The organism is Streptomyces litmocidini (assembly GCF_014649755.1).
In the GTDB taxonomy this organism is placed as follows: Bacteria; Actinomycetota; Actinomycetes; order Streptomycetales; family Streptomycetaceae; genus Streptomyces; species Streptomyces litmocidini.
Genome location: NZ_BMTQ01000002.1, coordinates 188,409 through 302,127 on the forward strand (window position 1 = coordinate 188,409; position 113,719 = coordinate 302,127).

106 protein-coding genes and 2 tRNA genes (1 of these 108 running past the window's edge) are annotated in these 113,719 nt (G+C 71.2%); 59 read left to right on the forward strand and 49 right to left on the reverse strand.

What is annotated here, in order from left to right:
* The 3 genes in view from cydD to IE180_RS04205 are tightly spaced (at most 29 nt apart) and all read right to left on the reverse strand, a layout consistent with a single transcriptional unit that may run on beyond the window.
* Nucleotides 1–1,900 carry the 5' portion of a thiol reductant ABC exporter subunit CydD gene (gene cydD, locus IE180_RS04195; RefSeq protein WP_190155792.1) on the reverse strand. It extends 1,688 nt beyond the left edge of the window, so 1,900 of the gene's 3,588 nt are visible here — the first part of the coding sequence; the start codon lies at nt 1,898–1,900; the stop codon falls past the left edge of the window.
* A 29-nt stretch (nt 1,901–1,929) separates the two neighbouring features.
* The gene (gene cydB, locus IE180_RS04200) at nt 1,930–2,931 is read right to left on the reverse strand and encodes a cytochrome d ubiquinol oxidase subunit II (RefSeq protein WP_190155381.1); all 1,002 of its coding nucleotides are present in this window, start codon (nt 2,929–2,931) and stop codon (nt 1,930–1,932) included.
* An 18-nt stretch (nt 2,932–2,949) separates the two neighbouring features.
* Nucleotides 2,950–4,458, reverse strand: a complete 1,509-nt coding sequence (locus IE180_RS04205; protein WP_190155382.1) for a cytochrome ubiquinol oxidase subunit I — start codon at nt 4,456–4,458, stop codon at nt 2,950–2,952.
* Between the two features lie 199 nt (nt 4,459–4,657).
* On the opposite strand from IE180_RS04205, the gene IE180_RS04210 reads away from it, so the two are divergent.
* The gene (locus IE180_RS04210; protein ID WP_190155383.1) at nt 4,658–5,038 is read left to right on the forward strand and encodes a cyclophilin-like fold protein; all 381 of its coding nucleotides are present in this window, start codon (nt 4,658–4,660) and stop codon (nt 5,036–5,038) included.
* Between the two features lie 16 nt (nt 5,039–5,054).
* On the opposite strand, the gene hisC is transcribed toward IE180_RS04210, so the two are convergent.
* Nucleotides 5,055–6,152, reverse strand: coding sequence for a histidinol-phosphate transaminase (gene hisC, locus IE180_RS04215; protein ID WP_190155384.1), 1,098 nt, complete (start codon nt 6,150–6,152; stop codon nt 5,055–5,057).
* 390 nt (nt 6,153–6,542) lie between these two features.
* On the opposite strand from hisC, the gene IE180_RS04220 reads away from it, so the two are divergent.
* From IE180_RS04220 to IE180_RS04230, 3 genes are all read left to right on the forward strand, one after another.
* Nucleotides 6,543–7,649 carry a LacI family DNA-binding transcriptional regulator gene (locus IE180_RS04220; protein WP_190155385.1) on the forward strand — a complete coding sequence of 369 codons (1,107 nt, stop codon included), beginning with the start codon at nt 6,543–6,545 and terminating at the stop codon, nt 7,647–7,649.
* Between the two features lie 286 nt (nt 7,650–7,935).
* Complete coding sequence (locus IE180_RS04225; RefSeq protein ID WP_190155386.1) at nt 7,936–9,354, forward strand: metallophosphoesterase; 1,419 nt, start codon at nt 7,936–7,938, stop codon at nt 9,352–9,354.
* Between the two features lie 159 nt (nt 9,355–9,513).
* Nucleotides 9,514–10,164 (forward strand): hypothetical protein, encoded by a 651-nt coding sequence (locus IE180_RS04230; protein ID WP_190155387.1) that lies wholly within the window; start codon nt 9,514–9,516, stop codon nt 10,162–10,164.
* A 130-nt stretch (nt 10,165–10,294) separates the two neighbouring features.
* Here the strand turns inward: IE180_RS04230 and thiC are convergent, their stop codons facing one another.
* On the reverse strand, nt 10,295–12,100 hold the full coding sequence (gene thiC, locus IE180_RS04235; RefSeq protein ID WP_229860282.1) for a phosphomethylpyrimidine synthase ThiC: 1,806 nt from the start codon (nt 12,098–12,100) through the stop codon (nt 10,295–10,297).
* Between the two features lie 199 nt (nt 12,101–12,299).
* On the opposite strand from thiC, the gene IE180_RS04240 reads away from it, so the two are divergent.
* Nucleotides 12,300–13,718, forward strand: a complete 1,419-nt coding sequence (locus IE180_RS04240; RefSeq protein ID WP_373302662.1) for a YibE/F family protein — start codon at nt 12,300–12,302, stop codon at nt 13,716–13,718.
* A gap of 221 nt (nt 13,719–13,939) precedes the next feature.
* Here the strand turns inward: IE180_RS04240 and IE180_RS04245 are convergent, their stop codons facing one another.
* From IE180_RS04245 to IE180_RS04260, 4 genes are all read right to left on the reverse strand, one after another.
* Entirely contained in the window at nt 13,940–14,380 is a 441-nt protein-coding gene (locus tag IE180_RS04245) for an SsgA family sporulation/cell division regulator (protein ID WP_123453637.1), read from the reverse strand.
* A 138-nt stretch (nt 14,381–14,518) separates the two neighbouring features.
* Nucleotides 14,519–15,283, reverse strand: a complete 765-nt coding sequence (locus tag IE180_RS04250; RefSeq protein ID WP_229860283.1) for an IclR family transcriptional regulator — start codon at nt 15,281–15,283, stop codon at nt 14,519–14,521.
* Nucleotides 15,284–15,523: 240 nt separating this feature from the next.
* Nucleotides 15,524–15,742: a DUF5326 family protein gene (locus tag IE180_RS04255; protein WP_190155390.1), complete on the reverse strand. Its 219-nt coding sequence runs from the start codon at nt 15,740–15,742 to the stop codon at nt 15,524–15,526.
* A 177-nt stretch (nt 15,743–15,919) separates the two neighbouring features.
* The gene (locus IE180_RS04260; RefSeq protein ID WP_190155391.1) at nt 15,920–16,237 is read right to left on the reverse strand and encodes a cupin domain-containing protein; all 318 of its coding nucleotides are present in this window, start codon (nt 16,235–16,237) and stop codon (nt 15,920–15,922) included.
* Between the two features lie 51 nt (nt 16,238–16,288).
* Between IE180_RS04260 and IE180_RS04265 the strand changes: the two genes are divergently transcribed.
* The 5 genes from IE180_RS04265 (at nt 16,289) to IE180_RS04285 (ending at nt 19,961) form a co-directional block, all read left to right on the forward strand.
* On the forward strand, nt 16,289–16,666 hold the full coding sequence (locus IE180_RS04265; RefSeq protein ID WP_190155392.1) for a phage holin family protein: 378 nt from the start codon (nt 16,289–16,291) through the stop codon (nt 16,664–16,666).
* Nucleotides 16,667–16,675: 9 nt separating this feature from the next.
* A complete protein-coding gene (locus IE180_RS04270; protein ID WP_190155393.1) occupies nt 16,676–17,176 on the forward strand; it encodes a low molecular weight protein-tyrosine-phosphatase in 501 nt (166 codons plus the stop codon).
* Nucleotides 17,173–18,312, forward strand: a complete 1,140-nt coding sequence (locus tag IE180_RS04275; RefSeq protein ID WP_190155394.1) for a cystathionine gamma-lyase — start codon at nt 17,173–17,175, stop codon at nt 18,310–18,312. Before IE180_RS04270 ends, IE180_RS04275 begins: the two co-directional genes overlap by 4 nt.
* A 237-nt stretch (nt 18,313–18,549) precedes the next feature.
* Entirely contained in the window at nt 18,550–19,446 is an 897-nt protein-coding gene (locus IE180_RS04280; RefSeq protein ID WP_190155395.1) for a LysR family transcriptional regulator, read from the forward strand.
* A 35-nt stretch (nt 19,447–19,481) separates the two neighbouring features.
* Nucleotides 19,482–19,961, forward strand: a complete 480-nt coding sequence (locus IE180_RS04285; RefSeq protein WP_030685712.1) for an NUDIX domain-containing protein — start codon at nt 19,482–19,484, stop codon at nt 19,959–19,961.
* A gap of 40 nt (nt 19,962–20,001) precedes the next feature.
* Here the strand turns inward: IE180_RS04285 and IE180_RS04290 are convergent, their stop codons facing one another.
* Together IE180_RS04290 and IE180_RS04295 are read right to left on the reverse strand one after the other, a co-directional pair.
* Entirely contained in the window at nt 20,002–21,192 is a 1,191-nt protein-coding gene (locus IE180_RS04290; protein ID WP_190155396.1) for a globin domain-containing protein, read from the reverse strand.
* A 105-nt stretch (nt 21,193–21,297) separates the two neighbouring features.
* Nucleotides 21,298–21,951: an HAD family hydrolase gene (locus tag IE180_RS04295; protein WP_190155397.1), complete on the reverse strand. Its 654-nt coding sequence runs from the start codon at nt 21,949–21,951 to the stop codon at nt 21,298–21,300.
* Nucleotides 21,952–22,063: 112 nt separating this feature from the next.
* On the opposite strand from IE180_RS04295, the gene IE180_RS04300 reads away from it, so the two are divergent.
* From IE180_RS04300 to IE180_RS04310, 3 genes are all read left to right on the forward strand, one after another.
* Entirely contained in the window at nt 22,064–22,927 is an 864-nt protein-coding gene (locus IE180_RS04300) for a GNAT family N-acetyltransferase (protein ID WP_190155398.1), read from the forward strand.
* 88 nt (nt 22,928–23,015) lie between these two features.
* On the forward strand, nt 23,016–23,474 hold the full coding sequence (locus IE180_RS04305; RefSeq protein ID WP_190155399.1) for a MarR family winged helix-turn-helix transcriptional regulator: 459 nt from the start codon (nt 23,016–23,018) through the stop codon (nt 23,472–23,474).
* A gap of 42 nt (nt 23,475–23,516) precedes the next feature.
* Nucleotides 23,517–23,969 (forward strand): GNAT family N-acetyltransferase, encoded by a 453-nt coding sequence (locus IE180_RS04310; protein ID WP_190155400.1) that lies wholly within the window; start codon nt 23,517–23,519, stop codon nt 23,967–23,969.
* Between the two features lie 67 nt (nt 23,970–24,036).
* Here the strand turns inward: IE180_RS04310 and IE180_RS04315 are convergent, their stop codons facing one another.
* Nucleotides 24,037–25,419, reverse strand: a complete 1,383-nt coding sequence (locus IE180_RS04315; RefSeq protein WP_190155401.1) for a serine hydrolase domain-containing protein — start codon at nt 25,417–25,419, stop codon at nt 24,037–24,039.
* A 152-nt stretch (nt 25,420–25,571) separates the two neighbouring features.
* Between IE180_RS04315 and IE180_RS04320 the strand changes: the two genes are divergently transcribed.
* Nucleotides 25,572–25,721: a hypothetical protein gene (locus IE180_RS04320; protein ID WP_190155402.1), complete on the forward strand. Its 150-nt coding sequence runs from the start codon at nt 25,572–25,574 to the stop codon at nt 25,719–25,721.
* Nucleotides 25,722–25,887: 166 nt separating this feature from the next.
* Complete coding sequence (locus IE180_RS04325) at nt 25,888–26,682, forward strand: DUF6193 family natural product biosynthesis protein (protein ID WP_229860284.1); 795 nt, start codon at nt 25,888–25,890, stop codon at nt 26,680–26,682.
* 22 nt (nt 26,683–26,704) lie between these two features.
* On the opposite strand, the gene IE180_RS04330 is transcribed toward IE180_RS04325, so the two are convergent.
* Both IE180_RS04330 and IE180_RS04335 read right to left on the reverse strand, forming a co-directional pair.
* The gene (locus IE180_RS04330; protein ID WP_229860331.1) at nt 26,705–27,007 is read right to left on the reverse strand and encodes a hypothetical protein; all 303 of its coding nucleotides are present in this window, start codon (nt 27,005–27,007) and stop codon (nt 26,705–26,707) included.
* Nucleotides 27,008–27,065: 58 nt separating this feature from the next.
* Entirely contained in the window at nt 27,066–27,401 is a 336-nt protein-coding gene (locus IE180_RS04335; RefSeq protein WP_190155404.1) for a hypothetical protein, read from the reverse strand.
* Between the two features lie 200 nt (nt 27,402–27,601).
* Here IE180_RS04335 and IE180_RS04340 point away from each other — a divergent pair, with 200 nt between their 5' ends.
* Nucleotides 27,602–28,843, forward strand: coding sequence for a TLD domain-containing protein (locus IE180_RS04340; RefSeq protein ID WP_229860285.1), 1,242 nt, complete (start codon nt 27,602–27,604; stop codon nt 28,841–28,843).
* Nucleotides 28,844–29,034: 191 nt separating this feature from the next.
* On the opposite strand, the gene dnaB is transcribed toward IE180_RS04340, so the two are convergent.
* Entirely contained in the window at nt 29,035–30,516 is a 1,482-nt protein-coding gene (dnaB, locus tag IE180_RS04345) for a replicative DNA helicase (RefSeq protein WP_190155405.1), read from the reverse strand.
* A gap of 423 nt (nt 30,517–30,939) precedes the next feature.
* On the opposite strand from dnaB, the gene IE180_RS04350 reads away from it, so the two are divergent.
* On the forward strand, nt 30,940–32,277 hold the full coding sequence (locus IE180_RS04350; protein WP_190155406.1) for an MATE family efflux transporter: 1,338 nt from the start codon (nt 30,940–30,942) through the stop codon (nt 32,275–32,277).
* Between the two features lie 104 nt (nt 32,278–32,381).
* Here IE180_RS04350 and rplI read toward each other — a convergent pair whose 3' ends face one another.
* The 4 genes from rplI to rpsF all read right to left on the reverse strand — a co-directional run bounded on the left by rplI (nt 32,382) and on the right by rpsF (nt 34,088).
* Nucleotides 32,382–32,828, reverse strand: a complete 447-nt coding sequence (gene rplI, locus IE180_RS04355) for a 50S ribosomal protein L9 (protein WP_030685731.1) — start codon at nt 32,826–32,828, stop codon at nt 32,382–32,384.
* 18 nt (nt 32,829–32,846) lie between these two features.
* On the reverse strand, nt 32,847–33,083 hold the full coding sequence (rpsR, locus tag IE180_RS04360) for a 30S ribosomal protein S18 (RefSeq protein WP_005315025.1): 237 nt from the start codon (nt 33,081–33,083) through the stop codon (nt 32,847–32,849).
* Nucleotides 33,084–33,139: 56 nt separating this feature from the next.
* Entirely contained in the window at nt 33,140–33,724 is a 585-nt protein-coding gene (locus IE180_RS04365; protein ID WP_190155407.1) for a single-stranded DNA-binding protein, read from the reverse strand.
* A 73-nt stretch (nt 33,725–33,797) separates the two neighbouring features.
* Nucleotides 33,798–34,088 (reverse strand): 30S ribosomal protein S6, encoded by a 291-nt coding sequence (gene rpsF / locus IE180_RS04370; protein ID WP_015034882.1) that lies wholly within the window; start codon nt 34,086–34,088, stop codon nt 33,798–33,800.
* A 284-nt stretch (nt 34,089–34,372) separates the two neighbouring features.
* Between rpsF and IE180_RS04375 the strand changes: the two genes are divergently transcribed.
* From IE180_RS04375 to IE180_RS04385, 3 genes are all read left to right on the forward strand, one after another.
* A complete protein-coding gene (locus IE180_RS04375) occupies nt 34,373–34,675 on the forward strand; it encodes a hypothetical protein (protein WP_123453608.1) in 303 nt (100 codons plus the stop codon).
* A gap of 119 nt (nt 34,676–34,794) precedes the next feature.
* The gene (locus IE180_RS04380) at nt 34,795–35,913 is read left to right on the forward strand and encodes a lipid II:glycine glycyltransferase FemX (RefSeq protein ID WP_190155408.1); all 1,119 of its coding nucleotides are present in this window, start codon (nt 34,795–34,797) and stop codon (nt 35,911–35,913) included.
* A 73-nt stretch (nt 35,914–35,986) separates the two neighbouring features.
* Nucleotides 35,987–37,018, forward strand: a complete 1,032-nt coding sequence (locus tag IE180_RS04385; RefSeq protein ID WP_190155409.1) for an alanine racemase — start codon at nt 35,987–35,989, stop codon at nt 37,016–37,018.
* Nucleotides 37,019–37,154: 136 nt separating this feature from the next.
* Here the strand turns inward: IE180_RS04385 and IE180_RS04390 are convergent, their stop codons facing one another.
* Nucleotides 37,155–38,657, reverse strand: a complete 1,503-nt coding sequence (locus tag IE180_RS04390) for a glycosyltransferase family 87 protein (RefSeq protein WP_190155410.1) — start codon at nt 38,655–38,657, stop codon at nt 37,155–37,157.
* Between the two features lie 125 nt (nt 38,658–38,782).
* Nucleotides 38,783–41,524 carry a transglycosylase domain-containing protein gene (locus IE180_RS04395; RefSeq protein ID WP_190155411.1) on the reverse strand — a complete coding sequence of 914 codons (2,742 nt, stop codon included), beginning with the start codon at nt 41,522–41,524 and terminating at the stop codon, nt 38,783–38,785.
* A gap of 371 nt (nt 41,525–41,895) precedes the next feature.
* On the opposite strand from IE180_RS04395, the gene IE180_RS04400 reads away from it, so the two are divergent.
* The 3 genes from IE180_RS04400 (at nt 41,896) to IE180_RS04410 (ending at nt 45,054) form a co-directional block, all read left to right on the forward strand.
* Nucleotides 41,896–42,576 carry a PadR family transcriptional regulator gene (locus tag IE180_RS04400; protein WP_190155412.1) on the forward strand — a complete coding sequence of 227 codons (681 nt, stop codon included), beginning with the start codon at nt 41,896–41,898 and terminating at the stop codon, nt 42,574–42,576.
* A 48-nt stretch (nt 42,577–42,624) separates the two neighbouring features.
* Nucleotides 42,625–43,707 carry an inositol-3-phosphate synthase gene (locus IE180_RS04405; RefSeq protein ID WP_190155413.1) on the forward strand — a complete coding sequence of 361 codons (1,083 nt, stop codon included), beginning with the start codon at nt 42,625–42,627 and terminating at the stop codon, nt 43,705–43,707.
* Nucleotides 43,708–43,782: 75 nt separating this feature from the next.
* Nucleotides 43,783–45,054 (forward strand): MFS transporter, encoded by a 1,272-nt coding sequence (locus IE180_RS04410; RefSeq protein ID WP_190155414.1) that lies wholly within the window; start codon nt 43,783–43,785, stop codon nt 45,052–45,054.
* 75 nt (nt 45,055–45,129) lie between these two features.
* Here IE180_RS04410 and IE180_RS04415 read toward each other — a convergent pair whose 3' ends face one another.
* Nucleotides 45,130–46,596 (reverse strand): CCA tRNA nucleotidyltransferase, encoded by a 1,467-nt coding sequence (locus tag IE180_RS04415; protein ID WP_190155415.1) that lies wholly within the window; start codon nt 46,594–46,596, stop codon nt 45,130–45,132.
* A gap of 244 nt (nt 46,597–46,840) precedes the next feature.
* On the opposite strand from IE180_RS04415, the gene IE180_RS04420 reads away from it, so the two are divergent.
* The 7 genes from IE180_RS04420 (at nt 46,841) to trxA (ending at nt 56,411) form a co-directional block, all read left to right on the forward strand.
* On the forward strand, nt 46,841–49,204 hold the full coding sequence (locus tag IE180_RS04420; RefSeq protein ID WP_190155416.1) for a DUF6049 family protein: 2,364 nt from the start codon (nt 46,841–46,843) through the stop codon (nt 49,202–49,204).
* A 45-nt stretch (nt 49,205–49,249) separates the two neighbouring features.
* Nucleotides 49,250–51,451, forward strand: coding sequence for a murein biosynthesis integral membrane protein MurJ (gene murJ / locus IE180_RS04425; protein ID WP_190155417.1), 2,202 nt, complete (start codon nt 49,250–49,252; stop codon nt 51,449–51,451).
* 117 nt (nt 51,452–51,568) lie between these two features.
* Nucleotides 51,569–53,260 carry a protein kinase family protein gene (locus IE180_RS04430; protein ID WP_190155418.1) on the forward strand — a complete coding sequence of 564 codons (1,692 nt, stop codon included), beginning with the start codon at nt 51,569–51,571 and terminating at the stop codon, nt 53,258–53,260.
* A 25-nt stretch (nt 53,261–53,285) separates the two neighbouring features.
* Nucleotides 53,286–53,987 (forward strand): RNA polymerase sigma factor SigM, encoded by a 702-nt coding sequence (sigM, locus tag IE180_RS04435; RefSeq protein ID WP_190155419.1) that lies wholly within the window; start codon nt 53,286–53,288, stop codon nt 53,985–53,987.
* Entirely contained in the window at nt 53,984–54,922 is a 939-nt protein-coding gene (locus IE180_RS04440) for an RsmA family anti-sigma factor (RefSeq protein ID WP_190155420.1), read from the forward strand. The genes sigM and IE180_RS04440 overlap by 4 nt, the downstream gene beginning before the upstream one ends.
* A gap of 139 nt (nt 54,923–55,061) precedes the next feature.
* Complete coding sequence (trxB, locus tag IE180_RS04445) at nt 55,062–56,027, forward strand: thioredoxin-disulfide reductase (protein WP_190155421.1); 966 nt, start codon at nt 55,062–55,064, stop codon at nt 56,025–56,027.
* Between the two features lie 45 nt (nt 56,028–56,072).
* The gene (trxA, locus tag IE180_RS04450) at nt 56,073–56,411 is read left to right on the forward strand and encodes a thioredoxin (RefSeq protein WP_190155422.1); all 339 of its coding nucleotides are present in this window, start codon (nt 56,073–56,075) and stop codon (nt 56,409–56,411) included.
* Nucleotides 56,412–56,480: 69 nt separating this feature from the next.
* On the opposite strand, the gene IE180_RS04455 is transcribed toward trxA, so the two are convergent.
* The 9 genes from IE180_RS04455 to rpmH form a co-directional block, all read right to left on the reverse strand.
* Nucleotides 56,481–57,098 (reverse strand): GNAT family N-acetyltransferase, encoded by a 618-nt coding sequence (locus tag IE180_RS04455; RefSeq protein WP_116159982.1) that lies wholly within the window; start codon nt 57,096–57,098, stop codon nt 56,481–56,483.
* A 162-nt stretch (nt 57,099–57,260) separates the two neighbouring features.
* Nucleotides 57,261–58,301 carry a ParB/RepB/Spo0J family partition protein gene (locus tag IE180_RS04460; protein ID WP_190155423.1) on the reverse strand — a complete coding sequence of 347 codons (1,041 nt, stop codon included), beginning with the start codon at nt 58,299–58,301 and terminating at the stop codon, nt 57,261–57,263.
* A complete protein-coding gene (locus tag IE180_RS04465; protein WP_190155424.1) occupies nt 58,298–59,374 on the reverse strand; it encodes a ParA family protein in 1,077 nt (358 codons plus the stop codon). Before IE180_RS04465 ends, IE180_RS04460 begins: the two co-directional genes overlap by 4 nt.
* Nucleotides 59,375–59,610: 236 nt before the next feature.
* The gene (gene rsmG / locus IE180_RS04470) at nt 59,611–60,327 is read right to left on the reverse strand and encodes a 16S rRNA (guanine(527)-N(7))-methyltransferase RsmG (RefSeq protein ID WP_030685782.1); all 717 of its coding nucleotides are present in this window, start codon (nt 60,325–60,327) and stop codon (nt 59,611–59,613) included.
* A gap of 118 nt (nt 60,328–60,445) precedes the next feature.
* Nucleotides 60,446–60,958 carry a Jag family protein gene (locus IE180_RS04475; protein ID WP_093875131.1) on the reverse strand — a complete coding sequence of 171 codons (513 nt, stop codon included), beginning with the start codon at nt 60,956–60,958 and terminating at the stop codon, nt 60,446–60,448.
* A gap of 29 nt (nt 60,959–60,987) precedes the next feature.
* Nucleotides 60,988–62,304, reverse strand: coding sequence for a membrane protein insertase YidC (yidC, locus tag IE180_RS04480; protein ID WP_190155425.1), 1,317 nt, complete (start codon nt 62,302–62,304; stop codon nt 60,988–60,990).
* A 3-nt stretch (nt 62,305–62,307) separates the two neighbouring features.
* Nucleotides 62,308–62,634, reverse strand: a complete 327-nt coding sequence (yidD, locus tag IE180_RS04485; protein ID WP_190155426.1) for a membrane protein insertion efficiency factor YidD — start codon at nt 62,632–62,634, stop codon at nt 62,308–62,310.
* Complete coding sequence (rnpA, locus tag IE180_RS04490; RefSeq protein ID WP_190155427.1) at nt 62,631–63,002, reverse strand: ribonuclease P protein component; 372 nt, start codon at nt 63,000–63,002, stop codon at nt 62,631–62,633. Before rnpA ends, yidD begins: the two co-directional genes overlap by 4 nt.
* A 21-nt stretch (nt 63,003–63,023) precedes the next feature.
* The gene (gene rpmH / locus IE180_RS04495) at nt 63,024–63,161 is read right to left on the reverse strand and encodes a 50S ribosomal protein L34 (protein WP_007265229.1); all 138 of its coding nucleotides are present in this window, start codon (nt 63,159–63,161) and stop codon (nt 63,024–63,026) included.
* Nucleotides 63,162–63,560: 399 nt separating this feature from the next.
* Between rpmH and dnaA the strand changes: the two genes are divergently transcribed.
* The 11 genes from dnaA to IE180_RS04550 all read left to right on the forward strand — a co-directional run bounded on the left by dnaA (nt 63,561) and on the right by IE180_RS04550 (nt 77,924).
* Nucleotides 63,561–65,327, forward strand: coding sequence for a chromosomal replication initiator protein DnaA (dnaA, locus tag IE180_RS04500; protein WP_190155428.1), 1,767 nt, complete (start codon nt 63,561–63,563; stop codon nt 65,325–65,327).
* 960 nt (nt 65,328–66,287) lie between these two features.
* Nucleotides 66,288–67,418 (forward strand): DNA polymerase III subunit beta, encoded by a 1,131-nt coding sequence (dnaN, locus tag IE180_RS04505; protein ID WP_041130169.1) that lies wholly within the window; start codon nt 66,288–66,290, stop codon nt 67,416–67,418.
* A 111-nt stretch (nt 67,419–67,529) separates the two neighbouring features.
* Nucleotides 67,530–68,408, forward strand: a complete 879-nt coding sequence (gene gnd / locus IE180_RS04510) for a phosphogluconate dehydrogenase (NAD(+)-dependent, decarboxylating) (protein ID WP_190155429.1) — start codon at nt 67,530–67,532, stop codon at nt 68,406–68,408.
* A gap of 59 nt (nt 68,409–68,467) precedes the next feature.
* Nucleotides 68,468–69,589, forward strand: coding sequence for a DNA replication/repair protein RecF (gene recF / locus IE180_RS04515; protein ID WP_190155430.1), 1,122 nt, complete (start codon nt 68,468–68,470; stop codon nt 69,587–69,589).
* On the forward strand, nt 69,586–70,140 hold the full coding sequence (locus IE180_RS04520; RefSeq protein ID WP_190155431.1) for a DciA family protein: 555 nt from the start codon (nt 69,586–69,588) through the stop codon (nt 70,138–70,140). The genes recF and IE180_RS04520 overlap by 4 nt, the downstream gene beginning before the upstream one ends.
* Nucleotides 70,141–70,576: 436 nt before the next feature.
* Entirely contained in the window at nt 70,577–72,607 is a 2,031-nt protein-coding gene (gene gyrB / locus IE180_RS04525) for a DNA topoisomerase (ATP-hydrolyzing) subunit B (RefSeq protein WP_123453557.1), read from the forward strand.
* 41 nt (nt 72,608–72,648) lie between these two features.
* The gene (gene gyrA, locus IE180_RS04530; RefSeq protein WP_190155432.1) at nt 72,649–75,240 is read left to right on the forward strand and encodes a DNA gyrase subunit A; all 2,592 of its coding nucleotides are present in this window, start codon (nt 72,649–72,651) and stop codon (nt 75,238–75,240) included.
* Between the two features lie 105 nt (nt 75,241–75,345).
* On the forward strand, nt 75,346–75,906 hold the full coding sequence (locus IE180_RS04535; RefSeq protein ID WP_190155433.1) for a DUF3566 domain-containing protein: 561 nt from the start codon (nt 75,346–75,348) through the stop codon (nt 75,904–75,906).
* 126 nt (nt 75,907–76,032) lie between these two features.
* Nucleotides 76,033–76,106: transfer RNA gene (locus IE180_RS04540), tRNA-Ile, on the forward strand.
* A 146-nt stretch (nt 76,107–76,252) separates the two neighbouring features.
* Nucleotides 76,253–76,387, forward strand: a complete 135-nt coding sequence (locus tag IE180_RS04545) for a DLW-39 family protein (RefSeq protein WP_003958712.1) — start codon at nt 76,253–76,255, stop codon at nt 76,385–76,387.
* A 184-nt stretch (nt 76,388–76,571) separates the two neighbouring features.
* The gene (locus IE180_RS04550) at nt 76,572–77,924 is read left to right on the forward strand and encodes a hypothetical protein (protein WP_190155434.1); all 1,353 of its coding nucleotides are present in this window, start codon (nt 76,572–76,574) and stop codon (nt 77,922–77,924) included.
* 4 nt (nt 77,925–77,928) lie between these two features.
* Here IE180_RS04550 and IE180_RS04555 read toward each other — a convergent pair whose 3' ends face one another.
* Together IE180_RS04555 and IE180_RS04560 are read right to left on the reverse strand one after the other, a co-directional pair.
* On the reverse strand, nt 77,929–79,434 hold the full coding sequence (locus tag IE180_RS04555; protein WP_190155435.1) for a serine/threonine-protein kinase: 1,506 nt from the start codon (nt 79,432–79,434) through the stop codon (nt 77,929–77,931).
* Between the two features lie 64 nt (nt 79,435–79,498).
* On the reverse strand, nt 79,499–80,047 hold the full coding sequence (locus tag IE180_RS04560) for a helix-turn-helix domain-containing protein (RefSeq protein WP_190155436.1): 549 nt from the start codon (nt 80,045–80,047) through the stop codon (nt 79,499–79,501).
* Nucleotides 80,048–80,174: 127 nt separating this feature from the next.
* On the opposite strand from IE180_RS04560, the gene IE180_RS04565 reads away from it, so the two are divergent.
* Both IE180_RS04565 and IE180_RS04570 read left to right on the forward strand, forming a co-directional pair.
* Nucleotides 80,175–80,247: transfer RNA gene (locus tag IE180_RS04565), tRNA-Ala, on the forward strand.
* A 222-nt stretch (nt 80,248–80,469) separates the two neighbouring features.
* A complete protein-coding gene (locus tag IE180_RS04570; RefSeq protein ID WP_190155437.1) occupies nt 80,470–81,312 on the forward strand; it encodes an AfsR/SARP family transcriptional regulator in 843 nt (280 codons plus the stop codon).
* A gap of 22 nt (nt 81,313–81,334) precedes the next feature.
* On the opposite strand, the gene IE180_RS04575 is transcribed toward IE180_RS04570, so the two are convergent.
* From IE180_RS04575 to IE180_RS04595, 5 genes are all read right to left on the reverse strand, one after another.
* On the reverse strand, nt 81,335–81,943 hold the full coding sequence (locus IE180_RS04575) for a response regulator transcription factor (protein ID WP_190155438.1): 609 nt from the start codon (nt 81,941–81,943) through the stop codon (nt 81,335–81,337).
* Nucleotides 81,944–81,988: 45 nt separating this feature from the next.
* Nucleotides 81,989–83,245 carry a sensor histidine kinase gene (locus tag IE180_RS04580; RefSeq protein ID WP_190155439.1) on the reverse strand — a complete coding sequence of 419 codons (1,257 nt, stop codon included), beginning with the start codon at nt 83,243–83,245 and terminating at the stop codon, nt 81,989–81,991.
* Nucleotides 83,246–83,433: 188 nt separating this feature from the next.
* Complete coding sequence (locus IE180_RS04585) at nt 83,434–85,713, reverse strand: TOMM precursor leader peptide-binding protein (protein ID WP_229860287.1); 2,280 nt, start codon at nt 85,711–85,713, stop codon at nt 83,434–83,436.
* Nucleotides 85,714–85,747: 34 nt separating this feature from the next.
* Nucleotides 85,748–85,921, reverse strand: coding sequence for a hypothetical protein (locus IE180_RS04590; RefSeq protein WP_190155441.1), 174 nt, complete (start codon nt 85,919–85,921; stop codon nt 85,748–85,750).
* Nucleotides 85,922–86,060: 139 nt separating this feature from the next.
* The gene (locus IE180_RS04595; RefSeq protein WP_190155442.1) at nt 86,061–87,212 is read right to left on the reverse strand and encodes a glycosyltransferase; all 1,152 of its coding nucleotides are present in this window, start codon (nt 87,210–87,212) and stop codon (nt 86,061–86,063) included.
* A 339-nt stretch (nt 87,213–87,551) separates the two neighbouring features.
* Between IE180_RS04595 and IE180_RS04600 the strand changes: the two genes are divergently transcribed.
* The 6 genes from IE180_RS04600 (at nt 87,552) to soxR (ending at nt 93,604) form a co-directional block, all read left to right on the forward strand.
* The gene (locus IE180_RS04600; RefSeq protein WP_190155443.1) at nt 87,552–89,228 is read left to right on the forward strand and encodes an MDR family MFS transporter; all 1,677 of its coding nucleotides are present in this window, start codon (nt 87,552–87,554) and stop codon (nt 89,226–89,228) included.
* Nucleotides 89,229–89,527: 299 nt separating this feature from the next.
* Nucleotides 89,528–90,589: a glucose-1-phosphate thymidylyltransferase gene (locus tag IE180_RS04605; protein ID WP_190155444.1), complete on the forward strand. Its 1,062-nt coding sequence runs from the start codon at nt 89,528–89,530 to the stop codon at nt 90,587–90,589.
* On the forward strand, nt 90,586–91,551 hold the full coding sequence (gene rfbB, locus IE180_RS04610) for a dTDP-glucose 4,6-dehydratase (RefSeq protein ID WP_190155445.1): 966 nt from the start codon (nt 90,586–90,588) through the stop codon (nt 91,549–91,551). Before IE180_RS04605 ends, rfbB begins: the two co-directional genes overlap by 4 nt.
* A gap of 108 nt (nt 91,552–91,659) precedes the next feature.
* On the forward strand, nt 91,660–92,268 hold the full coding sequence (locus tag IE180_RS04615) for a hypothetical protein (RefSeq protein WP_190155446.1): 609 nt from the start codon (nt 91,660–91,662) through the stop codon (nt 92,266–92,268).
* Nucleotides 92,269–92,415: 147 nt separating this feature from the next.
* Nucleotides 92,416–93,039: a DsbA family oxidoreductase gene (locus IE180_RS04620; RefSeq protein ID WP_190155447.1), complete on the forward strand. Its 624-nt coding sequence runs from the start codon at nt 92,416–92,418 to the stop codon at nt 93,037–93,039.
* 1 nt (nt 93,040) lies between these two features.
* Nucleotides 93,041–93,604, forward strand: coding sequence for a redox-sensitive transcriptional activator SoxR (gene soxR / locus IE180_RS04625; protein ID WP_229860288.1), 564 nt, complete (start codon nt 93,041–93,043; stop codon nt 93,602–93,604).
* Nucleotides 93,605–93,720: 116 nt separating this feature from the next.
* On the opposite strand, the gene IE180_RS04630 is transcribed toward soxR, so the two are convergent.
* Nucleotides 93,721–94,878 (reverse strand): acyl-CoA dehydrogenase family protein, encoded by a 1,158-nt coding sequence (locus tag IE180_RS04630; protein WP_190155448.1) that lies wholly within the window; start codon nt 94,876–94,878, stop codon nt 93,721–93,723.
* A 150-nt stretch (nt 94,879–95,028) separates the two neighbouring features.
* Between IE180_RS04630 and IE180_RS04635 the strand changes: the two genes are divergently transcribed.
* Nucleotides 95,029–95,994, forward strand: a complete 966-nt coding sequence (locus tag IE180_RS04635; protein WP_190155449.1) for an NAD-dependent epimerase/dehydratase family protein — start codon at nt 95,029–95,031, stop codon at nt 95,992–95,994.
* 83 nt (nt 95,995–96,077) lie between these two features.
* Entirely contained in the window at nt 96,078–97,379 is a 1,302-nt protein-coding gene (rfbH, locus tag IE180_RS04640) for a lipopolysaccharide biosynthesis protein RfbH (RefSeq protein ID WP_190155450.1), read from the forward strand.
* A gap of 24 nt (nt 97,380–97,403) precedes the next feature.
* On the opposite strand, the gene IE180_RS04645 is transcribed toward rfbH, so the two are convergent.
* From IE180_RS04645 to IE180_RS04680, 8 genes are all read right to left on the reverse strand, one after another.
* On the reverse strand, nt 97,404–98,591 hold the full coding sequence (locus IE180_RS04645; RefSeq protein WP_190155451.1) for a DUF6365 family protein: 1,188 nt from the start codon (nt 98,589–98,591) through the stop codon (nt 97,404–97,406).
* Nucleotides 98,588–99,199, reverse strand: coding sequence for a dTDP-4-dehydrorhamnose 3,5-epimerase family protein (locus IE180_RS04650; protein WP_190155452.1), 612 nt, complete (start codon nt 99,197–99,199; stop codon nt 98,588–98,590). Before IE180_RS04650 ends, IE180_RS04645 begins: the two co-directional genes overlap by 4 nt.
* A gap of 18 nt (nt 99,200–99,217) precedes the next feature.
* Nucleotides 99,218–100,210: a Gfo/Idh/MocA family protein gene (locus IE180_RS04655; protein ID WP_229860289.1), complete on the reverse strand. Its 993-nt coding sequence runs from the start codon at nt 100,208–100,210 to the stop codon at nt 99,218–99,220.
* Complete coding sequence (locus IE180_RS04660) at nt 100,207–101,556, reverse strand: NDP-hexose 2,3-dehydratase family protein (protein WP_190155453.1); 1,350 nt, start codon at nt 101,554–101,556, stop codon at nt 100,207–100,209. Before IE180_RS04660 ends, IE180_RS04655 begins: the two co-directional genes overlap by 4 nt.
* Entirely contained in the window at nt 101,553–102,317 is a 765-nt protein-coding gene (locus tag IE180_RS04665; RefSeq protein ID WP_190155454.1) for a DUF6081 family protein, read from the reverse strand. Before IE180_RS04665 ends, IE180_RS04660 begins: the two co-directional genes overlap by 4 nt.
* A gap of 188 nt (nt 102,318–102,505) precedes the next feature.
* Nucleotides 102,506–103,525, reverse strand: coding sequence for an LLM class flavin-dependent oxidoreductase (locus IE180_RS04670; protein WP_190155455.1), 1,020 nt, complete (start codon nt 103,523–103,525; stop codon nt 102,506–102,508).
* 33 nt (nt 103,526–103,558) lie between these two features.
* A complete protein-coding gene (locus IE180_RS04675; RefSeq protein WP_229860290.1) occupies nt 103,559–104,299 on the reverse strand; it encodes an SDR family NAD(P)-dependent oxidoreductase in 741 nt (246 codons plus the stop codon).
* A gap of 62 nt (nt 104,300–104,361) precedes the next feature.
* Nucleotides 104,362–105,180, reverse strand: a complete 819-nt coding sequence (locus IE180_RS04680) for an SDR family NAD(P)-dependent oxidoreductase (RefSeq protein ID WP_190155457.1) — start codon at nt 105,178–105,180, stop codon at nt 104,362–104,364.
* Between the two features lie 246 nt (nt 105,181–105,426).
* Between IE180_RS04680 and IE180_RS04685 the strand changes: the two genes are divergently transcribed.
* The 4 genes from IE180_RS04685 (at nt 105,427) to IE180_RS04700 (ending at nt 109,348) form a co-directional block, all read left to right on the forward strand.
* On the forward strand, nt 105,427–106,692 hold the full coding sequence (locus IE180_RS04685) for a beta-ketoacyl-[acyl-carrier-protein] synthase family protein (RefSeq protein ID WP_190155458.1): 1,266 nt from the start codon (nt 105,427–105,429) through the stop codon (nt 106,690–106,692).
* On the forward strand, nt 106,689–107,948 hold the full coding sequence (locus IE180_RS04690; protein WP_190155459.1) for a ketosynthase chain-length factor: 1,260 nt from the start codon (nt 106,689–106,691) through the stop codon (nt 107,946–107,948). Before IE180_RS04685 ends, IE180_RS04690 begins: the two co-directional genes overlap by 4 nt.
* Nucleotides 107,949–107,965: 17 nt before the next feature.
* Nucleotides 107,966–108,223: an acyl carrier protein gene (locus tag IE180_RS04695; protein WP_190155460.1), complete on the forward strand. Its 258-nt coding sequence runs from the start codon at nt 107,966–107,968 to the stop codon at nt 108,221–108,223.
* Between the two features lie 129 nt (nt 108,224–108,352).
* Nucleotides 108,353–109,348, forward strand: a complete 996-nt coding sequence (locus IE180_RS04700; protein WP_190155461.1) for an aromatase/cyclase — start codon at nt 108,353–108,355, stop codon at nt 109,346–109,348.
* Nucleotides 109,349–109,363: 15 nt separating this feature from the next.
* Here IE180_RS04700 and IE180_RS04705 read toward each other — a convergent pair whose 3' ends face one another.
* On the reverse strand, nt 109,364–110,146 hold the full coding sequence (locus tag IE180_RS04705; RefSeq protein WP_190155462.1) for a DUF6081 family protein: 783 nt from the start codon (nt 110,144–110,146) through the stop codon (nt 109,364–109,366).
* 141 nt (nt 110,147–110,287) lie between these two features.
* Here IE180_RS04705 and IE180_RS04710 point away from each other — a divergent pair, with 141 nt between their 5' ends.
* The 3 genes from IE180_RS04710 to IE180_RS04720 all read left to right on the forward strand — a co-directional run bounded on the left by IE180_RS04710 (nt 110,288) and on the right by IE180_RS04720 (nt 112,429).
* Nucleotides 110,288–110,716, forward strand: a complete 429-nt coding sequence (locus IE180_RS04710) for a nuclear transport factor 2 family protein (protein WP_190155463.1) — start codon at nt 110,288–110,290, stop codon at nt 110,714–110,716.
* Nucleotides 110,717–110,820: 104 nt separating this feature from the next.
* Nucleotides 110,821–111,489, forward strand: coding sequence for a 4'-phosphopantetheinyl transferase family protein (locus tag IE180_RS04715; RefSeq protein WP_190155464.1), 669 nt, complete (start codon nt 110,821–110,823; stop codon nt 111,487–111,489).
* 19 nt (nt 111,490–111,508) lie between these two features.
* On the forward strand, nt 111,509–112,429 hold the full coding sequence (locus tag IE180_RS04720; protein WP_229860291.1) for an MBL fold metallo-hydrolase: 921 nt from the start codon (nt 111,509–111,511) through the stop codon (nt 112,427–112,429).
* 56 nt (nt 112,430–112,485) lie between these two features.
* On the opposite strand, the gene IE180_RS04725 is transcribed toward IE180_RS04720, so the two are convergent.
* Complete coding sequence (locus IE180_RS04725) at nt 112,486–113,019, reverse strand: flavin reductase family protein (RefSeq protein ID WP_190155466.1); 534 nt, start codon at nt 113,017–113,019, stop codon at nt 112,486–112,488.
* 270 nt (nt 113,020–113,289) lie between these two features.
* Here IE180_RS04725 and IE180_RS04730 point away from each other — a divergent pair, with 270 nt between their 5' ends.
* Entirely contained in the window at nt 113,290–113,664 is a 375-nt protein-coding gene (locus tag IE180_RS04730) for a DUF6344 domain-containing protein (protein WP_190155467.1), read from the forward strand.
* Nucleotides 113,665–113,719 lie beyond the last annotated feature (55 nt).

The window sequence follows — 113,719 nt, forward strand, 5'->3', positions numbered from 1 at the left end:
CGGCCGACCCGAGCGCCAGGCTCCCGAGCAGCAGCGCGAGCGCCATTCGCCCCTTGAGCGCCGCGGCCGTGGCCCGGACCCGCCCCAGTGCGGGCGTCTGTTCCGCACGGGGCGAGGGGGGTCCCCCCTGTTCGGGCGAAGCCGGGAGTTCGGGGGAGGGCGGGTACGCCCCGCCGGCGACGCCGCCGTCTCCCGCGCCCGGGTCCCCGGCGCCCCGGACGGCCGCCCCGGGCGCCTCCGGCACAGCAGGGCCCGCGCCCACCGCGGCACCCCCCAGCCGCACCACCCGATCCGCCACCGCGAGCAGCGCCGGCCGGTGCACGACGAGCAGCACCGTCCGCCCGGCGGCAAGGCGCCGGACCGCGTCGACGACCCCCGCCTCCGTCGCCCCGTCCAGCCCCGCCGTCGGCTCGTCGAGCAGCAGCAGGGGCCGGTCCGCCAGGAACGCCCGGGCGAGCGCGAGCCGCTGCCGCTGCCCCGCCGAGAGCCCCGCGCCGTCCTCACCGAGGACCGTGTCGAGCCCCTGCGGCAGCCCCGCGACGAACCCGTCCGCCCCGGCGTCCCGCAGGGCGTCCCGTACCGCCTCGTCGGGGGCGTCCGGGCGGGCGAGCCGTACGTTCTCGGCGACCGTCCCCGCGAAGAGGTGCGGGCGCTGCGGCACCCAGGCGATCCGGGACCGCCACTCCTCCCTGTCCAGCGACCCCAGGTCGACGCCCCCGACCCGTACCGAACCGCCCTCCTCCGGAACGGCGAACCCCAGCACCACATCGAGCAGCGTCGACTTCCCGGCCCCGCTCGGCCCGACCAGGGCCACCGTCTCGCCCGGCTCGACCGTCAGCGTCGCCGCGTCGAGCGAGGGCTCGGCGCGCCCCGCGTGGCGGACGGTCACGCCGTCGAGTTCGAGGCGCACGGACTCCGGCGCGGCCTCCGTGCCACCGTCCCGTACCGGCTGCTCCAGGACGGCGAAGATCTCCTCCGCCGCCGCGAGCCCCTCCGCCGCCGCGTGGTACTGCGCCCCCACCTGCCGCAGCGGAAGGTACGCCTCGGGCGCCAGGATCAGGATGACGAGCCCGGTGTACAGATCGAGTTCACCGTGGACGAGCCGCATGCCGATGGTGACGGCGACGAGTGCGACCGAGAGGGTCGCCAGGAGCTCCAGGGCGAAGGAGGAGAGGAAGGCGATCCGCAGCGTGCGCATCGTCGCCCGGCGGTACTCCGAGGTGATCGCGCGGATCGACTCGGCCTGGGCCTTCGCCCGGCCGAAGATCTTGAGGGTGGGCAGTCCGGCCACCACGTCCAGGAAGTGGCCGGAGAGCCGTGAGAGCAGCTTCCACTGCCGGTCCATCCGGGCCTGGGTGTACCAGCCGATGAGGACCATGAAGACCGGGATGAGCGGCAGCGTGACCACGATGATCGCCGCCGAGACCCAGTCCTCGGTGACGATCCGGGCCAGGACCGCCACCGGCACGACCACCGCGAGGCCCAGCTGCGGCAGATAGCGGGCGAAGTAGTCGTCGAGGGCGTCCACGCCCCGCGTGGCGAGGGCGATGAGCGAACCGGCCTTCTGACCGCTCAGCCACCCCGGTCCGAGCGCGGCCGCGCGGCCGAGGAGCCGGCCGCGCAGTTCGGACTTGACCGCCGCGCTCGCCCGGTGGGCGGCGAGCTCGGTGAGCCAGGAGACGAGCCCCCGTGCCCCCGCGACCCCGGCGAGCAGCAGCAGGGGCGTGGCCAGGTCGGCGACCGACCTGGCCTGCTGGAAGGCCCCCACCACGATCTCGGCGACGAGCATCGCCTGGGCGATGACCAGCACCGCTCCGACGAGGCCGAGCACGACCACCGCGCTCAGGAAGAGACGGGTGGCCCTGGCGTACCGGAGCAGGCGCGGGTCGATCGGTTTCACGTGAAACATGCCCCTCAGGAGAGGGCCGACTAGTGGGTGTCGGCGATGTGCTGCGTACCGATGCGCTTCCGGAACACCCAGTAGGTCCAGCTCTGGTAGAGCAGCACCAGCGGGGTCGCGATCGCCGCGCACCAGGTCATGATCTTGAGCGTGTACGGGCTCGAGGACGCGTTCGTCACGGTGAGGCTCCACTCGGGATCGAGTGAGGACGGCATGACGTTCGGGAAGAGCGCCAGGAAGAGCATCGCCACGGCGGCGGCGATCGTCACGCCCGAGAGCGCGAACGACCAGCCCTCGTGCCCCGCCTTGATGGCGGCGATGGCGCCGACCAGCGCCACCACGGCGACCAGCATCGCCACGAGGCTCCCGCCGTCTCCCGTGTCGACCTGGGTCCAGGTCAGGAAGCCCAGGGCGAGCACCGCCGTGACCAGGCCCAGCCTGAACGCGAGCGCCCGCGCCCGGCCCCGGATGTCCCCGACCGTCTTGAGCGAGGCGAAGACCGCGCCGTGGAAGGTGAAGAGGGTGAGCGTGACCAGGCCGCCGAGGATCGCGTACGGGTTGAGCAGGTCCCCGAGGGTGCCGACGTACTCCATGTCGCCGTCGATCTTCACGCCCCGGACGATGTTGCCGAAGGCCACGCCCCAGAGGAACGCGGGGATCAGCGAGGTCCAGAAGATCGCCTGTTCCCAGTTGCGCTGCCAGTTCTCCTCGGGCCGCTTCACCCGGTACTCGAAGGCGACGCCCCGGACGATCAGGCAGACCAGGATGACCAGCAGCGGCAGGTAGAAGCCGGAGAACAGCGTCGCGTACCACTCGGGGAACGCGGCGAAGGTCGCCCCGCCGGCGGTGAGCAGCCACACCTCGTTGCCGTCCCAGACGGGCCCGATGGTGTTGATGAGGACCCGCTTCTCGGCCCGGTCACGGGCGAGCAGCTTGGTCAGGACTCCGATCCCGAAGTCGAAGCCTTCGAGGAAGAAGTAGCCGATCCAGAGGACGGCGATGAGTACGAACCAGACGTCGTGGAGTTCCATGCCTCGATCTCCTCAGCCTCAGTACGAGAAGGCCATGGGCCGGTCGGGGTCACGAGGGTCCCCGCCGATCCTGGTGGGCGGGTTGAGGTCGTCCTCGGTGAGCTCCGGCGGGCCCGCCTTGACGTACTTGACGAGGAGCTTGACCTCGATGACGGCGAGGATCGCGTAGAGGGTGGTGAAGACGATCATCGAGGTGAGGACCTCGCCCTGGGAGACGCCGGGGGAGACCGCGTCACGGGTGCGCAGCACGCCGTAGACGACCCAGGGCTGGCGGCCCATCTCGGTGAAGATCCAGCCCCAGGAGTTGGCGATCAGCGGGAACGCCATCGTCCAGAGGGCGATGATCCAGTACCAGTTGCCCAGGCGGGGGCTGAGCGCCTTCCGCTTGAACAGGACCAGGTTCGGCACCTCGTCCTCACCGGTCCGCATCCCCGGCGCCAGCATGAACTTCTTCCGGGTCAGCCAGAGGCCGAGCATGCCGATGCCCAGCGAGGCCATGCCGAAGCCGATCATCCAGCGGAAGCCCCAGTAGGCGACGGGGATGTTGGGCCGGTAGTCGCCGGGCCCGAACTTCTCCTGCTCGGCCTTGTTCACGTCGTTGATGCCCGGGACGTACGAGCTGAAGTCGTCGTTCGCGAGGAAGGACAGCAGACCCGGGATCTCCACGGCGACCGTGTTGTGGCCCTTCTCGACGTCGCCGTAGGCGAAGACCGAGAAGGGTGCGGGCGCCTCGCCGTCCCAGAGCGCCTCCGCGGCGGCCATCTTCATCGGCTGCTGCTTGAACATGACCTTGCCGAGCAGGTCACCGCTGATGGCGGTGCCGAGGCCGGCGATGATCAGCGTGATCAGACCGAGCCGCAGCGAAGTCCGCATGATCGGGATGTGCTTCTTGCGCGCCAGGTGGAATGCGGAGATGCCCACCATGAACGCGCCGCCGACCAGGAACGCCGCCGTCATCGTGTGGAAGAACTGGGTGAGCGCGGTGTTCTGGGTGAGCACCTGCCAGAAGTCGGTGAGCTCCGCCCGGCCGCGCTCCTTGTCGATGCGGTAGCCCACGGGGTGCTGCATCCAGGAGTTGGCCGCCAGGATGAAGTACGCGGAGAGGATCGTGCCGATCGACACCATCCACATGCAGGCGAGGTGGATCTTCTTCGGCAGCTTGTCCCAGCCGAAGATCCACAGACCGATGAAGGTCGACTCGAAGAAGAAGGCGATGAGCGCCTCGAAGGCGAGCGGGGCGCCGAAGATGTCACCGACGAAGCGGGAGTAGTCGGACCAGTTCATGCCGAACTGGAACTCCTGCACGATCCCGGTGACCACGCCCATGGCGATGTTGATCAGGAAGAGCTTGCCCCAGAACTTCGTCGCCCTGAGGTACTTCTCCTTGCCCGTGCGGACCCAGGCGGTCTGGATGCCGGCGGTGAGCGCGGCAAGCGAGATCGTCAGGGGTACGAACAGGAAGTGGTAGACGGTGGTGATGCCGAACTGCCAGCGCGCCAGAGTCTCCGGCGCCAAAGCTAGGTTCACGTCTTCTCCTTACTCGACGTGGTCACAGCGGGCAGTCTGCCTGGCGGGTTCCACCCAAAGAGGGAGGAAGCAGGACACGCTTGTGAACGCGTTCACATTCACAAGCATTATTACTTATACGAAATCCGTACCGTGAGGCGGGGGGCTGTACTACGGGTCACACTTTCCGAGAGCTTCAACATATTATTGAATCCGGTGCATGACTCTTCGGATACGCATCTCCTGGCCGGCCGGACACACCACGGCCACCCTCGGGGAGACCCCCACGAGCAAGGCGCTCGCGGGAGCCCTCCCGATCGTCTCCACCGCCCGCACCTGGGGCGAGGAGGTCTACTTCGACACGCCGGTCTCCGCCCCGGTCGAGGACGGCGCGCGCCAGGTCGTCGAGCCCGGGACCGTGGCCTTCTGGACGGAGGGCGACGCGCTCGCCCTCCCCTACGGCCCCACCCCGATCTCGCGGGGCGACGAATGCCGGCTGGCGAGCCCCTGCAATCTGCTGGGCGCCCTCGACGGCGATCCGCGGATCCTGGCCACCGTCAGGGACGGCGACCCGGTCCGCGTGGAACTCGTCGGCGGCTGATCGACCCGTCGGCCGGTCAGCCCTCCTTGCGGAAGCCCTCCGCCGCCTTCAGGAACAGGTCGTTGGCCTCGCACTCACCGATCGTGACGCGCACGCCCTCACCCGCGAACGGCCGCACCACCACGCCGTGCCGCTCGCACTCCGCCGCGAACTCCATGGTCCGCTCGCCGAGCCGCAGCCAGACGAAGTTGGCCTGGGTGTCCGGCACGGTCCACCCCTGGGCCACGAGCCCCGCGTGGACCCGCTCGCGCTCCGCCACCAGCGCGCCGACCCGTCCGAGCAGTTCGTCCTCGGCCCGCAGCGAGGCCACCGCCGCGTCCTGCGCCAGCTGGCTCACGCCGAACGGCACCGCCGTCTTGCGCAGGGCCGCCGCCACCGGCTCGTGGGCGATCGCGAAGCCGACCCGCAGCCCCGCCAGGCCGTACGCCTTGGAGAAGGTGCGCAACACGGCGACGTTGGGACGGTCGCGGTAGAGCTCGATGCCGTCCGGGACGTCACTGTCGCGGACGAACTCCCGGTAGGCCTCGTCGAGCACGACGAGGACGTCAGAGGGCACCCGGTCCAGGAAGCGCTCCAGCTCCGCCCGGCGCACGGCGGTGCCCGTGGGGTTGTTGGGGTTGCAGACGAAGATCAGCCGGGTCCGCTCGGTGATCGCCTCGGCCATCGCGTCGAGGTCGTGCACCTCGCCCTCGGTCAGCGGCACCTGCACGGAGGTGGCTCCGCTGATCTGCGTGATGATCGGGTACGCCTCGAAGGAGCGCCAGGCGTAGATCACCTCGTCGCCCGGGCCCGAGGTGGCCTGGAGCAGCGACTGCGCGACGCCGACCGAGCCGGTGCCGGTGGCCAGGTGGGAGACGGGCACGCCGAAGCGGTTCGCCAGCTCCTCCGTCAGACCGGTGCAGGCCATGTCGGGGTAGCGGTTGAAGTTCGCGGCGGCGGCCAGCGTGCTCTCCATGACCCCCGGCAGCGGCGGGTAGGGGTTCTCGTTGGAGGACAGCTTGAAGGCCACGGGACCGCCCGCGGCGGCCGGCTTGCCCGGCTTGTAGGTGGGGACGCCGTCCAGCTCGGCGCGCAGCTTGGGGCTGCCGGTGCTCGTCCCGCTGGTCTCGCTCACAGTGTGGCCTCCTCGACCGTCCGTACCGCCAATACTCCTCACCTTAAGAGGATTCGCCGCCGCTGCGAATGGGCTGTGGACAACAGGAGGGACACGCTCTGGACGAGATTCCGCTCGCGTCCCGACCGAGGGGGGCGCGCGACGGGGTGGCGCGCGCTGGTGGCGGGCGCCGTGGCGCGCATCCCCCGTAGAGGTGAGTTGAGACCTCTTCGATACCTCGCCCCCTCGCCAGGCCCAGACCGTTCGGCGGGCATGGATCACACCCAGAAGAGCCTAACTACCTTTGATTTAGCGCATCTTGGTCTCCTTCGACCATGCAGAAACGTGCCTGTCAACGCCTGCATATGCGACCGTCCCGACCGCCCCTCATCGCCCTACTATCGGCTCGCCATGACAGCAGCAGGGAAGCACCAGGTGAGCCGGGCACAGACCCGGGGAAGCCGGCAGGGCCGGGCAGGCATCCGGGACGTGGCCGCCGCCGCCGGGGTCTCCATCACGACTGTCTCCGACGCGCTCAACGGCAAGGGCCGACTCCCGGACGCCACCCGCCGCCACGTCCGCGAGGTCGCCGACAGGCTGGGCTACCGCCCATCCGCGGCGGCCCGCACGCTCCGTACCGGCAAGTCGGGACTCATCGGCCTGACCGTGACCACGTACGGGGATGAACCTTTCACCTTCACCGAATTCGCGTACTTCGCGGAGATGGCCAGAGCAGCCACGTCGGCCGCGCTCGCCCGGGGCTACGCCCTGGTCATCCTCCCCGCCACCTCCCGCCATGACGTCTGGTCGAACGTCGCCCTCGACGGCACCGTCGTCATCGACCCCTCCGACCACGACCCGGTCGTCACCGAACTGGTCCGCCAGGGCCTGCCCGTCGTCTCCGACGGACGCCCCGCCGGCACCCTTCCGGTCACCGCCTGGGTCGACAACGACCACGAAGCCGCCGTCCTCGACCTGCTCGACCACCTCGCCGCCGCCGGCGCCCGCCGGATCGGCCTCCTCACCGGAACCACCACCGACACGTACACCCGCCTGTCCACCACCGCGTACCTCAACTGGTGCGAACGCGTGGGCCAGGACCCCGTCTACGAGGCCTATCCGGCGCACGACCCGTGCGCGGGCGCCGTCGCGGCCGACCGGCTGCTCGCCCGCCCGGACCGCCCCGACGCCGTGTACGGCCTCTTCGACCCCAACGGAACCGACCTCCTCGCGGCCGCCCGTCGCTACGGACTGCGCGTCCCGGACGACCTGCTGCTGGTGTGCTGCAGCGAGTCGACCGTCTACGCCACCACCGAACCGCCCATCACCACGCTCTCGCTCAAGCCGCGCCGGATCGGCACGGCCGTCGTCCAGCTCCTCATCGACGCCATCGAAGGGGTCGACACCGACGGTCCGGTCGAGCAGGTGATACCGACCGAACTCATCGTCCGCACCTCCTCGCAGCGACGTTCGCCCCGCACCACGGTCAGCCCGCCACGCTCGCCGGCCAAGGACTGACCCCACGGGTGACGGCACCCGGATCCGCCGTCACCCGAACGGTCGTCCCCGCCCCTGCCCGTGGGCGGGGACGACGAAACCGATCACCGCACCGGGCTCGTCCCTGGACCGGACCTTCACAATTCGGGCGAAACAAACGGCCAACCCGGAGTGAACCCGGATTCACCACCCCTGGTGCGTCACACGGAAGGGCCCTCATTCCTATGATGGGCGGACGACACCGCGGACCACCCCGACCAGGCCGGTCCGCGATGTGCAGGGCATCGCGACGGTGGTGGAGGGGTCGATGACTCAGGGGGCCGGTCAGGAGCCCGTGGTGCGCACGGCGACATTGCGTGACTTCCGCGTACCGCCGTACGCCCGCGTGCCCGTGCAGGGCCACGCCGCCGAGCCGCCGTCCCCGGAGCGGCCGCCGACGGCTCCGCCGGACGAGCCCGCTCCGGTCGAACGCCTGTCAGCCGTCACGTACCCGGCAGCCGCCGAGCACCTCCCCCCGGTCGCCCCCTCCCCGGTCGAGGCCGTCCCGGTGCCGGCCCCGCCGGTCGAGGCCCTCCCCGCCGAGGCGCCCCCGGCCGAAGCGCCCCCGGCCCCGCCGGCCGCACCGCAGGCCCCCGCGCCCGCCGCACCACCGGCCCCCGCCCCCATGCCCGCCGACCCGACCCTCCATCTGGGGCACCGGCTCGCCCCGGCGTACGCCGCCCCGGCCGGCTCCTCCATCGTCTCCGTCGCCACCGGCCACCCGGGCAACGCCTTCCCCGAGGGCGAGCCGCCCGAGGGATACACCCCGACCGAGCGCGACCTCCCCGTCATCAACCGCGGCGACACCGTCCAGGTCCCCGTCACCTCCGAACCGGCCCCTGCCCCGGAGCCCGCCAACGGCGACGGCCCCGGCCCCCTCTACGTCGTCGGCGACGTCCACGGCTACCTCGACGAACTCCTCGCCGCCCTGCGCGCCCAGGGCCTCATCGACGAGAACGGCGGCTGGGCCGCGGGCAACGCCCGGCTCTGGTTCCTCGGCGACTTCACCGACCGCGGCCCCGACGGCATCGGCGTCATCGACCTCGTCATGCGCCTCTCCGCCGAGGCCGCCGCCGCCGGCGGCTACTGCAAGGCCCTCATGGGCAACCACGAGCTGCTGCTGATCGGCGCCAAACGCTTCGGCGACACCCCCGTCAACTCCGGCGCGGGCACCGCCACCTTCCAGGCCGCCTGGCTGCTCAACGGCGGCCAGAAGCACGACATGGACCGGCTCCAGGACGTCCACCTCCAGTGGATGTCCCGGCTCGACGCCGTGGTGCGCGAGGACGACCACCTCCTCGTGCACTCCGACACCACCGCGTACCTCGAATACGGCCAGACCATCGAGGACGTCAACGACACGGTCCACGAGATCCTCAACCGGAACGACGCCGACGAGGTCTGGGACCTCTTCCGGAAGTTCACCAAGCGCTTCGCGTTCCGCGACGACGGCGGTCCACAGGCCGTCCAGGAGCTGCTCGCCACCTACGGCGGCCGCCGGATCGTGCACGGCCACAGCCCCATTCCGTACCTCCTCGGCCAGGTCGGAACCGAGGACGGCGAGGACAGCGCGGGCCCGGTCGTCGACGGACCGCACGTGTACGCCGACGGCCTCGCGATCGCCATGGACGGTGGAGTGACCATGGCCGGAAAGCTACTGGTCGTCCAACTCCCCCTGAACGACTGAGGCATAACGCTGTGCATCCGGGGAAGTCGATTTCCGGAAAGACCCTGTCAGGCCCCGGTGTCCCCGCAATACCATCGGGTCGTCCTTAGCAGGCTCTCCTCCGTTTCCGCCCGACCCACCGTTTCCCACGGCTGATCCGGGCCTACGGAGCATCGGGGGATGCACATGAACGTGGCTCCGCACCTGCTGACCGAGGACCGCGCCGAGTACGAGCGGGTCCTCGACGACGCACTGAGCACCGCCCACGCACGTCCGGATCTCGCCGGAATCGGAACGCGGCTCACGGTCGCGCAACTGCGCGCCATGACGATGAACGCGACAGCGCTCATCACCACCGCCGCGGCCCTGGAGTACGACCACTTCGTGAAGGTCCGCGAGCAGGACCGGGCGGCCCGCGGGGCCCGGAGGCCCGAAGCGGGGCAGGGCGCGGACACCGACGCGGGGGCCGGCGTCGTCGCCGTCGTCACCGTGCTGCTGCCCGTCCTCGCGGGCACCGCCGCCGCGATATTCCTGCTGGTCGGCGGGGTCCTGCACGCCCTGGCTCCCACCGTGGTGTTCGGCGGGACCCTGCTGACGGCCGGTCTCGTCTTCGCCGCCCTCGCCGCCGCCGGCCTGCTCTCCGCGGGCGTCGGCCTCCTCGTGACCGCCCTGCGCAACAGGCCGGCCGCGGCGGACGGCACCGCCCCGGCCGACGACGAACTCTCCCTCGCCAGGGAGGCCTGGCGTCACGCCCTCCTGGAGCGCGGCATCCTCCCCTTCCTCCGCGACGCCCTCGCCGCCGCGGCGCCGCCGGACCCGACGGCGCCCTGAGGAACGACGGGGCCTCCCCCACCGCCCGCCGTGACGGACGACGGCGACGAGCCGTTCGCGGTGGGCTTCGCGGAGGCGGGCCGGCCGGGACGGACGGCCCGGCCGGCCCGCCTCCGCCGGGGCGACCGGGTCAGCCGGCCGAGCCGCCGCCCGTCTCCGCCAGCGGCAGGTACACGCGGTTGCCGCTCGCCGCGAACTCCTTCGACTTCTCCGCCATGCCGGCCTCGATCTCCTGCTGCGTCCCCCCGTGCTCACGCCGGATGTCCTGGGAGATCTTCATCGAGCAGAACTTCGGACCGCACATCGAGCAGAAGTGCGCGGTCTTCGCGGGCTCCGCCGGCAGCGTCTCGTCGTGGAACTCGCGCGCGGTGTCCGGGTCGAGCGCCAGGTTGAACTGGTCCTCCCAGCGGAACTCGAACCGCGCGTCCGAGAGCGCGTCGTCCCACTCCTGCGCGCCCGGGTGCCCCTTGGCGAGGTCCGCGGCGTGCGCCGCGATCTTGTACGTGATGACGCCCGTCTTCACGTCGTCCTTGTTCGGCAGGCCCAGGTGCTCCTTGGGCGTGACGTAGCAGAGCATCGCCGTGCCCCACCAGGCGATCATCGCGGCGCCGATGCCGGAGGTGATGTGGTCGTACGCGGGCGCCACGTCCGTGGTCAGCGGGCCGAGCGTGTAGAACGGCGCCTCCTCGCAGATCTCCTGCTGGAGGTCGATGTTCTCCTTGATCTTGTGCATCGGGACGTGGCCCGGACCCTCGATCATCGTCTGCACGTGGTGCCGCTTGGCGATCGTGTTCAGCTCGCCGAGGGTCCTCAGCTCGGCGAACTGCGCCTCGTCGTTGGCGTCCGCGATCGAGCCGGGGCGCAGACCGTCGCCGAGCGAGTAGGTGACGTCGTACGCCGCCAGGATCTCGCAGAGCTCCTCGAAGTTCGTGTAGAGGAAGTTCTCCTTGTGGTGCGCCAGGCACCAGGCGGCCATGATCGAGCCGCCGCGCGAGACGATGCCGGTCTTGCGGCGCGCGGTGAGCGGCACGTACGGCAGGAGCACGCCGGCGTGCACCGTCATGTAGTCGACGCCCTGCTCGGCCTGCTCGATGACCGTGTCCTTGTAGATCTCCCAGGTCAGCTCCTCGGCCTTGCCGTCGACCTTCTCCAGGGCCTGGTAGAGCGGCACGGTGCCGATCGGCACGGGGGAGTTGCGCAGCACCCACTCGCGGGTGGTGTGGATGTTGCGGCCGGTGGACAGGTCCATGACCGTGTCGGCGCCCCACTTGGTCGCCCAGGTCATCTTCTCCACCTCCTCCTCGATGGAGGAGGTGACGGCGGAGTTGCCGATGTTGGCGTTGACCTTCACCAGGAACCGCTTGCCGATGATCATCGGCTCGATCTCCGGGTGGTTCACGTTCGCCGGCAGCACGGCGCGGCCCGCGGCGATCTCCTCCCGTACGACCTCGGGGGAGACGTTCTCGCGGATCGCGACGTACTCCATCTCCGGGGTGATCTCGCCCCGGCGGGCGTACGCGAGCTGGGTCACCGCCTGGCCGTCGCGGCCGCGGCGCGGCAGGCGGGGGCGGCCGGGGAAGACGGCGTCGAGGTTCTTCAGCCCACCGCCGCGCGGGGAGGTGTGCTTGATGCCGTCGTCCTCGGGGCGGACCGGACGGCCCGCGTACTCCTCGGTGTCGCCGCGCGCGATGATCCAGTTCTCGCGCAGCGGGGGGAGGCCCCGCCGGACATCGGTGTCGATGGCGGGGTCGGTGTACGGGCCGGACGTGTCGTACAGCGTGACGTCCTTGCCGTTGGTGAGGTGCACCTGGCGGACGGGCACCCGGAGGTCGGGGCGCGAGCCCTGGACGTACCCCTTGTGCCAGCCCGGCGTGCGCTCCCGCCCGTCGGCCTGGTTCTGGTCGGAGGCAGGCGTGCGTGCATCCTGAATGGTCATGAGACCGATCTCCCTACGCCGGCATTACCCGGTAACAGGTTCGGCGGTCGGCGCAGCCTCTTCCCGTACGCGCGTACGGTGATCAGCGCCCTCTCAGCCCGGTGCTCCGAGCTCCCGCGTGTGCAAAGGTGCCACCACGCTAGCGTCATTCCTGGCGTGCTGAACAGTGGGCCCCCGTCGTTCTTGCGATGATCTGCCGGTGACTTCCCCCCAGCAGCCCCTCGAACCACACCACCACGTCCCCGACCCCGGGCACGGACACGGAGCCGGACACGAGCACGGTCGCGGAGCCGGACACGGACACGAGCACGGGCACGGAGCCGGAGGAGGCGGCGGCCACGGACACAGCCACAGCCACGGGCCCGCCGCCCCGGTCTCGCGGCATCTGCGCAAGGTCATCGCCGCGATCCTGATCCCCTTCGCCGCCGCCGTCGTCGTCGGGCTCGTGGCCCTGTGGCCGGGCGGCACCCCGGCGCACGAGCGCACCGGCGTCGGCTTCGACCGGCAGACCGAGCAGGGCGAGGTGGTCTCCGTCGAGCGCGTCGACTGCAAGGACGTGAACGCCGCGCAGGTCCCGCCGACCGGTGACACCTCCACCCCCGAAGGGCGCGAGGCGGTCAACTCCCAGCAGGGGCAGTGCGAGAAGGCGACGGTCGAGGTCACCAGCGGTCCGAACAAGGGGCGCAGGTTCGTCGAGGTCGTGCAGCCGGACGCGCCGCGCCAACTGCACGAGGGACAGGGCGTGGTGGTGGCGTACGCCCCCGACGCCCCGCACGACCTGCAGTACTCGGTGACCGACGTGAACCGCAAGCTGCCGCTGGCGCTGCTCGCCGGCATCTTCGCCGTCGCGGTCGTGGTGGTCGGCCGGATGCGGGGCGTCATGGCGCTCATCGCACTCGCCGTGAGCTTCCTCGTGCTGACGTACTTCATCCTGCCGGCGATCCTGGAGGGTTCGAACCCGCTGGTCGTGGCGGTCGTCGGGTCGAGCGTGATCATGCTGCTCGCGCTCTACATGTGCCACGGCCTCTCGGCCCGCACCTCGGTCGCCGTGCTCGGCACGCTGATCTCGCTGCTGTTGATCGGTCTGCTGGGCTCGCTCTTCATCGACTGGGCCTCGCTCAGCGGCAACACCGACGACAACACCGGTCTGATCCACGGCCTGTACCCGGAGATCGACATGTCCGGCCTGCTGCTCGCGGGGATCATCATCGGTTCGCTCGGTGTGCTCGACGACGTGACGGTCACCCAGACCTCGGCGGTCTGGGAGCTGCACCAGGCCGATCCGGGCATGGGGCCGCGCGGCCTGTACCGGGCGGGGATCCGGATCGGCCGCGACCACATCGCCTCGGTCGTGAACACGCTGGTGCTGGCGTACGCGGGCGCCGCCCTGCCGCTGCTGCTTCTCTTCTCCATCGCCCAGAGCAGCATGGGGACGGTGGCCAACAGCGAGCTGGTCGCCGAGGAGATCGTACGGACCCTGGTCGGGTCGATCGGTCTGGTGGCGTCCGTTCCGGTCACCACGGCGCTCGCGGCGCTGGTGGTCTCCGCCGACCGGCCGGCGTCCGGGGGCGGGAAGCCGGTGGCGGTGCGGGGAGGGCGGCGCCGTCGCGCCAAGTGAGGTGGACGGGCCGGCCCGGCTCGGGGAGGGTCCGGCTCGTCCCGGCCGAGGGGGCTGGGTTCGCGGAGGGGGCAGCCGGTGCGGACGGACCGGCTCACGGGGGAGCGGTTCGGTCGGGCCGGCTCGGACGGGGCTGCTCGTGCGGGGCGGCTCGTACGGGGCCGTTCACGCGGGGCGGTTCACGCGGGGCGGTTCACGCGGGGCGGTTCATGCGGGGCGGTTCATGCGGGGCCGGCGTTCTCTTCGGCCAGGATCCGGCCCAGTGCTGCTTCCAGGTGGTCCTCGAAGTCGCCGAGCGTCCGTTCCTGGCCGAGCGGAACCAGCTTGTCCGTCCGGTCGAGGAAGGCGACCAGGGGCGGCGCGCTGGCCCGGAACAGCGCGCGGTCACTGCCCACCTGGAGCCGGATGGAGACGTCCGAGAGCCGCTCGGGCTCCGTCGGGGCGATGTGCACGTCGCCGTCCCCGCTCGGCCGGTTGATCCCGTCGAGCAGCAGTTCCCTCCCGAACGCCCAGGTCACAGGGGCGTCTCCGGGAAGGTGGAAGGTCATCCGCACCGCGTAGGGATCCCGGGTCTCATACCGGAGTTCGACCGGGATCTTGAAGGAGAGCTCCTCGGAGACGAGGAAGCTCATCAGGACCTCGGCCTGAACCGACTCTCGCATCGTGCACCCCGCAGTAGATGAAGCAGTTGTGTGAACACAGCCGCTGAAAGCTGTGACCGAAACGGCCGGGAATGATCCCCCGTGGCCCTCTTGACGCAATCGTGCTGTAAGCACTAGCAGATCACAAGGAGTGATTTTTCAGATACTGATAGAGAACGCGAGGGAACCCAAGAGCTTTCCGATCTCCGTGCGTAGTCGCTCGACTGCCGGGAGCAACCGTTCTTCCTGGTGGAGGGGGAGGGAAATCGCCATTGCGGCCGCCGTGGAGCCCGCCGTGATGGGGATCGCGGCACAGACCGTGCCCAACGCATATTCCTGGCGCTCCACCAGGGGTTCCATTCGTCCCAAACCGCCCAAACGCTCCAAAAGGATCCGGCGATTACGCACCGTGTACGGAGTGATGGCTTCCACCGGGTGGCGGTCGAGGTGGTCTTGACGAGATTTCAGATCGAGTTGACTCAGCAGGCACTGCCCGATCGCATGGGCGTGCGCGGTCTCTCGGAAGTCGGCCCATTCCTCCACCGCGGGAGCGGAGGGGGTGTCGGCGACGGCGACGAGCTCCACCTCGCCTTCGTGGTAGAAGGCGAGGTAGATGGGTACACCGATCTCGTCCCGCCAACGGGCGAGCGAGTCCTCGATCTTGATGCGACGATTCTGCACAGCTCCGCCACCGGCCAGCCGGACGGCGGCGTCGCCCAGGACGAACACACCCTTGTCGCGGCGCAGATAGCCCTCGTGCGTCAGGGTGCGGAGCAGGTGGTACGTGGTGGGCAGCGGAAGGCCCGTCTCACGGGCGAGCTGTTTCGCGGGGGCGCCCTCCGCGTGGGAGGCCACGGCCTCCAGGAGTCTCAGCGCCCGCTGCACCGATCCGATCAGGGTAGGCGCTGCCGTCTGCGTAGCCATGGCCAAAGGTCACCCCCAGGCGTGAGGACGGGTGCAGCGCACCCGCCCGCGGGGGCCGCCCCCGCGCCCGCCGGGCCTGGGAAACCGCTGGTCAGCATGGAGGTCTACACCTGTAGTCCCCATCGCGGCGGAGAGATTCCACTCTAGTGGCAGCCCCGGGGGCCCACCCCGGTTCGACCAGGGCGTTCCCCCGCCCGGGCTAACGTCCTCCGCCGCCTCCACACCGATCAGTAGCTTGTGTTACCAGTCCTCGCGCGACCTGGCGGAGGAGCTGAACTTCCGTACGACGTAGATCAGTCCGGCGACGAGGGCCACGAAGAGCAGCACCTTGAAGACCAGAGCGACCACGAAGGTGAGCACGCTGGTGATCAACCCGCCGAAGACGAGCAGGGCGAGAACGGGTATGGCGACCCACTTCACCCACCAGGGCATTCCCGCGAGAATCTCCCGTACGGCCATCGTCCCTACCTCGCTCTCGAAGAACCGCGCACTCCGCGCCGAACACCCTCAAGGCTAGGGGCGGGAGGAGGCCCGTGGAGGCCCCGCGGCCCCCGCTCTCCCCTGATCCGCCCCTTAGGGGGCTCGCCCCCCGCTCCCACGACGCCCTCGGGGTTCCGGTTCGGCGCGCGCTCCCGCTCAGCCCTCCGGCGGCGAGAAGACCACCATGACCCGCAGGTCCTCGCTGATGTGGTGGAACCGGTGCTCCACCCCGGCCGGCACGTAGACCACGCTGCCGCGCGCCACCTCGGTCGTCTCCGTCCCGACCGTGATCGCCGCCCGTCCGCTGACCACGAAGTACACCTCGTCCTGGCCGTGCGGCCGCTGCGGATCGAGCTCCCCCGCGTCGAGCGCGTACAGACCCACCGACATGTTCCGCTCGCGCAGGAACTGGAGGTACGCCCCCTTGTTCGCGGCGCGCTCCGCCTCCAGTTCGTCCAGCCGGAATGCCTTCATCGCCCGCTCGCCCCTGCCCTCGGCCCGATCATGTCTGCCACGATCAGACACATGATGAATTTCGTAGTCAAGACGCTCGCGAACGCGGGCGCCTTGGGAGTCGCCATCTGGCTGCTCCAGGACATCACCCTGACCGGTGAGAGCACCGGCAAGAAGGCCTGGACGCTCGTTCTCGTGGCCCTCGTCTTCGGGCTTGTGAACTTCCTGGTCAAGCCCGTCGTCAAACTCCTGACGCTTCCCCTCTTCATCCTGACCCTCGGCCTGATCACCCTGGTGGTCAACGCCCTGATGCTGCTCCTCACGTCCTGGCTGGCCGAGCAGCTCGACCTCAGCTTCCACGTGGAGGGCTTCTGGACCGCCGTCCTGGGCGGCCTGATCATCTCCGTCGTCTCGTGGGCGCTGAACGTCGTGCTCCCCGACGGCGACTGAGGGGAGACCATGGCCTACCGCGTCTGCTTCGTCTGCTTCGTCTGCACGGGAAACACCTGCCGCTCGCCGATGGCCGAGCACGTCTTCCGCCGACGGGTGGAGGAGGCCGGCCTCGGCGCGGTGGTGCGGGTCGAGAGCGCGGGCACCCAGGGCTGGAACGAGAACGCCGCCGCCGACCCGCGCACGGTCGCCGTGCTCGACGGGAACGGCTACACCTCCGCGCACACCGCCCGGCGGTTCCGGGCCTCGTGGTTCGCCGACCTCGACCTGGTGATCGCCCTGGACGAAGGCCACCTGCGGAGACTGCGGGAACTCGCCCGCACGCCCGAGGAGGCGGCGCGGACAAGACTGCTGCGCTCCTACGACCCCGCCGCGGGGGACGCGCTCGACGTCCCCGACCCCTTCTACGGGGGCCGCTCGGAGTACGAGGAGTGCCTGAAGACGGTGGAGGCCGCGAGCGGGGGACTGCTCGCGGCCGTACGCCATGCACTGGAGGAGCGGACACCATGACCGACCAGGAATACGGCGACGGCACCCGCGCCGTACGGGCCGGGCTGCCCGAACCCGTCAAGTACGAACCGACCCTGCCGGGGCCGGTCTTCGCCGCCCACTTCCATCTGCCGGGGGAGCCGACCGGCCCGTACACCTACGGCCGCGACGAGAACCCGACCTGGACCCACCTGGAGCGGGCGATCGGCGAGCTGGAGGCCCCGGGGGAGGAGGGCGTGGAGACGCTGGTGTTCGCCTCCGGCATGGCGGCGATCTCCGCCGTCCTGTTCTCGCAGCTGAAGGCCGGCGACGCGGTGGTGCTGCCGACCGACGGCTATCAGGCCCTGCCCCTGCTGCACGAGCAGCTGCGGGCGTACGGCGTCGAGGTCCGCACCGCGCCGACCGGCGGCGACGCCCAGCTGTCCGTACTGGACGGGGCCGGGCTGCTGTGGATCGAAACCCCCTCCAACCCCGGCCTCGACGTGTGCGACGTCCGTCGTCTGGTGCGGGAGGCCCACGCGGCCGGGGCGCTCGTCGCCGTCGACAACACCCTCGCCACCCCGCTCGGGCAGCGCCCGCTCGCCCTGGGCGCGGACTTCTCCGTCGCCAGCGACACCAAGGGGATGACCGGGCACGGCGACGTCCTGCTCGGCCATGTGAGCTGCCGGGACCCCCGGCGGGCGGCGGAGGTGCGGCGCTGGCGCAAGATCGTCGGCGCCATTCCCGGGCCCATGGAGGCCTGGCTCGCCCATCGATCGCTCGCCACGCTCCAGCTGCGGATCGACCGGCAGTGCTCCACCGCGCTGGCGCTGGCACGGACGCTCGCCGAGCGCGCGGACGTGACCGGGCTGCGCTACCCCGGACTGCCCGACGACCCCTCGCACGCGGTGGCCGCCCGGCAGATGCGGCGCTTCGGCCCGGTGGTCTCCTTCGAACTGGCGGACAGGGAGAGGGCCGAGCGGTTCCTGGAGGGACTGCGGCTCGTCGACGACGCCACCAGTTTCGGCGGCGTGCGCTCCACGGCGGAGCGGCGCGGGCGCTGGGGCGGGGACGCGGTGGCGGAGGGCTTCATCCGCTTCTCGGTCGGAGCCGAGGACCCGGAGGACCTGATCGCCGATGTGCTGCGCGCCCTCGACGAGGCCGGGAAGACCGACTGAGGCCGGTGGCCCCGCCCCGGCACGTCCGGACCGGGGCGTTCCGAGCCTCCCCCCTCGTGGCTCGGAACGTCCTCGGTCCCTGACGCGGAAACCGCCTGCACAAGGCTAGTTGACCGAGCGTCAGTGTCCAATCACGGTAGCGACAGCCAGCTATCGACTTATTTATAGTTGGACGGTCCTGGGGCGCCGCCGGTCGGCCGCCCGAGTCGAACGGCCACGGACCGGGAGGGGGCGGACATGGATCTGGCCCTGCTGCGCACGTTCGTCACGGTGCACCGGGCCGGCTCCTTCACCCGCGCCGCCGCGCTCCTCGGTCTCTCCCAGCCCGCCGTCACCAGTCAGATCCGCACGCTGGAACGACAGCTCGGACGGCCCCTCTTCCTCAGGCGGGCGCGTGGAGTCACCCCGACCACCATCGGCGACGAACTCGCGCACCGCGCGGCACCCCATCTCGACGCCCTCGTGGAGATCGCCGAGACCGGGCTCGACGAGGGGAGCGGTGTCCGCACCCTCCACATCGCCGGGCCCCCGGAGTTCACCGCACTCCGCGCCCTCCCCGCCCTCACCCCCCTGGTGGGGCAGGGGCTGGCCGTGCGGGCCTCCTTCCTCGACGACACGGAGGAGGTCCTCGACGGGCTCGCCGCGGGCCACCACGATCTGGCCATCGCGACCACCCGCCCCCGGGGAGGGCTGCTGGTCCCCACCCCGCTCTGCGACGAGGAGCACGTCCTGGTCGCGGCCCCGCACTGGGCCGCCCGGCTCTCCCCCGAGGTGCTCCTGAGCAAGGGCGCGGTGCTCCTGGAACAGCTGCCGGTGGTCGAGGTCCACGAGTCGCTCCCCTTCGTCTCCCGCTACTGGGCGAGCGTCTTCGAGACCAGACCGGCGGCGGCCGCCACCGTCATCGCCCCCGATCTGCGGGCCGTGCGGGACTCCGCCGCCTCCGGCGCCGGGCTCGCCGTCCTGCCGCGCTATCTGTGCGAGGAGGCGCTGCGGCAGGGGCACCTCGTGGCACTGCTCGACCCCCCGGTCCCTCCGCTCCGGACCTACTTCCTGGTCGTGCGCACGGGGACGCTCGCGCTGTCCCCGCTCGCCCGGGCCCATGGGGAGCTGCTGCGCGCAGCCGGGAACTGGTGAGTTTCAGGACACCTCGTACGGGCCATTTTCTTCCCATGACCGAACGGCCCGTGATCAAGCGCACCGCACGCGCCATCCTGCTCGACGGGGACGACCTGATCCTCATCAAGCGGACCAAGCCCGGGATGGACCCCTACTGGCTCACCCCCGGCGGCGGAGTGGAGCCCACCGACTCCACCGTCGTCGAGGCCCTGCACCGCGAGGTGCTCGAAGAGCTCGGCGCCAAGATCACCGATGTGGTGCCCTGCTTCGTCGACACCGTCGAGCACATCGTCGACGGCGGGGTCTCCGGCGTGAAGGTCCAGCACTTCTTCGTGTGCCGGCTCGGCTCCATGGACCCCTCCCTGCGGCACGGCCCCGAGATCGAGGAGCCGGTCGGCGAGTACGAGATCGTCCGGGTGCCCTTCAGCCGGGTCGGCATCGCTGCGGTGCACCTCGTCCCGCTCTCCCTGCGCCACTACCTCGACGGCAACATCGAGGGCGTCCGCGCGATGCACGCCCCCGACCTGGGTTAGCCCCGGTCTCCCCGGCCCGGCCCGATCCGAGAGACAGGCCCTAACCCGCCGCGGGGGTGAGCTCCGCGAGGAAGTCGTGGCGGATGCGGTCCGAGGGGACCCCCGCGCCGCGCAGTGCGTCGACGCCCCGGCGGACCATGGCGAGCGGCCCCGAGAGGTAGGCGTCCCGTTCGTCCCACGGGCCGTAGCGGCAGACGGCGTCCGGGAGCCTTCCCTGCTCCTCGGTGACCGGGTGGACGGAGAGCCACGGGAAGGTCTTCTGGAGCCGGAGCATCGTGTCGATGTCGTAGAGGTCGTGGCCGCTGCGCGCCCCGTAGAAGACGTCGACCGGGCGCCGGTCCCCGTGCTCGGCGACGTCCTCGACCAGCGCCTTGATCGGCGCTATCCCGGTGCCGCCGCCCATGCAGAGCAGGCCGGTGTCCGTGGAGTGGTCGACCGTCATGGAACCGGCCGGCGGACCGAGCCGCAGCACGTCTCCGGGGCGCGCCCGGTGCACCAGCGCGTTGGACACCCAGCCGGCCGGGACGGCCTTGACGTGGAGGGAGAGCAACCCGTCCGGCCGGGGCGCCGAGGCGAAGGAGTAGTGACGCCAGATCCGGGGCCACCACGGGGTCTCCAGCGTCGTGTACTGCCCGGCGAGGAAGGGGTACGGCTGGTCGGGCCTGAGCGTGACGACGGCGATGTCCGGGGTGCGCAGGTCGTGGGAGACCACCTCGGCCTGCCACCAGGCGGGCGCGGACCGCTCGTCCTCCGCGGCCGCGTCGATCATGATCTGGGAGATCGTCGTGTACGTGCGGACCCAGGCCGCTTCGGTCTCCTCGTCCCAGCTCTTCTGCGCGTACCGCTCCAGAGCGCCCAAGAGGGCCTCGCCGACGGCCGGATAGTGGGCGGCCCGGGTCCCGTACTTCCGGTGCCCCCGGCCGAGGTTCTCCAGGTGAGCGGTGAGGACCGGGGTGTCGTCCAGGTGCTCGGCCGCCGTCAGCAGGGCCTTCAGGAGCCGGTCCCGCTGGGTGTCCATGGCCGCGGGGAACATCTCGCGCAGCCCGGGGTGCCGGACGAAGAGCAGGGCGTAGAAGTACGAGGTCACCCGGTCGGCGACCGGTGCGATCTCCGCCAGCGTGCGCCGGACGAGCACGGCGTCGACGGAGGGGTCCTCGGGTCTTCGGGGCTCCGTCCCCTCCGCCTCCGGGGGCTCCCGCTCGTACGTCGTGCTGCTCGGAGCATCCATCATGTGCCTCGCCTCGCGCTGGCCGGCTTCCGTGACCGCAGCATGGCGCTTCCGACCGGCACTTCGGACCGAAAGAGGCGTTCTCGGGCCATAGGCCCGGGTTCCTGGCTAGGCTGCGCTGTTTCGGACCAAGGCGTAGGCCTCGCGCAGATCCCCTCCGGAGTAGCTGTGGCGGGAGAGCCCGGCGAGATGGTGGTCCGCGTTCACGGCCACCGTCTCCGGCACGATCGCGAAGAGCTCCGCGTCCGACATCGAGTCCCCGTACGCGACGCAGTCGGCGGGGTCCACTCCGTATCCCGCACAGAGCTCCCTCGCGATCCGCACCTTCGCGTGCGCGTCGAGGATGCTCGGCCGGTGGATCGGCTCGGTGAAGGGGACCACCGGCCAGAGCGAACCGTGGGTCGAGTCGACGCCCCAGTCGAGGAGCAGCTCGACGAAGAAGTGGGGCGAGAGGGAGATGACCGCGCAACGGTCTCCCCGCGCCCGGATGTCCGCCCAGACCTCGCGGATGCCCGCCAGCCAGGGCGCCCCTTCGAAGGCCGCCACGACCTGTGCCGGAGTGAGCGCGGACCACAGCTCACGGGCCTGGACGGCGAACTCGTCCGGCGTGAGCCCCCGCAGAAACCCCTCTTCCAGGACGGCGATCTCCTCCGTCAGGCCCAGTTGCCGGGAGATCTCCACCGCGGCGGCCGAGCCCCGGATCAAGGTGCCGTCGAGGTCGAAGAGATGCAGTCGTCGCGTTCGGGGTTTCACGTGAAACATCGTCCGGGTGTCACCCGACGGAAGCAACGGCTCCTCGTGTATCGGCCGAGGGGTCGGCCGGATCGGGTAAAGCGGTGGACGGAAGATCACCGCGTCGGACAGCCTGGAGGGCATGCCGTCTTCCCCCGCCCCCCTCGCACAGCTCCCGATCCGGCACCTCACCTCGGGAGACCTCCTCGCCTGCGCCGATCTCTCCGAGAACCGGGGCTGGCCGCGCGAGGAACACAAATGGGGCCTGCTGCTCACCGCCGGCACCGGCTACGGCATCGACGATCCCGACGGTCCGGGCCTCGCCGCCTGCTGCGTGGTCACCTCGTACGGCCCCGGGCTCGCCGCGATCGGCATGGTGCTCGTCGCCGAGCGGTACGCACGACAGGGCGCGGGACGCCGGCTCATGCGGCACGTCCTGGCGGAGGCCGGGGACACCCCGCTCACGCTGTACGCCACGGCGAACGGGCAGCCCCTGTACGAACAGCTGGGCTTCGCCGAGGCGAGCCGGGCCGAGATGGTGTGCGGGCGCTTCACCTTCACCGCACCCGCCCCGGACGTTCCGGTCCGGCCGGCGACGGCCGAGGACCTTCCGGCGATCCTGCGCCTGGACCACGAGGCCTTCGGTCTCGACCGCACCCTCGTCATCGCCCGGCTCCCCGCGTTCGCGGACCTCCTCAGGGTCGCGGAGGAGGACGGCGAGATCACCGGCTTCGCCGCCGCCTGGCCCAACATGGACACCCATGTCATCGGCCCCCTGATCGCCCGGGACCCGGGCACGGCGAAGGCTCTGATCGCCTCCCTGGCCGCCGCCACCGACCGGCCGCTGCGCACGGACATCGACGTGCGGCACGCCTCCTTGCTGCGTTGGGCGAAGGAGAACGGCATCGACACGATCGCCACCACGTCGGTGATGATCCGCTCCCTGCCCGATCTCCCCGGCGACTGGCGCCGCCGCTTCGCCCCCCTGACGGTCGCCGCCGGATAGGTTTACTTGCAGACGCCCATTATTGCGCCTCTTCGTCTACCCTGGACGGCGAGCCGTACCGGCGCCGAGGAGACACCGAGGAGAGACCATGACCGCGACGGACCCCGCACTCATCGCGCTCTCCCAGCGCTGGTGCGCCCTCTCCCTGCTGCACGGCAGGATCGAGTCCCACATCGAGCGCGCCCTGGAGTCCGGCCACGGTCTGAGCGTGCGGGAGTACTCGCTGCTCGACGTCCTCAGCCGCCAGCACAGCGGCCCCGGCGGCCACCTCCAGATGAAGCAGGTCGCCGACGCCGTCGTGCTCAGCCAGAGCGCCACCACCCGGCTCGTCACCCGGCTCGAGGACCGCGGTCTGCTCACCCGGTACCTCTGCGCCACCGACCGGCGCGGCATCTACACCGACGTGACCGAGGCCGGCCAGAAGCTCCTCGAAGAGGCCCGCCCCACCAACGACAACGCCCTGCGCGAGGCCCTGGACGAAGCCGCGAAGAACCCCGAGCTGGCCCCGCTGGTCCAGGTCCTGGAGGGCACGGGCGCACCCGTGTGAGCCTGACGCCGGGCAGGAGCGCCCGACGTTACGCTGCGGGGCATGAGCGATCTTGAGATACGCCCCGCCACCGCGGAGGACCTTCCGGCCATCGTCGCGATGCTCGCCGACGACCCGCTGGGCGCACGGCGTGAATCCCCCGACGACCTCGCCCCGTACCTCATCGCCTTCGAGCGCCTCGCGAACGACCCGAACCAGCACGTCGTCGTGGCCGTCCGCGAGGACAAGGTCGTCGGCACCCTCCAGCTGACGATCATCCCGGGGCTCTCCCGCCGGGGCACCACCCGCTCGATCATCGAGGGCGTCCGCATCCACGCCGACGAGCGCGGCAGTGGCCTCGGAACGCAGCTCATCGAATGGGCCGTCGAGGAGTCGGGCCGCCAGGACTGCCGGCTCGTCCAGCTGACCTCCGACGTCACCCGCACCGATGCCCACCGCTTCTACGAGCGCCTGGGCTTCGAGGCCTCCCACGTGGGGTTCAAGAAGAACCTCTGAAAGAAGAGCCTCTGAGGACGTGTTTCACGTGAAACGGCGTGGTTCCACGTGAAACGCCCCCAGCGCCTCAGAGACCGCGCCAGCCCGCCTCGTCCATCCCGCCCGGAACCGCGTCCTTCGGCTCGTACGGCTCCCGGGTGAAGACGAACGAGCCGAGGTCGAGATGGCTCACGCCGCCGTCGGCGCGCCGCACCGCCCTGAGCGTCTCCCCCGCGTAGTAGCCGTTCAGGCCGACCCAGCCGCCCTCCGGCAGCGCCCGGAAGCGGGCCCCTCGCCCGGTGCCCCGCAGCGGTTCGAGCACCACGCTCCGCTCGGGCCCGAGCCGAAGCCCGTAGGCGTACGTACCCCAGTACCAGAGCCCCGTGAGGGAGAGCAGCTCCTCGTCGACCTCGGCCTCGGGAAGGGGGCGCCACGGCTCCGGGAACCTCGGCTCCGCCTCCGCCACGATCCGTACGAGATCGGCGGCCACGACCCCCACCGACGGCCCCGAGGTGGCGTTGGAGAGGGCGATGCCCGCCAGGCCGTCCTCCACGCTCACCCACAGGCAGGCGACGAAACCCGGGAGGGAGCCGCTGTGGCCGATCAGCGTGCGGCCGTCCTTGCGCACCAGCTGGAGACCGAACCCGTAGCTCGCCTCCCAGTCGCCCTCCCCGGCGGGAGCGGCCGGGGCGCGCATCTCCTCCACGGACGCCGCGGCGAGCACCCGCTCGTCCCCCGCCGCGAGGAAGGCGGCGAAGCGCGCGAGGTCGGCGGCCGTCGACCAGAGTTGCCCGGCCGCTGCCATCAGACCGAGGTCCTCGGACGGCTCGGGCAGCATGACGTCGGCCCAGGGATGCACGGCCCAGCCACCCGCGTGCGGAGCGACGGGACCGACCGTCGTACGGCCCATCCCCAGCGGCTCCAGGACCTCGCGCCGCAGCGCCTCCTCCCAGGACACCCCCCGCACCGCCTCGACCAGCGAACCCAGCAGGGTGTAGCCCGGGTTGGAGTAGTGGTGCCGGCGCCCCGGCGACTGGAGGAAGGGCTGCTCCCCCAGGACGTCGGAGAGTTCCGGCCGCAGGGCGGCCGAGGACCGCTCCCACCACGCGCCGGGCGTCTCGGCCGCGAGACCGCCGGTGTGGCCCAGGAGTTGGGCGATCGTCACCTCGCCGACGCCCGTTCCCTTCAGATGGCGCTCCAGCGGATCGTCGAGGCCGAGCAGACCCTCGTCCCGGAGCCGCATCACCAGGACGGCGGTGAACACCTTGGTGATGGACCCGATCCTGAACTGGGTGTCGGCGTCCGGCGCGTGACCGTCCACACAGCTGCGCGAACCACTCCAGACCAACGCCCCGTCACGGACCACCGCCCCCACGAAGGACGGCGTCCGCCCCTCGGACTGGGCGACCGCGACGCGGTGCAGCAGAGCTCGCTCGGTGCCGGGCAACAAGGCTTCGAAAGATGTCGTCATGGACACCATCCAACGCGAAGGTCACCCACGGAGCTCTCCGATTTCCCCGAGCGTCGTCCCGTCAGGACCGGCGGCGGCTCGAGACGCCCCGCATGCGGTCCGGCACCGCCCGCTTCACGCCCTGTGCGTCACCACCGGCCAGAACTGCTCCCATGACCGGCATCGACCGTCTCACCACCCCCTGTCCCCCGCCGCCCACAGCCCGGCCGACGGACCGGTCCTCGACCGAGCGAGCCCTCGGCATGCCTCTGCCGACGGCCTGCGAGCGGATCGCCGACGCCTACGGGGCCGGAAACGGATAGCCGCGGTCGGCAGGGGCGGCTGAGGCCCTGCATTCCTGTAGGATCCCGCGGTTCGTGTCATAGAGCATCGCGTTGACCTGCAGCTTCTCTTTGAGTCTCACAGCGTGACGAGCTTGATCAATCTCACGGACGTGGCAGATTCCTCAGCACGAGGGAGACTGCCTCGGTGACCTCGAACGCGACACCCCCTGCCCGGCACGAGCCACTCCCGGCCGACGCTTCCTTGTATCCAGACCTGGCGTCCGCCGGCAGCTTCGCCGGAGCGCTGGAAGCCGTGGCTGCTGAGCTCGGTCTCTCCCTGGGCAGGGTTCTTGTGGATGATTCGAACCCGCTCCGGACGGCAGGCGTCGAGAGCACGGTGGCTGACCGTGAGGCGTGCTGGATCAGCCTGGGGTCTGTGGAGCGGTGGTTCATCTTCAGCGGTTGGTCCATGGGGGTGCAGTTGGTCTCGGGCGCGACTCAGGACTTGGGCGAGATGGCACGGGCCCTGGAGGCATGGCGGAACGGCCTGAGGCTCAAAGAGATCCGCGAGGTGAGCCCATTCGTCAAGGTCACCGAGTTGGCCGAAGCCCATGAAAAGGGTCCGGCCGAGGCGGTCGCGGTGAAGTGGCGCTTGCTCCTTGAAGGCCTGCGCCGAGATTCGGACCGCCGGGAGTTCGCCCATCGGACGCTGAAGGTTGCCGAGCTTGCGCATGCCGAACCACAGCTGCGCCGGCTGCTTCCGTTCACCAGCCACTGGTCGCTTCATTTCACAACCTGCACTGGGTTCCCGTACTCATGGGACGTGCCGTTCATCGATCCGCTGAGCGACGGACGATATCGAGTCTGCGGCCCTTCACGAGGAAGAGTGATCGGTGAGGCGGACACCGCTGAGCACGCGATCGCCTTGGTGGTGGGCGGGCTTCCGGCGAACTGCGGACCAGCAGTCGCCGGCACTGTCAACGATCAACAGTCTTTGTAGTTCCTCCTCCGCCCGTCCGATCTCATGACGGCCGGGCTGCGATCTGCCGACGGGCGGAGTTCCCGACCTCCTCGAACCCGTCGGAGGTCAGCTGCTCCGGACCGTGGCCTTCCCACTCGGAGACGGGCTGTTCGGCTGTGATCCCGAACCTGTTGTCGTACTCGTCGAGGCGGCCTGCGTCGCGGGCCCGCTGCCACTCGGCGAGGGAGGCAGCTGCGATCGGGGTCAGCTCAGGCCCTTCGAGTTCGACCTGCCGGATCACCCAGCCTTCGGCGTCGACCTCGAAGTAGAACCAGGTGTCTTCCTCGTCCCAGTAGCAGCGCATCCAGGTGGTCACCAGGCCATGATGACGGGCCAGGTGCACCGCGCTGCTCCGCTTCGCCTCATGACTGGGCGATGAATCCTGCGGATCGATCGAGCTGGAAAGGAGAACCGACCCGGGTGGGATCCCAGCCCTGATCCCGTGCCGCTCGAATGCCGGCAGCAACGTGTGCTGGGCGAATGGGCTCCGTCTCGACGCCCACCCAGTTGCTGGGATGGGCCTGGCCGCTGGTGACGATCAAGGTCGTGCCCGGCCGGCTGCCGCCGGCCGCTTCGACCGCGTAGGTCATCGGTGTCCAGCAGAGTCCCTGCATGGAGGAGGGCTTCCTGCGGATCCGCCAGCGGTACTCGGTTCCGTCAACGGTTATGCGCCGGGAACCCTTCTTGTTCAGCGCCATCTTCGCCTCCTCCGCTGTTGGACTGTGCTGTGTCGCCGCGGGCGCGAAAAGCAGGTTGCACGCGAACGTACCGAACGTCATCGCCGACAAGTACCTTCCGGACTACGGATGGGTTGATCAGCCCATGAGTTGGTGTCAGTGCCGAGCGACCCGGCGCATCGCACCCACCCTGGGTGCACTCACCGCGATCGGAGAGCACCGTGAAGAACAGCCCGTTGTGGCGAGTGGTTGACAACGAGAGTGGTAGCCAGTCCGTCGTCAGCACGCCCTCCGAGGCGGTCGCGTTCGTCAACAGCCGGTTCGACACCGATGACGACGACGAGCCGTTCAGCATCACCGAGGTCGGTCCTCTCCTTCCGAAGCCGCTCGGGGTCATCACCGCATGGGCCGTCGAGAAGGACGGCGAGCGAACCGACGGGCGTACTGCCCCGATCACCATCAGGCCGGTTGTGACGGACAACGCCAGCGAGTGCGATGACGTCGTGCTCTGGGGCGACGTGTACGTCTCCTGGGACCACGACATGTACACCGTCGAGGGGCCGGACGGCTCCGAGTACAGCGAGGCTTACAGCGCAACCGAGTTGAGTGCGATCCTCGACGAGTACGCCGACGACTATGAGTACGCGCCTGAAGGGCCCGACAGCCACAGGTGGCCGAAACCGGAAGAGTTGATCACCTACGGCGCCCAGGAGTGTGCCAAGCGGTTCGGGCACCTCGACGACGACGCCCTGCTGTGGCTCGCTGCCACCCGCATCACGCTCGCCGTGTGGCGCAACACACCCGTCGAGAACTGGCATGCCGGGAAGAGTCCGCTGCACGACGGCACGATGATGCGGATCAACACGGCAACCACCCGACTCGTACGCTCGATGCTGTCGTTCGACCATGTCGACTGGATCGGTCTCGGTCTCGCGATCGTCAACCCGTCCCGGGTTCTACCGACAGGGCAGTCCGTACTCGAGCTCGGGCTGGCCTGCCACAACCCTGACGACCCGGCGCACGAGGTTGATCCGCGAGAAGAACTCGCGGAGATGGCGCAGGTCGCGATCTCATGGGGGCGAAGGTACTGCCTTCACGAGAAGGGGTTCGGTCTGCGCACCCTGATCGAATCCTTCTGTGCGTCCGACAACGGCTGGTTCGGAGCACCGAGTTGGGGGCGCATCGTCGATCGGTTCCTTACGGCTGTCGACGACCGGGAGAATGCGCACTGGGGCATATACCAGGACAAGCCTTGGTTCAACGAGTGGTTCACCAACCGGCCGGCCGCCATTGCGGACACCACGGAATTTCGTCGGCTGCTCCTTGCCGGGCCCGACCTGCTGTCCGAGGAGGCCGCCGAATGGTGCGTGGATGGTGCCATCGGATACGTCTGCCAGGACGACCACGCGAACGACTGCTGGCGGTGCGGTATCCCGCTGGCAACGGAGTCCCCAAACGGGTGAACGTGGGCAGCCTCCTCCGCGAGCGCTCCGTTCGCATCCGCGTGAGGCGCCCACGCCGGACCTGAGGCAAGGCCACCCGAACAAGTGACGGCAGTGGCCAGCGATTCTCAATCCCGTGTCAGTTCGGCCAGTTGCATGACATCGCGACTGAGAAAATGACACGAGATCTGAGAACCTACAATTCCCTCGGGTCAGGTCTGGGCCATGTCCACGAAACGCGAGTAGTGGCCCTGGAAGGCCACGGTGATCGTGGCCGTCGGGCCGTTACGGTGCTTGCCCACGATGATGTCCGCCTCGCCCGCGCGCGGTGACTCCTTCTCGTAGGCGTCCTCGCGGTGCAGCAGGATGACCATGTCGGCGTCCTGCTCGATCGAGCCGGACTCACGCAGGTCGGAGACCATCGGCTTCTTGTCGGTGCGCTGCTCGGGGCCACGGTTCAGCTGGGAGAGCGCGATCACCGGCAGTTCCAGCTCCTTGGCGAGGAGCTTCAGGTTTCGCGACATGTCGGAGACCTCTTGCTGACGGCTCTCCTGCCGCTTGGAACCGCCCGACTGCATGAGCTGCAGATAGTCGATGATGACGAGCTTCAGACCGTTGCGCTGCTTGAGCCGGCGGCACTTCGCGCGGATCTCCATCATCGACAGGTTCGGGGAGTCGTCGATGTACAGCGGGGCCTGGGAGACGTCCGGCATCCGGCGGGCGAGTCGCGTCCAGTCCTCGTCGGTCATCGTGCCGGAGCGCATGTGGTGGAGCGCGACCCGCGCCTCGGCCGAGAGGAGACGCATGGCGATCTCGTTGCGGCCCATTTCGAGGGAGAAGATGACGCTGGGCAGGTTGTGCTTGATGGAGGCCGCCCGGGCGAAGTCCAGGGCGAGGGTCGACTTTCCCATGGCGGGACGGGCCGCGATGATGATCATCTGGCCGGGGTGCAGTCCGTTGGTGAGCGAGTCGAGGTCCGTGAAGCCGGTGGGCACACCGGTCATCTCGCCGCTGCGGGAGCCGATCGCCTCGATCTCGTCGAGCGCCCCCTCCATGATGTCGCCGAGCGGCAGGTAGTCCTCGGTGGTGCGCTGCTCGGTGACGGCGTAGATCTCGGCCTGGGCCGAGTTCACGATCTCGTCGACGTCTCCGTCGGCCGCGTACCCCATCTGCGTGATCTTGGTGCCGGCCTCCACGAGGCGGCGCAGGACCGCGCGCTCGTGGACGATCTCCGCGTAGTACGAGGCGTTGGCCGCGGTCGGGACCGACTGCACCAGCGTGTGGAGGTAGGAGGCGCCGCCGACGCGGGTGATCTCACCGCGCTTGGTGAGCTCGGCGCCGACCGTGATCGGGTCGGCCGGCTCGCCCTTGGCGTAGAGGTCGAGGATCGCCGCGTAGACGGTCTCGTGGGCGGGCTTGTAGAAGTCGTTGCCCTTGATGATCTCCACGACGTCCGCGATGGCGTCCTTGGAGAGCAGCATGCCGCCGAGGACGGACTGCTCGGCGTCGAGGTCCTGCGGGGGAACGCGCTCGAAGGCGGAGAGCCCGCCGTCCCAGGGACCGTCGCCGCCCCGCTCGTGCTGGTCGTCGCGGCCGCGGCCACGACCGCGGCCCTCGCCACGGGTACGGGTGGGCAGCCGGTCGCTCGGTCCGCTGTCGGCCCAGGGGTCGTCCATGGGCTCGGGAACGCTCACCAAGCCACCTCCTCCCGTCCGCTCCGCGGACTTCGCCGTGCCACTCTTCCTTATGCCACGCCTTGATCGACGAGTGGCTTCGCGACCGCTTCTGACGCGTCGGGCGCCGGACCACGGTAGGCCTGTGGAGAGCCCCAGCCAATCTGGTTATCCACAGGCCCTGTGGGTTACGGGCCAGATGCTGTGGAGAACTCCCCGGATCCTGTGCACGGAGCAGGGGACAGCCATGTGGACAAACTCATAGCACCCTCGATCTCACCCATCTGACCTGCGCTTTTCCCATCCACGGCCTGTGGGGGAGAAAAAGTTGTCCACCGGGATCAAGATCAGAACAAACGGCCCACACCCGAAGCCCCGCACCCGCCGCAAGTAAGGATCGACGATGCATTGCATCTCTTACCTGTGGAAGATTAGATTGAGCCCATGACTCAGGCCCCCGCGACCTCCAGGGACGTCCGCCGACAGCACGACCGCGAGATCGTCTCCCTCGCCCTGCCGGCCTTCGGCGCCCTCGTCGCCGAGCCGCTGTTCCTCATGGTCGACAGCGCCATCGTCGGGCACCTCGGCACGCCTCAGCTCGCGGGCCTCGCGATCGCCGCGGCACTGCTCTCCACCGCCGTCAGCGTCTTCGTCTTCCTCGCCTACGCCACCACGGCCGCCGTCGCCCGGCGCGTGGGCGCGGGTGACCTCCAGGCCGCCATCCGGCAGGGCATGGACGGCATCTGGCTGGCGCTCCTGCTCGGCGCCGCCGTCGTGGCACTGACCCTGCCCACGGCACCGTGGCTCATCGACGTCTTCGGCGCCTCGGACACCGCCGCTCCGTACGCCGTCACCTACCTCAGGATCTCCAGCCTCGGAATCCCCGCCATGCTGGCGGTCCTGGCCGCCACCGGCGTCCTGCGCGGCCTCCAGGACACCCGTACGCCGCTCTACGTGGCCATCGCCGGCTTCGCGGCCAACGGGGCGCTCAACGCGGGCCTGGTCTACGGCGCCGGCCTGGGCATCGCCGGCTCCGCCTGGGGCACGGTCATCGCCCAGTACGGCATGGCCGCCGCCTACCTCGTCGTGGTCGTACGGGGCGCCCGACGTCACGGCGCCTCCCTCCGCCCCGATCCGGCCGGCATACGCGCCTGCGCCCAGGCCGGCGTCCCCCTCCTGGTCCGCACCCTCTCCCTGCGGGCGATCCTGATGATCGCCACGGCCGTCGCCGCCCGGCTCGGGGACGCCGAGGTCGCCGCCCATCAGATCATCCTGTCCCTGTGGAGCCTGATGGCCTTCGCGCTCGACGCGATCGCCATCGCGGGCCAGGCCATCATCGGCCGCTACCTCGGTGCGGACGACGCCGACGGGGCACGCCGGGTCTGCCACCGCATGGTCCAGTGGGGCGTGGCCTCGGGAGTGGTGCTCGGCGCGCTGCTCATCGTCACCCGGCCCCTGTTCGTCCCGCTCTTCACCGGTGACACCGTCGTGCGGGACACCCTGCTCCCGGCCCTGCTCGTGGTCGCGCTCTCCCAGCCGGTCTCCGGGGTCGTCTTCGTCCTCGACGGCGTCCTGATGGGGGCGGGAGACGGCCCCTATCTGGCCCGGGCGATGCTGCTCACGCTGGTGGTCTTCGCCCCGCTCGCCCTTCTGGTCCCGACGCTCGGCGGCGGTCTGACGGCGCTGTGGTGGGCGATGACCCTGATGATGACGGTCCGGATGGGAACCCTCTGGTTCCGCATGCGCTCCGGCCACTGGATCGTCACGGGCGCCACCCGCTGAGGGGCCGCGCGTTCCACGTGGAACGACAGGCGGAACGGCGGAAGGGCCGCACCCCGGGGGTGCGGCCCTTCCTCGCTGCTGAGCGCAGACTGCCGAGGGCAGCGTTACGCGGCGACGACCTCGATGCCGAGCTTCGCGGCGACCTCGGGGTGCAGACGCACGGAGACCTGGTGCGAGCCCAGGGTCTTGATCGGCGAACCGAGCTCGACGCGACGCTTGTCGACGTCGGGGCCACCCGCGGTCTTGATCGCCGAGGCGATGTCGGCCGGGGTCACGGAGCCGAAGAGACGGCCGGCGTCGCCGGAGCGAACGGCCAGGCGCACCTTCGTGCCCTCGAGCTGGGCCTTGATCTCGTTGGCCTGCTCGATGGTCGCGATCTCGTGGATCTTGCGGGCGCGGCGGATCTGCGCCACGTCCTTCTCGCCGCCCTTGGTCCAGCGGATCGCGAAACCGCGCGGGACCAGGTAGTTGCGAGCGTAGCCGTCCTTGACGTCGACGACGTCGCCAGCGGCACCGAGGCCGGAAACCTCGTGGGTGAGGATGATCTTCATTTTTCGGTCACCCTTCCCTTATCGCGCGGTGGACGTGTAGGGCAGCAGCGCCATCTCACGGCTGTTCTTGACGGCCGTGGCGACGTCACGCTGGTGCTGCGTGCAGTTGCCGGTCACGCGGCGGGCACGGATCTTGCCGCGGTCGGAAATGAACTTCCGCAGCATGTTCGTGTCCTTGTAGTCCACGTACGCGGTCTTGTCCTTGCAGAACGCGCAGACCTTCTTCTTAGGCTTGCGCACAGGCGGCTTCGCCATGGTGTTTCTCCTGTGTGATCAAGAAGTGGGGGTACGAGCTGCTTCGAGGGCGTGCCCTAGAAGGGGGGCTCGTCCGAGTAGCCGCCGCCGGAGTTTCCACCCCAGCCGCCTCCGCCGCCCTGCTGGCCGCCGCCGGAGGAGGGGCTGCCGGTCGCCCACGGGTCGTCGGCGGGAGCACCGCCGCCACCCTGCTGGGGACCACCGGAGCTTCCGCCCCAGCTGCCACCGCCGCCGCCGGCCTGCTGGCCGCCGCCGTATCCGCCCTGGCCACCGCGACCGGTGGTCTTGGTGACCTTGGCCGTGGCGTTCTTGAGGCTGGGGCCGACTTCCTCGACGTCCAGCTCGTAGACCGTGCGCTTGACGCCCTCACGGTCCTCGTAGGACCGCTGCTTCAGCCGGCCCTGCACGACGACGCGCATGCCTCGCTGGAGCGATTCGGCGACGTTCTCCGCCGCCTGACGCCAGACCGAGCAGGTCAGGAAGAGGCTCTCGCCGTCCTTCCACTCGTTGGTCTGGCGGTCGAAGGTGCGGGGGGTGGACGCGATACGGAACTTCGCGACCGCCGCACCGGACGGGGTGAAGCGCAGCTCGGGGTCGTCGACAAGATTGCCGACGACCGTGATGACGGTCTCGCCTGCCATGGGGAACCTCTCGGCGGGTTTGCTTCTGGCTGCTTCGTTGCTACTCGAACCCGATGACCTCTGAGCTAGAAGCTCAGTGGGTCTCGGGACGGAGGACCTTGGTCCGGAGGACCGACTCGTTCAGGTTGAGCTGGCGGTCGAGCTCCTTGACGACCGCAGGCTCGGCCTGCAGGTCGATGACCGAGTAGATGCCCTCGGGCTTCTTCTTGATCTCGTAGGCGAGACGACGACGGCCCCAGGTGTCGACCTTCTCGACCTTTCCGTTGCCCTCACGGACGACGGAGAGGAAGTTCTCGATCAGCGGGGAGACAGCGCGCTCCTCGAGATCGGGGTCGAGGATGACCATCACCTCGTAGTGACGCATGTGGAACCCACCTCCTTTGGACTCAGCGGCCACGGTCGTTCCGTGGCAGGAGGGTCGTGATGCGTAAGCAACGGTATCCGCCACCACTGACAGTCCCCTCGGCGAGCGAGGAGCGCCGTCGGGGATCCCGGAGGGACCTGGGCAGACACCGGCGCAGCTGTACAGAGTACCCGCACATCGGCTTCCGGTTGAAATTCCCCGGGGAGGGGACGCAATCTGTACACGACGGACATGGGCGGCGCTACGATGCGCCGCCTTCCGGTAGCCACGCCAGGAGGTGCCCTATGGCACAGGCAATGCGACCCGACCCCGGCCACTCCCTCTTCGCGACCGACGGCAAACCCCACCCCCTCCAGGACGCCCTGATGGGCGTGACACTGGTCCTGGGGATCCTCGCCTTCGTCACGGCGCAGTTCCACAACCTGCACCTGTTGAGCTCCTGGTCGGGTCTGATCGGCATCCTGACCGGCGCGTACGGACAGTTCATCTCCGTGACGACGCGCGAGCGCTTCCTGATGATCATCGGGCTCGGCGCCTCGGCGGTCGGTTTCTACCTCGGAATGGCGCACGGCGGCCTCTTCGGCTGAACCCGACCGCGCGTCGGCGCACACACACCAATTCGGGGCACTCCTCGGTCACAGTAGGCTTCGGCGCGAGAGCCGGAGCCCCTGACCGATGGGGACACACCTGCCGAGGAGCGCCCCGCATGAGCCTGACCCTGAGGACCATCAGCCGTGAGCAGCATCTGGCATTCATCCAGAGCCAGCCCGCCGCGAGTCACTGCCAGGTCCCGGCGTGGGCTGATGTGAAGACCGAGTGGCGCTCGGAGAACCTCGGCTGGTTCGACAAGTCCGGCGAGCTCGTCGGCGTCGGCCTGGTGCTCTACCGCCAGCTGCCGAAGATCAAGCGCTACCTCGCCTACCTGCCCGAGGGGCCGGTCATCAACTGGTACGCGCCCAACCTCGACGACTGGCTGCAGCCGATGCTGGCGCACCTCAAGCAGCAGGGCGCCTTCTCGGTGAAGATGGGCCCGCCGGTGGTCATCCGCCGCTGGGACTCGGCCGCCATCAAGGCCGGCATCCAGGACCCGGACGTCAAGCGCCTGAAGGACGTCGAGGCCACCCACATCGAGCCGCGCGCCTTCGAGGTCGCGGACCGGCTGCGGAAGATGGGCTGGCAGCAGAGCGAGGACGGCGGCGCCGGCTTCGGCGACGTGCAGCCCCGCTACGTCTTCCAGGTCCCGCTCGCGAACCGCTCGCTCGACGACGTCCTCAAGGGCTTCAACCAGCTGTGGCGCCGCAACATCAAGAAGGCCGAGAAGGCCGGTGTCGAGGTCGTCCAGGGCGGCTACGAGGACCTGGACGAGTGGCAGCGGCTGTACGAGATCACGGCCGTCCGCGACCACTTCCGGCCGCGCCCGCTCTCGTACTTCCAGCGCATGTGGACCGTCCTCAACAACGAGGACCCCAACCGCATGCGGCTCTACTTCGCCCGCCACAACGGCGTGAACCTCTCCGCCGCGACCATGCTCGTCGTCGGCGGGCACGTCTGGTACTCCTACGGCGCCTCCGACAACATCGGCCGTGAGGTCCGGCCCTCGAACGCGATGCAGTGGCGGATGCTGCGCGACGCGTACGCCATGGGCGCGACCGTCTACGACCTGCGGGGCATCTCGGACTCGCTCGACGAGACCGACCACCTCTTCGGACTCATCCAGTTCAAGGTGGGCACGGGCGGCGAGGCCGTCGAGTACGTCGGCGAGTGGGACTTCCCGCTGAACAAGCTGCTGCACAAGGCGCTCGACATCTACATGTCGCGCCGCTGACCGTTCCGTAGGCTTCGTAGTCTCGTACACACCTCTGACCCACCGCTGCCATCAGAAAGGTTCCGGGCCGGCCATGGCGCTCTCCCTCTACGTCGACACCGCTCGCTGGCGGGCGCACCAGAAGACCGTCATCGACCAGTTCCCGGGCCTCATTCCGGTGTGCAAGGGCAACGGGTACGGCTTCGGGCACGAGCGCCTCGCGGACGAGGCGGCCCGGTTCGGCGCCGACATGCTCGCCGTGGGCACCACCTACGAAGCCGCGAAGATCAAGGACTGGTTCGGTGGCGACCTGCTGGTCCTCACCCCCTTCCGCCGGGGCGAGGAACCGGTTCCGCTGCCCGACCGGGTGGTCCGTTCCGTGTCGTCCGTGGACGGCGTCCACGCCCTGGTGGGCGCCCGGGTCGTGATCGAGTGCATGAGCTCGATGAAGCGGCACGGCGTGCGCGAGGAGGAGCTCCCGCAGCTCCACGCCGCCATCGAGGACGTCCGTCTGGAGGGCTTCGCCCTCCACCTGCCCCTGGACCGTCCGGACGGCACGGACGCCGTCGAGGAGGTCATCGCCTGGATGGACCGGCTGCGGTCCGCCAGGCTGCCGCTGCACACCATGTTCGTGAGCCACCTGCGGGCCGAGGAGCAGGCACGGCTCCAGCAGCAGTTCCCGCAGACCCGGTTCCGCGCCCGGATCGGCACCCGGCTGTGGCTGGGCGACCACGAGGCCACGGAGTACCGGGGCGCCGTCCTCGACGTGACCCGGGTCGCCAAGGGCGACCGGTTCGGCTACCGCCAGCAGAAGGCCGCGTCCGACGGCTGGCTGGTCGTCGTCGCCGGCGGCACCTCCCACGGAGTGGGTCTGGAGGCCCCGAAGGCCATGCACGGCGTCATGCCGCGCGCCAAGGGCGTCGCCCGGGCGGGCCTCGCCACGGTCAACCGGAACCTCTCGCCTTTCGTCTGGGCGGGGAAGCAGCGCTGGTTCGCCGAGCCGCCGCACATGCAGGTGTCGATCCTGTTCGTGCCGGCCGACGCCCAGGAGCCCCGGGTGGGCGACGAGCTGGTGGCGCATCTGCGCCACACCACGACACAGTTCGACCGTCTCGTCGAGCGCTGAGCCGGCCGGAGGCACCGCCCGGCCGAGCCTGCTGGGCCCGGCCGGGCCGCCGAGACGAATCACCCCCCGGAACCCTGCTTCCGGGGGGTGATCGCCTCGTTCTCGTCGCGGTGTTCCGTTCGGGGGCCCCAGGGTTCTATTCGGGGGCGCCCCAGGGGTCGTCGGTGGTGCCCCAGCGCACCCGCTGCCCCTCCTCCACGGCCGGGGCCGCGTGCCGGGCCGGGTGGGCCGCCCTGCCCGTCACGGCGACGTCCTCGGCACCGTCCAGGACGCCCCCCGAGGGGTCGTCCGCGCCGTCCTGCCGGACCGGGTCCTTCTCGGGCGCCAGGATGTCCCGTACGACCATCGCGCACAGGTACAGCGTGCCGAGCAGGTGCAGGACGATCGCGAACTGGTAGCCCTCCACCGGCAGGCCCTGCTTCTCGCCGCTGCCCGTGAACGCCAGGTACATCCAGATGCCGACGAAGTACATGACCTCGCAGGCCTGCCAGACCAGGAAGTCCCGCCAGCGGGGCCGGGCGAGCGCGGCCAGCGGGACCAGCCACAGGACGTACTGCGGCGAGTAGACCTTGTTCGTCAGCACGAAGGCGGCGACGACCAGGAAGGCCAGCTGGACGAAGCGCGGCCTGCGGGGCGCCGTGAACACCAGGAACGCGAGGCCCGCCACCGCCGCCGCCATCAGCAGCAGCGCGTACAGGTTGGCCCGGCCCGGCGTGATCACGTCGCCCGTCCGCTGGCTGACCAGCAGCCAGATCGAACCGAAGTCGACGTTCCGGTCCCGGCTGAAGAGGTAGAACTGCTTCCACCCCTCCGGCGCGAGCAGCATCACGGGCAGGTTCACGACCAGCCAGGAGCCCAGGAAGCCGAGCACCGCGGCCCCGTACGCCCGCCACCTCCCGGCCCGCCAGCAGAGCAGCAGCAGCGGGCAGAGGAGCAGTATGGGGTAGAACTTGGCGGCGGTGGCCAGGCCGAGCAGGATCCCGAAGGCCAGCGGCCGGCTCCGCGACCACATCAGGACGGCGGCGGCGGTCAGCGCGACGGCCAGCATGTCCCAGTTGATCGTGGCGGTGAGCGCGACCGAGGGCGCGAGGGCCACCAGCAGGCCGTCCCAGGGGCGCCGGCGGTGCGTCCGGGCCACACAGACCGCCAGGACGGCCGCGCACACCATCAGCATGCCGGCGTTGACCAGCCAGTACGACCGCTCCTGTTGGCTCGTGTCGCCGCCGGGCGTCAGCCAGGCCGCGACCTCCATGAAGAGACCCGTCAGGACCGGATACTCCAGGAACGGTATGTCGCCGCCCAGCCGGTCGAAGTACGGGATCAGGCCCTCCGCGAAGCCCCGGCCGACGAAGAGGTGCGGGATGTCCGAGTAGCAGGCGTGGGTGTACTGGGAGGTCGTTCCGCGGAACCAGGCCCAGTTGTAGCAGGGCAGCTTCTGCACCATGCCGAGGGCGTACATGCCGAGGGCCACGAGCGCGACGACCCGCACCGGCGTCAGCTGTCCGGTGCCGGGCGCCGCCCGGCGCCCGTAGGGGCCGCCGATCAGTTCGCTGCCCGCTGCGGCCACCTTGTCCCGGTGGGTGGGGACGACCGTCTGCGAGCGGTCCCGCGGGGCACTCGACTTCTGGAGGCTCGGCATGGGGGACATCCTGCCGTACGCCCCCGGGAAAACGGCGAGGGCCGCCGCGGCCGGTCCGTACGGAAAGTACGGACCGGCCGCGGCGGCCCTCAGGACGTGCCCGGATCCTCGCCGAGGCGGAGGGATCAGGGGACCCAGGTCCCACCGGGTCTGCCGTTGCCGCCGCCGGAGGTGTCCGTCGGCGAGTCGGTCGGCGTCGGTGCCGTGGTGGTGGGTGGCGCCGTGGTGGGCTCGCCGGTGTTGCCGCCCGTGCCTCCCGGGTCGTTGCAGTTCCAGTCGAAGACGTCACAGGTCGTCTTGCCCGGCTTCGGCGTCTTGGTCGGCTTCGTCGGGGCGGTCGTCGTCGGAGTGGCCGGGGGAGTCGTCGTCGGAGTGGCCGTCTCGGTGGGCGTCGGGGTGGCCGTCGGGGACGGCGTCGGGCTCGCGGCACCGCCGCCGAAGACGGGCTTGGCGCCTTCCAGCTTCTCCGGCTTCGGGAAGTCCTCGACGGGCATGTCCTTCACGGCGTCCGTCATGTACTCCCGCCAGATGCGCGAGGGGAACGACGAACCGTGGATCGTCGGCTGGTCACCCGTGCCGTACATCTTCTCGAACTTGCGACCCTGCTTCGTCTCGTCGTCGTCGAAGCGGTACATGTCGATCGCGGTCGCCAGCTGCTTCGTGTAGCCCACGAACCAGGCCGACATGTTGTCGTCGGTCGTACCGGTCTTGCCGGCCACCGCGCGGCCCGGGATCCGGGCCTTGCGGCCGGTGCCCCGGTCGTCGTCCACGACGGACCGCAGCACGTCGGTGACGTTGTTGGCGATGGCCGGGCTGAAGGCCGTCTTGGACTTGGCCTCGTGCTTGTTGATGACGACGCCGCTCCGCTTGACCATCTCGACGGAGTACGGGTCGTTCTGCTCACCCTCGTTGGCGAAGGTGGCGTACGCGCCGGCCATGCGGATGGCGCTCGGGCTGGAGACACCGAGGGAGAAGGAGGGGAACTCGCCCTTGACGAGGGATTCCTCGCGGAGGCCGGCCCTCATGGCCGCGTCACGGACCTTGTCGATGCCCACGTCCATGCCGAGCTGCACGTACGGCGAGTTGGCGGACTTGATCATGGCGTAGCGCAGCGAGATGGGGCCGTAGCTGGCGTCCTCGTCGTTGCTCTGCTTCCACTCGTCCCCGTTGTCGTCCCGCCAGATCTCGCCGTTGTACTTGCGGATCGTCAGGTCGTCCTTGCCGTTGTAGAGGCTCTTGTCCGGATCGACGATGGTGCGCTCGGAGGCGTCCTGGTCCGGCCCGCCGTCCTTGTCCCGGACGCCGTCCTTCATCGCTGCGGCGAGCACGAAGGGCTTGAACGTCGACCCGACCTGCGCACCGGTGGCGTCGGCGTTGCTCCGGAAGTGCTTGGTGGCGTCGACGCCTCCGTAGAGGGCGACGATCTTCCCGGTCGCCGTGTCGACCGAAGCACCGCCGAACTGGACGTGCGTGTCCGTCTTCGGGCGCTTCTTCGGGTCGATGTTCTCCTTGATGACGTTCTTGATCGTGGCTTCCATCTTGTCCACCTTCTCCTTCTCGAAGGTGGTGTAGATCTCGTAGCCGCCGCGCTGCAACTGCTCCTCGGTGATCCCGAACTGGTTCTTCATGTTCTGGTCGGCGGTGGAGACCAGGTAGCCGATCTGGCCGCCCAGATTGGCGCTCTTCCGGGGCGGCTGGACCTTGGGGAAGGTGGTGTACTTCGCCCGCTCCGCGGCCGAGATGTGCCCGTCCTTCTCCATCTCGTCGAGGATCCACTTCCACCGCTTGGTGGCTCGCGCGGTGTTCGCCTCGCGCGTGGCCTGGGGATCGATCTCGGGGTAACCGGCGGGGTCGTAGTACGTCGCGCCCTTCAGCACCGCGGCGAGCAGCGCCGACTCGCTGGCGTTGAGCTTCCCGACGTCCTTGTTGAAGTAGGCGCGGGACGCGGCCTGGATGCCGTACGCGCCACGCCCGTAGTACGAGGTGTTCAGGTAGCCGGCCATGACGACGTCCTTGTCGACCTCGTTGCCGACCTTCATGGAGATGAAGAGTTCCTTCACCTTCCTCGTGAGGGTCTGCGACTGGTCGTCCAGACGGTTGTTCTTCACGTACTGCTGGGTGATGGTCGAGCCGCCCTGGGTCTCACCGCCCTTGGCCATGTTCCACACGGCGCGGGCGATGCCCATGGGGTCGACACCGGAGTCGTCCCAGAAGGTCTTGTTCTCCGCCGAGATCACCGCGTTCTGCATGGACTTCGGGATGTCCGCGAACTGGACGATCTGGCGGTTGGTGCCACTGCCCGTCGCGACCATGCGGGTCTTGTCGGCCCAGTAGTAGATGTTGTTCTGCGAGGTCGCGGTGTCGGCCTCGTTGGGGATCTCCACCTGCGAGTACGCGATCGTCGCGGCGCCCATCAGGCTCGCCACGAAGAACAGGAACGTGCCCGTCACGAGCTTCCACGACGGCATCCAGCGACGCCAGCCGTACTTGTCGTGGCGAGGGTAGTCGATGATCCGCTTCTTGCCCGGCGGGCGACCGCCACCGGCGCCGCCGCGCCCCGGACCGCCGCCGCGACCGCCACCGCCGCCACCGCGCCGTCCCCCACCGGGACCACCGGGACCGGAATCGGCGCCCCTGCGACGGCTGCCGCGCTGGGCGGCCCGGCGGGCCTCCGCGCGCCCGCCGTAGGGACGCTGCTCCTCTCCGTAGGAGGAGGGAGGTCCGTACGAGGCCGAAGGGGCCCCCGTACCGACGTCATGGGCCGGGGCCGACCTGCGGCCCACCGGCTGCTGGGCAGCGCGCCGTGCCGCCGCGCGACCGCCCGTCGGCGGCTGCTGCGGCGGCATTTTGCGACGATGCTCGCTCATCGAACGACTACTCCTCGGGCAGGCGCGTACGCCTGGAAGCGGCAGTTGAGTTCCGGTCCCCCCGAAATGCGCACGCGGGAACCCCATCGGAGGTCCCCCCGTACCGCAGCCGGTCACCCGCAGCACTGACGCCCCACGGCATCGCTCGGTTCCCGGTGATCTGCATGCCGCACAGACTACGCACGGCCAAAACCCTCCTAGAGCCGGAGTTCACCCCAAATCGGGCAAGGCGATTGCCATGAATTGACGATGTGACGCCGGTCACGGCGGTCCCGCTTGTCGAGACAGGGAGGCCGTTCTATCGTGCTGATGTATCGAGTCGATACATCAGCACGGCATAAGGGTCTCGAAGGCGGAGGAGGAGGCGACGGATGAGCAGGCGCTCCGGCATCCTCGAGTTCGCCGTTCTCGGCCTCCTGCGCGAGGCCCCCATGCACGGGTACGAGCTGCGGAAGCGCCTCAACACCTCGCTGGGCGTCTTCCGGGCCTTCAGCTACGGGACGCTGTACCCCTGCCTCAAGACGCTGGTCGCCAACGGCTGGTTGATCGAGGAACCGGGCAGCGCCCCCGAGGAGGCCCTCGCCGCGTCGCTGGCGGGACGCCGGGCCAAGATCGTCTACCGGTTGACCCCGGCAGGTAAGGAGCACTTCGAGGAGCTCCTCTCCCACACCGGCCCCGACGCCTGGGAGGACGAGCACTTCGCGGCGCGCTTCGCCTTCTTCGGACAGACCGAGCGCGAGGTGCGGATGCGCGTGCTCGAGGGCCGCCGCAGCCGGCTGGAAGAGCGCCTGGAGAAGATGCGCGCCTCCCTGGCCCGGACCCGCGAGCGTCTGGACGACTACACGCTTGAGCTGCAGCGCCACGGCATGGAGTCCGTGGAGCGCGAAGTGCGCTGGCTGAACGAGCTCATCGAGAGCGAGCGGGCGGGGCGGGATCAGCGATCCGGCCCCGACGCCCCCTCTCGGCACGACAACGATTCTGGAGAGACGGGCGGCCTGCCCCGGCACGGGGGCAGTACCCGGCCGGATCCGTCCGACGACACCGCCAAGTGAAACCCTGCGCACAGCAGGGCTTCCACGATCACACAGGGAGCAACCGGAATGGGTTCGGTTCGCGTAGCCATCGTCGGCGTGGGCAACTGCGCCGCCTCGCTGGTTCAGGGCGTCGAGTACTACAAGGACGCCGACCCGGCGGCCAAGGTGCCCGGCCTGATGCACGTCCAGTTCGGCGACTACCACGTCGGTGACGTCGAGTTCGTCGCCGCCTTCGACGTCGACGCGAAGAAGGTCGGCCTCGACCTCTCCGACGCCATCGGCGCCAGCGAGAACAACACCATCAAGATCTGCGACGTCCCGAACAAGGGCGTCACGGTCCAGCGCGGTCACACGCTCGACGGTCTCGGCAAGTACTACCGCCAGACCATCGAGGAGTCCGCCGAGGAGCCGGTCGACATCGTCCAGATCCTCAAGGACCGCCAGGTCGACGTCCTCGTCTGCTACCTGCCCGTCGGTTCCGAGGACGCGGCGAAGTTCTACGCCCAGTGCGCCATCGACGCCAAGGTCGCCTTCGTCAACGCCCTCCCGGTCTTCATCGCCGGCACCAAGGAGTGGGCCGACAAGTTCACCGAGGCGGGCGTCCCGATCGTCGGCGACGACATCAAGTCGCAGGTCGGCGCGACCATCACGCACCGCGTGATGGCGAAGCTGTTCGAGGACCGCGGTGTCCGTCTCGAGCGCACCATGCAGCTCAACGTCGGCGGCAACATGGACTTCAAGAACATGCTCGAGCGCGAGCGCCTCGAGTCCAAGAAGATCTCGAAGACGCAGGCCGTCACCTCGCAGATCCCGGACCGCGAGCTGGGCGAGAAGAACGTCCACATCGGCCCCTCGGACTACGTGGCCTGGCTGGACGACCGCAAGTGGGCGTACGTCCGCCTCGAGGGCCGCGCGTTCGGCGACGTCCCGCTGAACCTGGAGTACAAGCTCGAGGTGTGGGACTCCCCGAACTCGGCGGGTGTCATCATCGACGCCCTCCGCGCCGCGAAGATCGCCAAGGACCGCGGCATCGGCGGCCCGATCCTCTCCGCCTCCTCGTACTTCATGAAGTCCCCGCCGGTCCAGTACTTCGACGACGAGGCCCTGGCCAACGTCGAGAAGTTCATCAAGGGTGAGGTCGAGCGCTAAAGCGCCGCATTCTTGTCGATCGAGGGTCCCCGAGGCACTGCCCGGGGGCCCTCGTCGTATGTGAGTCTTGCTGCCATGTCCGTCGTACGTGATCTGCGCGTACTCCTGCGCCTGCGGGACTTCCGCCGCCTGCTCGCCGTCCGGCTGCTCTCCCAGTGCGCCGACGGCACCTACCAGGTGGCCCTGGCCACGTACGTCGTCTTCTCCCCCGAGAAACAGACCTCGCCCGGCGCGATCGCCTCCGCCATGGCGGTGCTCCTGCTCCCGTACTCGCTCGTCGGGCCCTTCGCCGGAGTGCTCCTCGACCGCTGGCAGCGCCGCCAGGTCTTCCTGTACGGCAACCTCCTGCGCGCCCTGCTGGCCTCCGGGACCGCCCTGCTCGTCCTCGCCTCCGTGCCGGACTGGCTCTTCTACGCCTCCGCCCTGGCCGTCACCGCCGTCAACCGGTTCGTCCTGGCAGGGCTTTCGGCCTCCCTCCCCCGTGTCGTCGACGAAGAGCGGCTCGTGATGGCGAACTCGCTCTCGCCCACCGCGGGCACCCTCGCCGCGACCGTCGGCGGCGGCCTCGCGTTCGGTGTCCGGCTCCTCGCCGACGGCTCCGACGCGGTCGTCGTGGCCTTCGGCGCCGTCCTCTATCTCTGTTCCGCCCTCGCCTCCCTGCGGATGTCCCGGGAACTCCTCGGCCCGGATGCCGACCTCAGCCCGCAGTCCCTCACCTCGGCCCTGAGGTCGACGGCCCATGGCCTGGTCGCCGGGCTGCGGCACCTCGCCGAACGGCGCCCCGCCGCCCGGGCGCTCATCGCGGTGGCCCTCATGCGCTTCTGTTACGGCGCCCTGCTCGTCACCGTCCTCATGCTCTGCCGCTACGCCTGGGGCTCCACGAACTCCGACGGCCTCGCCCTCCTCGGGCTCGCCGTCGCCGCTTCCGGCGCCGGCTTCTTCGCGGCCGCCGTCCTCTCGCCCTGGGCGGTCGGGCGCTTCGGGCCCTTCGGCTGGATGACCGTGTGCACGGCTACGGCCGCCGTCCTCGTGCCGGCGCTCGGGCTGTCCTTCACCCCGGCTCCCTTCCTCGTCGCCGCCTTCGCCCTCGGACTCATCACCCAGGGGGGCAAGATCGCGACGGACACGGTGGTCCAGACGGCCGTGGACGACCCCTATCGAGGCCGGGTCTTCGCCCTCTACGACGTGCTGTTCAACGTCGCCTTCGTGGGCGCGGCGGGGGTCGCGGCGTTGATGCTGCCGCCCGACGGCCGGTCGCCCCTGCTGGTCGTGCTGGTGGCCGTGATCTACGCCGCGATCGCCGTGGCCTTGCGCCGGGAAAGCCGGAAGGGGTGGTGTTTCACGTGAAACACCACCCCTCCGGAGCGTCGGGCGGGTCCGTGTTTCACGTGAAACACGGACCCGCCCGGCAGCGGGCCCTGCTCAGTCCCGCGCCGCCCACCATTCCTTGAGCGCGTAGACGGCCTGGTCGTGCTCCATCGGCCCGTTCTCGAGCCGGAGTTCCAGAAGGAACTTGTACGCCTGGCCGATGGCCGGCCCCGGTCCGATGCCCAGGATCTCCTGGATCTGGTTGCCGTCGAGGTCGGGCCGGATCGCGTCCAGCTCCTCCTGCTCCTGGAGTTGGGCGATGCGCTCCTCAAGGCCGTCGTAGGCACGGGAGAGCGCGCTCGCCTTGCGCTTGTTCCGCGTGGTGCAGTCCGAGCGGGTCAGCTTGTGCAGCCGCGAGAGCAGCGGCCCTGCGTCACGGACGTAGCGCCGCACGGCCGAGTCGGTCCACTCGCCGGTGCCGTAGCCGTGGAAGCGGAGGTGCAGCTCCACGAGACGAGAGACGTCCTTGATCATCTCGTTGGAGTACTTGAGCGCGGTCATGCGCTTCTTGGTCATCTTCGCGCCGACCACCTCGTGGTGGTGGAAGGAGACCCGGCCGTCCTTCTCAAAGCGGCGCGTGCGCGGCTTGCCGATGTCATGGAGCAGGGCGGCGAGGCGCAGCACCAGGTCGGGACCGTCCTCCTCCAGGTCGATCGCCTGGTCGAGCACGGTCAGGGAGTGTTCGTAGACGTCCTTGTGCCGGTGGTGCTCATCGCTCTCCAGACGCAGCGACGGCAGCTCGGGCAGCACGTGCTCGGCGAGGCCCGTGTCCACGAGGAGCCCGAGGCCCTTCCGGGGGTGTGCCGAGAGCAGCAGCTTGTTGAGTTCCTCACGGACGCGCTCGGCGGAGACGATCTCGATCCGGCCCGACATCTCCTTCATGGCCGCCACGACCTCGGGGGCGACCTCGAAGTCCAGCTGCGCGGCGAACCGGGCGGCCCGCATCATGCGCAGGGGGTCGTCGGAGAAGGACTCCTCCGGCGTACCCGGCGTGCGCAGGACCCGGCCGGACAGGTCCTCGAGACCGCCGTACGGGTCGATGAACTCCTTCTCGGGGAGGGCCACGGCCATGGCGTTGACGGTGAAGTCACGCCGGACGAGGTCCTCGTCGATGGAGTCGCCGTAGGAGACCTCGGGCTTCCGGGAGGTCCGGTCGTACGCCTCCGAGCGGTACGTGGTGACCTCGACCTGGAAGCGCTGGACGGCGTCTCCGACGCGCGCGTCCTTCTGGCAGCCGACGGTCCCGAAGGCGATGCCGACCTCCCACACCGCATCGGCCCACGGGCGGACGATCTTCAGTACGTCCTCGGGGCGGGCGTCGGTGGTGAAGTCCAGGTCGTTGCCGAGCCGGCCGAGCAGGGCGTCCCGCACCGAGCCGCCGACCAGCGCGAGGCTGAACCCGGCCTCCTGGAAACGGCGGGCGAGGTCGTCGGCGACAGGGGACACACGCAGCAGTTCACTGACCGCGCGGCGTTGCACCTGGCTCAGTGCAGTCGGGGTGTCTTCGTTGGCGTTCGGCACAACAGAAAAGGGTACGTGCCCCGGCTCACCGCGATGTCCCCGTTTTTCCGCCGGGCGGGGGCGCCCGGGGCCGGCCCTCCGCCGGGCGGGGGCGCCCGGCGGTGTCGGCGGCGACCGGTCGAAGATCGCCTGGAGCACTCCCCGGCACTTGCCCCCGGCGTGCCTCGTTACCATGCCTGGACACAGCGACCGGGAACCACCGACAGCGCTGGCACCACAGACAACGACGAGGACGGGCGAACGCGTGGCCGAGGCGGCAGACATCCAGGGAACCGGTCCCTCACCTGCCCGCCGATGGCTGCGGCGCACGATCACCGTCGCCTTCGGGGCGCCGCTCCTCGCGGGCCTGCTCCAGGCCCCGGTCGTCGCCGCCCCGGCGGCCGGAGCCGAGGACGGCACCGGATCCAGGACCGTCGATGTGTCGCTCGACACGCTGGCCCCGAGCGCCCCCGTCGCGGGCGACACCGTCACCGTCACCGGCACGGTGACCAACCGGGGCAAGAAGGCCGTCACCGACGCGACCGTGAACCTGCGCGTCGGCCCGAGGATGACGAGCCGCAGCGAGATCGAGCAGGTCACGGGGCGCACCGGTTTCCGGAGCGACAGCGACCCCGCTCCCCTCGAGGACGCCCCCGCCGTCAAGATTCCCGAGCTGGGGGCCGGCCTCAGCACCGACTTCTCGCTGTCCGTCCCCGTCTCCGAGCTCGGGCTCGACGAGGAGGGCGTCTACCAGCTGGGCGTCTCCCTCACCGGGCAGACCACGGACCGGCGGTACGACCGGGTGCTCGGCATCGAGCGGACCTTCCTGCCGTACCAGCCGGAGGCCACCGAGAAGAAGACCCAGGTCGCCTACCTCTGGCCGCTGATCGCCTCGGCGCACGTCTCGGCGCAGACGGCCACGGACGACCAGCAGACCCCGGTCTTCGAGGACGACACCCTGGCGGCCGAGCTGAGTCCGGGCGGGCGCCTGGACCAGCTGGTCTCGCTGGGCAAGACCCTGCCGGTCACCTGGGTGGTCGACCCGGACCTGCTGGCCTCCGTCGACGCCATGGCGAACGGCTACCGCGTCAAGGAGGGCGACCTGGACGTCCCCGGCAAGTACCAGGCCGTCGCCGAGCGGTGGCTGGACGCGCTGGAGAAGGCGGTCCAGGGGCACAAGGTCGTCGCCCTGCCCTTCGCGGACCCCGACCTGGCCTCGCTGGCCCACCGGGGCAAGGACGTCCCCGGCTCCCTCGGCCACCTCCAGTCGGCGACCGCCCTGGCGGGCATGACGGTCGAGACCGTCCTCCACGTGCCGGCGTCCACCGACTTCGCCTGGCCCGCCGACGGAGCCGTGGACCCCTCCATCACGGCGGTCGCGACCTCGGCCGGCGCCGACAAGGTGATCGCCCGGAGCGACAGCGTCCGCGACGACCTCCCCTACACGGCCACGGCCGCCCGCCCCCTCGGCAACGGCAGCACCACGGCCGTGGTGAGCGACGCGCTCCTGTCCACCGCCTTCGAGGGGGACATGGTCCGCGCGGAGAGCTCCACGCTCGCGGTCCAGGAGTTCCTCGCCCAGTCCCTGGCGATCACCCTGGAGCAGCCGGAGGACCAGCGCAGCATCGTGGTCGCCCCGCAGCGGACGCCGACCGCCGCCCAGGCGCAGGCCATGGCGGCCGCTCTGGAGGGACTCTCCGGCCGGCGCTGGTCCCAGCCGACCGACCTCCTCGCGGCGGCCGCGGCCAAGCCCGACCCGGACGCCTCCACCACGGTGCCGAGCGGCTCCCGCTACCCGAAGGCGCTGCGCGACCGTGAGCTTCCGGTCCAGGCCTTCCGGGACATGAAGACCACCCGGGACGAGCTGAACGACTTCAAGGTCGTCCTGACCCAGCCGGAACGCGTCGTGACGCCGTTCGGCAACGCGATCAACCGCGAGATGTCGACCTCCTGGCGCGGTGAGGCCCGGGCGGCCGCGATCTACCGGAACAACGTCCTGGACTACCTGCAGACCCTCACCGAGGGCGTCCAGCTCGTCGACAAGTCGGACCTCACGCTCTCCGGCCGCAGCGCGACGATCCCCGTGACCGTCCAGAACAAGCTGCTCCAGGGCGTGGGCAACCTGGTGCTGCGCCTCACCTCCGCCAACAAGAACCGGCTGGAGGTGGACGGCGACAGGTACGCCGAGCTCCCGGTGAAGGTCGGCGGCGGACACAGCCAGTCGGTGAAGTTCCCCGCCTCGGCGAACGTCAACGGCCAGGTGACGATGACGGCCCAGCTCTACACCGAGGACGGCACGCCGTACGGGCAGCCGATGGACTTCACCGTGAAGGTCTCCGAGATCACTCCCACGGTGATGCTCGTGATCGCCGGCGGTGTCCTCCTCCTCGTTCTCGCCGGTGTGCGCATGTACAGCCAGCGCAAGCGGGTGGCCGCCCGGAACGCCGAGGCCGAGGCGGCCGAGGACGCCGCGACCACCGGGGACGACACCGCTTCGGAGCCCGGCCGGGACGGGTCCGGCGACGAGGAGTCCCCCGGGGACGAACCCGTGCAGCCGAGTGACCCGACACCGGACACCGGACCCGAAAGCGGCGACCCGTCGGGCACGGGTGAGAAAGTGGACCGTTGAGCGATGTCGTGGCCGGTCGGCCGGGGACGATGAGGTGGGGTAACCATGAACGCGCCGTACGACGGTGACCGCGGCCAGGGCCCGGGCGGCCCGGCGCCGTCCGGTGGGACGCCCGCGGTGCCTCCCGGCGCCGGCCACCCGCCGGTGTCCTCCCCCCAGGGACAGGACCCCTACGCCCAGAACCCGTACGCCCAGGACCCCTACGTCCAGGACGCCTACGCCCACGACCCGTACCGGGCCCAGGACATGTCCGAGCAGGACCCGGTGACCGAGGCGCTCTACGACCGCGCCGCGCACCCGCCGCCCCCGCCCGGCACCTACCAGGACCCGCACGCGCTCTACCAGCAGCCCGCCGCGCCGCAGCACGCCCCCGACCCCCGGGTGTGGGCGCAGACCCCGGCGCCCGAGCCGGACGGCCCCTCGCGCCACCTGCCGTACGGCGACGACGCGCGCACGGTCCAGTTCACCGGGGTCGACGACCTGGTGACCCGGGCCGGTGAGGAGGAGTCCGAGCCGGACGCGTTCGCACACCTCTACCGGGACCAGCAGGCATCGGGACAGGTGCCCACGCCCGCCCCGGAGCCGGACCCGCTGCCCGCGCCCGCCCCCAAGAAGTCCGGCCGTGCCTCCGGACTGCTGAAGTCGAGCGCGGTGATGGCGGCCGGCACCCTGGTCTCCCGGCTGACCGGTTTCGTCCGCAGCCTGGTGATCACCGGCGCGCTCGGTGCGGCCCTGCTCGGCGACACCTTCACCATCGCCTACACCCTGCCGACGATGATCTACATCCTCACCGTCGGCGGTGGCCTCAACTCGGTCTTCGTCCCCCAGCTCGTCCGCTCGATGAAGAACGACGAGGACGGCGGCGAGGCCTACGCCAACCGTCTGCTCACCCTGGTCATGGTGGCGCTCGGCCTCATCGTGGCCCTGGCCGTCTTCGCGGCGCCGCTGCTGATCCGGCTGATGTCGAACACCATCGCCGACGACGCCGCGGCCAACAGCGTGGCCGTGACCTTCGCCCGCTACTGCCTGCCCACGATCTTCTTCATGGGCGTGCACGTGGTGATGGGGCAGATCCTCAACGCCCGCGGCAAGTTCGGCGCGATGATGTGGACGCCGGTCCTCAACAACATCGTCATGATCGTCACCTTCGGCCTGTTCATCTGGGTCTACGGCACCTCCGCCGAGTCCCACATGGGCGTGCAGACCATCCCGGACGAGGGCATCCGCCTGCTCGGCGTCGGCACCCTGCTCGGCCTCGTCGTCCAGGCCCTGGCGATGATCCCGTACCTGCGCGAGACGGGCTTCCGTTTCCGCCCCCGCTTCGACTGGAAGGGCCACGGGCTCGGCAAGACGGTCAAGCTGGCCAAGTGGACCGTCCTCTTCGTCCTCGCCAACCAGGCGGGCGTCCTGGTCGTCACCCAGCTCGCCACCGCCGCCGGCGAGGAGTCCGGGAAGAACGGTGCGGGCTTCCTCGCCTACTCCAACGCCCAGCTGATCTGGGGCATGCCGCAGGCCATCATCACGGTCTCCGTCATGGCCGCGCTGCTGCCGCGGATCTCCCGCGCCGCCCACGACGACGACCCCGGCGCCGTCCGGGACGACATCTCGCAGGGCCTGCGGAACTCGGCCGTCGCGATCGTCCCGGTCTCCTTCGCCTTCCTGGCGCTCGGCGTCCCGATGTGCACCCTGCTCTACGCCTCCAGCGGCATCGAGGCCGCCCAGGGCATGGGCTTCATCCTGATGGCCTTCGGCCTCGGCCTGATCCCCTACTCCGTCCAGTACGTCGTGCTCCGCGGCTTCTACGCCTACGAGGACACCCGGACGCCCTTCTACAACACGGTGATCGTCGCCGCCGTCAACGCGGCCGCCTCGGCGATCTGCTACGTCGTCCTGCCCGCCCAGTGGGCGGTCGTCGGCATGGCCGCCTCGTACGGGCTCGCCTACGCCGTCGGCGTCGGCATCGCCTGGCGCCGGCTCAGCAAGCGCCTGGGCGGCGACCTGGACGGCACCCACGTGATGCGGACCTACGCGCGGCTCTGCATGGCCTCCGTGCCCGCCGCGATCGTCGCCGGCGCCGTCGGTTTCGGTCTGCTGAAGCTGCTCGGCGAGGGCGCCCTGGGCTCGCTCGCCGCCCTCGTGATCGGCGGCGCGGTGCTCCTCGGCGTCTTCTTCGTCGCGGCGAAGCGCATGCGGATCGCGGAGCTCAACAGCCTGATCGGCATGGTCCGCGGACGTCTGGGACGCTGAACCACCGGCCCCGCACAACCATCGACGGGAACCGCGTGTCGTGCATAGCGTCCGACTGTGGGCACAATTGGCTTGGCTGTTGGATGTGGCGCAACGGATGGGGAGGCAGGAACGACGGTGGCGGAACGTAGCACGGCTGCCGTCGACGTGGCCGACAACAGCGGTGACGACCCGCTGACCGCCAAGGCGGACACGGCCGCGACCGACGGGGTGGCGGAAGACCAGAAGACGGCGGAGAAGACCGCCGAGGCCACGGAGAGCAAGGCGGTCGAACGACAGAGCGGCGAACAGCCCCCCATCACGGCACCCGAGTTGCACAGCGGCCACAAGCTCGCCAGACGCTACCGGCTGGAGGAGTGCGTCACCCGTCTGGACGGGTTCAGCAGCTGGCGCGCCGTCGACGAGAAGCTGCGCCGCGCGGTCGGGGTCCACCTGCTGCCGGCCGACCACCCCAGGGCCCGCTCGGTCCTGGCCGCGGCCCGCTCCTCGGCCCTCCTCGGCGACCCCCGGTTCGTCCAGGTCCTCGACGCCGTCGAGGAGAACGACCTCGTGTACGTCGTGCACGAGTGGCTTCCCGACTCCACCGAGCTGACCGCGCTGCTCGCGGCCGGCCCCCTGGAGCCCCACGACGCGTACCAGCTCGTCAGCCAGGTCTCCCAGGCCATGGCCGCCGCCCACCGCGAGGGCCTCGCCCACCTCCGGCTCACGCCGAGCGCCGTGCTGCGCAGCTCCACCGGCCAGTACCGGATCCGCGGCCTGGCCGTGAACGCGGCCCTGCGCGGCATCACCGCCGAACGTCCGCAGCGCACGGACACCGAGGCCATCGGTGCCCTGCTGTACGCCGCGCTCACCCAGCGCTGGCCGTACGAGAACGACGCCCACGGCCTCTCCGGCCTCCCCAAGGACGTCGGGCTGCTCCCGCCCGACCAGGTGCGCGCGGGCGTCCACCGCGGTCTCGCGGAGATCGCCATGCGCGCCCTGGCGAACGACGGGGCCACCGCCTCGCGTCAGGAGCCGCCCTGCACCACCCCGGACGAGCTGGCCAGGGCCGTCGCGGCGATGCCGCGCGTCAAGCCGCCGGAGCCGGAGTTCACCGCCCCGCCCGAGTACCAGCACACGACGTACCAGCAGGGCACCTACGGACGCCCCCAGCCGCGCCCCCAGGCCACCCAGCCGGTCGTCGTCCCGCCGGCCCCGCTGGAGAGCCGTACGGGCAGGGCGCTGAAGTGGGCCGTCTCGGCGCTGCTGATCGCCGCGCTCGGCCTCGGCAGCTGGCAGATCGCGGACCGGCTGCTCGCGCCGGAGTCCAAGGACGAGACGCCGATAGTGCACCCGTCGGCCGACGACAAGCCCGCGCCGTCGAAGCCGATCGCCATTTCGTCGGCCCAGGACTTCGACCCGCCCCCCGGGGGCAACGGCTCGGAGTACCCGGAGTCCGTGGCCAGTGCCTTCGACGGTGATCCGAGCACCTTCTGGCACACCAAGAACTACACCACCGCGAACTTCGGCAATCTGAAGAGCGGCGTCGGGATCGTCCTGGACCTGGGCTCGGCCCAGAAGGTCGGCTCGGTCGACCTGTCGTTCGTCGGGCGCACCTCGGTGGAGATCCGCACGGCGCCCGCCGATGCCTCCTCCGCACCGTCCACGGCAGAAGGATTCACCACCCAGGCGTCCAAAACGGACAGCGACATGAAGCTGAAGCTCATCAAGCCGGTCACGACCCGCTACGTTCTGGTCTGGCTGACGCAGCTGCCCCTCACCGACGGCGAGTTCCGCGGCCAGCTGACCGAAGTCAAGGTCATGAGCTGACGACCACAGGGGAGGGGGCTCACCGTTGGACCGTCCGATAGACGCCGTGGACGACCAGGAACTCCTGGCGCGTCATGTCGCCGGAGATCCCGACGCCTTCGGTGAGCTCGTGCGGCGCCACCGCGATCGGCTGTGGGCAGTGGCGCTGCGCACCCTGGGGGACCGCGAGGAGGCCGCCGATGCCGTCCAGGACGCCCTGATCTCCGCCTTCCGGGCCGCCCACACCTTCCGTGGCCAGTCCGCCGTCACGACCTGGCTCCACCGCATCACGGTGAACGCCTGTCTCGACCGTGCCCGCAAGGCCGCCTCTCGCAAGACTTCGTCCGTCGACGACACCGACCGGTTCGAACAGCTCCTCGAACCCCACGAGTCCGCCGAGGCCCCGGCCGAGCGCCAGGACCTCCACCGGGAGCTGCTGGCCGCGCTCGCCACGCTCCCTCCGGACCAACGGGCCGCCCTCGTCCTGGTCGACATGCAGGGATACCCCGTCGCCGAGGCGGCCCGTATCCTCGGCGTCCCCACCGGGACCGTGAAGAGCCGCTGCGCCCGCGGACGGGCCCGCCTCCTTCCGATGGTCACTCATCTGCGCGCCGACACCGTGGGTAACGAGGCCACCGAAGGGGGAAGGAACCGGACGCCGGGGACATCCGTCCCACCGGTGCCGGGGCCGACGGACACCGGACCGACAGATCCAGCTGCTGTGAAGGGCGGAGGTGGGCGCACGTGACTTCCACGGCCGACAGGGCCGACACCACACAGCACCCGGACGTCTCGGAGATCTCCGACCTGACCGAGGGGCTGCTCTCGCCGACCCGTTCGGCGGCCGTGCGGCGGCATGTGGACGGCTGCCCCCTCTGCGCCGACGTACGGTCCTCCCTGGAGGAGATCCGGGGCCTGCTCGGCACCCTGCCGGGGCCGCCCCGCATGCCCGCCGAGATCGCCGGACGGATCGACGCCGCCCTGGCCGCCGAGGCCCTCCTCAACGCCACCTCCCCGGAACACGACACCCCTGTTTCACGTGAAACATCGCGCTCCTCGGCCGAGACCACTCCTCCCGCACCACCCTCCCCGGTCACGGACCGCCCCGCCGGACGTCCCCGGGCCGGCACCGGGCCCGGTCGCCCTGGAAAGCCCCGCCGACGCCGGATCGCGCTGCTCTCCACGATCGGCGCCGCCTTCGGAGCCGTGGTCCTCGGAACGAGCCTGTACCTCAGCCAGGCGGGCAACCTGACCGCCGGTGATCAAAGCACCGGCGCCCAGAAGGCCGACGCACTCGCGAGCGAAGCAGCCAGTCCCTTCTCCGGCGCGCCCGTCGAGGACCGCGTCCACACCCTGCTCGCCGGGAACCGCGCACCCAAGACCCCCCAGGGGGTCGGACCCGAATCCCTGTCCGCCGCGTCCGGCGGCGACACGCCCCAGCGCAGCAGGGACACCGCCGTCCCCGCCTGTGTCCTGGCGGGAACCGGCCGCAGCGACGGTGTACTCGGCTACGAGCGGGGCGAGTACAGGGGCACGCCCGCCTACCTGCTCGTCCTGACGGATCCGGCGGACAGCACACGGGTCCAGGCCTACGTGCTCGACGCCTCCTGCGCCCAGCGGCCCACGGAGAGCGGAAGCCCGGCCGCCGACCTCCTCCTCAGCAGGACGTACCCCCGCTCCTGACCTCTCTCCACGCCCGGCCACGAGGCCGCGCGGCGGTCTCGGGAATGCACGCCCCTTAGGATCCGTTGGGTGGGGTGAGAGCGACCGAGACAACCGCCCCCGTAGGCAGTGGCAGTCTGCAGAGACGAGGAAGAAATCCGTGAGCGACGTCCGTAATGTGATCATCATCGGCTCCGGTCCCGCGGGTTACACCGCTGCGCTCTACACGGCCCGAGCGTCGCTGAACCCTCTGGTCTTCGAGGGCGCCGTCACCGCCGGTGGAGCCCTCATGAACACCACCGAGGTCGAGAACTTCCCCGGTTTCCGTGACGGGATCATGGGCCCGGACCTGATGGACAACATGCGGGCCCAGGCCGAGCGCTTCGGTGCCGAGCTGGTTCCGGACGACGTCGTCGCCGTGGACCTGACGGGTGACATCAAGACCGTCACCGACACCGCCGGCACCGTGCACCGCGCGAAGGCCGTGATCGTCACCACCGGTTCCCAGCACCGCAAGCTCGGCCTCCCCAACGAGGACGCGCTCTCCGGCCGCGGTGTCTCCTGGTGCGCCACCTGCGACGGGTTCTTCTTCAAGGACCAGGACATCGCCGTCGTCGGCGGTGGCGACACCGCGATCGAGGAGGCCACCTTCCTCTCGCGCTTCGCCAAGTCCGTCACGATCGTCCACCGCCGGGACACCCTGCGTGCCTCCAAGGCCATGCAGGAGCGCGCCTTCGCCGACCCGAAGATCTCGTTCGCCTGGGACAGCGAAGTCACCGAGATCCACGGCGAGCAGAAGCTCAGCGGTCTGACCCTGCGCGACACGAAGACCGGCGAGACCCGCGCGCTCCCCGTCACCGGTCTCTTCATCGCCGTCGGCCACGACCCGCGGACCGAGCTCTTCAAGGGCCAGCTGGAGCTGGACGAGGAGGGCTACCTCAAGGTCGCCGCCCCGTCGACGCGCACGAACCTCACGGGTGTCTTCGGCGCCGGTGACGTCGTCGACCACACCTACCGTCAGGCCATCACGGCCGCCGGCACCGGTTGCTCCGCCGCACTCGACGCCGAGCGCTTCCTGGCCGCCCTCGCCGACAGCGAGAAGCTGGCCGAGACCCCCGCGGTCTGACCCCGTCTCTCCCCACCTCACACCCCGCGAAATAAGGAGGCCGCCGTGGCCGGCGCCCTGAAGAACGTGACCGACGCAGACTTCGAAGAGGTCGTCCTCAAGAGCGACAAGCCCGTCCTGGTGGACTTCTGGGCTGCCTGGTGCGGCCCGTGCCGTCAGATCGCCCCGTCGCTGGAGGCCATCGCCCAGGAGCAGGACGACGTCGAGATCGTGAAGCTCAACATCGACGAGAACCCGGGCACGGCTGCCAAGTACGGCGTCATGTCGATCCCGACGCTCAACGTCTACCAGGGCGGCGAGGTCGTGAAGACCATCGTCGGCGCCAAGCCGAAGGCCGCCATCCTGCGCGACCTGGACCCCTTCATCGGTGCCCCCAAGGCCTGATGCCTCCCACGTGTTTCACGTGAAACGGCCCGCCCCCGACCGGGGGCGGGCCTTTCTCGTCCCGTGAGGTCAGAGCGGTCGTAGCGCCGGCTCCTTCTGTACGGCGCCGAGCAGACGGTCCAGGGCCATCTCGACGTCCTCCTTCCAGGAGAGCGTCGTCCTGAGCTCCAGCCTCAGCCGGGGGAAGGCGTGGTGCGGACGGACGGTCTTGAAGCCCACCGCGAGGAGGTGCTCGGCCGGGAGCACACAGGCAGGCTCCTTCCACCGGGCGTCTCCGAACGCCTCGATCGCCTTGAAGCCCCGCCTCATCACGTCCTTGGCCACCGTCTGCACCATCACCCGCCCCAGGCCCTGCCCCTGGTAACCCGGCATGATCCATGCCGTCATCAGCTGGACGGCGTCCGCCGCCACGGGGCTCGTCGGGAAGGCCGTCGAGCGCGGCACATAGGCCGGGGGAGCGTAGAGGACGTAACCGACCGGCACCTCGTCGACGTAGACCACCCGGCCGCAGGAGCCCCATTCCAGGAGAACGCCCGAGATCCAGGCCTCCTTCTCCAGCTCCGGGCGCCCCGCCTTCACCGCCGCCTCACCACTGACCGGGTCGAGCTCCCAGAAGACACAGGAGCGACACCGCTTGGGGAGATCCGGAAGGTTGTCCAGGGTGAGCGGTACGAGCCGACGCCCCACGGCTGCTCCTCGTTTCCCTCGCCATCGAGCACGGATACGCCTCTCGGAATCGTATCGATCGGGCGATCGGGGCGATACCGCTCACAGGCAAAGGGCGGGCCGCGTTCCGGTGAAGTCCGGAGCGCGGCCCGCCCTGAGCGGTCCCGGCGAGCGGGGAGGGGATCAGCCCTCGGCGTCCTGTTCGGCGTGGGTGCGGCCCAGGACCCGTCCCTCGCCGGGAGCGAGGGTGGAGAGGATCCGCTCCAGATCGTCCATCGAGGCGAACTCGACGACGATCTTGCCCTTCTTCTGCCCCAGGTCGACCTTCACGCGGGTCTCGAAGCGGTCCGAGAGCCGGGTGGCGAGATCCGTCAGCGCGGGTGAGACCCGGGCGCCGGCCCGCGGCCCCCTCGGCTTGGCCGCGGACGCGGGCTCCTCGGAGCCCATGAGGCTCACGATCTCCTCGACGCTGCGCACCGAGAGGCCTTCGGAGACGATCCGGTACGCCAGCTTGTCCTGGGCCTCCGGGTCCTCGACGCCGAGCAGGGCCCGTGCGTGTCCGGCGGAGAGCACTCCGGCGGCGACCCGTCGCTGCACCGGCAGGGAGAGCCGCAGCAGACGCAGCGTGTTGGAGATCTGCGGGCGGGACCGCCCGATCCGCTCCGCGAGCTGGTCATGGGTGCAGCCGAAGTCCTTGAGGAGCTGCTCGTAGGCGTGGGCCTCCTCGATCGCGTTCAGCTGGGCCCGGTGAAGGTTCTCCAGAAGCGCGTCCAGAAGCATCTTCTCGTCGTCGGTGTCCCGGACGATCGCCGGGATCCGCTCGAGGCCCGCCGTCGTCGAAGCCCGCAGACGACGCTCGCCCATGACGAGCTCGTAGCGGTCGGCCTCGATCTTGCGCACGACCACGGGCTGGAGGAGGCCGACCTCCTTGATGGAGGTGACGAGCTCCGCCAGCGCGTCCTCGTCGAAGACCTCACGCGGCTGGTGCCGGTTGGGAACGATCGCACTGATCGGAAGCTCGGTGAAGTAGGCCCCGGCCGGGGGCTCCGGCGGAGCGACCGGCTCGGGTTCGTTCCACGTCGGGTCCGACTCCGGGGGCTGCGGGCTCCGCGGCAGCGTCGTCAGCTTCGCGGCGGCCACCCCGCGCTCGACCTGTCGTTCCTGGGGAGCAGCGGGGATCAGGGCACCGAGCCCACGCCCCAATCCCCTACGTCGCTCACTCACTGGATCCCCTCCGACATGCTGCGCTGGTTGCTCTGGTGCCCCACGTGGGCGTGCTGCGGGTCGTAGTGCACGGCGGCCCCCCGCAGGGCGATCTCACGGGCCGCTTCGAGGTACGACAGGGCGCCGCTGGAGCCCGGGTCGTAGGTGAGGACCGTCTGCCCGTAGCTCGGTGCCTCCGAGATGCGGACGGACCTCGGAATGCTGGTCCGCAGCACCTCCTCGGCGAAGTGGCTGCGCACCTCTTCGGCGACCTGCGAGGCGAGCCGCGTCCTGCCGTCGTACATGGTGAGCAGGATCGTCGAGACGTGGAGCGCCGGGTTGAGGTGCCCTCGTACCAGGTCGACGTTCCGCAGGAGCTGTCCGAGGCCCTCCAGCGCGTAGTACTCGCACTGGATCGGGATCAGTACCTCCGCGCCCGCCACCATGGCGTTGACCGTGAGGAGACCGAGCGAGGGCGGGCAGTCGATCAGGATGTAGTCCAGCGGCTGCTCGTAGGCCTGGATCGCCCGCTGCAGACGGCTCTCACGCGCCACCAGGGACACCAGCTCGATCTCCGCGCCGGCGAGGTCGATGGTGGCCGGGGCGCAGAAGAGGCCCTCGACGTCCATGACCGGCTGCACCACGTCGGAGAGCGGCTTGCTGTCCACCAGGACGTCGTAGATCGAGGGGACCTCGGCGTGATGGTCGATGCCGAGGGCCGTCGAGGCGTTGCCCTGGGGGTCCAGGTCGATGACCAGGACGCGGGCACCGTGCAGCGCCAGGGAGGCGGCAAGGTTGACCGTCGTGGTCGTCTTGCCCACGCCGCCCTTCTGATTGGCGACCACCATCACACGCGTCTCGGCCGGGCGGGGAAGCCCCTCACCGGCACGGCCCAGCGCCTCTACCGCCAGCTGGGCAGCACGACCGATGGGGGTGTCGTCCATCGGGGGCGGCGTTTCACGTGAAACATCCTCCCCCGCCGATTCGGTTCGGGGACCGGGGACCGGATCGGTCATCGGTCCCGCGATGTTGGCGTCGGACCGCAAGGATTCACTCTCCTCGGCTTCAGGCTCGCGATGAGGAGAGCCTGCCATGCTTTCGGGGTCACGAACCAGCGAGGTCGGTGGTTCTGTGGGTGAATCCACCTCTGTGGACATCTCCGTAACCCTCACGGGTGGCTTTACGCGGGGTCGACGGTCCCGGGGCGTGGCAGCCGCGCGACCGCGGCTGATGATCCCCTGCAGCAGTGAGCGATGTTTCACGTGAAACACCATGCCGCCGCCGCCCGGTCGGGACCGTTCGACACTCCGAAATGGTACGTATGGGACGCTCAGCGGCGCCGACGGGTCTTGCTGGTCCGGGCCGCCTTCGCCCGCTTGGCCGCGAACCGCACACCGCCGGGGCTCTCGCCGACCTCCACCCGCACGACCGTGGACAGGGGATCGACGATGCCCTCGCCCACCTGAAGCACCGAGGTCTCCACCACACCGAGCCGGGAGAGCGCGGCGCGAGCGCCGTCGATCTCCTCCTGCGCGGTGTCGCCCTTGAGCGCCAGCATCTCTCCGTACGGACGCAGCAGGGGAACACCCCAGCCGGCCAGCCGGTCCAGCGGGGCCACCGCGCGGGCGGTCACCACGTGAACGGGCGTGATCTTGCCGAGCATCTCCTCCGCACGTCCCCGCACCACGGTCACATGGTCGAGGCCGAGCAGCTCGACGACCTCCTGGAGGAAGTTCGTCCTGCGCAGGAGGGGCTCCAGGAGCGTGATCTTCAGGTCGGGCCGGACCAGGGCCAGGGGGATGCCGGGCAGACCGGCGCCCGAGCCCACGTCGCAGACGGTGACGCCCTCGGGGACGACCTCCGAGAGGACGGCGCAGTTCAGCAGGTGGCGCTCCCAGAGACGCGGGACCTCGCGCGGGCCGATCAGGCCGCGCTTCACACCCGCGTCCGCGAGCAGCTCCGCGTACCGCACGGCCTCCGGGAAGTACTCGCCGAAGACTGTCCGCGCCTGCTCCGGCGCCTCGGGGAGCTCCGCTGCCTCCGTCACGGGAACCGTCCTTCCGTACCGCACGTCTGGCGTGCGAGCGCACTGTGGTGGCTGACTATCAAGGCTGACAAAGATCGGCCCCGCCTGTGAACAGACGGGGCCGACACTACGTGAGGGGTCAGGCCGGGAGCACGACGACGAAGCGCTGCGGCTCCTCGCCCTCGGACTCGCTGCGCAGACCGGCGGCGGCGATCGCGTCGTGCACGACCTTGCGCTCGAAGGGCGTCATCGGGTCCAGCTTGACCGGCTGGCCGGTGGACTTCACCTCGGCCGCCGCCTTGGCACCCAGCTCTGCGAGCTCGGAGCGCTTCTTGGCCCGGAAGCCGGCGATGTCGAGCATCAGTCGGCTGCGGTCGCCGGTCTCGCGGTGCACCGCGAGGCGCGTCAGCTCCTGGAGCGCCTCCAGGACCTCACCGTCACGGCCCACGAGCTTCTGCAGGTCGCGGCTGCTGGAGTCGCTGATGATCGAGACCGCGGCCCGGTCCGCCTCGACGTCCATGTCGATGTCGCCGTCGAGGTCGGCGATGTCGAGCAGGCCCTCGAGGTAGTCAGCCGCGATCTCGCCCTCCTGCTCCAGGCGGGTCAGGGTGTCGCCACCCTCGGCGGCGGCGGAGGTGGTGCCTTCCGTCACGGATGGACTCCTTCTTGCTTCTGGGAGGCTTACTTCTTGGAGGAGGGGTGCTTGGGCCGCTGCTGGCCCTTGCGCTGACCCTGACCGGACTTGCCCTGACGGGAGCCGCCGGAGTTGGCACGGCTCGGACGCTGGGGCTTGTCGTCCTGCGCCTCGCCCTGGGCGGCGGCCTTGGTCGAACCCCGGGGCTTCTTCTCGAGCGAGGTGGTCGCCTCTGCGGCGGCCGGCTCGGAGCCTTCCTCGGAGTCCTTCACCACGGGCTGCTGGGCCACGGAGGACTGGCGCTGGGACTTGGTCTGGCGCTTGGGCTGCTGGCGCCTGGCGGCGGCACCGCCCTCCGCCTCGGCCACGATCGTGTCGCTCTTGATCACGGTGCCGTCCGGCTGGGCGGCGAAGCCGGCCTTGGACAGACCCGCGAAGAAGCGGCGCTCGTTCTCGTTGCGGTCGCTGCCCTTGGCGACGATGACCTTGACGACGTTCTTCCGGCGACGGCCCTTGACCTCACCACCGTGCGTGATGCTCTTCAGGAGGCGCTGGAGGTAGGCGTCCTGGGCCTTGCTGCCCGGGGTCGGGTTCTGGTTGATCACGTACATCTGCTGGCCCATGGTCCACACGTTGGTGGTCAGCCAGTAGATGAGGACACCGACGGGGAAGTTGATGCCCATGCCGGCGAAGATCAGCGGGAAGATGTACATGAGCATCTTCTGCTGCTGCATGTACGGGGTCTTCACCGAGAGGTCGACGTTCTTCATCATCAGCTGGCGCTGGGTGAAGAACTGCGAGGCCGACATCATCACGATCATGACGGCGGTGACGATGCGGACCGACGTGATCGAGGCGTCGAGGGCGGCGACCTCGGCGGCGGTGTCCGTGAACTTCGCGGCGAGCGGGGCGCCGAAGATGTGGGCCTGACGGGCGCTGGCGAGCAGCGGGCCGTCGATGACGCCGATCTCCTTGCCCGAGGCGATCGCGGAGAGCACGTGGTACAGGGCGAAGAAGAACGGGGACTGCGCCAGGATGGGAAGGCACGAGGAGAGCGGGTTGGTGCCCGTCTCCTTGTACAGCTTCATCATCTCTTCGGACTGACGCTGCTTGTCGCTCTTGTAGCGCTCCTGGATCGCCTTCATCTTCGGCTGGAGCGCCTGCATGTTCCGCGTCGACTTGATCTGCTTGACGAACAGCGGGATCAGACAGATGCGGATCAGCACCACGAGGGACACGATGGACAGGCCCCAGGCCCAGCCCGTGTCGGGACCGAAGACCGCCCCGTACACCTTGTGGAACTGGACGATGACCCAGGAAACGGGCCAGGTGATGAAGCTGAACAGACTGGCAATCGTGTCCACTAATCAGGCTCCTTGAGCATTGGGCGAGGTCTCGGCGGCCGGGCTCGTCTCGACGGGGGATCCGCCCTGGTCGCCGCGCAGCGCGTTCCGCAGCATCTCGTGCCAGCGGGGCCGCTTGCGCGGGGGGACGTGATCCACGCCGCCGGGCGACCACGGGTTGCACCGCAGGAGGCGCCAGGCGGTCAGGGCCGTGCCCTTGATCGCGCCATGCCGGTCGATGGCCGTGAATCCGTAGTGGGAACACGACGGGTAGTACCGGCAGACGGGGCCCAGGAGGGGGCTGATCGTCCACTGGTACAGCTTGATGAGAGCCAGCAGCGGGTACTTCATCGCGTGCCCCCTCCCAGCAGCCGCCGGAGAGCGGCGTCCAGGTCTCGGGCCAGCTGTGCGTGGTCGGCGTCGCCGGCTCCGGGCAACGCCCGTACGACCACCAGGCTACCGGGGGGCAGCATGGAGATGCGGTCGCGGACGAGATGGCGCAGGCGTCGCTTCACCTGGTTGCGTACGACCGCCCCGCCCACGGCCTTGCTCACGACGAAACCCGCACGCGTCGGGGGAGCGCTCTCCCCAGGCGCGTGCGGGCCCGTTGCACCGCTGCGTAGGTGGACGACGAGGAGCGGGCGACCGGCCCGGCGACCTCGGCGTACCGCGGTTGCGAAGTCCTCGCGCCGCCTCAGCCGATTCTCGGTAGGCAGCACGTCATGACCTGTTTAAGTGGATCAGGCGGACAGTGCCGAGCGACCCTTGGAACGGCGGTTCGCCAGGATGGCGCGACCGGCACGCGTACGCATCCGCAGGCGGAAGCCGTGGGTCTTCGCGCGACGACGGTTGTTCGGCTGGAAGGTGCGCTTGCTCACTCGGGGGCTCCAGAAATGATTCGTAGATGGCGGGACATCGCCTGGCTGTCACCGTGCGCCCACGAGTAGCTCGCAATACGCCCGAGTGCACCGCTACACGATCACTGACCGTGATCTTTGCCCATCGGAGGCAGGCGGCAGCAGCCATCGACAACTCGACCTGGTTACGGTACGCGCGGCTACGCCATCCGGTCAAACCGGCCCGTCGCCACCCCCCATTGTGCACAGGCTGTGGACAACAACTTGAACCGCGTCATCCGCCCCGACTACCGTGGACGACCTCCACAATCTTTATTCCGATCTGTCCTCACCTGTCCTCGACGGACCCGTCCTCACGGACTTCGACCCCCCCGTCCCCGCGAACCACACCCTCGTGGGACCTGCGAGAAAGCGTGCCCTGTGGCTGACGTACCTGCCGATCTTGCCGCAGTGTGGCCACGCGTCCTCGAGCAGCTCCTCGCCGAGGGCCAGCAGGGAATCGAGCCCAAGGACAAACAGTGGATCGAGCGCTGCCAGCCGCTCGCCCTGGTCGCGGACACCGCCCTGCTCGCCGTCCCCAACGAGTGGGGCAAGCGGGTCCTGGAGGGCCGGCTCGCCCCGCTGATCAGCGAGACCCTGAGCCGTGAGTGCGGCCGGCCGATCCGGATCGCGATCACCGTCGACGACTCCGTCGGCGAGCCGACTCCGCCGGCGCCCCCGGTGCAGCAGCCGCCGCAGTCCCGCTACGACGAGCGCGCCCAGCCCGAGCCGTACGAGAAGTACGAGGGCTACGGCCACCGGCCGATGTCCGACGACGGGCTGCCCTCCGCACGCCCCGCCTACCCGGACTACCAGCAGCAGCGGCCCGACCCCGGTGCCTGGCCGCGCACCCAGGAGGACCTCTCCTGGCAGCAGCCGCGGCTCGGCGGCTACCAGGAGCGCGCCCCGTACACCGGGCCGGAGCAGTCCCGGGGGTCCCGCTACGACGAGCCCGCCCGCGGCTACGAGCAGCAGCGGCCCGAGCGCGCCGAGCTGCCCGACCCGCAGAACCACGGGCCGCGTCCCGGCCCCCGCCCCGGCACCGCGGTCCCCGGACCGGGCGGCGGCCACGGCTCCTCGTCCTCCGGGCAGGGCGCCGGCGCACCGGGCGAACAGCACGCGCGACTGAACCCCAAATACCTCTTCGACACGTTCGTCATCGGTTCCTCGAACCGGTTCGCGCACGCGGCCGCCGTCGCGGTGGCCGAGGCGCCGGCGAAGGCGTACAACCCGCTCTTCATCTACGGGGAGTCGGGCCTCGGCAAGACCCACCTGCTGCACGCGATCGGGCACTACGCGCGGAGCCTCTACCCGGGCACGCGCGTGCGCTACGTGAGCTCCGAGGAGTTCACCAACGAGTTCATCAACTCGATCCGCGACGGCAAGGGCGACGCCTTCCGCAAGCGCTACCGCGACGTGGACATCCTGCTCGTCGACGACATCCAGTTCCTGGCGAGCAAGGAGTCGACGCAGGAGGAGTTCTTCCACACCTTCAACACCCTGCACAACGCGAACAAGCAGATCGTGCTCTCCTCGGACCGGCCGCCCAAGCAGCTGGTCACCCTGGAGGACCGGCTCCGCAACCGCTTCGAGTGGGGCCTCACCACCGACGTGCAGCCGCCGGAGCTGGAGACGCGGATCGCGATCCTCCGCAAGAAGGCGGTGCAGGAGCAGCTCAACGCCCCGCCGGAGGTGCTGGAGTTCATCGCCTCCCGGATCTCGCGGAACATCCGTGAGCTGGAGGGCGCGCTGATCCGGGTGACGGCCTTCGCGAGCCTCAACCGGCAGCCGGTGGACCTCGGGCTCACCGAGATCGTCCTCAAGGACCTGATCCCCGGCGGCGAGGACAGCTCGCCGGAGATCACGGCTCCCGCGATCATGGCGGCCACGGCCGACTACTTCGGGCTGACGGTGGAGGACCTCTGCGGATCCTCGCGCAGCCGCGTCCTGGTGACGGCCCGGCAGATCGCCATGTACCTGTGCCGCGAGCTCACGGACCTGTCGCTGCCGAAGATCGGCGCGCAGTTCGGCGGCCGCGACCACACGACGGTGATGCACGCGGACCGGAAGATCCGTGCCCTGATGGCGGAGCGGCGCTCCATCTACAACCAGGTCACCGAACTCACCAACCGCATCAAGAACGGCTGACACCGGGTCACCGGGGCCTCGCGCACGGGCCTCCGGCGACCTCTCCAGGGCGCTCCGGGACACCTCCCGGGGCGCCTTTCGCCGTGCCCGGGGACATCTCTCGCCGTGCCCGGGGACGCCTTTCGCCGCTCCCGGGGCATCTCTCACCGTGTCCGGGGACGCCTTTCGCCGCTCCTGGGGACGTCCCGCGCCCTCCGCCGGGGCGTCCAGGCCCGCGCCCTTCGCCCCCAGCCGGCCCCGGCCTGTTCGATTCCCGCGTTCCGCTGGCAGGTTCTCCACAGATTGCGGGATGATCTCCCGTCCACAGGGTGGGGACCGTCAAGTTATCCGGATTGTGTCCACAGGCCTGCCTGGTGACAGGCCATCACGCCAGGTCAGACCCTTGTGGAATTGTTGGCAAACGATTTCCACAGGCTGTGGATGAATCCTTCGTCCACAGGGCGTCCCGAGAGTTGTCCACCGGGCGCCCACAGGGAGGAGTAGGTTGCCCACAGCTTCTCCACACTGCTGTCCACTGTTCGGCAACGAAACACGTCTGCTCACTGGGACGAGTGAAAGCGGTCACACCAAGGGAGACGTTTGGGCTGTGGGGAACCTGGGGAAAGCTGGGGACAGCGCTGGGGAGAACTCCCCATGGCCTGTGTACCGGCTGTGCAGAACTTTCGAGTGTCCACAGAGGACCCGGGTTGTCCACGGGTTCCACCCACAGGGTCAGTGGACAAAAAACTGGGCCTGAGCTGGGGAAACGACGTTATCCACGGTTTCCACAGGCCCTACTACTACTCCCACATAGAGTTAGCCCGGAATTCGCTTCGAAGTGGGACCTGTGCACAACTCGGCGCCGGAGCTCCGGCACGCTCTCGACCCGACTTGACCCCGAGCAGCACCGAGTGTCGGTGGCGTACGTCAGACTGGTTCCCGCAGTCGACGAAGAGCCAGCAACAGCAGGAGGCGGTTCCGGTGAAGATCCGGGTGGAGCGCGATGTACTCGCGGAGGCGGTGGCCTGGGTGGCCCGCAGCCTTCCGGCCCGTCCGCCGGCGCCCGTGCTCGCGGGCCTTCTCCTGAAGGCCGAGGACGGCGCCCTGAGCTTCTCGAGCTTCGACTACGAGGTCTCGGCGCGGGTCTCGGTCGAGGCCGAGGTGGAGGAGGACGGCACCGTCCTCGTCTCCGGCCGGCTGCTCGCCGACATCTGCCGCGCCCTCCCCAACCGTCCCGTGGAGATTTCCACAGACGGTGTACGGGCGACCGTGGTCTGCGGCTCCTCCCGCTTCACCCTCCACACACTGCCTGTGGAGGAGTACCCGGCGCTGCCGGAGATGCCCACCGCGACCGGCACCGTCCCCGGCGAGGTCTTCGCCTCCGCCGCCGCGCAGGTGGCCATCGCCGCCGGCCGTGACGACACGCTGCCCGTCCTCACCGGTGTGCGCATCGAGATCGAGGGCGACACGGTCACCCTGGCCTCCACCGACCGCTACCGCTTCGCGGTCCGCGAGTTCCTGTGGAAGCCGGAGTCCCCGGACGCCTCCGCGGTCGCCCTGGTGCCCGCGAAGACCCTCCTGGACACCGCCAAGGCGCTCACCAGCGGCGACACGGTGACCCTGGCGCTCTCGGGCTCCGGCAAGGGCGAGGGCCTCATCGGCTTCGAGGGCGCGGGCCGCCGGACCACCACCCGCCTCCTGGAGGGCGACCTCCCGAAGTACCGGACGCTCTTCCCCACCGAGTTCAACTCGGTCGCGGTGATCGAGACCGCCCCCTTCGTGGAGGCCGTGAAGCGCGTGGCCCTGGTGGCCGAGCGCAACACCCCGGTGCGGCTGAGTTTCGAGCAGGGCGTGCTGATCCTGGAGGCCGGCTCCAGCGATGACGCACAGGCTGTGGAGCGCGTCGACGCGCAGCTGGACGGCGACGACATCTCGATCGCCTTCAACCCGACCTTCCTGCTGGACGGCCTGAGCGCGATCGACTCCCCGGTCGCCCAGCTCTCCTTCACGACCTCCACGAAGCCGGCGCTGCTGAGCGGCAAGCCCGCCCTCGACGCGGAGGCGGACGAGGCCTACAAGTACCTCATCATGCCGGTGCGGCTGAGCGGCTGAGGCCCCTCGTCGGGGGTCGTCGCCTGAGCGGCTGACCCCACAGGTGTGCACGGGGGTCCGGGCGTAGGCTCGGACCCGGGTACACCGCACACGACGCTTAAGGAATCTCTGATGGAGCTCGGTCTCGTCGGTCTCGGCAAGATGGGCGGCAACATGCGTGAGCGCATCCGCCGCGCAGGCCACACCGTCATCGGATACGACCGCAACCCGGACCTCGCCGATGTCCACAGCCTCGAAGAGCTTGTGGGCAAGCTCAAGGGTCCGCGCGTCGTGTGGGTCATGGTCCCGGCCGGTGCCGCGACCCAGTCCACCATCGACGAGCTGGCCGAACTGCTCTCCCCCGGCGACATCGTCGTGGACGGCGGGAACTCGCGCTGGACGGACGACGAGAAGCACGCCGAGGAGCTCGCGGCCAAGGGCATCGGCTTCGTCGACTGCGGCGTCTCCGGCGGCGTCTGGGGCCTGGAGAACGGCTACGCGCTGATGTACGGCGGCGACGCCGAGCACGTGGCGAAGGTCCAGCCGGTCTTCGACGCCCTGAAGCCCGAGGGCGACTTCGGCTCGGTCCACGCGGGCAAGGTCGGCGCCGGCCACTTCGCGAAGATGGTCCACAACGGCATCGAGTACGCGATGATGCAGGCCTACGCCGAGGGCTGGGAGCTCCTGGAGAAGGTCGACTCCGTCACCGACGTGCGCGAGGTCTTCCGCTCCTGGCAGGAGGGCACGGTCATCCGCTCCTGGCTGCTCGACCTCGCGGTGAACGCGCTGGACGAGGACGAGCACCTGGACAGGCTGCGGGGCTACGCGGAGGACTCCGGCGAGGGCCGGTGGACGGTCGAGGCCGCCATCGACAACGCCGTCCCGCTGCCGGCGATCACCGCGTCGCTGTTCGCGCGGTTCGCCTCCCGTCAGGACGACTCCCCGCAGATGAAGATGATCGCCGCGCTGCGCAACCAGTTCGGCGGCCACGCGGTCGAGACGAAGAAGTAATCCACAGGCTGTGCACCCCGCGGTGCACGGCCGCCGGGGGAAGAAGGTCGGCGCCCACCATGCACGTCACGCATCTCTCGCTGGCCGACTTCCGCTCCTACGCCCGGGTCGAGGTCCCGCTCGACCCGGGCGTCACCGCTTTCGTGGGCGCGAACGGCCAGGGCAAGACCAACCTGGTCGAGGCCGTCGGCTACCTCGCGACCCTCGGCAGCCACCGCGTCGCCTCCGACGCCCCGCTCGTCCGGATGGGGGCGGAGCGCGCGGTCATCCGCGCCGCCGTCACCCAGGGCGAGCGCTCCCAGCTGATCGAGCTGGAACTCAACCCGGGCCGCGCCAACCGCGCCCGCATCAACAGGTCCTCGCAGGTCAGACCGCGTGACGTCCTGGGAATCGTCCGGACCGTGCTGTTCGCCCCCGAGGACCTCGCCCTGATCAAGGGCGACCCCGGCGAGCGCCGGCGCTTCCTCGACGAGCTGATCACGGCGCGCGCGCCGCGCATGGCGGGCGTGCGCTCCGACTACGAGCGCGTCCTCAAGCAGCGCAACACGCTCCTGAAGTCCGCGGCGATGGCCCGGCGGCACGGCGGCCGGGGCATGGACCTGTCCACCCTGGACGTGTGGGACCAGCACCTGGCCGGGGCGGGCGCCGAGCTGCTCGCCCAGCGGCTCGACCTCATCGCCGTGCTGCAGCCGCTCGCCGACAAGGCCTACGAGCAGCTCGCGCCCGGCGGCGGACCGGTCCTGCTGGAGTACCGGCCCTCCGCGCCGGGCACCGGGCACACCCGCGAGGCGCTGTACGAGCAGCTGCTCTCCGCCCTCGCCGAGGTCCGCAAGCAGGAGATCGAGCGGGGCGTCACGCTCGTCGGCCCCCACCGGGACGAACTGCTCCTGAAGCTCGGCGACCTCCCGGCGAAGGGGTACGCGAGCCACGGCGAGTCCTGGTCGTACGCGCTGGCGCTCCGCCTCGCCTCGTACGACCTGCTGCGCGCCGAGGGCAACGAACCGGTCCTCGTCCTCGACGACGTCTTCGCCGAGCTGGACGCGCGGCGGCGCGAGCGGCTCGCGGAGCTGGTGGCGCAGGGCGAGCAGGTGCTCGTCACGGCGGCGGTCGACGACGACGTGCCGGGCGTGCTCGCGGGCACCCGGTACGCCGTGGCCGGCGGGGTGGTGGAGCGGGCGTGAGCGAGGAAAGGCTTCCCCAGGCTGTGGACGGTCCCGTCGTGCCCGAACCCTCGGGCGTCGACCTCGCCCGGGTCGCGCTGCGCGCCGCCAAGGAGCAGGCGAAGGCGCGGGGCGCGGCGGCGGCGCAGAAGAAGCAGGCCCGGCGCGGGGGCGGACTGCGCTCCGGCGCGCGCGCCGACGGGCGCGACCCGATGGCGCTCGGCGCCGCGATCAACCGGCTGATCACCGAGCGGGGCTGGGAGACCCCGGCGGCGGTCGGCGGGGTCATGGGCCGCTGGCCGCAGATCGTCGGCGAGGACCTGGCGAAGCACTGCGTACCGCTGAAGTTCGACGACGAGCCGGACGCGCGGGTGCTGACGGTGCAGTGCGACTCGACGGCATGGGCGACGCAGCTGCGGCTGCTCGCGCCGCGGCTGGTCGCGCGGCTGAACGAGGACCTCGGGCACGGAACGGTCCGGATGATCAAGGTGCTGGGGCCCGGTGCCCCCCGGCGGGGGTACGGGCCGCTGCGGGCGCCGGGGTCCGTCGGGCCCGGGGACACGTACGGGTAAGCGGTACGGGGCGGGCCCCCGCGGCGCGGGCCCGGGCGGAGGGCGCCGTGCGCGCGGGCGTGGTGCCCGCCCTCCCCCGAGCTCCCGGCTTCGTCCGGGCGGGGCCCCTCGCCCCCCCGGAAGGCGTGCCCGCGACGCGATGGGGTCCGCGCCCACAGGGGTGCGGAAGGCGTGCCCGCGACGCGATGGGGTCCGCGCCCGCCGCCCGTGCCACTGGCCGTCACCGGCCGAAGCGCTGGGTGGCCGTCTGGGGCCTCTGGAGCCCCTATCCGGATATGGGGAGTCGTCTCGCTCCCGCTCAGGGCGGCACATGCGCATTCAGGTACCGGCAAACCCCCATGAGTGTCGGCGCTACCGGTAGACTGGGAGACAATCCCGCCACCCTGCGGAACATGTCGAACGACGCAGCCGCTCCCGTATGCCCGGAGAACGGCCTGTGCTGTGCCAGAAAGGGCGCTTCGTGGCCGATTCCGGCAACCCCAACGAGAACAACCAGTACACCGCCAGCAACATCCAGGTGCTCGAGGGCCTGGATGCGGTGCGCAAGCGCCCCGGCATGTACATCGGCTCGACCGGTGAGCGCGGTCTGCACCACATGGTGCAGGAGGTCGTCGACAACTCGGTCGACGAAGCCCTGGCCGGTCACGCGGACACCATCGACGTGACGATCCTCGCCGACGGCGGCGTCCGCGTCGTCGACAACGGCCGCGGCATCCCCGTCGGCATCGTCGAGTCCGAGGGCAAGCCGGCCGTCGAGGTCGTGCTGACGGTCCTGCACGCGGGCGGCAAGTTCGGCGGCGGCGGCTACGCCGTCTCCGGCGGTCTGCACGGTGTCGGCGTCTCGGTCGTGAACGCCCTGTCCACCAAGGTCTCCGTCGAGATCAAGACGGACGGCCACCGCTGGACGCAGGACTACAAGATGGGCGTCCCCACCGCGCCCCTCGCCCAGCACGAGGAGACCTCCGAGACCGGCACCTCGGTCACGTTCTGGTCCGACCCGGACATCTTCGAGACGACCGAGTACTCCTTCGAGACGCTCTCGCGCCGCTTCCAGGAGATGGCCTTCCTCAACAAGGGCCTGACGATCACGCTCACCGACGAGCGCGAGTCCGCGAAGGCCACGGTGGGCGCCGACGACCCGGACGCCGAGGCCGCCGCCGAGCCGACCGCGCGCACGGTGACGTACCACTACGAGGGCGGCATCGTCGACTTCGTGAAGTACCTCAACTCGCGCAAGGGCGACCTGATCCACCCCACCGTCATCGACGTCGAGGCCGAGGACAAGGAGCGCCTGCTCTCGGTCGAGATCGCGATGCAGTGGAACTCCTCGTACAGCGAGGGCGTGTACTCCTTCGCGAACACGATCCACACCCACGAGGGCGGTACGCACGAGGAGGGCTTCCGCGCCGCGCTGACGACGCTCGTCAACAAGTACGCGCGCGAGAAGAAGCTGCTCCGCGAGAAGGACGACAACCTCACGGGTGACGACATCCGCGAGGGTCTGACCGCGATCATCTCGATCAAGCTCGGCGAGCCGCAGTTCGAGGGCCAGACCAAGACGAAGCTCGGCAACACCGAGGCGAAGACCTTCGTCCAGAAGGTCGTCTTCGAGCACCTCACGGACTGGTTCGACCGCAACCCCATCGAGGCCGCGGACATCATCCGCAAGGGCATCACCGCCGCCACCGCGCGCGTGGCCGCGCGCAAGGCGCGCGACCTGACCCGCCGCAAGGGCCTCCTGGAGTCGGCGTCGCTGCCGGGCAAGCTGTCCGACTGCCAGTCGAACGACCCGTCCAAGTGCGAGATCTTCATCGTCGAGGGCGACTCCGCCGGCGGCTCGGCCAAGTCCGGCCGCAACCCGATGTACCAGGCCATCCTGCCGATCCGCGGCAAGATCCTGAACGTCGAGAAGGCGCGGATCGACAAGATCCTGCAGAACACCGAGGTCCAGGCGCTGATCTCCGCCTTCGGCACCGGCGTGCACGAGGACTTCGACATCGAGAAGCTCCGCTACCACAAGATCATCCTGATGGCGGACGCCGACGTCGACGGCCAGCACATCAACACCCTGCTGCTGACCTTCCTCTTCCGCTTCATGCGGCCGCTGGTCGAGGCCGGGCACGTCTACCTGTCCCGCCCGCCGCTCTACAAGATCAAGTGGGGCCGGGACGACTTCGAGTACGCGTACTCGGACCGGGAGCGGGACGCGCTCGTCGAGCTGGGCAAGCAGAACGGCAAGCGGATCCGCGAGGACTCGATCCAGCGCTTCAAGGGTCTCGGCGAGATGAACGCCGAGGAGCTGCGCGTCACCACCATGGACGTCGAGCACCGCGTGCTCGGCCAGGTCACCCTGGACGACGCCGCCCAGGCCGACGACCTGTTCTCGGTGCTGATGGGCGAGGACGTCGAGGCACGGCGCTCCTTCATCCAGCGCAACGCCAAGGACGTTCGCTTCCTCGACATCTGAGTCGGTCTCAGCTGACCGTACGAAAGGACTGAAGACCAGCAATGGCCGACGAGAACACCTCCGGCACCACCGAAGAGCAGGATCCCGTGCTGCGGATCGAGCCCGTCGGGCTCGAGACCGAGATGCAGCGCTCGTACCTCGACTACGCGATGTCCGTCATCGTGTCCCGCGCGCTGCCCGACGTACGGGACGGCCTCAAGCCCGTCCACCGGCGCGTGCTCTACGCGATGTACGACGGCGGCTACCGGCCCGAGAAGGGCTTCTACAAGTGCGCCCGCGTCGTCGGCGACGTCATGGGCACGTACCACCCGCACGGCGACTCCTCGATCTACGACGCGCTCGTCCGCCTCGCCCAGCCCTGGTCGATGCGCCTGCCGCTCGTCGACTCCAACGGCAACTTCGGCTCCCCGGGCAACGACCCGGCCGCCGCCATGCGCTACACCGAGTGCAAGATGGCGCCGCTGTCGATGGAGATGCTCCGCGACATCGACGAGGAGACCGTCGACTTCACGGACAACTACGACGGCCGCAACCAGGAGCCGACGGTCCTCCCGGCCCGGTTCCCGAACCTGCTGGTCAACGGCTCCGCCGGCATCGCCGTCGGCATGGCGACCAACATCCCGCCGCACAACCTGCGCGAGGTCGCGGCCGGCGCCCAGTGGGCCCTGGAACACCCCGAGGCCACCCACGAGGAGCTCCTCGACGCGCTGATCGAGCGGATCAAGGGCCCGGACTTCCCCACCGGCGCGCTCGTCGTCGGCCGCAAGGGCATCGAGGAGGCGTACCGCACCGGACGCGGCTCGATCACGATGCGCGCCGTCGTCGAGGTCGAGGAGATCCAGAACCGCCAGTGCCTGGTGGTCACGGAACTGCCCTACCAGACCAACCCGGACAACCTCGCGCAGAAGATCGCCGACCTGGTGAAGGACGGCAAGATCGGCGGCATCGCCGACGTCCGCGACGAGACCTCGTCCCGCACCGGCCAGCGCCTGGTGATCGTGCTCAAGCGCGACGCCGTCGCCAAGGTCGTCCTCAACAACCTGTACAAGCACACCGACCTGCAGACGAACTTCGGCGCCAACATGCTGGCGCTCGTCGACGGCGTGCCGCGCACCCTCTCGCTCGACGCCTTCATCCGCCACTGGGTGACGCACCAGATCGAGGTCATCGTCCGCCGGACCAGGTTCCGGCTGCGCAAGGCCGAGGAGCGCGCCCACATCCTGCGCGGTCTGCTCAAGGCCCTGGACGCCATCGACGAGGTCATCGCGCTCATCCGGCGCAGCGACACGGTCGAGGTCGCCCGGAACGGCCTGATGGACCTGCTCGCGATCGACGAGATCCAGGCCAACGCGATCCTGGAGATGCAGCTCCGCCGGCTCGCCGCCCTGGAGCGCCAGAAGATCGTCGCCGAGCACGACGATCTCCAGGCGAAGATCGACGAGTACAACGCGATCCTGGCCTCGCCGGAGAAGCAGCGCACGATCGTCAGCGAGGAACTGGCCGCGCTCGTCGAGAAGTTCGGTGACGACCGCCGCTCCAAGCTGGTGCCCTTCGACGGCGACATGTCCATCGAGGACCTGATCGCCGAGGAGGACATCGTCGTCACCATCACGCGTGGCGGCTATGTGAAGCGGACGAAGACCGAGGACTACCGCTCGCAGAAGCGCGGCGGCAAGGGCGTGCGCGGCACGAAGCTGAAGCAGGACGACATCGTCGACCACTTCTTCGTCTCCACCACCCACCACTGGCTGCTCTTCTTCACCAACAAGGGCCGGGTCTACCGGGCCAAGGCGTACGAGCTGCCGGACGCCGGCCGGGACGCGCGCGGCCAGCACGTGGCCAACCTGCTGGCCTTCCAGCCGGACGAGCAGATCGCCCAGATCCTGGCGATCCGCGACTACGAGGCCGCGCCGTACCTGGTGCTCGCCACCAAGGCCGGCCTGGTGAAGAAGACCGCGCTGAAGGACTACGACTCGCCCCGCTCGGGCGGTGTCATCGCGATCAACCTCCGGGAGACCGCGGACGGCGGCGACGACGAGCTGATCGGCGCCGAGCTGGTCTCCTCCGAGGACGACCTGCTCCTGGTCAGCAAGAAGGCGCAGTCGATCCGCTTCACCGCCACGGACGAGGCGCTGCGCCCGATGGGACGCGCCACCTCGGGCGTCAAGGGGATGAGTTTCCGCGAGGACGACGAGCTTCTCTCGATGAATGTCGTCCGGCCCGGTACGTTCGTCTTCACCGCGACCGACGGCGGGTACGCGAAGCGCACCCCCGTCGACGAGTACCGCGTCCAGGGCCGTGGCGGCCTCGGCATCAAGGCCGCCAAGATCGTGGAGGACCGCGGCTCGCTCGTGGGCGCGCTGGTGGTCGAGGAGACCGATGAGATCCTCGCCATCACGCTGTCCGGTGGTGTGATTCGTACGCGAGTCAACGAAGTCAGGGAGACCGGCCGTGACACCATGGGCGTCCAGCTGATCAACCTGGGCAAGCGCGATGCCGTCGTCGGCATCGCACGGAACGCCGAGGCCGGTGGCGACGACGAGGACGTCGACGATGCCGAGGGCGCCGTGGAGGCGGCCGAGGTCGAGGCGGTCGAGGGCACGGAGCCCTCGACCGGGGAGCACGAGGAGTAGAGCGTGAGTGGAGCCACGGGCGCCGGATCGGCGGCTGCCGGAGCTTCTGCTGGTGCTGGAGCGAACGGTGCCCGTGGTTCCGCCACGGACTCCCAGGGGGTTGCGGTGACGGACACTCGGGGGCAGCAGCCCTCGTACGAGACGTACAACGGGCCACTGCCCGGCGAGCGCCCCCAGGGGCAGCCGGGAGGCCCCTATCACCCGCCACAGGCGTACGGCACGCCTGAGGGCGGTACGCAGGGCGGACAGACCGGGGCCGTGCGCCGGCCGCGGACCGGGGCGCGCACGACGCCCAGGACGCGCAAGGCGCGGCTGCGGGTGGCCAAGGCCGACCCGTGGTCGGTCATGAAGGTGAGCTTCCTGCTCTCCATCGCGCTGGGCATCTGCACGGTCGTGGCCGCCGCGGTGCTGTGGATGGTCATGGACGCCATGGGCGTCTTCTCGACGGTCGGCGGCACGATCAGCGAGGCCACGGGCTCGAACGAGTCCAACGGCTTCGACCTGCAGTCGTTCCTGTCGCTGCCGCGGGTGCTGGTCTTCACCTCGGTGATCGCCGTGATCGACGTGGTCCTGATGACCGCGCTCGCGACGCTGGGCGCCTTCATCTACAACCTGTCGGCCGGCTTCGTGGGCGGTGTGGAGCTCACGCTGGCGGAGGACGAGTAGTCCGCGTGGGGCCGGTCCCTTCCGCGTCCCCCGGGCCTCCGGCCCGGACGATTTTGGGACTGGCCCCCACGTGCGCTAATGTTCAGGAGTCAGCGCGGCGGACACGGAGAAACCGCAGAGCGCGGCGGGGCTATAGCTCAGTTGGTTAGAGCGCATCCCTGATAAGGATGAGGCCACAGGTTCAAATCCTGTTAGCCCCACAGATCGGATCGACCCGGATGGTACGCCATCCGGGTCGATCCTTTTGTGTGAGGTTTGAAGCCCGCACAGGTCACCGATCGGTATCGGTCGATGTGTAGAGTGGGCGTCAGAAGTCTCCTACGTCAACGAAAGACGAGGTCGCGCGGTGAAGAAGCTTCTCCTGGTCGCACTGGCCGCCATCGGCGGGCTCCTCGTGTACCGCCAGATCCAGGCGGATCGCGCCGAGCAGGACCTGTGGACGGAGGCGACCGACTCCGTGCCCGCAGGTTCCGGTGTCTGAGCGACACACGTTCTGTGGGTGAGGCCCCGGCCGCGTGAGCGGTCCGGGGCCTCACTGCGTCTCGGCCCCCTCCGTGATTCGCCGGTGTGAATCATGTGCGTGCCCACGCGAAGTCGCCGTCCGGCGGCCCGGTGAAAGGCAGGATGGACCGGCACCGCAGGGCGGGAACGAACGGGAGGGACGCGTGAGCACGCAGGCCGGGAGGCGGACCGGGATCGGCCGGAGGGCGGGAGCCCTGATCGCGGCGGCCGCGGCGGTGGGCGCGGTGACGGCCCTGCCCGCCCAGGCCGCCCCGACGGCCCGGGCCGTCGGGGGCGCCGGAGCCGTCCGGGGCGGCGGGGAGGCCGGGGCCGCCGGGGGGCCGTCCGTGCCGCCGTACGCCTTCGACGGCTCGGCCCAGCGGATCCAGGGCGCCGCCTCCAGCCTCGACGCGAAGACCCTGCAGGCCGGCCGGACGTACCGCGACACCCTCAAGAAGGACGGCAAGGCCTACTACCGGGTCGACCTCGACACGAAGCGGAACACGTACGTCTCCGTCGTCGCCGTCCCCGGGCCCGGAGGCAAGGTCGAGTACGGCGACGGCTTCAAGGTCGGCATCCAGGACAACACCGGAGCCGACTGCGGCCACCAGCAGGTCGACTTCGGCTCCGGTCAGTACGCCAGGCCGCTCGCCGCCTACGCCCGCAGGACCGTCGACCCGGGCTCCTCCAGCTGCCAGGAGCAGGGCGCCCACTACGTGCTCGTCGAGCGCGAGTCGGCGGCGACCTCCACCCCGGACGACTGGGAGCTGGAGCTCCGGTACGTCACCGAGCCCCTCCTCGAGCGGCCCGGCCCCACCGCCCTCCCCGAGGCCTGGCCGTCCGGCACGCCCGCGCCGCCGGCCGGAGGGCAGCAGAAGCGGCAGGGAGGCGCCGGGTTCCACGAGGCCGTCGCCCTGCGGGAGGGCGAGTGGCGGGCCGACATCCGGCCCGGCCAGACCCTCTTCTACCGGGTGCCGGTGGACTGGGGTCAGCAGCTCTTCGCCGGCGCCGAGCTGGGCAGCGGCACCGAGGGGGACTCCGTGAGCGACGCCCTCACCCTCACCCTCGACAACCCGGCCCTCGGCTTCGTCGACACGGCCACGGTCCGTTACGACGGGAAGCCCGCCACGCTGGCGCTCGACCCGCTGCGGCCGGTCGCCCACGAGAACCGCACCTCGTACCAGGAGGCCACCAGCGGCATGCGGTTCGCCGGCTGGTACTACCTGACGGCGACGCTGAGCCCCGAGGTCGCCGCCGAGTACGGCGACGGGCCGGTGCCGCTGACGCTCCGGGTGAACGTCGAGGGCAGCCCGAAGCAGGCACCCCCGTACGACGCGGACCCCGGGATCTTCTCGGTGATGGCGGACGACCGGGAGGCCGCGGCGAACGGCGCCACCGGGGCCCCGGCCACGACGAACGGCACGATGGCGATCGTCGCGACCGCGGGCATCGGCACCGGGACCGTCCTGCTCCTCGGGCTCGGGGCCTGGACCCTGCTGGCCCGGCGGCGGGCCTGAGGCCTCAGACCTGCGTCAGGGCCCAGAAGCCGACCGCGAGGCACACCAGCGCGACCAGGAGCACCGGGACCGCCACCTTCGGGGGCGGTCCCGGACGGCGCGCGGGGGCGTGCGGGGCGGGGGCCTGGGCGGGGCGCGGGGCGTACGGGTGGGCGGGAGCCGGTCCGTACGGCGTCGCGGGGGCGGGCGCCTGCTCGAAGGCCGGGGCCGGGGCCGGGCGCGGGAACGGCGGAGGCAGGGGGAAGCTGCCGGTCTCGGAGGGCCCGGGCAGCGGCGGGGACGCCGGGGCGTGGGCGAGGGGCCGGTACGCGGGGTGCGTTTGGTGCTGCGGTGGGTACTGCGGCGGCGGTACGGGTTGTACCGGCCGTACGGGCGGCACCTGGGCCGGTGCGGGGGCGGGAGAGGGGGCGGAGAGGCCCGTGGCGGCGGGGCGCGGGGGCTCCGTGGGGCCCGGGTGCCCGTCGGGTCGGGGGGTCTCGGCAGGGCCTGTGGAAGCTGTGGGGCCCGTGGGACCCGCAGAGGCCCTGGGGTCGGTGGGGCTCGTGAGACCTGCGGGGCCTGTGGGGCTTGTGGGACCCAAGGGGCTCGTGGGACGCGCAGAACCTGCGGGGTTCGGGGGGCCGGTAGGGACCGTGGGGCCTTCTGGGCCGAATCCGGCCGGGAGGGGGCCGAGTTGGTCGGAGATCTCCACCGGCGCCTCGTCGGCGCGCGGCTCGGGCAGCATCTCCACGGCGGCGCTCAGCGCCTTGCGCGCTCCCGTGGCCGTCCGGAAGCGTGCCTGGGGATCGGGCTGGAGCAGTCCGGCGAGCACCTGCCACAGGGGCTCCGGGACGCCCTCGGGGGCGCCCGGGGTGCCGTGCGCGAGGAAGTGCTCGACCAGCGCCCGGGAGTCCGGCCTGCGGCCCTTGAGCAGATAGAGCGCGACCAGCCCGACGGCGAAGAGGTCGGCGGTGAAGTCCGGCTCGGCGCCGAGGAGCTGCTCCGGCGCGAAGTAGCCGGGCGTCCCCACCACGTGGTCGGTCTCGGTGAGGCGGGGTTCGCCCTTGCGCATGGAGATGCCGAAGTCGGACAGCCGCAGGTGCGGCCGCCCGGTGCCGGTGACCTCCATGAGGATGTTGGCGGGCTTGATGTCCCGGTGCACGACCCCCTCGGCGTGCACCGCGGCCAGGCCCCAGAGCAGCTGGTCGAGCAGGGCGCAGACGAAGCGGGGCGGCAGCGGCCCGTGGTCCCCGATGACGTGGGCCAGCGAGCCGCCGGCCACCAGGTCCATGGTGAAGAGGACCTTGTCGTCGTCGGCGGCCCAGCTGGCCGGGGCGAGGACGTGCGGATGGTCGATCCGCAGCGCCTGCTCGCGGACGAAGCGGAGCAGCGTGTGCGCGTCGCCCTGCAGGAGCACCTTGGCCGCCACGTAGCGGCGGCGCCGGTGGTCCCAGGCGCGCCACACGGCGCCCGCCCCGCCGCGTCCGATCGGGTCGACCAGCTCGTACCGGCCAGCGAAGACCTCACCCATCGCGCTGCGTCCGCTCCCCGTGTGCGTCGGCTCTCCGCGGTGCCGGCCGGCTGCCGGGCCCGCGTCAGTTCTGGTGCGACTCGTAGTGGGCGACCGCGTCGGCGGTGCGCCCGGCGCCGTACACCCGGAGGAACTCTGCCAGTTCCGGGTGGGCCGGGGCGAGCGAGTCGGCGGCGTCGAGGATGTCGCCGGCGGCCGCCACGGAGCGCAGCAGGGACTGGATCTCGCGGACCACGCGGCGCACGGTCGGACCGCCCGAGACGGTGCTCGGCTGGGCCGTGCCGGTCAGGACGGAACCGCCCTGGGACTTCTTGACCTCGTCCATCCGGTCGGTGGCCTCGGCGGCGCTGACGCTGCCGTCGGCGACCTGGACGGCGAGTTCCTGGAGGGCCTGGACGCGCTGGACGACGGCCGGGTTGCCGATCTTGGCCCGCTGGCCGCTCATCAGCTGGGACAGCATGGGTGCGGAGAGCCCGAGCACGGCCGCGAGCCTGGCCTGATTGAGCCCGAGGTCGTCGATCAGGCGACGGAAGAGCGCCCCCAGCGGCTCTCCGTACCAACTGCGCTGAAGCTCTCTGGCTCTCGCCGTGGCTTCCTGCTGCGCTGCGTCCATTGCTTCTCCCCATCCCTTGGTTCGCCACTGCGAACCCCGGTCAGCATCTTACGGAGCGTGGTTGCGGACCGGGAGTCCCATCCTTTTGCCGGACATGGGGGGTGACCCGGTACGCTGTCCTCGTTCCGGGGCCTTAGCTCAGTTGGTAGAGCGCTGTCTTTGCATGGCAGATGTCAGGGGTTCGACTCCCCTAGGCTCCACCCGCGAAATGCCCCCCGACCTGTGGAAAACCCAGGTCGGGGGGCATTTTGGTGCGCGCGGAGGGGCGGGGGCGCTGGACTCCCGCTCGGGGCTCGCTCGAGTGAACCGGTCATGGGGCGATCCATGACGACGGCCCTGGGAGGCGCGGACGAGGCGTGTCATCGTCGATACCGACATCGCTGGTCAGTCTCTCCAATATCGAATCACTCCGGGGGAGTTTCATGGATGTGGGGATTCTCGGGCCGCTCGCGGTCCGTCTGAACGGACAGTCGATCGTTCCCAGCGCGGGCAAGCCGCGCCAACTGCTCGCGCTGCTCGCCATCAGAGCGGAGCGGGTGGTGACCGTGCCGACGCTGATGGAGGAGATCTGGGGGGACGCGATCCCCAAGAGCGCGGCCACCACGCTGCAGACGTACATCCTCCATCTGCGCCGGAAGGTGACCGCGGCGCTGCGTGCCGGCGGGCCGGGCTGCGGGCCCGGCCGGGACGGGGACGCCAAGGAGGTGCTCACGACCTGCTTCGGGGGGTACCGGCTCGCCGTGCGTCCGGAGGACAGCGACCTGCGGGAGTTCCAGTCGCTGGCGGCCCGTGGATCGACGGCGCTGGAGGCGGGCGACGCGCGGGCCGCGTCCGCGACGCTGGAGCGGGCGCTCGGGCTCTGGAGGGGACCCGCACTGGTGGACGTGCCGGTCGGGCGGGTCCTGGGGGTCGAGGTGCTCGGGATGGAGGAGCAGCGCACCCGGGTCCTCGAGCAGCGGATCGAGGCGGACCTGCTGCTCGGGCGGCACGCCTCGCTCCTGGCCGAGCTGCGGATGCTGGTCGCCCGGCACCCGATGAACGAGAACCTGGCCGCGCAGCTGATGACGGCGCTGTACCGCTCGGGCGGGGTGTGGCGGGCGCTCGAGGTGTTCCAGGAGTTGCGCAGGACCCTCATCGAGGAGCTGGGGGTGGAGCCCTCGCACCGCCTGCAGCGGCTGCACCGGGCGGTGCTCTCCGGCGAGCCCGGGCTGGACCTGGAGTGGGAGCGGGCGCAGTACGCCGGCCCGTCTCTGATGCGCACCTGACGCGTACGGGTCCGGCCGGGCGTCAGACCAGCCAGCCGGACTCGTGCGCGATGCGCACCGCGTCGACGCGGTTGCGGGCGTTCAGCTTGGTGACGACCGAGGTCAGGTAGTTGCGGACGGTCCCCGTGGACAGGTGCAGCCGGGCGGCGATCTCCGGGGCCTCGTCGCCCGCGGCGGTGAGGCGGAGGACCTCCAGCTCCCGTTTGGTGAGCGGGCTCTCCGCACCGTCCCAGGCCGCGAGGGCGAGCTGGAGGTCGATGGCGCGGTGACCGGCCGCGATCCGGCGGATGGCCTCGGCGAGTTCCTGGGGCGAGGCGTCCTTCGGCAGGAAGCCGGCCACCTTGGCGTCCAGTGCCCGGCGCAGGACGCCGGGGCGGCTGAGGCTCGTCAGGATGAGGGTGCGGCAGGAGGGGAGCTCCTCGGCGAGCAGGGCCGCCGCCGTCAGGCCGTCGATGCCGGGGAGCCCGATGTCGATGATCGCCACGTCGGGGCGGTGCTCCAGGGCGGTCGGGAGGATCCTGTCGCCGCGCTCGACCTGCGCGACCACCTCGAGGTCGTCCTCCAGGCCCAGCAGCGCCACCAGTGCGCCGCGGACCATGCCCATGTCCTCAGCCAGCAATATCCGTATCACTGTGGTGAACCCCCCGTGGTCCGACTGTATTCACACTACAATTGTTTACTTCTGTGCGTTCTCCATCCGATTAAGGTCGAATGTGTCAGGTCGGGCGCCCAGTGGTGCGCGGGCGGTCATCCGGAACCAACCGTCGTCGCCCAGTTCGGTGGTGAGGCTGCCGCCGAGGCGGCCGAGGCGGTGGGTGAGGTTGCCCAGGCCGGTGCCGCCGGGCTCGTCCGCCGCCTGCCGGGGCACGGGCCCCGCCGCCCCGAAGGGGTTCCGGCCGACGGGCTCCACGCCGTCGTTGTCGATGCTGAGCGTGACCACGCCGCCCTCCTCCGCGCACCGGATCGCGCACCGGTGGACGTGGCTGTGCCGCAGCGCGTTGGTGACGCCCTCGCGCAGCACGGTGGCGAGCACCGTGTCGATCTGCGGCGGCAGCGGGCCCGTGCCGACGGTCGCCACCACCTCGATGCCGGCCGCCTCCAGCATCGAGCGGGTGGCGGCCACCTCTTCGCGCAACGACATGTCGCGGTAGCCGGTCGCGACCTTGCGCACATCGGCGAGCGACTGGCGGGACAGGGCGAGGATCGAGTCGGTCTCCGCCCTGGCGGGGGCCGGCATGTCCGGCACCAGCCGGCGGACCAGCTCGGTCTTCAGGGTGATCGCGGACAGGTTGTAGCCGAGCAGGTCGTGGAGGTCCCGGGAGAAGCGGAGCCGCTCCTCGGCCACGGCCAGTCTGGCCAGATCGGAACGCTGCGCGTGCAGACGGGCCACCAGACGGGTCAGGGTGCTCAGCCCGAACACCACGAGCCCGGTGACGAGGGTGGTCTCCAGCGTGTAGACGCTGTCGAAGAGGCTGCGGTCGACGACGAACGCCGAGTACCCGTAGAGGGAGAGCCCGATCGCCACGTACAGCGGCCAGGCCGTCCTGGCCGGGAGGAGCAGGAGGACGGAGCCGGCCAGGAAACCGCACATCGCTCCCCACGCCAGGTGGAACAGCGCGAGCGGTAGGAAGCAGCACGCGGCCTGCAGGGCGAGGGTGGTGACGCGGCATCCGTACGAGCTCTGCCGGGCCTGCGGCCTGGAGTGCACGAGCTGGAGCCCGAATATCACGAGCAGGGCGAGGAATCCGATGCCGTTCTCCAGGGGGGAGGAGCCGGCATCGAGGATGTTCACGGCGGTGACCAGGGAGTATCCGGCCATGGTGGCCAGCAGGACCGAGCGGGCCAGGCGGGGGGCCGGCACCGTGGAGCCGTCGTGAGAGAGGTGCGCCGCGGCGCCGTTCGGATCGTCAGGATGGTGTTCCGTCGAGTTCATCAGAGGGGACGACCTCTCTGTGGGGGAAGAGACGTACCGGAAGGTATCGCGATGCCGATCATGGAAATATCGGACCGCGCTGTCCGGATCACCATCGGCTCCGACCTCGGTGAACGGTCTCCGAACAGCGGCGGATTCCCCGCCGCCGGAGGGCGATGGCCGAGAGGGACGGCCCGGCGTCACCGGGGTCAGACGAACAGCGGCAGGGGGTTGAGGAGTTCGTACGGGGTGGGGGCGGTGAGCCGGCCCAGCGCGACCGGCACGTCGAAGAGACGGCCCGGCGCGAAACGTGGCCAGAACTGGCGCATGCCGGGAACGATGACCTTCATCACAGGAAGCCCGATGTCCGGTCGCGTCTGGTCCAGGACCAGGACCTCCAGACCCCGCTCGGCGGCGAGTGCGGTGAGCGCCGCCACGTCGTCGGCGAGGTCGGCGCGCGGGGCGTACGGGTGGCTGCCGGGGCCGCTCGGGGCGATCCGCGGGTCCGGCAGCAGATGGGGCTGGTCCGCGACGGTCGCGGTGCGCCACCAGGCCACCGCCTGGGGATCGTCCACGGTGTAGCCCGAGCCGTCCGGGCGCGCGTCGACGACCGCCGGCAGCAGCTGGCCCATCTCGGTGAGCGCGCGGCGCACCGCGATGCGCGGGTCGAGGTGGGCGCCGAAGCCGAACAGGACGTCCTCGGAAGGGCGGTCGGTGCGCCGGGACAGGGCGGCCACCACCGGGATGCCGAAGTCGGAGGTCAGGTCCAGGGCCCAGACCTCGCGGCCGAGCGAGCGGTAGCCCGCGCGCAGCGGCTCGATCCACGTGTCGCCCGCGGCGACGAAGGCGTCGAGGTCGCAGGCGGGGGCGAGGGTGCGGTTGTACCACCACAGGGCCACCGCGTCGCGTTCCACGAGTTCGAGGAAGCCCTGCACAAAGGCGTCCTCGCGGCTGGAACCGGCGGCGTTGCCGTTGGAGTCCGCGCGCAGCGGGGCCGCGGGGTCGGCGTCGAAGTAGAGGAGGGAGGTGGGCAGCAGCCGCTGGGCGTTCCCGGTGAGCGACCACACGGGGGTCCAGTCGAGCGGCGCCTCCTCGTCGAAGGGGCGGCCGACGTACTGGAAGGGCGAGCCGGCCGCGTTCCAGACGTCCCGCTCGCGCATCTGCCGGGGGTCGTACAGCCGCACCGAGTCCGGGTGGACGGCGGCGGGGCCGAGCGCCCGGTAGCTGTCGCGGACCACGGGCTCGTCGCCGTGCCGCGAGCCGCTGTAGCGCTCGACGGCCTCGCACAGGGCGCTGACCGTGGCCTCCTCGGCCGTGAGGCCCTTGCCTCCGCTGAGCGCGCGCAGGCCCGCGCTGTGCCCGGCCAGGGTCGACGCCCGCATCGCCAGGTTGTGCCCGGAGAGGAAGCTGTGGGTGAAGTCGGGGCTGCGCGGGTTGCGCCGCACCTCGCGCACGACGCCGGTGACGCGGCCCACCAGATGGCCGTACCGCTCCAGCATCTGACGGGGGGACAGGGCGCGGTGGCCGTTCCCGCCGTCCGCCGCCTTGGGGCGGGGCCGGGGGACGAAGGGCTCGCGCACCCGGGCGCCCACGAGCCCGGGGTCGCCGCAGGCCGGGCACTGGGGGCGGCGGGTCACCGGATGCAGCTCGCCGGCGAGGGTGAGGACGTCGAAGGTGTGGACGGCGTCGCGGGTGGGGCCGGGCACGCCGGCCAGCCACTTGGCGGTCTCCAGGACGGCGGTGTGCAGGCCGGCCGCCCGGCTCGCGGCGATCGAGGCGTCGGGTCGGGACACCGGGGCCGTACTGCCCAGCGCGCGGTGCAGGGGGGCCTCGGAGCCGCGCTGGAGGCGCAGGCGTTCGGCGAGGCAGTGCCAGCAGGGGCCGTCGCCGGGGCGCAGGACGGGGCCGGTCCACGCCTCGGGGCCGCCGGGCCCGGCGAGGATCCAGGGCCGGCCGGCCGCGCGCTGCCGCGCGTCGACGTCGGCGAGCCGGGGGTCCAGGTAGTCGGCGCAGAGCACCAGGGCGACGTCGGCGTCCTCCGCTTCCGCGGTGGAGGGCGCGAGGACGAGCCCGGAGGCGGCGCAGGCGTCCCGTGCCTCCTCCGGGGAGACCGGGCCGTCGAGGACGACGAGCCGTACGACCGCCGTGGCGGGCGGGGCCGCCGCTCCGGCCAGGTCCCAGAAGGCCTCGGCCGAAGGACCGGGGGCGGTGGGTGCGTCAGGAGAGGGGCGGGCGTGCGCGCGGAGGAGGTCCGCCGACCAGAGCTCGGCGAGCGCGCGGCGCAGCTCCTCCGGGCCGGCACCGGTGGCGGCGGCCTCCCGCAGCACCTGGTCCGGGGTGCGGCTGCCGTCGAGCAGGGGGGCCAGGGCCTCGGCCGGGGCGCCGCGCACGGCGCGGACGCCCCGCGCGGAGACGAGGTAGACCGCCTCGCCCGGCACGACGAGGCTGCGCAGATGGCTGCGCCAGCCGATCCGCGGTCCGCCGTCCACGGCCACCGGTCCCCCCTGCTCGTGTACCGAGGCGTCAGGCCGCGACGGCCTCGGCCGGCTCGGGAGCCAGGATGCAGAGGGTGAACAGCGCCGCCGCGTCGGCGGGGACCGTGTCCAGGTCCTCGATCGACAGCGTGGCCGGGGACTCCTCGGGGGCCGGGGCGAGGACGGCGGCCCAGGCGGGGTTCTCGGCGAGGACGTGGTTCATGGGGGTTCCTTCCAGAATCCTTCGGGTCTTCCAAGAGGACGTTCGAGCTGTGGGCGTGGTGACGCAGCGCCTCGCTGGATTGTCCGAACACCTGATGATCGCCGACCAGTGTTCCCGTCACGAATCGGAGGTGACGGATTCACATCCCCCCGCGGGCGCGGACCATGTCGGCGATGGCGACCGTCACGTCGTGGGGTGTGGGAAGCCCCGCGATCTCCCTGCTCAGCTCCTCGGTCCTGGCCTTGTAGGACGGGTCCTCGAGCAGTTCCCGGCACATCTTGGCGACGTTCTCGGGGGAGTCGTCCTCTCCCGCCGTCAGCATGATCGCGGCACCGTACTCCGCGAGCCGGGCCGACATCCCCACCTGCTTCGGCATCGCCGGGATCAGCAGCTGCGGGACGCCGCACACGATCGCGTGCAGCATCGTGTTGCCGCCGGCCCGGTGCACCAGCAGGTCGCAGGTGCGCAGCACGACGTCGAGCGGCAGCCAGCCCGCCCGTACGTTCTCCGGAAGGTCGCCCAGGGCGTCCGCGATCTCCTGCGGCGCCGCGATGAGCAGCTCCACGTCCAGCCCGGCGACCTTCTCCACCAGCGCGGACAGGGCGTCGGCCTCGTAGTCGGCGGTCACCCGGCTGCCGGCCGAGACCAGGACGCGCGGCCGGTCGCCGCTCCTGGAGTACATCCAGGGTTCCAGCGCCCGCTGGGTGTTGAAGGGCACGTACCCCATGAACTGCGCGGGTCCCGCGTCCGGACGGCGGGCGCCGGGCGGGCAGATCTCCACGTACATGTCCGGGTCGGGGATCGAGGACAGGCCCATCTCCTCCAGTTCCGGGGCCAGTTCGGCGGCGGCGGAGAGGTCGATGACGGACGGCTCGCCCATGTTGAGCGCGTGCCGCACCCAGGGCAGGCCGAAGCGGTGGGCGACGAGCGGGGCGGCGTACGAGAGGGCTCCGGCGACCAGGACGTCGGGCCGCCAGCGCTCGACCAGCGGGACGAGGCCCTCCATGCTGCCCAGGGCGAGGCGGGCCATGCCGCGGCCGTTGAACAGGTTCCGCTCGTGGGGGTCCTTGGGGATCTCCAGCGGATTGCCGTGCCGGTCGCGCTGCATGAAGTCGTACATGGTGCGCGGGGTGATCGGGACGCCGGGCAGGCCCGTCGCGGCGACCAGCGGCATCACGTTCTCCGTGGCCCCGACGATCACCTCGTGGCCGGCGTTGCGCGCCGCGAGCGCCAGCGGGGTGATGGGGAAGACCGCCCCCGCGCTTCCTCCGGACACAAAAAGGAATCTCATGGCCGCGGACGCTAGGGAGCGGGGGTCGAGCGCTCCTGGAGCGCTGCTGGAAGCGGTACGGGGGCGGGGGCGGGCGGTGCGCGGGCGGCGGGGGCAGATGCGGGCGGTGCGCGGCCGGCGGGGGCGGATGCGGGCGGTGCCGTGCGGTGCGGTCGGTGCCGGGCGGTGTGGTCGGTGCGGCGTACGGGAGGGAGTTCGAGGGGCTCTGTAGCCGGGCCCTAGCGGGGAGCCGCACGATTCCCCTTGACCTCCAGTGCGCTAGAGGTTTCATCCTGGTCCGGACGCAGCGGCCCGCCCCCCTCCCGACGTCCCTTCCGAATCCGAAGGAAGAAAATCCCGATGACAGACACAGCGAAGCCGGATTCCCCCGCGCCCGATTCCGGTGCCGGGACGGCGGACAGGCGCAGGATCCGGCTGATCATGACGGGCCTGCTGCTCGGCCTGTTCATGGCCGCGCTCGACCAGACGATCATCTCCGCGGCGCTGCGCACCATCGCCGACGACCTGGACGGCCTCTCGGAGCAGGCCTGGGCGAACACCTCGTACATGATCACCTCGGTGATCACGACGGCCCTCTACGGCAAGCTCTCGGACATCTACGGCCGCCGGCCCGTCTACGTCAGCGCCGTCGGCATCTTCGTCCTCGGCTCCGTGCTCTCCGGCCTCGCCCAGTCCATGACGACGCTCGCCGTGTTCCGCGGCATCCAGGGCATCGGCGCGGGCGGCCTGATGAGCCTCGCCTTCGCGATCCTCACCGACCTGGTGCCGCTGACCGAACGCAGCCGCTACCAGGCGTGGTTCGGCGCGGTCTTCGGCGTCTCGGCCGTCGTCGGCCCCGTCGCGGGCGGCTTCTTCGCCGGACTCGACTCCTTCCTCGGCGCGACCGGCTGGCGCTGGGCCTTCTTCATCAACGTGCCGATCGGCCTGGCCGCCGCGCTCCTCATCGCCACGCTGGTGCGCGTCCAGCCGAACCGCACCCGGCACAAGTTCGACATCGCGGGCCTGCTCGCGCTGATCGCCTGCCTGCTGCCGCTGCTCTTCGCGGTCGAACAGGGCCCGAAGTGGGGCTGGACCGACGCGGGAACGCTTCTGCTGTTCGGTCTGGGCGCGGTCGGCCTGGTGCTGTTCCTGCTGGCGCAGAAGCGGGCGGCCGACGCGGCCCTGCTGCCCACGCCGATGTTCCGCAACCCGCTCTTCTCCGTCTACAACGGCGTCAACGTCCTCATCGGCGCCGCCGTGTTCGGCGCGCTGTCCGTCCTGCCGCTGTACTTCCAGATGGTCAAGGGGCTGTCCCCCACCGAGGCCGGCCTGATGATGCTGCCGCAGACGCTGGGCATCGTCGTGGCGGGCCGGATCGCCGGTCCGTACGTCACCAGGACGGGCCGCTACAAGGTGGTCCTGCTGACCGGCCTCGTCCTGATGGTCGCCGCGACCCTCTGGTTCGGAACGCTCACCGTGGACACCTCGCTGTGGCTGACGGGCGTCGCCGCCGGACTGATGGGCTTCGGCATCGGCCTGTGCTGGCAGGTCATGCTCATCGCGATCCAGACGGGCGTCGCGCCGCAGTACATGGGCGCCGGCATGGGCTCGTTCACCTTCTTCCGGCAGATCGGCGGCACCGCCGGCATCGCCGTCTTCCTGTCGATGTTCTTCGGCGCGGTCGGCGAGAAGGTCGCCGCGGCCTACCGCGACGCCGCCTCCGACCCCGCCTTCGCGGCGGCCCTGAACGACCCGTCCGTGACCGGGCAGGCAGCCAACAAGGTGCTGCTCGGAGCCCGGAACGGCGCCGTACCGATGGACGACAGCTCCTTCCTCGACCGGGCCGACCCGCGGCTCGCCAAGCCGTTCCTGGAGGGCATGGCCGAGGCGATGCAGACCGTCTTCGTGGTCAGCGGGGTCATGCTGCTGATCGCCCTCGTCCTCGCGGCCGTGCCGAAGGAGAAGCGCCGCGAGCCCGCCGCCGGTGCGCCGGGCGGCGCCAAGGAGCAGGGGAAGCAGCCCGCGGGCAAGAACTGACCGACCGCCGCGCCGGAACCATCGGGGCCAGACCCCGGGACCCCGGACGCCCACCCGCGTGCCGCCCGCCCCACCGGCGGGCGAGCACGCCCCCGTACGGACGCGCGCTTTTCCCCCGTTGCGCGCGTCCACGAAGGGGGCCGGCCCGTGCCGGCCCCCTTCTCCGCGTTCACCCGGGCACGCTCGCGCGGGAAGGTCCCGCGCCGGGTCCAGCTGGATTGGACCGGCCCTCTAGGTCGGCTTCGCAGAATCGTCCCCGTAACCGAGGCAAGGGCCGAAGGCGGGAGTGAAGGGTTGCCATGAAGGCACTGATTCTGTCCGGAGGGATGGGGACCAGACTGCGTCCCTTCACCTATTCCATGCCCAAACAGCTGGTGCCCGTCGCCAACAAGCCGATCCTGACGCACTGCCTGGAGAACGTCCGCGCCATCGGCGTCGAGGACGTCGCCGTCGTCGTCGGCGACCGCGCCGAGGACATCCGCGCCGTCGTCGGAGACGGCTCCGCCTACGGGCTGAACGTCACCTATCTCCAGCAGGAGGCCCCGCTCGGCCTGGCGCACGCCGTCGCCATCGCCGGGGAGTTCCTCGGGGAGGAGGACTTCGTGATGTACCTGGGCGACAACATCCTCGCCGACGGCATCGCCGAGTCCGCCCGCGACTTCCGGGCCGACCGCCCCGCCGCCCGGCTGCTGCTCACCAAGGTGGACGACCCGCGCGCCTACGGCGTCGCCGAGGTCGACGCCGAGGGCCGGGTCCGCGCGCTGGTCGAGAAGCCGCAGCAGCCGCGCAGCGACCTCGCCGTGATCGGCGTGTACTTCTTCACCGCCGCCGTGCACGAGGCGGTCCGCGCCATCGAGCCGAGCGCCCGGGGCGAGCTGGAGATCACCGACGCGATCCAGTACCTGGTGGAACGCGGCGACCGCGTCGTCGCCGGCGAGTACTCCGGCTACTGGAAGGACACCGGCAGCCCCGACGACCTCCTCGACTGCAACCGGGTGCTGCTGCGCGGACTCCCCCCCGGCGTACGGGGCGAGGTCGACGCGGCCAGCACGCTCGAAGGGCACGTGGTCGTCGAGGCCGGGGCCCTCGTGGAGCGCTCGCACCTCGTCGGACCGCTCGTGGTGGGGGCGGGCAGCGTCGTGCGCGACAGCGAGCTCGGCCCGTACACCGCCCTCGGCCGCGACTGCGTCCTCGAGGACGCCGGCATCCGCGACTCGATCGTCCTCGACGGCGTGTCCATCCAGGGCGTGCGCGGCCTGTCCGGCTCGCTCATCGGCCGCTCGGCCGACGTGCGCGGCGGCGAGGCCGCCGGGCGACGGCTCATCATCGGCGACCACACCCGGGCGGAGGTGGCCGCATGAGGCTCCTGGTCACCGGCGCCGCCGGGTTCATCGGCTCGCACTACGTCCGCCAGATCCTCGCGGGTGCCTACCCCGAAACCGAGGACGTCGACGTCACGGTCGTCGACCGGCTCACCTACGCGGGCCGCCGCGACAACCTCCCCGAGCACCACGACCGGCTCGACTTCGTCCGGGGCGACATCTGCGACCGGGGCCTCCTCGACCGCGTCCTCCCGGGCCACGACGCGATCGTGCACTTCGCGGCCGAGTCCCACGTCGACCGCTCCCTCACCGGCCCCGGCGAGTTCGTCCGCACGAACGTCACGGGCACCCAGCAGCTGCTCGACGCCGCCCTGCACGCCGGGGTGGACCGGGTTCTGCACGTCTCCACCGACGAGGTGTACGGCTCGCTGGACAGCGGCACCTGGACCGAGGACAGCCCGCTGCTGCCCAACTCGCCCTACGCCGCGTCCAAGGCCTCCAGCGACCTGATCGCCCGGGCCTACCACCGCACGCACGGGCTCGACGTCCGCGTCACCCGCTGCTCCAACAACTACGGTCCCCGCCAGCATCCCGAGAAGCTCATCCCCCACTTCGTCACGCGGCTGCTGACCGGCCGGAAGGTCCCGCTGTACGGCGACGGCCGCAACGTGCGCGAATGGCTGCACGTGGACGACCACTGCCGGGCCCTGCACCTGGTCCTCACCAAGGGCCGGGCCGGCGAGATCTACAACATCGGCGGCGGCAGCGGCATGAGCAACCGCGAGATGACCGCCCGCCTGCTCGACCTCCTGGGCGCGGACTGGGACATGGTGCGCCATGTCGAGGACCGCCTCGGACACGACTTCCGCTACGCGATCGACGACTCCAAGATCCGCGAGGAGCTGGGCTACGCGCCCCGCTGGTCGATCGAGAGCGGGCTGGGGGCGGTCGTGGACTGGTACCGCGACCACCCCGAATTCTGGCGCGCCCCCGTCTCCTGACCACGGGACGCCGTGTGCCGTCGATCGGCACCGGCGCGCCTTCCTCACCATCCAGCCGCCGGCACCCGGCCGGCGGAACGCCGTCGACGAGAACGGAACCCCACCACCATGTCCGCACTGCGCAGCCGTGCCCGCACCGCCGCGATCGCCGTCCCGCTGGCCCTGGCCGGTGTCGCGGCCACCACGTCCGGCGCCCAGGCCGCTCCGGTGAAGACCTACTTCGACTGCCGGGTCGGCACCGTGACCGGCCTCGCCTACTCCACCTACGTGGACGCCGTCGCCCCCGCGACCGTCCGCCCGGGGGCGACCTTCGACGTCACCCTCGACCCGGCCCCGATCACCCCGAACCCGGCCTACAACAAGGAGGTCAAGAACGTCGCCCTGCAGTTCAAGCTGCCGGCCGGCGCGACGGTCGTCTCCTACGAGGTCGCCGACGGCGGCGCCGCGGGCACCCCGGAGCTGCAGATAGACGGCACCAAGGCCGTGCTGCGCGCCGCCGGCCCGTACCTCTCCAACACCCCGTTCGACCTGCCCAAGATCACCATCAGGCTGAAGGCCCCCTCCACCCGGACCACCCTGGAGACCCGCTTCGGCGGCACCTCGCACGACGACCCGGGCTTCAGCTGGACCTTCATCTCCCCGAACTGGACGGGCGAGGCCCAGCTCGCCTGCTGGCCCGACCAGCCGATCGCGCTCACCAAGACGCTCGTCAAGTAGCGGCTCCGCGCATGCGCCGCGCCGGCCGGTCCCCGAGCGGGGCCGGCCGGCGCGTTTTCGGTGCACGCGACCTCGAGCGCACTTGACCTCCAGCGCACTCGAGGTTGCAGCCTGGGAGGTATTACCGAAAGTGGGGAGAGAGCGTCCGTGAAGATCGAGATCTGGTCCGACATCATGTGCCCGTGGTGCTACATCGGCAAAGCGCGCCTCGACAAGGCGATCGCACGCCTGGAGGACCGCGAGGCCCATGTGGTGTGGCGAAGCTTCGAACTCCGTCCCGACCAGCCCCGTACGCCCGGTGCTACGCTCGGCGAGATGATGCGGGAGAAGCTCGGACTCCAACCCGGGGAGACGGTCGAGCTGTTCGAGAAGATCCGGATCCTGGGCGAGGCCGAGGGGCTGGACATCCGCCTCACCGGCGTGCGCCCCGTGAACTCCTTCGACGCGCAGCGCCTCGTGCACCTGGCCGCCGAGGACGGCCTCTCGCACCGGATGAAGAGCGAGCTGTTCCGCACCTACCTGACGGAACAGCAGAACGTGGCGGACCACGAGGTCCTGCTGCGCACCGCGACCGCCGTCGGGCTCGACGCCGACCGCGTCACGGAGGTCCTGGCGACGGACGCCTACGGCGAGGACGTACGCGAGGACGAGCGGATCGCGGCCCGCCGCGGGGTCACCGGCGTTCCGACGATCTTCGTCGACGGCGTACGGGTCACCACCGGCGTCCCCTCGGTGGACCAGCTGCACCAGGCCCTGGTGGAGGCCGGCTGACATGACCGTCGCCCGGCCCGCGTACCACGTCACCGAGCTCACCGTCGGACAGCTGTCGGCGCGCAGCGGCGTCGCGGTCACGGCCCTGCACTTCTACGAGTCCAAGGGGCTCATCAAGAGCCGCCGCACGCCCGGGAACCAGCGCCGCTACACCCGGGACACGCTGCGCCGCATCTCGGTGATCCGGGTCGCCCAGCGCATGGGCATCCCCCTGAGCACGGTCCGCGACGCGCTGGCCGAGCTGCCCGAGGAACGCACGCCCAACCGGGACGACTGGGCGCGGCTCTCGCAGCGCTGGCGCGCGGATCTCGACGCGCGCATCGAGCAGCTGCTCGCGCTGCGCGACGGCCTGGAGGACTGCATCGGCTGCGGCTGCCTCTCGGTACGGGACTGTCCGCTGACGAACCCGTACGACGAGCTCGGCGAGGAGGGCCCCGGGCCGCGCAGGCTCCTGCGCGAGCCGACGGGGGCGGCGACCCGCGGCCGCCGGCACCGCGCCCCCACGGCGGACCCGTGCGGCGGCACGACCCCGGGCTGCCGGGCCGAGGACGGCCCGCGGGACTGAGGGACACGGGGCGGACCCGGGGCCGGGGCCGCCGTGGTGGTGGGCGCCGGGTCGCGGGCGCCTGTGGTGGTGAGGGCCGGGCCGGGGGCGCCCGTGGCGGTGGACGCCGGCCGGGGTCAGTGCGCGGGGCGCGGGGGGTGGAGTTCGCGGGCGTACGACTCGGCCGCGGCGGAGAAGGCCAGCACCACGTGGCCGGACGCCGTGTGCGCGTCCCGCCAGTGGCGCTGGAGCGGGGCCGAGTCCTGGTGGGCGCGGGTCCCCGCGGAGGCGAACAGACGGTCCACGGCGGACGTGGCGAGTTCGGCCGCGAGCGCGCAGTCCCGGCCGTTGCGGGCCACGTCGAGGGCGGTGACCTCTCCGGCGTCGGCGGTGCGGGCCGCCGCCTCCAGGAGCAGCGCCGCCGCGTCCGCCTCGCCCGCCGCACGGCCGAGGACGACCGCCGCCGCGCCGTCCAGACCGCCGGACGCCGAGGTGTGGCGGGGCGCCGTGCCCTCCCGCCAGGCCGCCAGGGCGGCCCGCGCGGCACCCAGCACGGGGGCCGCGAAGCACAGCCCGTTGACGGCCTTGAGGGGCACGCGGTGGCAGGGCGCGTCCGCTCCCTCGGCGACACCGGTGGCGACGGCGTCACGGGTGAAGGTCAGCTCGTCCGGCACGAACACCCCCTCCACCGACAGCGTGTTGCTGCCGGTCCCGCGCATCCCGACCGACGACCAGGTGTCCTCGGTGCGCCAGTCGCCGCGCGGCACGGCGAAGAACCGGGCGGTCGGCCGGTCCTCGGTCGTCATCGCGCACACCAGCGCCCAGTCCGCGTACTCCACGACGCTCACGTACGGCCAGGTGCCGCCGATCCGCCAGCCGCCCTCCTCGCGCCGGGCCCGGCCCAGCGGCACGAGCGCGCCCACGATCAGAACGTCCGGGCCCCCCGCCCAGATCCGCCGCTGCCCCTCCTCGGGAAGGTAGGCGGCCATCCGGCCGAGCGAGGCGGTCAGCGACGCCGCCCAGGCGGCCGAGGTGCAGCCCTCGCCGACCACGGACACCGCCCGCACGATCTCCTCGAAGGTCCCGGCCCCGCCGCCGTGCCGGCGCGGTACGAAATGGCGCGCGAAACCGGCGTCCAGCATGGACCGCACCACCTCCGGGGCGAGTCGGCGGTCACGTTCGGCGTCCCGCGCGTGCTCCGCGGCGATCTTCGCGACATCGGCGGCCGCGACCACCACGGCCGCGGAATCGGTGCGGGACGACGCCTGCCGTGTCGTCAACTGCTGAGTCGGCATCCTGGTCTGCTCCTTGTGAGTGCCTGCGGCCGGTGCCGGTCGCCCGGTCCCGTGCTCTTCGCGCCAGACTCACGCGGACCGCTCGAGCGGGACTACAGGCCGCCCTGGAAGGCTCGGCCCCCGGCAGCAGCCCTGAAGGAAGGCCCTGACATGGCATCCCGTCCCCGCCCCGCGCCGTGCGCGCTCGTCCTCGGCGGCAGCGGATTCGTCGGGGGGCACGTGTGCGCCGCGTTCCTGGCCCGCGGCTGGGAGGTGCACGCCTGGTCCCGGCGCGCCCGGGCACCCCGGGGGGCCACGGCGCACACCGTCGACCTGGTGCGGGCCGGGCCGGGACGGCTGGCGGACGAACTGGCCGCGCTGGCGCCGCAGGTGGTGGTCAACGCCGCCGGCGCGGTGTGGGGCGCCGGGGAGGAGGAGATGGCGGAGGCCAACGAAGGGGCGGTGCTCCGGTTCATGACGGCCGTGACCGCCCTGGGGACCCGCGCGCCCCGGTTCGTCCAGCTCGGCACCGTGCACGAGCACGCGGCGACGACCGTCTACGGCCGTACGAAGGCGGCGGCCACCGCGTGTGTGACGGCGGCGGGCGGCACGGTGCTGCGGCTGCCGAACCTGCTGGGCCCGGGCACCCCCGAGGGCAGTTTCCTGGGCGGGGTCGCCGCGCGGCTCGCCCGGGCCGCGCGCACCGGCGAGGCCGTGACCGTGACGACCCTCGCGCGGCGCGAGCGCCGTGAGTTCCTCGACGTGCGGGACGCCGCCGACGCCGTGCTCGCGTCCACCGCGCCGCCCGCCGCCGCGCGGGTGGGCGGCCGGTCCCTCGACCTGGGCACGGGCCGCCCGGTCGACGTGCGGGAGCTGCTCGACGCGCTCATCCGGCTCAGCGGGGTGCCCGCCCGTGTCGAGGAGCGCCTTCCGGAGCCGGGCCGCACGCCGCCCGGTGGCCTGTCCGGGGTGGAGCGGGGCCCGTCCCACGAGATCGCCGGCGAGCTCCTCGGCTGGAGGGCGGTGCGCGGCCCGGAGGAATCGCTGCGGGGGCTGTGGGAGGCGGTGGCCGGGACTTCCAGCGGGGCTCGAGCAGGGGACCAGCGGCGGGCTAGCGACCGGCTAGTCGGCGGCTAGCGGACGGCCCCAGGGTGACGGGGTCCGCGGTGGCACGTCCGCGCCGCGCTCCCTGTCAGCCCAGCGAAAGGCCAGTGGATCCGATGGACGCGGAGAAGACGCACATCCTGGCGATGGTGCGCGAGTACCACCGGGCCACGGAGGACCTGGAGTTCGTGCCGGGAGTGACGCCGGTGCAGCCGGCGGGCGCGACACTCGACGCGAACGACCGGGTGGCGCTCGTCGAGGCGGCGCTCGACCTGCGGATCGCGGCCGGGCCCAGCAGCCGGCGCTTCGAGCGCGACTTCGCCCGCTACTTCGGGCTGCGCAAGGCGCACATGACCAACTCCGGTTCGTCGGCGAACCTCCTCGCCCTGACCTCGCTCACCTCCCACACGCTGGGGGAGCGCAGACTGCGCCCCGGCGACGAGGTGATCACCGTGGCGGCCGGGTTCCCGACGACGGTCAACCCGATCATCCAGAACGGCCTGGTCCCCGTCTTCGTCGACGTCGAGCTCGGCACGTACAACACGACCGCGGAGCGGGTCCTCGCCGCGGTCGGCCCGCAGACGAAGGCGATCATGATCGCGCACGCGCTGGGCAACCCGTTCCCGGTGGCCGACATCGCCGCGATCGCCGCCGAGCACGGCCTGTACCTCGTGGAGGACAACTGCGACGCGGTCGGCTCGTACCACCACGGCCGGCTGACCGGCACCTTCGGCGATCTGACGACGACCAGCTTCTACCCGGCGCACCACATCACCACGGGCGAGGGCGGCTGCGTCCTGACCCGGAACCTGGCGCTGGCACGGATCGTGGAGCAGCTGCGGGACTGGGGCCGGGACTGCTGGTGCGAGCCGGGCCGGGACAACACCTGCTTCAAGCGCTTCGACTACCAGCTGGGGACGCTGCCGCACGGCTACGACCACAAGTACATCTTCACGCACCTCGGCTACAACCTGAAGGCCACCGACATCCAGGCGGCGCTCGGCGTCAGCCAGCTGACCAGGCTCGACTCGTTCGGCAAGGCCCGCCGGGCCAACTGGCAGCGGATGTACGAGGGGCTCGCGGAGGTCCCCGGGCTGCTGCTGCCCCGGGCGACGGAGCACAGCGACCCCAGCTGGTTCGGTTTCGTGCTCACCGTGCGGCCCGACGCGCCTTTCACCCGGCGCGATCTGGAGGGGTTCCTGGCCTCCCGGGCCATCGGCACCCGGCGGCTGTTCGGCGGCAACCTGACGCGCCACCCGGCCTATCAGGGACGCGAGTTCCGGGTGGTGGGCGAACTGACCAACTCCGACGTCATCACCGAGCACACCCTGTGGGTGGGCGTCCATCCGAGCCTGACGGACGCGATGATCGACCATGTGACGGGCAGCATCCGGGAGTTCGCCGCCTCGGCGCGATAAGCCCGCGGACCCGGCCCCGCGGGCTCAGCCCAGGCGGCGGACGGCCTCCGCGAAGGTCTCCGGCACGGCGGGCAGCGCGTCGAGCGCGGCCAGGTACCGGGCGCGTCCCTCCGCGAGCCGGGCGCGCTCCCCGGGGTCGTTCAGGACGGCGTCGACGGCCGCCACCGTCCCGTCGACGTCGAGGAGTTCGGCCTGCCGGAAGGCACCGGTCAGCGGGTTGTCCGCGAGCAGCGGCCGGACGACGGAGTTCCAGCGCAGCGGCCACATGCTGTACGGGGCGAGGGCGTCCGGCCCCTCGGTGCGCGGACCGCTGTGGCCGACGTACACGGCGGGCAGGTCCGAGAAGACCGAGCGGACCAGTGCCGAGGCGGGCACGTGCAGCGAGAGCACGGCGTCCGAGGCGTCCAGGAGGTCCTGGTAGCGGTCGGGCGGGCAGGACGGCACCCGGAGGGTGCGCTCGTCGGGCAGCCCGTCGAGCCCGTCCAGGTCGGGCCCGACGACCAGGAAGCGGGTGGTGTCGGGCAGCCGGCGCAGCGCGGCGGCGACGCGCTCGGGCACCCGCCGGGCGAGTCCGCGCGTCACCGGGTCCTCGACCGACTGGGCGTGGCGTTGCCAGCCCGAGACGGACAGGGAGAGCAGCCGGTCCTCTGCGCGCAGTCCGAGGGAGGACCGCACGGCGCGGCGCGCCTCGGCGCCGGGGCGGGGCAGCGGACGCATGAACGGGTAGACCAGGGCACGGCTGCCGGGGCCCGGGTCGGGGCGGGCCCAGGGCGCGGGCCGCAGCGCGACCGGCATGTCGAGGATCCGCCGGTCCACCTCCAGGCCGAGCCCGAAGTGGTCGATGCGGAAGTCGGTGTTCTCCCACTCGTACAGGTCGAGCGGGATCACCGGGACGCCGAGCCGTTCCACGAACCAGGGATCGGTGCGGTAGACGCGGTGCATCATCAGCCAGTACGAGAGGTAGTCGCTGAGCACGATCACGTCGGGTCGCTCGGTCCGTACGGCGTCCTCGACGACCGCGCGGACACCCGCGCCCATCGACGCGTCGATGACGGTGCCGGGCACGCCGGCGGCCTCGAGCTGCGGTGCGTTGTGGGTGTCCACCACGAAGTGGGCGGTGATGCCGGCGGGTGCCAGGAGCCGGGCCAGGCCCAGGCCGGTGGTGACCTCGCCGTGGGTGCCGACGACCGGCGCGAGGAACAGCAGTTTCATGGTGTCCCGTTCTTTCGGTGGGCCCCGGAGGGCACGGTGCCGGGCCAGCGCGGGAGGATGCCGCGCTCCAGGGCGGTGCGCAGCGACGGTGCCCGGGCGTCCTTCTCGGACAGCAGGGGCGGTTCCTCGTGACCCCAGGGAAGCGCCAGTTCGGGGTCGAACGGGTCGATCTCGAACTGGGTGCCCGGGACGTGCGCGGTCGACAGGGCGTAGGAGATGCAGGTGTCGTCGGTGAGGGCGAGGAAGCCGTGGCCGAGGCCTTCGGTGACGTGCACGGCCACCCCGTTCTCAGGGGTGAGCAGGGTGCTCGCGCTCTGCCCGAAGGTCGGCGAGCCGACCCGCAGGTCCACCACCATGTCGCGCAGCGCGCCGCGCACGCAGGTGACGTACTTCGCCTGACCGGGCGGGATGAGCACGCCGTGGATGCCGCGCAGGGTGTTGCGGCGCGAGGTCGAGTAGTTGATCTGCCGTACCTCGAAGGGGCGCCCGAGGGCCTCGCTCACCAGGTCGGCGCGGAGCGACTCGAAGAACGTGCCGCGCGGGTCGGGCCACTGGCGCGGGGTGATCACGTAGGAGCCGGGGACCTGCCGGATCTCTCGGATGTCCATGTCCGTCCGTTCCTCCGCTCAGACCTTCACGAGGTGGGCGGTCCGGCGGATCTCGTCCACCAGCCGGGCCCGGCGCACCATGGCCGCCGCGTCGCTCGTGTCGGCCGCGCCGCTCGTGCGCCGCTGCCGTACGGACTCGGCGAAGGCGGCGACCGCGGCGGCCGCCTGGTCGTGGGCGGGCAGGACGCGTTCCTCGACGCCGCCCGCACGCTCGATCCGCAGCACCGGGCGGTGCTCCGCGGGCGGGGAGTAGGCGCGGTCGAGGGCCAGGCTGCCCTCGCTGCCGAGCAGCCGCCAGCCCGCCGTGTATCCGTGCTCCATGCCGAAGACCAGTTGGGCGCCGGCCCCCGTGGCGGGATCGCCGAGCAGTGCGCTGCCGCCGAGGTCGACGCCGCGCGCGGTGTCGTGGCGCAGGACGGCGCCGTGCACGCGCAGCTCGGGACCGAGCAGCAGGGTGGCGAGCCGCACCGGGTACACGCCGATGTCGAGAAGGGCCCCACCGTCCAGGTCGGCGCGGTAGCGGATGTCGTCGGCGGGGCGCGGCGGGATCGTGAACGAGGCGTGCAGCGCCCGTACGTCGCCGATCACCCCTTCGGCCACCAGGTCCCGTACGGACGTGTACGCGCCGTGGTGGACGAACAGGTAGTTCTCGGCGAGGACGACACCGTGTTCGCGGGCGAGGCCGAGCAGCCGTGCCGTGTCGTCGGACCGCGCGGTGAGCGGCTTCTCGGCCAGGACGTGTTTGCCCGCGCGCAGCGCGCGCTCGGTCCACCGGGCGTGCAGGGCGACCGGCAGCGGTACGTACACGGCGTCCACGTCGGACCGTTCGAGCAGTGCGTCGTACCCCACGACGGCCGCGCAGCCGAAGGCGTCGGCGGCGGCCCGGGCCTTGTCGGCGGTGCGGCTGGCGATCGCCGTCACGACCGTCCGGGGGGAGGCCGCGAAGGCGGGCAGCATGCGGCGCAGCGCGATGTCGGCGCAGCCCACCACGCCGATCCTCAGCGCGCTCACCGGGACGCCCCGTGGCCGGGCAGGGTACGGACGCACGCCAGGAGGGTGCGGGCCTCGACGTCGACGAGGTTGCCGATCCGGCCGGCACGGGTGAGCTGGCGGACCGTCATCCACGTGTAGTCCTCGGGGACGTCGAGGGGGACGTCGGTCCCGTCGACCACCAGGTAGCGGTTCTCCGCGTGGTAGAACCGGCCGCCCTCCTCGGAGTGCACGGTGTCGAACAGCACCTGCTCGGGCCGGGCGGCCAGCACGGCGTCCAGGTACGGCGGCCGTCGCGCGGACCCGGTGAGATTGCCCGGGTTGCACTGCACGCTGGGCCCGATCTCGGCGACGTCGAAGGTGCCCGCCTCCGCGCGGGCCTGCACCAGCAGATGGCGCTCCCCGTGGATCTCCTTGCTCACGAAGGCGATGACCCCGCGTCCTGCCGGGGCCAGCATCGGCTGGGACCAGGAGGGCACCTCGCGGCTGTCGGCCTCGACGTCGACGCCGATGATCCGGAAGTACCGGCCCGCCTCATGGGCGATCTCGCCGCGCTGGTCGTCGCGGTACCAGCCGCCGACCCGGCTCAGCGGGATCGTCGTGCGCTCGGGGCGGTGACGGACCTTGGCCCCGGTGAACCAGTGCAGCAGTGTCGCGGTGTCGTGCAGCGGCTTCTCCGACGCCCGTCCGGAGAGCGGAGCCTCGCCGGCACCGTCGCCGGTCGCGTCGTCGGGCAGCCCCGCGAGCACCGTGCGCGAGTCCATGTTGACGAGGTTGTCGACCCGCAGCAGCTCCGCCATCACCGGGCGCGGCACCCAGCAGAAGTCCTCGTGGACCGGGACGTCGGCGGTCGTCTCGACGACGATGTTGCGGTTGCGCTTGCCCAGGAACCACGAGCCCTGCTCGCTCTGCAGGGCGTCGTAGTGCACCCGGTCCGCGGCGCCCGGAGTGAGGAAATGGTCGATGTAGCGGACGGCGGCGCCCCGGTGCACTCGCGTGTAGTTGCTGAAGGTGGCCTGCACGGTCGGCGAGAGCTGGAGCGTGGTGATGTTGCCCGGCTCCATCTTGGCCTGCATCAGCAGATGGGGGACCCCGTCGAACCGCTTGAGCAGCACGCCGAGGATGCCGGTCTCCGGCTGCCGGATGATCGGCTGCGTCCAGGCCGGCGCGTCCGGGGCGGCCGGCGTGAACCGCAGGCCCTCGATCGAGAAGAACCGGCCGCTGCGGTGCCGGACGTCGCCCGTGGCGGAGTCGGTGTACCAGCCGTCCAAGTCGTGCAGGGGGACCGGGGTGATGCGGTACCGGTGGGCGGCGCTCCGGCCGGCGAACCAGGAGTGGAAGCCGGCCGCGTCCTGGACGCGCGTCACGCCGCCACCTCGTCGGTGACCGACAGGGCGCCCACGGTGAGACGCAGCCCCTGTCCGCGCGGGCGGTCGCAGATCAGCGCCAGGCCGGGTACGAGCGTCGTGGGCCGCACGAGGCCGAGCGGGCCCGGGGTCACCGAGTCCGGGCGCACCCCCTCCGGCAGGCCCTGACCGAGGCGTTCCACGGAGAACACCTCGGTGCCGTCGAGGAACCAGCGGGCCACGGCCGCCGCCGTGTCCACCACGAGCGCGCAGCGGTGCGTGTCCAGGGGGCCGCGCGGGGCGAGCGGCACACTGTACGAGAAGCCGCCCCGTGTGCCGTCCGGGCCGGGCACGCGACCGTACAGCGCCCACACCCGACCTCCGGTCAGTGCGAAGTCCAGGATCAGGCCGGCGTCACGGTCCAGTACGACGAGGGCGCCCGCCCCGTCCTGCACGTCGTCCGCCGCCTCCCCCAGCAACTCGGCCGAGAGCGTCGCGGACACGGTCAGCGTCGCGCCACCGGTCGGGCACGCGGGGCCGAAGGCGGCCCAGCGCAGATGGTCGAGGGGCTCGCTGCCGGGCGGCACCACGAAGGCCGGGTGCCCGGTGCCGGGGTCCGTGCCGGTCGGCTCCACCACCAGGCCGGCGTCCGTGGCACGCGTGAGGCCGTCCCCGGCCGTCAGCGCGCCGGCGGGCCGCAGCGACCAGGGGCCGTCGGGCCGGACTTCCGGGGCGCGCGTCCGCAGCCCTTCGGTGAAGTCGTCGTGGAAGAGGATCGTCATGGCGTTCTCCGTGCGGTGAGCCGGGCGGGGACAGGGGACGACATGGGCGGCCCTGTTTCACGTGAAACGGGGACGGGTCCGGACGAAGAGCTCGTTTCACGTGAAACAGGCCAGGCCGGGGACGCTCTTGTTTCACGTGAAACACGACGGGGGTCGACGGTCCTGTTTCACGTGAAACGGGACCGGGGTCAGCCGGTGGCCGTGCCGGAGCGTTCCAGGGCCCGGGCGGTCGCCTCGACGATGGCCAGACGGCCCTCCAGGCCGGTCGCGGCGGCCGAGACCATGACCCCGAGGGTGGTCACGCCCGCGTCCGCGTAGGCGCGCATGCGGTCAGCGATCCGGTCGACGGGGCCGATCAGCGCCGTGCGGTCGATGAAGCCGAGCGGGAGCGCCGCGCCGGCGCCCGCGCGGTCGCCCGCCGCGAGCCGGTCGAGGAAGGCGGCGACCTCGGCCTCGTACCCCATCGAACGAGCCATCGCGCAGTAGAAGTTACGCTCGGGGTCACCGATGCCCATGAGGTACACGTACTGGCCGCGCAGCATGTCCGCCGCCTGGCCCGCGGTGTCCGCGACGGCGGTGGGCAGGCTGGGCAGCACCTCGAACCCGTCCAGGTCGTCGGTGCCCCGGCCCTTGAGGATCTCCGTGACGGCTCGGGCGACGGCCTCCGGCGAGGTGAAGACCCCGAGCCAGCCGTCCGCGATCTCGCCCGCGAGCCGCAGGTTGCGCGGGCCGACCGCCGCGAGCAGCACCGGCAGCCGGCCGGGGGGCCGCTCGGTCAGCAGGTGCAGGGGGGCGGGTCCGCCGACCTCGAAGTGCCTTCCCCGGTGGGTGACGGGCTCGCCGTCCAGGGCGCGGCGGACGATGTCGACGTACTCCCGGGTGCGTTCGAGCGGCTGTGTGAACTCGACGCCGTACCAGCCCACCGACACATCGGGGTTGGACACGCCGAGGCCGAGCCGGAAGCGGCCGCCGCTCAGCGAGTCGAGCGTGGCGGCGGTCAGGGCGGCCATGGCCGGCGGGCGGCCGGGGATCTGCATCACGCCCGAGATCAGGGCGATGCGTTCGGTCACCCCCGCCACGAGGCCCAGCACGCTGGCCGCGTCGGAACGGTAGCCCTCGGGGGCCAGCGCGGCGGCGTAGCCCAGCCGTTCGGCGGCGCGGGCGAGTTCACCGGCGCCTTGGTGGACGAGGTTCACGGCGAGCCGCACGGGGGACTCCTCGGAAAGACGGGGGCGGACGGTTCAGAGCAGGTGGGCGCCGCCGTCCACCAGCAGGACCTGCCCGGTGGTGTACGTGGCGCGGAGCAGCCCCAGGACGGCTTCCGCGACGTCCTCGGGCCGGCCGGTGCGGCGCAGCGGAGTGGTCTGCCGTACGTGTTCGGCGATCGGAGCGAAGAAGTCGCTGTTCTGCGTCCAGGGCGTCTCGATCAGTCCGGGCGCGACGGCGTTGACCCGGACGACCGGACCCACCGCGTTCGCGAGGAGCCGGGTCATGTGCTCGATGGCCGCCTTGCTCACGGCGTACGGGATCGAGCTGCCGGCCGGGCGGCTGCCCGCGATGGAGGACACGTTGACCACGGCTCCGGCACCCGAGCGGGACAGGTGCGGCATCGCGGCGACGGTGGTCTGCCAGGTCCCGATCACGTTGAGGCCGAGGATCTCCCGCCACACCTCGGGCGTGGCGGCGGACAGGTCGGCGTGCGGGACGGCGCGGGTGCGTCCGGCGTTGTTGACCAGGACGTCCAGCCGGCCGTAGTGCGCGACGGTCGTGTCGACGAGGCGGCGCGCGGCCGACTCGTCGGAGACGTCCGCCCGGACGTAGAGGGCGTCGGGCAGGGAGGAGGCCGTCTTCTCGCCCTCCTCCACGGAGCGGGCGGAGTTGACGACCACGCGGTAGCCCGCGGCGGCCAGCCGCTGGGCGACGGTCCGCCCGATGCCGGAGGAGGAGCCGGTGACCAGCGCGACGGGTGCCGCGGACGCCACGGGTGCCACCCGTGCGGCCGGGGCGGGCGCCGTGTCCGGTGTCGTGGGAGCTTCGGCGGCCATCAGTAGTTGCCCAGCCCGCCGCAGACGTTGAGCGCCTGCGCGGTGACCGCCGCCGCGTCGTCCGCCACCAGGTACTCGACCATCGCGGCGACCTCGCGGGTCTCGACGTACCGGCCCATCGGCACCCGGGCGGTGATGCGGTCGAAGGTCTCCTGCTCGGACACCTGCCAGATGCCGGCGTAGTGCTCGCGCACCTTCTCGGCCATCGGGGTCTCCACGAAGCCGGGGCACACGGCGTTCACGGTGATGCCGGTACGGGCCAGCTCCAGGCCGAGGGCCTTGGTCAGTCCGACGACGCCGTGCTTGGACGCCGAGTACGGCACCGCGTGCACCACGCCCTGCTTGCCGCCCGTGGACGCGATGTTGATGATCCGGCCGCGCTTCTTGGCCAGCATCCCCCCGGCGTTCAGCACCTCCTTCGTCATGAGGAAGACGCTCGTCAGGTTGGTGTTGATGACGTCGAGCCACAGCTCGTCGGGAATCTCGGCGGTGGCGCCGCCGCCGCTGCGGCCGGCGTTGTTCACCAGGATGTCGACCGTTCCGTACCGCTGGACGGCCGCCGCCACATAGGCGCGGATCTGCGCCGGGTCCGCCACGTCGCACACCGTGCCGTCCACGTCGAGGCCCTCGGCCTGGAGCTCCTTGACCGTCTCCGTGAGCCGCGCCCCGTCCCGGGCGCAGAGGAAGGTGCGCGCGCCGAGTGCGGCGAGCCGCCGGGCGATCGCCAGACCGATGCCGCTGGTGGCACCGGTCACCAGCGCCACCGGCTGCGCCGGAGCGTTGGCCTCGGCCGTGTCCGTGGCTGTCTGCGTCGTCATGCTGCTGGTCTCCCTTGGGTTCCTCGGGCGGGTGCGCGGCGGGGTGTGCGGGGCGTCCTGCCGTCCACCCGAGAGCGTGGTCGCGGCCCCTTGAGCGGGGCTGGAAGGCGGCTCGCGGGCGCCCGCGGGCGCACCATCGGCCCGCGAGCCGCCCTCGAGCCGGGCGGGGGAGTGTGCCGCTGTGTCAGAGAGGTACGGCGGGCGAAAGGAGCCCCACGCGATGCCCAGCAGCACAGGAGGACGACGGTGACCCGACGCGTAGTGATCACCGGGGTCGGGGTGCGCGCCCCTGGCGGCTCGGGAACGAAGGAGTTCTGGGACCTGCTCACCGCGGGCCGCACGGCCACCCGGCCCATCAGCTTCTTCGACGCCGCCCCGTTCCGGTCCCGGATCGCGGGCGAGGTCGACTTCGACGCGCGGGCCGAGGGCTTCTCGCCGCGCGAGGTCCGGCGCATGGACCGCGCCACCCAGTTCGCCGTCGCCTGCACCCGGGAGGCGCTCGTCGACAGCGGCCTGGAGACGGGCGCGCTCGACCCCTCACGGATCGGCGTCGCCCTGGGCAGCGCGGTCGCCTCCGCGACCAGCCTGGAGAACGAGTACCTCGTGATGGCGGACGCCGGCCGTGAGTGGGTGGTGGATCCGGCTCATCTGTCGCCGTACATGTTCGACTACCTCAGCCCGGGGGTCATGGCCGCCGAGGTCGCCTGGGCGGCCGGCGCCGAGGGGCCGGTCACCATGGTGTCCGACGGCTGCACCTCGGGTCTGGACTCGGTCGGCTACGCCGTCCAGCTGATCCGCGAGGGCAGTGTGGACGTGGCGGTCGCGGGCGCGGCCGACACCCCCGTCTCCCCGATCGTCGTCGCCTGCTTCGACGCCATCAAGGCGACGACTCCGCGCAACGACGACCCGGAGCACGCCTCCCGGCCCTTCGACGGCACCCGCAACGGCTTCGTCCTCGCCGAGGGCGCAGCCATGTTCGTCCTGGAGGAGTACGAGGCCGCCAAGCGGCGCGGGGCGCACATCTACGCCGAGGTCGGCGGCTATGCCACGCGCTGCAACGCGTACCACATGACGGGTCTGAAGAAGGACGGCCGCGAGATGGCCGAGTCCATCCGGGCGGCCCTCGACGAGGCCCGTCTCGACCGCACCGCCGTCGACTACGTCAACGCGCACGGCTCCGGCACGAAGCAGAACGACCGCCACGAGACGGCCGCGTTCAAGCGCAGCCTCGGCGACCGGGCGTACGCGGTGCCCGTCAGCTCCATCAAGTCCATGGTGGGCCACTCGCTCGGTGCGATCGGCTCCATCGAGATCGCCGCGTCGATCCTGGCCATCGAGCACAACGTGGTCCCGCCGACGGCGAACCTGCACACCCCCGACCCCGAGTGCGACCTGGACTACGTGCCGCTCACCGCGCGCGAACTGCGCGTCGACACCGTCCTCACGGTGGGCAGCGGTTTCGGCGGGTTCCAGAGCGCGATGGTCCTGCACCGCCCGGAGGTGGCCGCATGAGCACGCAGTCGAGCACCGCGGCCGGCGCCTCCGGCCGACGGGTCGTCGTCACCGGGCTCGGCGTCACCGCACCCGGCGGCATCGGCACCGAGCACTACTGGAAGGCCCTGCTGACCGGCGAGAACGGCATCAGCGAGCTGTCCCGGTTCGACGCCTCGCGCTACCCGTCCCGGCTGGCGGGCCAGATCGACGACTTCGAGGCCTCCGATCACCTGCCCGGCCGGCTGCTGCCGCAGACCGACGTCTCCACCCGCTACGCGCTCGTCGCCGCGGACTGGGCGCTCGCCGACGCGGGCGTGGGCCCCGACGCGGGCTTCGAGGACTACGACCTCGGAGTCGTCACCTCCACCGCGCAGGGCGGTTTCGACTTCACCCACCGGGAGTTCCACAAGCTGTGGAGCCAGGGACCCGAATACGTCAGCGTGTACGAGTCGTTCGCCTGGTTCTACGCCGTCAACACCGGCCAGATCTCCATCCGCAACACCATGCGCGGCCCCAGCGCCGCGCTGGTCGGGGAGCAGGCCGGCGGCCTCGACGCGATCGGACACGCCTGCCGCACGGTCCGCCGCGGCACCCGGCTGGTGCTCACCGGCGGCGTCGACTCCGCGCTCGACCCGTGGGGTTACGCCTCCCAACTCGCCGGTGGCCTGGTCAGCACGGTCGCCGACCCGGAGCGCGCCTACCTGCCCTTCGACGCCGAAGCCTCCGGCCACGTGCCCGGCGAGGGCGGCGCCGTGCTCATCGTCGAGGACGCCGACTCGGCGCGCGAACGCGGCGTCGAGCGGATCTACGGCGAGATCGCCGGCTATGCCGCGACCTTCGACCCGGCGCCAGGCTCCGGCCGGCCGCCCGCCCTCGGCCGCGCCGCCGAACTCGCCCTCGCGCAGGCGGGCCTGACGCCCGCCGACGTCTCCGTGGTGTTCGCCGACGGCGCGGGCGCCCCGGACCTCGACCGGGCCGAGGCCGAGGCGATCGGCCGGCTCTTCGGGCCGCACGGCGTTCCCGTGACCGCGCCCAAGGCCCTCACCGGCCGCCTGTGCGCGGGCGGCGGTCCCACCGACCTCGTGGCCGCCCTGCTCGCCCTGCGCGACCAGGTGATCCCCGCGACCGGCCGGACCGCGCGGGTGCCCGACGCCTACCGGCTCGACCTGGTGACCGGGCAGCCCCGCGAGGCCGCCCTGAGCACCGCCCTGGTCCTGGCCCGAGGCCGCCACGGTTTCAACTCGGCGATCGTCCTCACCACCCACCGACCCTGAACCCAAGGAGACCCACGATGGCACGACTGACCCTCGACGCACTGCGCACCATCCTCGTCGCCTGCGCCGGGGAGGACGACGGCGTCGACCTCTCCGGCGACATCCTCGACACCACGTTCGAGGACCTCGGCTACGACTCCCTGGCCCTCATGGAGAGCGCCGCCCGTATCGAGCGTGAGTTCGGCATCGCCCTCGACGACGACGACGTCAACGAGGCGCTCACCCCCCGCCTCCTGCTCGACCTCGTCAACGGTTCCGAGGTGCGGGCCGCCTGACGCGGCCCCACCACCGGTCGGCCGGTCGGCCGGCCCCGGGGGCACGGCCCGCACCGCCCGTGCGCGAGGTGCCCCCGGGGCGTCCCGGCGCCGTCCCCGTACGCATCCCCCGTCCAAGGAGTACGCCCCATGGCCCGCACCGCCGCCCTCCCCTCCCCGACCGTCCACCGCAGCGAGCACTCCGTGACGGTGGCCGCGCCCGCCGAGACGCTGTACGCCCTCGTCGCCGATGTGACGCGGTGGCCCGCCGTGTTCGAGCCGACCGTGCACGTGCGGCACCTCGCCCGGGAGGGACGGACCGAACGGTTCGAGATCTGGGCCGAGGTGAACGGCGAGATCGCGCACTGGCGCTCGCGCCGCGTCCTCGATCCTCGGCGGCTGTACGTGTCCTTCCGCCAGGAGCACAGCAGGCCGCCCGTCACGTCGATGTCCGGCGGCTGGCTCTTCCGGCGGCTGGCCGACGGCCGCACCGAGATCGTGCTGCGCCACCGGTTCACGGTCGTCGGCGACGACCCGGCCGCCGCAGCCCGGATCGAGGAGGCCCTCGACCGCAACAGCGCCCGCGAACTGGGAGCCCTCGCGGCGCTCGCGGAGACCGGCCACCCCGTGGACGACCTGGTCTTCTTGTTCACGGACACGATCCCGCTCGCCGGAGCCGCCCGCGACGCCTACACCTTCGTCGAGCGCGCCGAACGCTGGGCGGAGCTGCTGCCGCACGTCGCCCGCGTCACGCTGACCGAGCCCGAACCGGGCCTGCAGTGGCTGGAGATGGACACCGTCACGGCCGACGGCTCGGCCCACACCACGCGCTCGGCGCGGATCTGCCGCGCGCCGGAGTGGATCGCGTACAAGCAGCAGCGCACCCCCCGGCTGCTGTCCGGCCACAGCGGCGAGTGGACGTTCGCACAGACCCCCCAGGGGGCGGTGGCGACCGCACGTCACACGGTCGCCGTCGACCCGACGGGCATCACCGAGGTGCTCGGTCCCGACGCCACGCTCGACGACGCCCGTGCGTACGTGCGCGAAGCCCTCGGCCGCAACAGTCTGACGACCCTGCGCCACGCGGCCGAGGCGTCCGGCGCGGCGCGGACGGCGGACGCCGCCGAAGCGGCCGAGGCCGGCTGACCGCCGCGCCCGCGGTCAGGGCGCGTCACGGCCCTGCGAGCCCGCCGCCAGCGCCACGCGGCGGGCTCGCAGGCGCACCCCCTGGCCGTACGCCGCCGTGGCGAGCAGCCCGAGGCCGACGGCCAGCCGGTCCGGGGCCACCTCGGTGCGTGGCCCCGGCGTGGAGCGCTCCAGGCGGCGGCCGTACCGGGCGTCGGGCTCCAGGCCCGTACGGTCCACCGCGAACACCTCCTCGCCCGCGAGCAGCCAGCGGGCCCGCCCCGCCGACGCGTCCACCTCGACCGCACAGCGATGCCACGCCTCCGGTGCGCGGGGCGCCACCGGGACGGCGTACGCGAACGAGCCGTGCGTCGCACCGGGGCGGGGCAGCCGCTCGTACAGCGCCCACACGAACCCGTTCGTCAGCGCGAAGTCGAAGACCAGGCCCGAGACCATGTCCACGCAGATCAGCGCGGCCATCGCGCACGCGGGGCCGTCCCCCTCCGGGTGCCGGTCCGCCGACAGCACCCGCGCCGACAGGTCCGCCTCCGCCCGGAACGGCCCCGGCCCGCGCGCCTCCGGTTCCGCGAACGCGGCCCACCGCAGATGCGGCTCCTGCTGCCCGGCCGGCGCCCGGGTGAACACGGGCCGCTCCCCGTGCCCCGTGCCGTACCCCGACACCACGCACAGCCCGTCGCCGTCGCCGGGCGTCCACACCCGGGCGTCGCCCTGCGCGAGCCACGGCAGCGGCCGCAGCCGCCAGCGGGCCGCCCGCCCCGGAGCGGCCCAGTCCTCGTGGAAATCGTCCTCGAACAGCATGCCCGGCTCCCGTGTCGGCTCGGTGACGAGGTGGTGTGACGGAGCGAGGTTCGCCGTCCCGGCTCAAGCCGCAGTGGAGGCCCCTTCGAGCCCGCCCGGCGAGGGTGACGCCATCGAACGTCCCGCGCTCCGGAGGAACCGATGACCGCCACCGCCGTCCGTACCGAGGTCTACGCCCAGGTCCAGCACTTCTACGCCCACCAGATGCAGGCCCTCGACGGGGGCCGCTTCGCCGACTACGCGGCCACCTTCACCGAGGACGGCACCTTCCAGCACTCCCCCGGCGTCCAGCCGGCGGTGGGCCAGGACGGGATCGTCGCCGAACTGGTGGAGTTCCACAAGCGCTTCGAGGGCGACCCGGTCCAGCGCCGCCACTGGTTCAACCACATCGCCCTGGAGCCGCAGAGCGACGGCTCGCTGCGCTCCACCGTGTACGCCCTCGTCGTCACCGTCCGGCCCGGCGGAAAGCCCGAGATCACGCCCAGCTGCGTCGTCCACGACGTGCTGCTCGTCACCGACGAGGGAGTACGGACCCGCTCCCGCCTGATCACCCACGACCAGCTGGCCTGACCGCCCGCGCCGCCGTGCGGACACCACGGGACCGGGTCCCGGACCCCGGCCGCGATCCCGGCCCCGGCCCCGAGCCGGCCCCCCGTCCCGGGCGGCCGTTGCTGGTGCACGGCACCGTCGAGGAGTGGGCGCGGGCCGCCGAGTCCCGCCGGAGCCCGCCGCACCCCGGTGACGCCGCCCGCCTGAGCGCCCTGCGCGACGACCGGCTGCGCCGCCGCTTCCTGGCCTCCCGGCTGCTGCTGCGCACCACGCTCGGCGCGCTCGCGGACCGCGACCCCGACGGGATCGTGCTCACCCGCACCGCGCTGGGCCGCCCCTACGCCCCCGACCTGCCGGAGCTTGACTTCAGCCTCAGCCACACCGGCTCCCTGCTGGCCGTCGCGGTCGTCCGCGGCGGCCGGGTCGGCGTGGACGCGGAACGGCCCGGCCGCCCCATGTCCGTACTGGAGCACCGGATGTGCACGCCCCACGAACGTTCCGGACTCGACGCGCGAGAGCTGCGCGGCACGGCGCGCGACGCGGAGCTGCTGCGCCTGTGGACCCTCAAGGAGGCCTACGCCAAGGCGCTGGGCACCGGACTTCGGCACCCGCCCCGCACGATCGGCCTCGACCCGGCGGACCCGGCCGGCAGGCCCGCGCTGCCCGGCACGCTCCCCGGCACCCTGAGCACCGCCACCCGCACGCTGCCCGACGGGACGGTGGTCGGCGTGGTCAGCGCGAGCGGGTTCGAGCGGGGCTCCAGCCGCTCAGCCGACGATGAGCCAATTCCATGATGTCGAGGAGGAGACCCACATGACCGGAATCACCGTCGGAGCCGTCCGGCCCGAGCTGACGGAGGTCGCCGACGGGGTGTTCGCCCACGTCCAGCCGGACGGGGGCTGGTGCCTGAACAACGCCGGTCTCGTCGTCTCGGGCGACCGCGCCGCGCTCGTGGACACCGCCGCCACCGAGGCGCGCGCCAGGATCCTGCGCGAGGCGGTGCTCCGGGTCGCCCCGGCCGTCCCGCAGGTCCTGGTCAACACCCACTTCCACGGCGACCACACCTTCGGCAACTTCGTCTTCCCGGAGTCCCTCGTCGTCGGCCACGAGCGCACCCGTACGGAGATGACCGAAGCCGGCCTGCACCTGACCGGCCTGTGGCCGGACGTGGAGTGGGGCGACCTGCGTCTCGTCCCGCCGGCACTGACCTTCCGCGACCGGCTCACCCTGCACGTCGGCGAGAAGACGGCCGAGCTGCTGCACCTGGGCCCGGCGCACACCAGCAACGACACGGTGCTCTGGCTGCCGGCCGAACGGGTGCTGTTCACCGGCGACCTGGTGATGAACGGGGTGACGCCGTTCTGCCCCATGGGCTCGGTCGCCGGCTCCCTCGAAGCCCTGGACACGATGCGCGCCCTCGCCCCGGAGGTGGTCGTCCCCGGCCACGGCCCGGTCGCGGGCCCCGGCGTGTTCGACGAGACCGAGGGCTACCTGCGCCTGCTCCAGGACCTCGCCGAGCAGGGCCTCGCCGAGTCCCTCGACCCGGTCGAACTGGCCCACCGCACCGACCTGGGCGAGTACGCCCGCTGGCTCGACGCCGAGCGGCTCGTTCCCAACCTCTTCCGCGCGTACGCCGAGAAACAGGGCGAGCCCCGCGGCTCCCGCGTGGACATGAGCGAACTCTTCGCCCGCATGATCGACTACCACGGCGGCCTGCCCACCTGCCACGCCTGAGCGCCCGGCGGGTTCCCCGCCCGCCGCCCCCGGACGGGGAGCCCGCCGTCGCCCGGTCACGTGCCCGCGGCGATCCGCGCCGGTGCGGCGGCGGCCGGCAGGGAGTCCCACGCGGCGAAGGCCCCCCGCCGGTACAGCAGCGGGCGGGCCTCCTCGCGTAGCAGGACCCGCTCCATGCGGCCGATCAGCAGCCGGTGGTCACCGGCGACCAGACTCCGTTCCAGCGTGCACTCCGCGTGGCCCAGCACCCCGTCGAGCAGCACCGGACAGGCGGGCACGGACTCGCCGCGCCGCCACGCCACGCCGTCGAACTTCCGGTCCGAGCGCCCCGCGAAGGTACGCGCGAGCTCCTCGCCCCCCTCGGCGTCCAGCAGATGCAGCGCGAAGGCCTCCGCGCCGAGCACCGCGGGCAGCGTCCGGGAACCCTCGTCCACGCAGACCAGCAGCTGGGGCGGGTCGAGGGACACCGCGCTGAACGCGGTGCAGGTGAAGCCGAGCGGTCTGCCGTCAGGGCCGGCCGTGGTCACCACCGCGACGGCCGCCGGTACGGATCCGAAGAAGTCGCGGAACGCCTCGGGCCCCAAAGCCATGCCTCTCACCGCCGTCATCTCGCACATGCGCAGCACCGGGGCGGACCCCCGGGGCCCTGACAGCGTCTGCGGGACGTCTGGAGGCCGTCTGGACTCCCGCTGGAGAAGCCGGCGCCCGGCCCTGGGCCGGACGGGTGGTGTTCATCGGAAGAACTGCGCGGCGACGGCGTCGGTCCGCGGAAACCGGGACCGCGTCAACATCATGAGAAAGGTATGTAAAGCGCGCAACCCGAAATGAACCATCCGAGAACGTCACGAAAGTGAGGGGTCATGGCCACCGCCAAGGTCAAGCAGTTCTGGACCGCCTTCATCTCCGTCCTCTTCGCCCTCCTCGCCTCCGTCGGCCTGGCGAACACCGCCGCCGCGGCCGGGCAGCCCTCCGTCCAGCAGCCCGAGGAGCCGGCCGCCCCCGCAACCGTCCCCGCCGCCACCGCCGTGGAGCGCGTGCTCGCTCCCGTACCGGCACAGCGGGCGCGCCGGTGGCCGCTGGCCGGGGACCGCTCCCTGCCGCCCACCATCAAGCAGCGGATCGCCGCCGAGGCCCACGGCTCCTCCCCCTCCACGCGGCAGCGGTCCTCGTCGACCGCCGGGGTCGAGAGCGACCCGGCCGCGCTGACCGAACTCGCGCTCGCCGCCGCGGCGTAAGGCGTGGGGAGCCACGACGCGTACTCCCCGCACCCCACCGCGGAACTCCGCGGAA

Excerpts from the sequence above, each read along its gene's own strand:
- IE180_RS04335 (WP_190155404.1), bottom strand. The coding sequence starts at position 27,401 with ATGGCGCTGAACAAGAAGGGTTCCCGGCGCATAACCGTTGACGGAACC.
- IE180_RS04220 (WP_190155385.1), top strand. The coding sequence starts at position 6,543 with ATGACAGCAGCAGGGAAGCACCAGGTGAGCCGGGCACAGACCCGGGGA.
- IE180_RS04605 (WP_190155444.1), top strand. The coding sequence starts at position 89,528 with ATGAAGGCACTGATTCTGTCCGGAGGGATGGGGACCAGACTGCGTCCC.
- IE180_RS04595 (WP_190155442.1), bottom strand. The coding sequence starts at position 87,212 with ATGAGATTCCTTTTTGTGTCCGGAGGAAGCGCGGGGGCGGTCTTCCCC.
- IE180_RS04720 (WP_229860291.1), top strand. The coding sequence starts at position 111,509 with ATGACCGGAATCACCGTCGGAGCCGTCCGGCCCGAGCTGACGGAGGTC.
- IE180_RS04615 (WP_190155446.1), top strand. The coding sequence starts at position 91,660 with ATGTCCGCACTGCGCAGCCGTGCCCGCACCGCCGCGATCGCCGTCCCG.
- IE180_RS04300 (WP_190155398.1), top strand. The coding sequence starts at position 22,064 with ATGCCGTCTTCCCCCGCCCCCCTCGCACAGCTCCCGATCCGGCACCTC.
- IE180_RS04695 (WP_190155460.1), top strand. The coding sequence starts at position 107,966 with ATGGCACGACTGACCCTCGACGCACTGCGCACCATCCTCGTCGCCTGC.
- IE180_RS04385 (WP_190155409.1), top strand. The coding sequence starts at position 35,987 with ATGGCGCTCTCCCTCTACGTCGACACCGCTCGCTGGCGGGCGCACCAG.
- IE180_RS04210 (WP_190155383.1), top strand. The coding sequence starts at position 4,658 with ATGACTCTTCGGATACGCATCTCCTGGCCGGCCGGACACACCACGGCC.
- murJ (WP_190155417.1), top strand. The coding sequence starts at position 49,250 with ATGAACGCGCCGTACGACGGTGACCGCGGCCAGGGCCCGGGCGGCCCG.
- IE180_RS04650 (WP_190155452.1), bottom strand. The coding sequence starts at position 99,199 with ATGGACATCCGAGAGATCCGGCAGGTCCCCGGCTCCTACGTGATCACC.
- IE180_RS04270 (WP_190155393.1), top strand. The coding sequence starts at position 16,676 with ATGGCCTACCGCGTCTGCTTCGTCTGCTTCGTCTGCACGGGAAACACC.
- IE180_RS04690 (WP_190155459.1), top strand. The coding sequence starts at position 106,689 with ATGAGCACGCAGTCGAGCACCGCGGCCGGCGCCTCCGGCCGACGGGTC.
- IE180_RS04255 (WP_190155390.1), bottom strand. The coding sequence starts at position 15,742 with ATGGCCGTACGGGAGATTCTCGCGGGAATGCCCTGGTGGGTGAAGTGG.
- IE180_RS04635 (WP_190155449.1), top strand. The coding sequence starts at position 95,029 with ATGGCATCCCGTCCCCGCCCCGCGCCGTGCGCGCTCGTCCTCGGCGGC.
- IE180_RS04560 (WP_190155436.1), bottom strand. The coding sequence starts at position 80,047 with ATGGACGCAGCGCAGCAGGAAGCCACGGCGAGAGCCAGAGAGCTTCAG.
- IE180_RS04380 (WP_190155408.1), top strand. The coding sequence starts at position 34,795 with ATGAGCCTGACCCTGAGGACCATCAGCCGTGAGCAGCATCTGGCATTC.
- yidD (WP_190155426.1), bottom strand. The coding sequence starts at position 62,634 with ATGAAGTACCCGCTGCTGGCTCTCATCAAGCTGTACCAGTGGACGATC.
- thiC (WP_229860282.1), bottom strand. The coding sequence starts at position 12,100 with ATGACCATTCAGGATGCACGCACGCCTGCCTCCGACCAGAACCAGGCC.
- IE180_RS04245 (WP_123453637.1), bottom strand. The coding sequence starts at position 14,380 with ATGCGAGAGTCGGTTCAGGCCGAGGTCCTGATGAGCTTCCTCGTCTCC.
- IE180_RS04315 (WP_190155401.1), bottom strand. The coding sequence starts at position 25,419 with ATGACGACATCTTTCGAAGCCTTGTTGCCCGGCACCGAGCGAGCTCTG.
- rpsF (WP_015034882.1), bottom strand. The coding sequence starts at position 34,088 with ATGCGTCACTACGAGGTGATGGTCATCCTCGACCCCGATCTCGAGGAG.
- IE180_RS04285 (WP_030685712.1), top strand. The coding sequence starts at position 19,482 with ATGACCGAACGGCCCGTGATCAAGCGCACCGCACGCGCCATCCTGCTC.
- IE180_RS04225 (WP_190155386.1), top strand. The coding sequence starts at position 7,936 with ATGACTCAGGGGGCCGGTCAGGAGCCCGTGGTGCGCACGGCGACATTG.
- rplI (WP_030685731.1), bottom strand. The coding sequence starts at position 32,828 with ATGAAGATCATCCTCACCCACGAGGTTTCCGGCCTCGGTGCCGCTGGC.
- IE180_RS04630 (WP_190155448.1), bottom strand. The coding sequence starts at position 94,878 with ATGCCGACTCAGCAGTTGACGACACGGCAGGCGTCGTCCCGCACCGAT.
- cydB (WP_190155381.1), bottom strand. The coding sequence starts at position 2,931 with ATGGAACTCCACGACGTCTGGTTCGTACTCATCGCCGTCCTCTGGATC.
- IE180_RS04395 (WP_190155411.1), bottom strand. The coding sequence starts at position 41,524 with ATGAGCGAGCATCGTCGCAAAATGCCGCCGCAGCAGCCGCCGACGGGC.
- IE180_RS04295 (WP_190155397.1), bottom strand. The coding sequence starts at position 21,951 with ATGTTTCACGTGAAACCCCGAACGCGACGACTGCATCTCTTCGACCTC.
- IE180_RS04330 (WP_229860331.1), bottom strand. The coding sequence starts at position 27,007 with ATGCGCTGCTACTGGGACGAGGAAGACACCTGGTTCTACTTCGAGGTC.
- IE180_RS04705 (WP_190155462.1), bottom strand. The coding sequence starts at position 110,146 with ATGCTGTTCGAGGACGATTTCCACGAGGACTGGGCCGCTCCGGGGCGG.
- IE180_RS04405 (WP_190155413.1), top strand. The coding sequence starts at position 42,625 with ATGGGTTCGGTTCGCGTAGCCATCGTCGGCGTGGGCAACTGCGCCGCC.
- IE180_RS04265 (WP_190155392.1), top strand. The coding sequence starts at position 16,289 with ATGATGAATTTCGTAGTCAAGACGCTCGCGAACGCGGGCGCCTTGGGA.
- IE180_RS04665 (WP_190155454.1), bottom strand. The coding sequence starts at position 102,317 with ATGACGATCCTCTTCCACGACGACTTCACCGAAGGGCTGCGGACGCGC.
- IE180_RS04580 (WP_190155439.1), bottom strand. The coding sequence starts at position 83,245 with ATGAACTCGACGGAACACCATCCTGACGATCCGAACGGCGCCGCGGCG.
- IE180_RS04400 (WP_190155412.1), top strand. The coding sequence starts at position 41,896 with ATGAGCAGGCGCTCCGGCATCCTCGAGTTCGCCGTTCTCGGCCTCCTG.
- IE180_RS04600 (WP_190155443.1), top strand. The coding sequence starts at position 87,552 with ATGACAGACACAGCGAAGCCGGATTCCCCCGCGCCCGATTCCGGTGCC.
- rfbB (WP_190155445.1), top strand. The coding sequence starts at position 90,586 with ATGAGGCTCCTGGTCACCGGCGCCGCCGGGTTCATCGGCTCGCACTAC.
- IE180_RS04375 (WP_123453608.1), top strand. The coding sequence starts at position 34,373 with ATGGCACAGGCAATGCGACCCGACCCCGGCCACTCCCTCTTCGCGACC.
- gnd (WP_190155429.1), top strand. The coding sequence starts at position 67,530 with ATGGAGCTCGGTCTCGTCGGTCTCGGCAAGATGGGCGGCAACATGCGT.
- IE180_RS04280 (WP_190155395.1), top strand. The coding sequence starts at position 18,550 with ATGGATCTGGCCCTGCTGCGCACGTTCGTCACGGTGCACCGGGCCGGC.
- IE180_RS04250 (WP_229860283.1), bottom strand. The coding sequence starts at position 15,283 with ATGGCTACGCAGACGGCAGCGCCTACCCTGATCGGATCGGTGCAGCGG.
- IE180_RS04730 (WP_190155467.1), top strand. The coding sequence starts at position 113,290 with ATGGCCACCGCCAAGGTCAAGCAGTTCTGGACCGCCTTCATCTCCGTC.
- IE180_RS04365 (WP_190155407.1), bottom strand. The coding sequence starts at position 33,724 with ATGGCAGGCGAGACCGTCATCACGGTCGTCGGCAATCTTGTCGACGAC.
- IE180_RS04290 (WP_190155396.1), bottom strand. The coding sequence starts at position 21,192 with ATGATGGATGCTCCGAGCAGCACGACGTACGAGCGGGAGCCCCCGGAG.
- IE180_RS04710 (WP_190155463.1), top strand. The coding sequence starts at position 110,288 with ATGACCGCCACCGCCGTCCGTACCGAGGTCTACGCCCAGGTCCAGCAC.
- IE180_RS04390 (WP_190155410.1), bottom strand. The coding sequence starts at position 38,657 with ATGCCGAGCCTCCAGAAGTCGAGTGCCCCGCGGGACCGCTCGCAGACG.
- IE180_RS04645 (WP_190155451.1), bottom strand. The coding sequence starts at position 98,591 with ATGAAACTGCTGTTCCTCGCGCCGGTCGTCGGCACCCACGGCGAGGTC.
- IE180_RS04680 (WP_190155457.1), bottom strand. The coding sequence starts at position 105,180 with ATGACGACGCAGACAGCCACGGACACGGCCGAGGCCAACGCTCCGGCG.
- IE180_RS04590 (WP_190155441.1), bottom strand. The coding sequence starts at position 85,921 with ATGAACCACGTCCTCGCCGAGAACCCCGCCTGGGCCGCCGTCCTCGCC.
- IE180_RS04320 (WP_190155402.1), top strand. The coding sequence starts at position 25,572 with ATGACCGGCATCGACCGTCTCACCACCCCCTGTCCCCCGCCGCCCACA.
- IE180_RS04350 (WP_190155406.1), top strand. The coding sequence starts at position 30,940 with ATGACTCAGGCCCCCGCGACCTCCAGGGACGTCCGCCGACAGCACGAC.
- IE180_RS04230 (WP_190155387.1), top strand. The coding sequence starts at position 9,514 with ATGCACATGAACGTGGCTCCGCACCTGCTGACCGAGGACCGCGCCGAG.
- recF (WP_190155430.1), top strand. The coding sequence starts at position 68,468 with ATGCACGTCACGCATCTCTCGCTGGCCGACTTCCGCTCCTACGCCCGG.
- soxR (WP_229860288.1), top strand. The coding sequence starts at position 93,041 with ATGACCGTCGCCCGGCCCGCGTACCACGTCACCGAGCTCACCGTCGGA.
- IE180_RS04700 (WP_190155461.1), top strand. The coding sequence starts at position 108,353 with ATGGCCCGCACCGCCGCCCTCCCCTCCCCGACCGTCCACCGCAGCGAG.
- rfbH (WP_190155450.1), top strand. The coding sequence starts at position 96,078 with ATGGACGCGGAGAAGACGCACATCCTGGCGATGGTGCGCGAGTACCAC.
- IE180_RS04275 (WP_190155394.1), top strand. The coding sequence starts at position 17,173 with ATGACCGACCAGGAATACGGCGACGGCACCCGCGCCGTACGGGCCGGG.
- IE180_RS04570 (WP_190155437.1), top strand. The coding sequence starts at position 80,470 with ATGGATGTGGGGATTCTCGGGCCGCTCGCGGTCCGTCTGAACGGACAG.
- gyrA (WP_190155432.1), top strand. The coding sequence starts at position 72,649 with ATGGCCGACGAGAACACCTCCGGCACCACCGAAGAGCAGGATCCCGTG.
- rpsR (WP_005315025.1), bottom strand. The coding sequence starts at position 33,083 with ATGGCGAAGCCGCCTGTGCGCAAGCCTAAGAAGAAGGTCTGCGCGTTC.
- IE180_RS04310 (WP_190155400.1), top strand. The coding sequence starts at position 23,517 with ATGAGCGATCTTGAGATACGCCCCGCCACCGCGGAGGACCTTCCGGCC.
- IE180_RS04555 (WP_190155435.1), bottom strand. The coding sequence starts at position 79,434 with ATGGGTGAGGTCTTCGCTGGCCGGTACGAGCTGGTCGACCCGATCGGA.
- IE180_RS04725 (WP_190155466.1), bottom strand. The coding sequence starts at position 113,019 with ATGGCTTTGGGGCCCGAGGCGTTCCGCGACTTCTTCGGATCCGTACCG.
- IE180_RS04260 (WP_190155391.1), bottom strand. The coding sequence starts at position 16,237 with ATGAAGGCATTCCGGCTGGACGAACTGGAGGCGGAGCGCGCCGCGAAC.
- IE180_RS04410 (WP_190155414.1), top strand. The coding sequence starts at position 43,783 with ATGTCCGTCGTACGTGATCTGCGCGTACTCCTGCGCCTGCGGGACTTC.
- IE180_RS04465 (WP_190155424.1), bottom strand. The coding sequence starts at position 59,374 with ATGGCAGGCTCTCCTCATCGCGAGCCTGAAGCCGAGGAGAGTGAATCC.
- IE180_RS04305 (WP_190155399.1), top strand. The coding sequence starts at position 23,016 with ATGACCGCGACGGACCCCGCACTCATCGCGCTCTCCCAGCGCTGGTGC.